Source organism: Bacteroidales bacterium (assembly GCA_035342335.1).
Classification (GTDB): domain Bacteria; phylum Bacteroidota; class Bacteroidia; order Bacteroidales; family JAGONC01; genus JAGONC01.
Window position 1 is genome coordinate 2,635 of sequence record DAOQWY010000015.1, and the last position, 84,074, is coordinate 86,708.

61 protein-coding genes, 1 tRNA gene and 1 other RNA gene are annotated in these 84,074 nt (G+C 50.6%); 32 read left to right on the top strand and 31 right to left on the bottom strand.

Features of this window, described 5'->3' with window-relative positions; translation table 11 throughout:
* Positions 1 to 219: 219 nt before the first annotated feature.
* The 6 genes from PKI34_08685 to PKI34_08710 form a co-directional block, all read right to left on the bottom strand.
* Complete coding sequence (locus PKI34_08685) at positions 220 to 2,586, bottom strand: hypothetical protein (GenBank protein ID HNS17883.1); 2,367 nt, start codon at positions 2,584 to 2,586, stop codon at positions 220 to 222.
* Positions 2,583 to 3,722 carry a DUF4249 domain-containing protein gene (locus PKI34_08690; protein ID HNS17884.1) on the bottom strand — a complete coding sequence of 380 codons (1,140 nt, stop codon included), beginning with the start codon at positions 3,720 to 3,722 and terminating at the stop codon, positions 2,583 to 2,585. The genes PKI34_08685 and PKI34_08690 overlap by 4 nt, the downstream gene beginning before the upstream one ends.
* The gene (locus PKI34_08695; GenBank protein ID HNS17885.1) at positions 3,712 to 6,510 is read right to left on the bottom strand and encodes a TonB-dependent receptor; all 2,799 of its coding nucleotides are present in this window, start codon (positions 6,508 to 6,510) and stop codon (positions 3,712 to 3,714) included. The genes PKI34_08690 and PKI34_08695 overlap by 11 nt, the downstream gene beginning before the upstream one ends.
* The gene (locus PKI34_08700; GenBank protein ID HNS17886.1) at positions 6,507 to 7,250 is read right to left on the bottom strand and encodes a hypothetical protein; all 744 of its coding nucleotides are present in this window, start codon (positions 7,248 to 7,250) and stop codon (positions 6,507 to 6,509) included. Before PKI34_08700 ends, PKI34_08695 begins: the two co-directional genes overlap by 4 nt.
* 171 nt (positions 7,251 to 7,421) lie before the next feature.
* Positions 7,422 to 8,819, bottom strand: a complete 1,398-nt coding sequence (locus tag PKI34_08705; protein HNS17887.1) for a Gfo/Idh/MocA family oxidoreductase — start codon at positions 8,817 to 8,819, stop codon at positions 7,422 to 7,424.
* A 201-nt stretch (positions 8,820 to 9,020) separates the two neighbouring features.
* Positions 9,021 to 10,085, bottom strand: a complete 1,065-nt coding sequence (locus PKI34_08710) for an AI-2E family transporter (protein ID HNS17888.1) — start codon at positions 10,083 to 10,085, stop codon at positions 9,021 to 9,023.
* A gap of 117 nt (positions 10,086 to 10,202) precedes the next feature.
* Here PKI34_08710 and PKI34_08715 point away from each other — a divergent pair.
* A tRNA-Pro gene (locus tag PKI34_08715) sits at positions 10,203 to 10,277 on the top strand.
* Between the two features lie 318 nt (positions 10,278 to 10,595).
* Here PKI34_08715 and PKI34_08720 read toward each other — a convergent pair.
* Complete coding sequence (locus PKI34_08720; protein ID HNS17889.1) at positions 10,596 to 13,637, bottom strand: GEVED domain-containing protein; 3,042 nt, start codon at positions 13,635 to 13,637, stop codon at positions 10,596 to 10,598.
* Between the two features lie 103 nt (positions 13,638 to 13,740).
* The gene (locus tag PKI34_08725; protein ID HNS17890.1) at positions 13,741 to 14,610 is read right to left on the bottom strand and encodes a mechanosensitive ion channel; all 870 of its coding nucleotides are present in this window, start codon (positions 14,608 to 14,610) and stop codon (positions 13,741 to 13,743) included.
* 126 nt (positions 14,611 to 14,736) lie between these two features.
* Between PKI34_08725 and PKI34_08730 the strand changes: the two genes are divergently transcribed.
* On the top strand, positions 14,737 to 19,836 hold the full coding sequence (locus PKI34_08730) for a hypothetical protein (protein HNS17891.1): 5,100 nt from the start codon (positions 14,737 to 14,739) through the stop codon (positions 19,834 to 19,836).
* 33 nt (positions 19,837 to 19,869) lie between these two features.
* Complete coding sequence (locus PKI34_08735; GenBank protein ID HNS17892.1) at positions 19,870 to 20,586, top strand: mechanosensitive ion channel; 717 nt, start codon at positions 19,870 to 19,872, stop codon at positions 20,584 to 20,586.
* Here the strand turns inward: PKI34_08735 and PKI34_08740 are convergent.
* Positions 20,567 to 21,415: a hypothetical protein gene (locus PKI34_08740; GenBank protein HNS17893.1), complete on the bottom strand. Its 849-nt coding sequence runs from the start codon at positions 21,413 to 21,415 to the stop codon at positions 20,567 to 20,569. The two genes, PKI34_08735 and PKI34_08740, sit on opposite strands and share 20 nt — an antisense overlap.
* Positions 21,416 to 21,677: 262 nt before the next feature.
* On the opposite strand from PKI34_08740, the gene PKI34_08745 reads away from it, so the two are divergent.
* On the top strand, positions 21,678 to 23,048 hold the full coding sequence (locus PKI34_08745) for a hypothetical protein (protein HNS17894.1): 1,371 nt from the start codon (positions 21,678 to 21,680) through the stop codon (positions 23,046 to 23,048).
* Positions 23,049 to 23,118: 70 nt separating this feature from the next.
* Here PKI34_08745 and PKI34_08750 read toward each other — a convergent pair whose 3' ends face one another.
* Complete coding sequence (locus tag PKI34_08750; GenBank protein HNS17895.1) at positions 23,119 to 25,590, bottom strand: lectin like domain-containing protein; 2,472 nt, start codon at positions 25,588 to 25,590, stop codon at positions 23,119 to 23,121.
* Positions 25,591 to 26,057: 467 nt separating this feature from the next.
* On the opposite strand from PKI34_08750, the gene PKI34_08755 reads away from it, so the two are divergent.
* Entirely contained in the window at positions 26,058 to 30,338 is a 4,281-nt protein-coding gene (locus PKI34_08755; protein ID HNS17896.1) for a dockerin type I repeat-containing protein, read from the top strand.
* Between the two features lie 53 nt (positions 30,339 to 30,391).
* On the opposite strand, the gene PKI34_08760 is transcribed toward PKI34_08755, so the two are convergent.
* A complete protein-coding gene (locus PKI34_08760; protein HNS17897.1) occupies positions 30,392 to 30,829 on the bottom strand; it encodes a hypothetical protein in 438 nt (145 codons plus the stop codon).
* Between the two features lie 104 nt (positions 30,830 to 30,933).
* On the opposite strand from PKI34_08760, the gene trxB reads away from it, so the two are divergent.
* The 5 genes from trxB to PKI34_08785 all read left to right on the top strand — a co-directional run bounded on the left by trxB (position 30,934) and on the right by PKI34_08785 (position 39,151).
* Complete coding sequence (gene trxB / locus PKI34_08765; GenBank protein HNS17898.1) at positions 30,934 to 31,866, top strand: thioredoxin-disulfide reductase; 933 nt, start codon at positions 30,934 to 30,936, stop codon at positions 31,864 to 31,866.
* Positions 31,863 to 32,798, top strand: coding sequence for a cation diffusion facilitator family transporter (locus PKI34_08770; GenBank protein HNS17899.1), 936 nt, complete (start codon positions 31,863 to 31,865; stop codon positions 32,796 to 32,798). Before trxB ends, PKI34_08770 begins: the two co-directional genes overlap by 4 nt.
* A gap of 75 nt (positions 32,799 to 32,873) precedes the next feature.
* Positions 32,874 to 36,569, top strand: coding sequence for a phosphoribosylformylglycinamidine synthase (gene purL / locus PKI34_08775; protein ID HNS17900.1), 3,696 nt, complete (start codon positions 32,874 to 32,876; stop codon positions 36,567 to 36,569).
* Positions 36,566 to 37,282 carry a purine-nucleoside phosphorylase gene (gene deoD, locus PKI34_08780; GenBank protein ID HNS17901.1) on the top strand — a complete coding sequence of 239 codons (717 nt, stop codon included), beginning with the start codon at positions 36,566 to 36,568 and terminating at the stop codon, positions 37,280 to 37,282. The genes purL and deoD overlap by 4 nt, the downstream gene beginning before the upstream one ends.
* Before the next feature lie 105 nt (positions 37,283 to 37,387).
* A complete protein-coding gene (locus PKI34_08785; protein ID HNS17902.1) occupies positions 37,388 to 39,151 on the top strand; it encodes a long-chain fatty acid--CoA ligase in 1,764 nt (587 codons plus the stop codon).
* A gap of 191 nt (positions 39,152 to 39,342) precedes the next feature.
* Here the strand turns inward: PKI34_08785 and holA are convergent, their stop codons facing one another.
* Both holA and PKI34_08795 read right to left on the bottom strand, forming a co-directional pair.
* Positions 39,343 to 40,350 carry a DNA polymerase III subunit delta gene (holA, locus tag PKI34_08790; protein ID HNS17903.1) on the bottom strand — a complete coding sequence of 336 codons (1,008 nt, stop codon included), beginning with the start codon at positions 40,348 to 40,350 and terminating at the stop codon, positions 39,343 to 39,345.
* A gap of 19 nt (positions 40,351 to 40,369) precedes the next feature.
* Positions 40,370 to 41,140 carry an AMP nucleosidase gene (locus PKI34_08795; GenBank protein ID HNS17904.1) on the bottom strand — a complete coding sequence of 257 codons (771 nt, stop codon included), beginning with the start codon at positions 41,138 to 41,140 and terminating at the stop codon, positions 40,370 to 40,372.
* A gap of 139 nt (positions 41,141 to 41,279) precedes the next feature.
* On the opposite strand from PKI34_08795, the gene PKI34_08800 reads away from it, so the two are divergent.
* The 6 genes from PKI34_08800 to PKI34_08825 all read left to right on the top strand — a co-directional run bounded on the left by PKI34_08800 (position 41,280) and on the right by PKI34_08825 (position 47,462).
* The gene (locus PKI34_08800; protein HNS17905.1) at positions 41,280 to 43,469 is read left to right on the top strand and encodes a peptidase domain-containing ABC transporter; all 2,190 of its coding nucleotides are present in this window, start codon (positions 41,280 to 41,282) and stop codon (positions 43,467 to 43,469) included.
* A gap of 18 nt (positions 43,470 to 43,487) precedes the next feature.
* Positions 43,488 to 44,837 carry an HlyD family efflux transporter periplasmic adaptor subunit gene (locus tag PKI34_08805; GenBank protein HNS17906.1) on the top strand — a complete coding sequence of 450 codons (1,350 nt, stop codon included), beginning with the start codon at positions 43,488 to 43,490 and terminating at the stop codon, positions 44,835 to 44,837.
* Positions 44,838 to 44,843: 6 nt separating this feature from the next.
* The gene (locus PKI34_08810) at positions 44,844 to 45,305 is read left to right on the top strand and encodes a type I restriction enzyme HsdR N-terminal domain-containing protein (protein ID HNS17907.1); all 462 of its coding nucleotides are present in this window, start codon (positions 44,844 to 44,846) and stop codon (positions 45,303 to 45,305) included.
* A gap of 152 nt (positions 45,306 to 45,457) precedes the next feature.
* The gene (locus PKI34_08815; GenBank protein ID HNS17908.1) at positions 45,458 to 46,057 is read left to right on the top strand and encodes a hypothetical protein; all 600 of its coding nucleotides are present in this window, start codon (positions 45,458 to 45,460) and stop codon (positions 46,055 to 46,057) included.
* A gap of 14 nt (positions 46,058 to 46,071) precedes the next feature.
* The gene (locus PKI34_08820; GenBank protein HNS17909.1) at positions 46,072 to 46,944 is read left to right on the top strand and encodes a DUF3822 family protein; all 873 of its coding nucleotides are present in this window, start codon (positions 46,072 to 46,074) and stop codon (positions 46,942 to 46,944) included.
* Positions 46,932 to 47,462 carry an RsmD family RNA methyltransferase gene (locus tag PKI34_08825; protein HNS17910.1) on the top strand — a complete coding sequence of 177 codons (531 nt, stop codon included), beginning with the start codon at positions 46,932 to 46,934 and terminating at the stop codon, positions 47,460 to 47,462. The genes PKI34_08820 and PKI34_08825 overlap by 13 nt, the downstream gene beginning before the upstream one ends.
* Positions 47,463 to 47,466: 4 nt before the next feature.
* Here the strand turns inward: PKI34_08825 and coaD are convergent, their stop codons facing one another.
* The gene (gene coaD / locus PKI34_08830) at positions 47,467 to 47,934 is read right to left on the bottom strand and encodes a pantetheine-phosphate adenylyltransferase (GenBank protein HNS17911.1); all 468 of its coding nucleotides are present in this window, start codon (positions 47,932 to 47,934) and stop codon (positions 47,467 to 47,469) included.
* 75 nt (positions 47,935 to 48,009) lie between these two features.
* Here coaD and pyrE point away from each other — a divergent pair, with 75 nt between their 5' ends.
* Together pyrE and PKI34_08840 are read left to right on the top strand one after the other, a co-directional pair.
* Positions 48,010 to 48,651 carry an orotate phosphoribosyltransferase gene (gene pyrE, locus PKI34_08835; GenBank protein HNS17912.1) on the top strand — a complete coding sequence of 214 codons (642 nt, stop codon included), beginning with the start codon at positions 48,010 to 48,012 and terminating at the stop codon, positions 48,649 to 48,651.
* A 10-nt stretch (positions 48,652 to 48,661) separates the two neighbouring features.
* Complete coding sequence (locus tag PKI34_08840; GenBank protein HNS17913.1) at positions 48,662 to 49,093, top strand: hypothetical protein; 432 nt, start codon at positions 48,662 to 48,664, stop codon at positions 49,091 to 49,093.
* A 4-nt stretch (positions 49,094 to 49,097) separates the two neighbouring features.
* Here PKI34_08840 and PKI34_08845 read toward each other — a convergent pair whose 3' ends face one another.
* Positions 49,098 to 49,859, bottom strand: a complete 762-nt coding sequence (locus PKI34_08845; protein HNS17914.1) for a biotin--[acetyl-CoA-carboxylase] ligase — start codon at positions 49,857 to 49,859, stop codon at positions 49,098 to 49,100.
* 97 nt (positions 49,860 to 49,956) lie between these two features.
* Between PKI34_08845 and rsfS the strand changes: the two genes are divergently transcribed.
* From rsfS to PKI34_08875, 6 genes are all read left to right on the top strand, one after another.
* Positions 49,957 to 50,355 carry a ribosome silencing factor gene (rsfS, locus tag PKI34_08850; protein ID HNS17915.1) on the top strand — a complete coding sequence of 133 codons (399 nt, stop codon included), beginning with the start codon at positions 49,957 to 49,959 and terminating at the stop codon, positions 50,353 to 50,355.
* Positions 50,352 to 52,415 (top strand): ATP-dependent zinc metalloprotease FtsH, encoded by a 2,064-nt coding sequence (gene ftsH / locus PKI34_08855; protein HNS17916.1) that lies wholly within the window; start codon positions 50,352 to 50,354, stop codon positions 52,413 to 52,415. Before rsfS ends, ftsH begins: the two co-directional genes overlap by 4 nt.
* Before the next feature lie 20 nt (positions 52,416 to 52,435).
* The gene (locus tag PKI34_08860; protein HNS17917.1) at positions 52,436 to 53,083 is read left to right on the top strand and encodes an LUD domain-containing protein; all 648 of its coding nucleotides are present in this window, start codon (positions 52,436 to 52,438) and stop codon (positions 53,081 to 53,083) included.
* A gap of 79 nt (positions 53,084 to 53,162) precedes the next feature.
* Positions 53,163 to 53,366 (top strand): DUF2007 domain-containing protein, encoded by a 204-nt coding sequence (locus PKI34_08865; GenBank protein ID HNS17918.1) that lies wholly within the window; start codon positions 53,163 to 53,165, stop codon positions 53,364 to 53,366.
* Positions 53,359 to 54,180 carry a phosphatidate cytidylyltransferase gene (locus PKI34_08870; GenBank protein HNS17919.1) on the top strand — a complete coding sequence of 274 codons (822 nt, stop codon included), beginning with the start codon at positions 53,359 to 53,361 and terminating at the stop codon, positions 54,178 to 54,180. The genes PKI34_08865 and PKI34_08870 overlap by 8 nt, the downstream gene beginning before the upstream one ends.
* Positions 54,181 to 54,186: 6 nt before the next feature.
* Positions 54,187 to 54,909, top strand: coding sequence for a phosphatidylserine decarboxylase family protein (locus tag PKI34_08875; protein HNS17920.1), 723 nt, complete (start codon positions 54,187 to 54,189; stop codon positions 54,907 to 54,909).
* On the opposite strand, the gene PKI34_08880 is transcribed toward PKI34_08875, so the two are convergent.
* Positions 54,852 to 55,544, bottom strand: coding sequence for a YjjG family noncanonical pyrimidine nucleotidase (locus tag PKI34_08880; GenBank protein HNS17921.1), 693 nt, complete (start codon positions 55,542 to 55,544; stop codon positions 54,852 to 54,854). The two genes, PKI34_08875 and PKI34_08880, sit on opposite strands and share 58 nt — an antisense overlap.
* Positions 55,545 to 55,682: 138 nt before the next feature.
* Between PKI34_08880 and PKI34_08885 the strand changes: the two genes are divergently transcribed.
* Together PKI34_08885 and PKI34_08890 are read left to right on the top strand one after the other, a co-directional pair.
* Entirely contained in the window at positions 55,683 to 56,537 is an 855-nt protein-coding gene (locus PKI34_08885) for an SPFH domain-containing protein (protein ID HNS17922.1), read from the top strand.
* Positions 56,538 to 56,545: 8 nt separating this feature from the next.
* Entirely contained in the window at positions 56,546 to 56,731 is a 186-nt protein-coding gene (locus PKI34_08890; protein HNS17923.1) for a hypothetical protein, read from the top strand.
* On the opposite strand, the gene PKI34_08895 is transcribed toward PKI34_08890, so the two are convergent.
* From PKI34_08895 to PKI34_08905, 3 genes are all read right to left on the bottom strand, one after another.
* Positions 56,710 to 57,672 (bottom strand): TIGR01212 family radical SAM protein, encoded by a 963-nt coding sequence (locus PKI34_08895; protein HNS17924.1) that lies wholly within the window; start codon positions 57,670 to 57,672, stop codon positions 56,710 to 56,712. The two genes, PKI34_08890 and PKI34_08895, sit on opposite strands and share 22 nt — an antisense overlap.
* 21 nt (positions 57,673 to 57,693) lie before the next feature.
* Positions 57,694 to 59,508, bottom strand: a complete 1,815-nt coding sequence (locus PKI34_08900; protein HNS17925.1) for a peptide MFS transporter — start codon at positions 59,506 to 59,508, stop codon at positions 57,694 to 57,696.
* Positions 59,509 to 59,605: 97 nt separating this feature from the next.
* Positions 59,606 to 59,950, bottom strand: coding sequence for a hypothetical protein (locus tag PKI34_08905; protein ID HNS17926.1), 345 nt, complete (start codon positions 59,948 to 59,950; stop codon positions 59,606 to 59,608).
* Here PKI34_08905 and PKI34_08910 point away from each other — a divergent pair.
* From PKI34_08910 to PKI34_08920, 3 genes are read left to right on the top strand one after another with little or no spacing between them, the layout of a single operon-like run.
* Positions 59,941 to 60,453: an RNA polymerase sigma factor gene (locus PKI34_08910; protein ID HNS17927.1), complete on the top strand. Its 513-nt coding sequence runs from the start codon at positions 59,941 to 59,943 to the stop codon at positions 60,451 to 60,453. The genes PKI34_08905 and PKI34_08910 overlap by 10 nt on opposite strands.
* Positions 60,434 to 61,093, top strand: coding sequence for a hypothetical protein (locus PKI34_08915; GenBank protein ID HNS17928.1), 660 nt, complete (start codon positions 60,434 to 60,436; stop codon positions 61,091 to 61,093). The genes PKI34_08910 and PKI34_08915 overlap by 20 nt, the downstream gene beginning before the upstream one ends.
* An 11-nt stretch (positions 61,094 to 61,104) precedes the next feature.
* Positions 61,105 to 61,647 carry a DUF4252 domain-containing protein gene (locus PKI34_08920; GenBank protein HNS17929.1) on the top strand — a complete coding sequence of 181 codons (543 nt, stop codon included), beginning with the start codon at positions 61,105 to 61,107 and terminating at the stop codon, positions 61,645 to 61,647.
* A 7-nt stretch (positions 61,648 to 61,654) separates the two neighbouring features.
* On the opposite strand, the gene PKI34_08925 is transcribed toward PKI34_08920, so the two are convergent.
* Positions 61,655 to 63,739 carry a hypothetical protein gene (locus PKI34_08925; protein ID HNS17930.1) on the bottom strand — a complete coding sequence of 695 codons (2,085 nt, stop codon included), beginning with the start codon at positions 63,737 to 63,739 and terminating at the stop codon, positions 61,655 to 61,657.
* A 12-nt stretch (positions 63,740 to 63,751) separates the two neighbouring features.
* Entirely contained in the window at positions 63,752 to 64,579 is an 828-nt protein-coding gene (locus PKI34_08930) for a hypothetical protein (protein ID HNS17931.1), read from the bottom strand.
* Between the two features lie 112 nt (positions 64,580 to 64,691).
* On the opposite strand from PKI34_08930, the gene PKI34_08935 reads away from it, so the two are divergent.
* Entirely contained in the window at positions 64,692 to 65,357 is a 666-nt protein-coding gene (locus PKI34_08935; GenBank protein HNS17932.1) for a DUF2461 domain-containing protein, read from the top strand.
* A 5-nt stretch (positions 65,358 to 65,362) separates the two neighbouring features.
* Here the strand turns inward: PKI34_08935 and gyrB are convergent, their stop codons facing one another.
* The 6 genes from gyrB to PKI34_08965 form a co-directional block, all read right to left on the bottom strand.
* The gene (gene gyrB, locus PKI34_08940; GenBank protein ID HNS17933.1) at positions 65,363 to 67,327 is read right to left on the bottom strand and encodes a DNA topoisomerase (ATP-hydrolyzing) subunit B; all 1,965 of its coding nucleotides are present in this window, start codon (positions 67,325 to 67,327) and stop codon (positions 65,363 to 65,365) included.
* A gap of 132 nt (positions 67,328 to 67,459) precedes the next feature.
* On the bottom strand, positions 67,460 to 69,229 hold the full coding sequence (locus tag PKI34_08945; protein HNS17934.1) for a hypothetical protein: 1,770 nt from the start codon (positions 69,227 to 69,229) through the stop codon (positions 67,460 to 67,462).
* The gene (locus PKI34_08950) at positions 69,204 to 72,272 is read right to left on the bottom strand and encodes a tetratricopeptide repeat protein (GenBank protein ID HNS17935.1); all 3,069 of its coding nucleotides are present in this window, start codon (positions 72,270 to 72,272) and stop codon (positions 69,204 to 69,206) included. Before PKI34_08950 ends, PKI34_08945 begins: the two co-directional genes overlap by 26 nt.
* Positions 72,273 to 72,417: 145 nt before the next feature.
* Positions 72,418 to 72,842, bottom strand: an RNA gene (rnpB, locus tag PKI34_08955) — RNase P RNA component class A.
* Positions 72,843 to 72,932: 90 nt separating this feature from the next.
* Positions 72,933 to 74,003: a DUF2027 domain-containing protein gene (locus tag PKI34_08960; GenBank protein HNS17936.1), complete on the bottom strand. Its 1,071-nt coding sequence runs from the start codon at positions 74,001 to 74,003 to the stop codon at positions 72,933 to 72,935.
* A complete protein-coding gene (locus PKI34_08965) occupies positions 73,984 to 76,110 on the bottom strand; it encodes a prolyl oligopeptidase family serine peptidase (protein HNS17937.1) in 2,127 nt (708 codons plus the stop codon). The genes PKI34_08960 and PKI34_08965 overlap by 20 nt, the downstream gene beginning before the upstream one ends.
* 145 nt (positions 76,111 to 76,255) lie before the next feature.
* On the opposite strand from PKI34_08965, the gene PKI34_08970 reads away from it, so the two are divergent.
* Positions 76,256 to 77,155, top strand: a complete 900-nt coding sequence (locus PKI34_08970; protein HNS17938.1) for a hypothetical protein — start codon at positions 76,256 to 76,258, stop codon at positions 77,153 to 77,155.
* A gap of 30 nt (positions 77,156 to 77,185) precedes the next feature.
* On the opposite strand, the gene PKI34_08975 is transcribed toward PKI34_08970, so the two are convergent.
* The 4 genes from PKI34_08975 to PKI34_08990 all read right to left on the bottom strand — a co-directional run bounded on the left by PKI34_08975 (position 77,186) and on the right by PKI34_08990 (position 83,362).
* Positions 77,186 to 78,532 (bottom strand): MATE family efflux transporter, encoded by a 1,347-nt coding sequence (locus PKI34_08975; protein HNS17939.1) that lies wholly within the window; start codon positions 78,530 to 78,532, stop codon positions 77,186 to 77,188.
* Between the two features lie 41 nt (positions 78,533 to 78,573).
* Positions 78,574 to 81,039 (bottom strand): TonB-dependent receptor, encoded by a 2,466-nt coding sequence (locus tag PKI34_08980; protein ID HNS17940.1) that lies wholly within the window; start codon positions 81,037 to 81,039, stop codon positions 78,574 to 78,576.
* 103 nt (positions 81,040 to 81,142) lie between these two features.
* Entirely contained in the window at positions 81,143 to 82,285 is a 1,143-nt protein-coding gene (locus PKI34_08985; GenBank protein HNS17941.1) for a saccharopine dehydrogenase C-terminal domain-containing protein, read from the bottom strand.
* A gap of 81 nt (positions 82,286 to 82,366) precedes the next feature.
* Positions 82,367 to 83,362: a DMT family transporter gene (locus tag PKI34_08990; protein ID HNS17942.1), complete on the bottom strand. Its 996-nt coding sequence runs from the start codon at positions 83,360 to 83,362 to the stop codon at positions 82,367 to 82,369.
* A 38-nt stretch (positions 83,363 to 83,400) separates the two neighbouring features.
* On the opposite strand from PKI34_08990, the gene PKI34_08995 reads away from it, so the two are divergent.
* Complete coding sequence (locus tag PKI34_08995) at positions 83,401 to 83,961, top strand: RNA polymerase sigma factor (protein ID HNS17943.1); 561 nt, start codon at positions 83,401 to 83,403, stop codon at positions 83,959 to 83,961.
* The last annotated feature ends 113 nt before the right edge of the window (positions 83,962 to 84,074 follow it).

An 84,074-nucleotide genomic window follows, 5' to 3' on the forward strand; every position in this document is an offset into this window, starting at 1 on the left:
GTATGCCTGCTGCGTTCTGTCGTCTCCGCTCTGAGGAGCGGGGTAAGTATGCCTGCTGCGTTCTGTCGTCTCCGCTCTGAGGAGCGGGGTAAGTATGCCTGGTGCGTTCTGTCGTCTCCGCTCTGAAGAGCGGGGTAAGTATGGTTTAGGGTAAAAGCCAGGCTCTATATCTGTTAATCCCGAAAAGCCGGGATTTGTTACCCTGTGATTTGAGACTTTTTAACGGTCCTGCGTGACCCGAAAGATACTTTTCCCAGAGTAACACTTCCCGTCGCTCCCCATCCCCCTGACCACAACGTCATAATCCCCGCAATGATCGGAAGTGTAAAATGTAAAAGCTGCCTTGTGCTTGCGCAGCACCAGACCGGGATCCCAGTGCAGCACGTTGCGGAAATCGGGCATGCGGCCGGTCTTTTGTTTCTCTGTTGAATAGTCATATACAGGAAAGTCGGCCGGTGGCGTGATCGTCTGATAATCCAGAAATACGGATCCTGCGGGGAAGGAACTTCCGGCGAAATTTTCGGTAATCGTGTAAACCATCAGCGCACCGTTCAGCACAAAATCACCGTGGATGTAAGGGTGATTGATCACCTCGATGCGGTCAACCAGGGCAGGAGGGACCTTGAGCAGCTCATCAACGCTGCTCACCGGCACGTTGTCGAGCAAAACCAGGGGATCCTCGTACACCTCCAACCGGTCGTTGGTGATCTGCACCTGGTAATGATCCTTCTTTTTCCGGATCTGGACAAACGGCACGATCTCCCAGAATACCTCATAAAGGCTCGTCATCCCGATGTAATCCGACAGGACCACCTTCACCCGTTCCTCTGCGAACAGAATGTCGGCCGCCGCCCCTGGTGACACCTCCGGCAAAAGGGGAGGATTGAACCGGGTGACCTGCGCATTGATCCACGTTTCTTCGATCTTGTCCCTCAAGGATGAATCCAGTACCGGGACCAGGTCAAGTTGATCGGGGAACTGACCGGAAAAATCCTGGTGAACGAGGATCTCCACGTTATGATCCTTTTGTGCATGCGGCGCCAGGAGGATATGCTGCTCCCCGGTGAGGTTGTTCAGGGGAAAAACGAACCGCCCGTGGGGGTCGGTTCTGGCCATATGCAACTGCGACTGGCCCAGTACACTTAAAATGACCTGCGCAGCCGGAGCTCCTTCCTTCGTCTTTTTGCTGGTCACCTGGCCGCTGAGGCTGACATCCCGGATATCAGGCAGAAAATTCAGTCCGCCGCGCTCCATTGCTGCCAGTCCTGACCGGAAAAGAAGCGTATTGACACGCGGTGTGTAAAGGATCATGCACAGATCGGCCTGCTCTGTCAGCTTATCATCCCAAATCTCAACCTGACCTGAAAGTGAATGGATCAGGAATGGGTTCCGTATGGAAGAACCATCCAGCTGCGAACCGGACGTCCTTTCCAGACCCTGCTTGACGACCGCAACCGTAAGCCTGATGGGCTCATCCTTCGTTCCGGGAGCCTGGATGCTGACCGTCGCCTCCTCCCTGCAGGAATAGACGGACCGCTCTGTTTCAACCGTCAGCGATTGGGCCTTTGCAGGCGGGATGAATGCCGGCAAAACGTGCAGGATTTCACCTGTTGATTCTTTCAGGACCAGGTAGATCATCCCCCGGTATAAATCCGGGTATGGAATAACCAAACGTAGCGGCATTTGAGACCGTTTTAAGCGTATCTCATCCAGGGTGATCATCTCGGCCGACTTCACACAGAGGATGAGGCTGTCGCCTTTGTAATCGCTTTCAGGAAGCACTCCGCCCGCCTGGTATACCAATCCTTCCGGGGTATGTCTCAGGGATGGGGAGAAACCTGTACGTTCTGCCGGGGGCAGCGGCCCGGTGATCGTATCGCCTTCCTTTCGAATGATCCTGAGGGCGTAGCTGAGCGAATCCACCGGCGTGAATTCGCAGACGCCCAGCCCGCCGGGAAACATTCTGACCGGGGCAACCGTTCGCCCCCGCTGGTCGGTCAGCAGCGCCCTCAGCTTTGTCCCCGGCCCGCCGGTCTCAACCCGTACTGCGATCCTGGATGGGCATCCTGAAACCAGACTGCCCCCTTCGGGTATGATGATGATCTCATCGGCCGGCTCGAGCTTATATTCGTAGGGTATGTCGGGGTTGATGATCGTCAGGCATTTCATCGCAAAGCTTTCCGGCGGGAAGTTCCGCTGATAGTTTGTGTAGGCTCTCAGCAGGCAGGCATCTGTGGCGGCCTCTGCAGGGATCTCCAGGCGCCCGGAAGCCACCCTGTCGCGCATCGGGAATTTTTCCCGTAAAAGGACCTCGTGCTGGCTGTTGAACAGCTCGACATACACAACCTGGCTCATCTGCTTCATTGCTCCTGCATTGGTCAGCGAACAGGTTGCCGTGAACCAGATGTCCTCACCGGAGATGTAGAGATCCCGGTCGGTCTGCAGCACGATCCGCTCCAGGGGGAGCGTACCCGGGGGAAACGGTCCGGGGATCCAGGCACCCTGGGCCGTCAGTTCCGGGGGAACCCATAATGATCCTAAAAGTCCCCAAAGCAGTATGATGATCCTGTTTTGCATCTTTTTCATTCCCAGAAATCAGGTTCTTCAAGAACCCCGCCGTTCAATGTACAGTCAAAGCATGCATCGGAAGCGTATCCCCGCTGGCCCTGCGCGTTCTCGGTCACATAGATCGGCCAGTAGGATCGTGGCATGAAGTACAGGGACCGCATGTCGGTGATCAGCTCACAGACCGGGTAGTAAAACGGAACGTCCAGGGGCCGCTTGACAAAGATCCGTATGGAGTCGAGTCCTCCGACCAGGAAATAGCCCAGGACGGGCTCGCCGGGGTCATCGTCGTTGCTGACATTGCCTCTTATCTGGTAGGGTTGTTTTGTATAAAGCTTTCCGGCATCCACCATCAGGTTCCTGACCTGATCGTAAAAGGAATGGGCGTCGGCGTCAATGGTGTACTGATGGACAAGCAGGCTGTATTTGACCTGCAGGCGACGGGATTCCGTATCCACATAATGCAACGGATAACGGATGAGAGTGGGGTTCGTCAGGTTGAGCGTGTGGGCGGTGAAAAATTCATAGACGTTCTGCGTGGTCCAGCAGGTGTGCACCGAGTCCCTGTTGCTGAATTGCTCCCAGTACCCCATATAAAGATAATCAATGAAAAAGTCGGTATGGAACAGAAACGTTTCCTCGAGCTTCCACAGATAGTAGTTCGAGTCATTTTCCGCCCGGTAGGTATCCAGGTAGAACTGTAATCCGGCCAGGTCATGGTTCAAATCAGGGATTTCGCGATACTCAACTTCCGTGTAAACCGTATCGATGCCGACCGGGGCCAGAAGCCTCTGAAAAGGGGAGGAGTAGGTCTTGCTCTCCGGAGTGATGATCCAGATTCTGTATTGCCGTCCAACGACCCCCCTGAAATTTTCCGATACAGTGACGTACAGACCCGGTTCGGTCTCGGTGAGCGATTCAATGTTCCCGGCATCATCCTCAATGGTGACCGTACAGGCTGGTAAAGGTTCATATTTCGGATGATTTACGTCGGATGTCACCGACAACCTGACAGCATACGGTCCGGTTCCGTTCGTCAGGGTCCCGTCGACGACCATCAGCGGCTCGTAATCGCTGATATCCGGCCAGTATTCATCAATGCAGGCAGTGACCAGGATCAGGCACAGGAAAACGATCAGGATGTTTTTAACTGTCATAGTTGCCCAGCTTGAAATTATAACTGACCGAAAAAATGGGTACCCCGAAGATGGACAGGCGGTAAGCCTTGATCATGCCCGTTTCGGTCGTAAAATATACCGAATAGGCATTATTTCTTCCGGTGAGATTATAGACTGAAAATGAAAAGGAACCGTGGAGCAGCTTCCTGGCCTTCAGGTTCCCCTCTATGTTCATCGACAGATCCACCCTGAAATAATCAGGGATGCGGTACTCGTTACGCCTTGAATAGTGGGTGATCTGCGTTTCGTTGAGGTAATAGACCGCAGTGGGATAGGTCACCGGTCTTCCTGTCGAATACACAATGTTTGATGAGAAACTCAGGCGTTTTGTAATGCGGTAGTTGAGCACCAGATTGGCCGAGTGAGGCTTGTCGAAGTTGGCCGGATAAACTTCGCCAAAGTTGTTCATCTCCCCGGTCACCGGGTTGTTCGCCTGCACCAGCGCCCTCGACCAGGTATAATTGACCCAGCCGTTGAGTTTTCCATAGGATTTTTTCAGCATGAATTCAATCCCGTAGGAGTCCAGGTCTCCCTGGATCAACTCGGTCTCGATCAGATCTGCTTCGGTCAGATCGGCTCCGTCCTTGTATTCCACAAGGTTACGGATGTTCTTGTAGTATCCTTCGAGCGAAACCTCGAACATCTCACCCAGCAGTGAGGAGTACAATCCCAGGGTGTACTGGTCGCCCGTCAGCGGTTTGATATGATAGTCGCAGAGCTTCCAGATATCGGTCGGGGAGATGGCAATGGTGTTGGAGAGCATGAAAAGGTACTGGTGAAGCCGGTTGTAGCTGGCTTTGACCGACAGATGGCCGGTCAGCAGGTAGGTTGCGCCCAGCCGGTAATCCAGACCGTTGTAGGTCTTGATGAGTGCATTGTTTCCGTAATGCAGCGTATCGGTCAGGTTAATGGCCTCAACCGGGTACCCTGGCTTGTAGGTAAAGACGGTCTTTGGGCCGAGGTAGGTGTAAACCGTGTAACGCAGACCGCCGTTCAGGATCAGCTTGGGCGCTGCTTTCCATTCATCGCCGGCATAGATGGCCGTTTCGATGCCCTTTTCCGGCTCATAACTTTCCGGGATCAGCGTGGAGGCATCGCCATAAGGCAGCAGGTCGCCCCTGGCTGCCTGATAAAGGATCGAATTCAATCCCACATCGACTGTGTGGTTTAACGAAGGCCTGAGCGTAACGGAGGATCTGAGTTCGTAATGCCCGAGGGTGAAGGATCGTTCATAGGCTTCCATCGCATATTCGGTATTCTTCTCGCCAAGCCTGTACCGGTTATAGATCAGCGACAGTGCAGCGGAATGCCTTTGCCCGAACTGATTGTTCCACGCAAGGGAGGCGCCGGCATTCCCGTAGGTATAGGCGGAGAGTGTGGCGATCTGTGCATCGTCGTAGCTCCCGTACGAGAAAAAATCGATCCTGTTGCGGTCGTCCAGGCGGAAGGTCAGATTGGCGATGCCATCTGCAAAAAAGGCACTGCTGTTGTGGATGTCCGGCTCCTTGATCAGATTCAGCACCCAGTCGGAGTAAGTACTTCTAACGGCCAGCATATAGCTGCTTTTATCCTCTTTGAAGGGGCCCTCCACCAGCAGGCGGGCAGCTACCGGGCTGATGCCGCCCCTGAAGGAGAATTTTTTCAGGTCCCCCTGCCGGCTGGCAACGGAGAAGATGGAAGAGAGTCTTCCGCCGTATTGAACGGGGATATGGCTTTTATAGATCGAAAAATCACTGACTGCTTCGGGATTGAACGATGAGAAGAACCCAAAGACGTGAGAGGTGTTGTAAACGGGTACGCTGTTGATATAGAACAGGTTCTGGTCAACGGGGCTTCCCCTGACATTGAATCCGCTGGTGGCTTCCCCGACCGTTTGAATCCCGGGCAGCAGCAGGGCCACCTTGATCAGGTCCTTCTCACCGAGGACAACGGGGATCTCTTTGATCTCTTTGGTGGAAAGCCGTTCATACCCCATCTGCGTCCCTTTCACGCGATTGAACCGGTCGGAGGTGATCTCCACCTCCTCCAGGGCATATACCCGGTGGTCGAGAACCACGTCGAGTCTCCCGTCGGAGAGCAGGGTGAGCTTGTACTTTTTATCAAAACTGCCCAGGCTGCTCACCGAAAGCGTGTATTTGCCCAGCGGCAGCACCAGCTGGTACTGGCCTGAATCATTCGTGACCGCAAGGCTCCGTGTTTCCTCGACATAGACATTGGCCTGCACGGCCGGCGAATGGTCCATTGCGTTGGTGACCTTCCCCCGGATCGTTGCCTGCGTACTGCCAAATCCCTTGAGCTTCGAACCGATGATCACATTCTCGACAATGAATTCCCGGTAGGTGTCCAGAAATCCGCTGACAGTGGCCTCCCTTTCATTTCCGGCAGGCAAGGTCTCATCTTTTGCGTCCTGCAACAGCGTAATGTGGCAGATCTCCGGCAGGGCGGACCGGATCCGGCGATCCTTGAAAATGAAAACATTCCCGGCCCGGTCGGTGGACACTTCGAACCCATAGGGTGAAAACAATTCCGTGAGAAATCCGGTCAGCGGAACAGAATCCTGTTCAATGGATAGGGTCACCTCAGGAAGGCTGTCAGGATCATAATAAAAACGGACAGGATAGGCATTTTCAACGGCAGCGACAAATTCATTCCAGGAGATCCCATCCGGAAACCCTGACACCACGACCTGATCAACCTGAGCCATCGCAAAGAAATGCCATCCAAGCAGAAAGCCACCCATCAATCCGTACTTTAAATGCTTCCTCATTCTGCCGACGGATAAAATTGACTGCAATAATCCAGTAAAAGCTTGATTTGACTGCTGGTGGCCTTGCGGTACCGGATATGGTTCTTATGTAAGAACCGCCTGATCTGGTCCTTTCCTGACGGAAAAAAGGCCAAAAGTGATTTCGTTGAATAAACAGGGTACCACTGGCCGGTATGGATATAGTGGCGGGATGCCTGCTGCGACCACAGACCGTGGGGTGTGGAAGCGGAGTATTTTCGGATGTATTCTTTATGATATCCTGAAACAAAGGTGAATCCGTTCCTGTGGATCAGCTCATAGAAGGCCGTATCCTGCTCACCCAGCGCCAGGTGTTTGTTGTTGATGAAAAGATGGTCGTCCAGGTAAAGGGAATCCATCTTCCAGCTGTTGAGGACGATCCTGACGGTGGCGCCCTCTTTGAACACGGCGTTCAGGATCATTTTTTTCGTTGTAAGGTCATAGCTGATCTCCTGGCGGTCGAACCTGCGGCCCTCGACATACACGGTTCCGTTGAACCATTCCTCCCGTTCGAAAAAGGGATGGCGGTCGATCAACGGACTGGACGGTATATAAATGCTTCCGCTAACCAGCAGGTCGTCGCTGCCATAGGCGTCGGTAACCCACTCAATGAATTCGGTCCCTGAAGCGGGACGAAATTCATCTGTTGGCTGAGCAAGAACGCCTGCAGCACACATCCAGAGGATCAGGGTGAATGGCCCGTATCTTTTTATTCCTCTCATAATCAATGCATTGAACCTAAAAAAAGATGATGACCCCATCAAAAAGGGTTTCGATCAATGATCTTGATTCCGTCAATAAAAGTACAAGAAATATCGCAATCAAAGAGGATCATCGTTTTAATGTACGCCACCCCTGCCAGCAGGGGAGGAGTGCAGGAACCCGCGATGGATTCATTCCACGATGCCCAGCGGGAGTTGCGATTCCCATTCCCCCCGCGTGAAGTCGGGCACTTCGGCCGGTTGACTGTGATTTCGGACCGATCGTTCGCTTAATTCCACGATGCTTGACCAGGCTGCGGCATCGTACACATCCTGGTCGAGCGGCAGGCCGTTGCGCAGGCAGTGGATCAGCCGCCAGTCCATGATGAAGTCCATCCCGCCGTGGCCACCCACCTCTTTTGCTTTTTCGCCCACCTTCCGGGCCAGCGGATGTTCGTATTGCTGCAGCATTTGATCCATTTTTTCTTCAGGCAGCCATTGATGGGATTCAGGTTCCAGGGCGATACGCTGATCGGGCCATTTCTGGGCGATGCCCTTTGTGCCGCTGATCAGGTGGATGCGGCTGTAGGGGCGGGGACTGGTGGTGTCGTGCTGGATCAGGATCGTTTTGCCACGGTGTGTCCTGACCAGGGTTGTGTTCATGTCGCCCAGCTCATAATGCTGACGTGCTTCCGGGGAATCGTTGCCAAATGTATTGGCAGCGTAGAGGCTCATGCCGAGCTGGTTGGCCGACATCGAGGTCAGGTACGCCATCCGGTCGCTGCGGTTGATCCCCAGGATCTGGGCTACGGGACCCAGCCCGTGGGTGGGGTAGGGATTTCCCGTATGTTTCATGCTGTGTTTCAGGCGCCACATAGCGTGGTATCCGTTTTCCTTATCGAATTTCAGCCAGCGCAGATCGTGGATGTATGCACATTCGGCATGCATGATCTCACCGAAGACGCCCTGGCGGGCCATGTTTAGGGTGGCCAGCTCAAAGAAGTCGTAGCAGCAGTTTTCCAGCATCATGCAGTGCCGGCGGGTCTGTTCGGCCGTATCGACCAGTTCCCAGCATTGTTTCAGCGTCAGGGCGGCCGGAACCTCCACGGCGGCATGCTTCCCCTGCTGCATGGCATGGATCGCGTTGGGCGTATGCAGTTCCCAGGGCGTACAGATGTACACCAGGTCGACGTTTTCGAGCTGGCACAGGTTCATCCAGTCGTTTTCACCTGCCGCGAATCCTGCCGGTTGTTGTTTTCCCCTATCGGTGACGATCTGTTGTGCCTTGCCGACCCGTTCGGGCAGCACATCACACACTGCGCTGATCTCCACCCCTTCCACAAAGAGCAGGCGTTCCACGGCCTCCATTCCTCGCATGCCCAGGCCGATGACACCGATGCGGACCTTTTCCAGCGGTTCGCAGGCCAGGCCCATCACGCTTTTCTGACCGCGGATCCGGTTCGGTGACCGCGATTCGCCGGGCGTCGCTGACCGGTCCGCTGCCAGGCTCCTGAGACCCAGTCCGACTCCTGCTGCTCCCAAAGCAGCGGTTTTGAGGAAATTCCGGCGGGAGGTTGATTGGTTATTCATGGTTATTTGTGGTCATTTGCTCGGCCTTTCAGGCCTCGCGTTATTTGTTGTCATTTGCTCGGCGCGGAGTTTATCCCGACTTTCGTCGGGACGTCGCTTCGCTCCACCGTCGACCGCCGACCGCCGACCGCCGACCGGCTACCGGCAACCGCCTACCGGCTACCGGCTACCGGCTACCGCCGACCGGCTACAGGCTACCGGCTACCGGCTACCCTTCCTCCTCCCAATACCGATCCCTCGCTTGGTTTTGGCCACCAGGATCGACTTCTGACTGCTGTCTTCTGTCTTCTGATCATCACTCAACGCTGCAAACACCTCCTTCACCGCCATCGTAAGTGGAACGCTGACGATCCCGCCGATGATCCCCAGCAGAAAGGTCCAGAAGATCAGTGAAATGAACAATTCGAGAAAGGATATTTTCAGTCCCTCCTTCATGAACAGGGGCCGTACAACATTGTCGGAGATTGTATTGATGATGACATAGCCAGCGATCAGGATCAGGGCCTTCTGCCAGCCGAAAAGGATCAGCGCCAGCAGGGCCGGGGGGATCATGGAAATGATGAACCCGATGGTGGGGATGAAGCTCAGGAACCAGGCCAGCACTGCCCAGAGGATGGCATACTCGATGCCCAGGATCCAGAGCAGGATCAGGTCGGCCAGGGAGGAAATGAACCCTGAGAGGGCCGTGACCGACAGGTATTTGGTGATGTCGTTGCTGAACGGGCCAAAACGGGAAAGGACCAGGTGGTTGCGGAGTGCTCCGCCGGCCATTTTTTTGTTCAGTACCAGGAATTCAAAAAGGAAGACCACGACCAGTATGCTGATGAAAAAGAAACCGCTTAACATCGAGGCGATCCGCGACAGGGTAGAGGAAGCGAGGGTCAGGATCCTGGCGGGATCGAAGATGCCCCATGACCAAAGTTTGGACGTATCGATACCCATCGAAACGAACCATTCGTTCACGGTTGAGTACAATGCCCTGACCTTCACCTCATAAGCCGGCAGATCGTTGATGAAGCGTACGATGGAATTTCCGACAAGGATGCTCACCAGCGTACCCACGACGAGCACCAGGATGAACGTAAGTGCCACGGCCCCGTACTTCGGGATCTTGATCCTGATCATCCAGTTGGTCAGGGGTAAAATGGCAAAAGCCAGCAACAGTGACAGCAGGAACGGGTTGACCAGGCTGGCGATCTGGTGCAGCCCGGCCGCCAGAATGACACAGGAAGCCCCTGCAATCAGGTATTTATTCAGTCGATCCATAAGGTCTTGATTGGTTAAAACCAAACAAATTTAGCCTCTAAATCAAATATCTGATCAAAAATGCGCTAAAAAACCAAATTTATCCTAATTTTGCACCACCACACCCACACCCACACCCGGGGTGTAGCGCAGCCTGGTTAGCGCGCTTGACTGGGGGTCAAGAGGTCGCGAGTTCAAATCTCGCCACTCCGACAGAAAACGAAACTCCTGATAATTAGGAGTTTCGTTTTTTTTTGTACCCCACCCCTGCACGAGGTTGTATCAAAAGTCATTTTACACCGCAAAGTCGTGAAGCCACTAAGAAAAAGAATATTGATTATGAGGACTTTGCGTCTTTGCGGTTTTTATTATAATAATTCCTTTTGTCACAACCTCGACGGGGGAGGGGTAAATGGTTAAATTCTTCGGTGCTTGCGCCAGAAAAAAGGATCCAGGGATCTCCCTGGGGTTTATGCCAGTTATACGGAATGTGAAAATTACCCCGACCGATCCATTAAGATTGCACAGTCATCAGTAATTGACCGGCACAACACTAATCCAGGTACTGGTAGTGTATGTCGGGTCGGTAAAATAATCAATGTTGGTGAAGATCATCGCCGGATCGTTCCCTGTACCGCTGTAGCGAATGATTCCATTCATATCCACGTCTTCCGGATAGTAACCGGTGACGATATCGTTCATTGCAGGGGAGGGGATCAGCGATCCGATCCGGACAAACACATAGGATTTATCATTGTTCGCTCCACTGTACCTTAACAGTTTATCCCAGTTGACGTCCCCGGCTATTTGCCCGTAAACTCCTGTTTCAAGGGGGAAGACCGCGTTGGAGGTTCTGTATGCATTGGCGGCGGAGGCCGTCAGGTCATACCTGGTGGCCTGGGTATTGGGAAGGATAATGGCGCTGGCGGTCATCACCGGAAAGTGATTGCGGTGATAGATGACCACATAATAAGAATTTCCCTGGACAATCTCATTGAATAACGGCGGATTGACCTGATCGGTGCCGACAATCCACCCATTGCTCAGCAGAAGGGCTGACTGTCGTGCCACCAGGGTGCTGGCCAGCGTATCCGTTCGGAGCTCAACAACGACCCAGTCCACTGCATCGGCGTTAAAGGAGGTTACCGACTCGGTGCCTTCGTAAGCCAGGGGTGTGGTTGCATAGGGTTGAAGGAGGGGTAAGTAGCTGCCTGCATTCAGGTCGGTCCGCATCAGGTCCGTGGCGGTGTTGTAGGCTCCCTGCAGGAAGGTCTTCAGGTATACATAACTGTCTGCAGGTGTTTCAGGACCGATCAGGATGGTAAAATCCTCAACCTCCCCGTAAGTGAACGATTCACAGTAACCGGGAGCACTGCCATACTTCATGGAAACACGCATCCTTGTGGTTACGGATAAATCAGAAGGAATAGCCACTGAACCGGTAACCGCGTTTTTTTTATTGCTGGCCGTAAAGACCTCTTCGCCGGAATCCGAAAAGTCCCCATCATGATTGTAATCGATCCAGATCTTCCAGTATTCAGCATACACAGTGCCTGCATATGCTGGAGTCAGGATGATACTGTAAGTTTCTCCCGAATTGACAGGAATGGTGTCGGAAGTGAAATTGGAATAGCCTGCAGCACCGGAATTTTTGGTAAAGGAACCAAAGGCGACCTGCGCGATCCATTCATCCGAATAGTCAGCGCTACCTGAAGCACAATAGGCCAGATCGACCTGAATGTAATTCGTCTTGGTTTCTGTGTCGCTTTCATCCCCATCGCTCACAGTCAGGGTGACATCATAGATCCCGATCGTGTCATAGGTCACTGTTGGGTTTTCCAGGGTGCTGGTGGCTGGTGTGCCACCCTCAAACTCCCAGGACCAGGAAGTTGGACTGCCAGTGGAGAGGTCCGTGAAAGCAACGGTCCCCCCGGGGAGCGGTGTGGTCGTGCTTGCTGAAAAATTGGCCGCCAGCGGCATCGTGCCGATGATAAAGCTGGCAATTTTGGTTTTCCGTGCGCCCCCGGTCCCGATGTACTCAGAGGTGAACCAGAAAGTGTCATCATCCGTGGGATCAACCTGCATGCCCGAATAATCACCCCAGCGGTTATAGGATGACTGAAAATAAACGCCATCCTGGATGATCTCCTCCGGTACATCGAGGATGCCGCTGGCGGTGGCATATCCATCAGCTGACTGTCCGCAGTAGCGAATGGCCGGGTAGATGGAAGAGCTGGAAACAGAATATCCCAGGCCGATCTCGTTCTGCCCGTTCAGCACAATGCTTCCCATCCACCGGGAATGACTGTCCGGAGCATACGTCCCCTGCTGCCTCACCGTCCAGTCCCCGCCGGAAACCCTCCGCAGTTCATACCATCGGATCCCGGCGTGGTCGGTGGCATCCACATCAACCGTATGACAACAGAGAATCGTCTCATAGGTGTTGAAATTCCGGTACTGAGGTGGATTCATGATCACCTGGGGAATGGCGTCCAGTTCCTGCGAGGTTCCCAGCTGTTTGATGTTGTCCCAGTTGCTGCCGAAATTGCTGTCGAAAGCTGCCACGTTCACTTGTTGGGAACGGGTGAAGGTGGAGCTGGAAGGCGTTGTCCAGTCAACATCCAGTTCGTAGATCCAGAGCTGGTCGCTGCCGCCGCCGATCGCATCATCGTTGATGGTTATGAACAGGCCCGGTTCACCTTCGGGGGCAAAAGGGCCGTCGTTATCCAGTGGCGGCACGCACATGAAACCGTCGATCGTGGTCGGGCGCCAGGGATTGTTGAAACCAACAGCCTGAGCCGTGCCACCGATGAGCATTTGATCTCTTTCAAGGACATAAATGTCATTGCCCGTCGAATTATTGGTGCCCAGGTAATATCCATCCCGCCAGATCCCGAACTTCGGATAATCGGGCATGTCGGCAACATCGAAGGAGTATTTGTGCCAGGTACCGGTTGGATCGCTGGTAGTTGACACAGCTACCAGCAGGTAGTCGTTTGAGCCGCAAATGGAAAATTCGGCTACCAGCCATCTGTTAGCCTGCTCATCATACAGGACGATGGGATCGCCATCGTTGCACGTAGATCCGGCGACGCCTGCGAAAAGCGTATTCAAAGCGGAGGGGCCGGCAACCAGCATTCCGGATTTATCATAGATGGCATAAACCGTATTGATGGTTTGCATATAATGGTTGGGCCCCACGGAACCATTGGCATCAGGAGGGTAGTAGGGCGAATCCTGCCCGTTGAAGTTAAGGATTGGGGCCCTGGAAATGCGATCGGCCCCACCTTGCCTTTGCCAAACCGGATCCGGGCCCTGGGGAAGCGCTGTGGCTGCAAAAGGATATGATCGTGTCCGTAGCTTGGGATTGAGCAATTTTCGTTCTGCTTTTTCCACCATACGTTGCCAGTCGGCCTCAGTGAGGGTCGGCAAATCCCGTAATGGCGGGGTTTCCCCAAGGTATTCACCGGTAATGACACGTGTGGGTGTGATCTGTTGATCCTGGGCGTTCAGGGATAAGGAGACAGATAACAGCCAAAGCATTCCGATGAACGAAGAAGCATATTCTTTCATATAAAAGAATTAAATCCATTGAATTAGGATCGGTTACAACAGTGTTGACAGCTTGTTTCATTTGAAATACCAGGCGTTGTATCCGTGGATGATCGCTTTGGCATCAATCCATTTCAAACCCTGTTCTCAAATGGATATCCCGCTGCGGATAGGGGATCTCAATCGCATTTTCCTTGAACCTGGTAAATATGGCATAATATAGCTGGCTTTTCAGAATTATGGGTGTATCAATGTATTCGGAAGTCCATACACGCAGGATAAAGTTGAGGCTGCTATCGGCAAACTCATCAAAAAGCACCTCGGGCCTGGGGTTTTTCAAAACACCCGGATTTTCATCCGCAACCTGAATCAGGATTTTACGGATCATTTCGGGATCCTCCTTGTAGGACACCCCAACCGGGAAATTCAACCTGACATTTCTGTCATTATGACTCCAGTTAATGACCCTTGAATTAATAAAATCAGAATTGGGTACAATGACGGTGATATTGTCGTTGGTGATGATGGTGGTGGCCCTGGCTGAAATCTTCACAATATTACCAGAGAGGTCGTCAATTTCAACTCTGTCACCCACCTTTACAGGCCTTTCAAAAAGGATGATAATGCCGCTGATAAAATTATTGGTGACACTTTGTAATCCGAATCCGATCCCAATTCCCAGCGCTCCTATCAGTATTCCCAGAGCGCTCAGGTCGATTCCGGTGGTCTGGAATATGATCAGCAATCCCAGCAGGACAAGAAAGTAACGCACAATGTTTGCAATGGCCTGGCTAACACCAACATCGAGGTTATACCTTGGGAATATTTTTTTTACGAGCAGTTTTCGGATCTTTGACGCCAGAAACAAAAGCAGAAAAAGAGAAATTATCAGAAGAATGATAGTCCTGGTGGTGAAAATACTTTCACCGAGGTGGAACAATTCAAGGTTCCATACCGAATGAAACCAATCTACTACTTGATCGAAATTCTTCATGGTTGTCTTATGCAAATCTATATAAATTCGATTATCTTGCAATGCAGAACATAATTTTTTAATATTGTACTGTCAAAGTGCCCATCGAAGGAATCATTTTTCATTGGTGGGGAAAATTTTCCATCTATGACTACGGCAAAACGATTCGGGACATTTGGAGGGGTGTTCACTCCTTCGATCCTGACCATTCTCGGAGTCATTATGTATATGAGACTGCCGATGATTGTCGGGGAAGCGGGATTATTCGGCACACTGGGTATCATTTTCATCGCCCATCTTATCTCCATCACCACCGGACTGAGTGTATCCTCCATTGCCACTGATAAGAAAGTAAAAGAGGGCGGCACCTATTACATCATTTCGCGAAGCCTGGGACTGCCCATCGGCGGGACCCTCGGCCTGGCCCTTTTTGTCGGATTGTCTTTTGCCGTGAGCCTCTACCTGATTGGTTTTTCAGAAAGCTTTCTCGGATACTTCAATTTACCGATGGACATCCGCTCCATCCGCATCACCGGAAGTATCATTCTCCTGGTGGTGACCATCATTACCTTCATCAGTGCTTCTCTTGCCATCAAAGCCCAGTACCTGATCATGATCGCCATGGGGCTGTCGCTGCTCTCGATTCTGATGGGCCGGCATGACATGGCACCTTCATCGCCCAATTTTTTCGGACAGGGCACTGGTATTCCGCTGATGGTTCTGTTTGGTATCTTTTTCCCTGCAGTGACGGGCTTCGAAGCGGGCGTTTCCATGTCGGGTGATCTGAAAAATCCCAACAGATCGATCCCGAGGGGTACCATTTCGGCCATAATCATTGGATTGGTCGTTTACATCATTCTGGCATTTTTTTATTCCTATAAAGTGGATGCCGGGTTGCTGGCCACGGATCCCCGTGCCTTATTCAAAATAGCCCTGGTACCGGAACTTGTGATCGCCGGTATCTGGGGTGCCACGTTGAGTTCAGCCCTTGGAAGTATCCTGGCTGCCCCCAGAATCTTGCAGTCCACCGCCATCGACCGAATCACCCCCCGTATTTTTTCCAGGGGCGCGGGCGTTGCCAATGAACCACGCAATGCCCTTTTGCTTACCTTCCTGATCGCTGAAGCAGGTATTCTGATCGGCGAACTGAATGTTATTGCCCGGATCGTCTCCATATTTTTCATCACCACCTATGGATTTTTGAACCTGAGCGCTGCCTTTGAACGAATCACCAGTCCCGATTTCCGGCCATCCTTCAAAACACCGGCCTGGGTTAGCATTCTGGGATCGGTGGCCTGTTTTATTGTAATGATCCAGCTTGACTTTCTGGCCATGATCGCTGGTGTGGTCATCCTGGGATTGCTTTTTGTCGTACTCAAGAGAAGGCAACTGGTACTGGAAACCGGGGATACCTGGAGCAGTGTGTGGGCTACAATGGTCAGGACTGGCCTGCGGCGATTGAAAAAATCCTCCGAGAATACCCGTAACTGGCGGCCCAATATCATTCTTTTTTGCGGGCAGGATACGGCAAGACCTCATCTGGTTGAAATGGCGAAAGCCTTCAGTGGCCGACTGGGCATGTTTTCCGCCTTTGAACTGGTGGAATCCAGGGAGCCACGACTGATCAAGGACCAGCGTTATTTTTCCGCGTCAGGGAAAAAGGATGAATTCCTCATTCATCAGCATAAGTGCCGCAACATCTATGAGGGCATGGATGAAATTGCCCGTGTATATGGTTTTTCAGGGATTGAACCCAATACGATCCTGATGGGGTGGAGCAAAAATGCAAAAAATAAGGAGCAGTTTTTGCACCTTATTCAAGGCTTTAAAGAAAGTAATTTCAATAGCATTTTATTGAATTACAATACTTCGAAAAAATTTGGTGAGAAAAAAACCATCGATGTCTGGTGGAGCGGCAAGGGCCGAAACCTTATTTTTTCGACCTTTCTCCTGCGACATTTCACTTCGGAGGGTGACTGGAAAGATGCCCGTATCAGGGTAATGGTCATCAATAATGTCCGTGCCAGGACAGAAAGCCTGCACAAGATCCTGCAACAGATCCTTACCCGGTACCGGATCACCATGGAAATTAAAATCATTGACAACAGTGCCGACGGATTGCCGGCTAAAGATGTCATCTGCAGGGAATCAGGGGCTTCGGACCTGACATTGATCGGTTTACCCGACTTGGAGTACCAGAACATCGATCGTGTTTTTGACAATGTCCTTACACTGTCGCAGCATCTTGGTACCTTCCTGCTGGTGAACAGCTCCTCCCATTTTGAATCGTTTGATCTCGGCATGGAACCGCAGCCTGATGCAGGGCGCACCATCCTCCCGCCTCAGGATCCGGATCTGCCCGCCGTGGAGGCTCCTCCATACCCTGTTGTTCAGGAGGATATCGCCAAAATGGATATCCATGGAAGGCAGATGCACGCCCTTTTCTTTGAAAAAACGTTCATTCCTGTATTTCAGGACCTTGAAAAGCTTGCCGGGGAAATCCATTCAGCCATTCAAAAGGTTTTTGACCAGATTGATCAGCTTGGCGACCTTCCCGATGCATACCGCAGGACAAAAACCCTGATCAAGATCAGCAACGATTTTTATTTCAGAACCAGCAGGATCTTCACCGATCTCATTTCCAGGAAACTTGATCTTCAGAAGTCAACGCTGGATAGCGGAATCAACTGGTACATCAACCAGCTTGACCAGGCCCTCCTGCAATTTCCGGCCAGGATCGAGATTCCCTATGAAACGAAAGACCTTGCCATACGGAAAAAGGACCCCTTTTTGCTGAAGTGGTTTAAATTCCGCAGGCGCATAACTCATCTCCGCCCCGGCGCAACCTGGATGGCAAAGATCCACTATCAGGAGATCGCGGCTTATTATCTGCGAAACAATCAGCATGTTTTTCTCAGTGACTTTCTTGAACAGTTTCAAAATGACCTGTTCAACCAGTTATCGGAAAGCCACGCGCTGACCATCTCTGTGGATGAACTGCTGGAAACCCTCCTAAAAAAAGCATCGAACAAGGATGAATTTCTGGATGCAGTCATCAAACACCGTCGGATCATCGAAGATAAAGTTGCTGCGTCAAGCGAAGGGATCAAGAAGCGCACCGAACAGGAGCAGCGTCGTCTGTTAGCGGAGTTCCACAAGAACCTTCAGCGGATGAGTAACGACCTGGGAAAGGCCGATGTCAATTTCCGGATACGCCGAAAACGCGGAAAAAGGAACCATTATGAGAAATTGATTCAGGAAAATGCCGGATTCGCCGAAACATGGTACGATCAAACCCTCTTACAGGTCAATAAGATCCACCTGGACCTACTGGTACAATCATACAGGAATCGCGTCAAAGACAAGATTAATGAGCTGTATTTGTCCATCAATCAGCAATTGAACAACCGTTACTGTCTGGAACTTAAAAAGGTTCGCTCAAAACTGGAAAAGTTCAGCGGGAATGTGAACGAGCTCACCGGTTTAAAAAAGCGCATCCAGGCGATCAATAACGACCTTACGTTTTTGCAGGACTTTGACACACTTGGGGATGAGGTTCTCAAATTGACAGAGTTACTACCGGAGAGCATCGTTATTCCTTCCGGCGGTTCAGCAGAGGCTCAAACGGATGAATCACCAGAGCCACAGGAGGTCCCCCTGCGTAAGATCACTCGCTTTTACATCGAATCGGGGTTCCTTGGCACGATCCACGACCAGCTGGAAGAAAGCACCGAAAAGTTGAAAGGCCCGATACTCACGATCCAGGATCTGTTGACCCTGACGTATTTTAATCTTCAAAATATTCCTGACGATCTGTCGGATAAGACCCGTGTGATCGTTTCCATTGTTGAGGAGGCCAGTGAGAAGATACAGAACGAAGAGGAAAAGATACGCCGGGAGGAGGAACATATCATCAATGGGATCGACAGATCGTTACAGGAAGTGTTCGGTCAGCTTACCGTTTATCGGATTCCTTTGACATTATCCAATTATTCACGCTTTTTACGTCAACCCCAGGGTAAAACTGTACGAAAGAAAGTGGACATTTATTTAGAGAGGTTGAATCAGGCTTTCAGGCGTCTTCTGGCAAAGGTGCTTTATTCAAGAAGTGAGGGAATACTCCTGGCCAGGAAGATCACGGAAACCGGGCCCGGAGTGGAGGGAACACAGCGGATCATTGACCTGGCTGAACAGGTGCGTCCTAAAGACAAAGTACTCGAAAAATTGCCCCAGTTTTACAAAAATCTGTACAGCGGCCGATCAAGTATCAACGAAGACTTCTGGATCCGGCGTGAAAAGGAAGAGCAAATGTTCAGGATCGCTGTGATGCGGCATCATTCCGGTTACGGGGGCGGGATCCTGATCCTCGGAGAGCGAAATGCAGGGAAGACGACTTTTTGTAAGAATATGGCCGCAAAGCTTCTCAGTTCAGAACAGGTTTACCATCTTTTTCCCGTTCCGGAAGGCTCCTGCCAGGTGTCGGAATTCACAGCCGAATTGGAGAAAGTGACCCGTACACAGGGTTCCGTTGAGGAGATCCTGTCATCGCTTTCCTCAGATAGTGTTTTGATGATCCACGATCTTGAACTCTGGTGGGAGCGTTCGGTACAGGGATGGGAAGTGGTCAAACTGCTCAAGCGGATGATCAACGATTACGGCAGAAAGGTCCTCTTTGTGGTCAACATGAACCCGTTCACCTATGACCTGATGCAGAGAATGGTCAAGCTTCAGGAGGCTTTCATCAGCATCATCACCCTGAGTCCATTTGATGCATTGGATCTGAAGGAAATGATCATTCGCAGGCATCATTCAAGTGGTTTGAAGTTTGTCTTGAACAAAACGGATGAGGAAGAACTGTCAGAGATACGGATGGCAAGCCTTTTCAATGCCTATTTTGATTACTCAGAGGGTAATCCCGGAATGGCCCTCAAGGCCTGGCTTGCCAACATCACCGGGGTCTTCGGTCAACGGATCCACATACGACCTCCGCGCCTTCCCGATATGAGTAGGTTGTCGCAACTGGATGAGGACTGGAAACTGGTGCTGATCAATATGATTCTGCAAAAAAGAATGGATTGTGATAAAATGGCCAGGATATTCCATATGGATAGTGTACGTGCAAAAGATATCATTATCTCGATGGAAAGGGTTGGCCTGATCGAAGAACGAAATGAAAACCTGTACAATGTGAATACGTATCTGGAACCGCATCTGGTTAGGGCATTCAAAAAGGAAGGATTTGTATGATCTGGTTCCAGCCAATTTCATAAACTGCTGAGAATGAAGTTTATCATTGCGCTCCTTATTGCCTTGCTGATCTTTCTGGCACTGAAACTTATCGGATTCCTGTTGAAATATCTGTCGTACCGGTTCGCCAGAATGGGTTTTCTGCATCATCTCAGGGTGGTACTCGGATTTATCGCCTGGCTGTTCTTTATCTTTTGGGCGATGGATTACTTGTTCAGAAACGAGTTCTTCTTTCCGTATCTTCTTTCTGTCCTTATTCTTCTCGTCGTCGGTTTTCTGGGATGGTACCTGCTGAGGGATTTATTTGCCGGTATTGTTTTCAGAGTGAAGTATTCGCTGAAAAAAGGTACGCATATCCGGGCGGGAGAGATCTCAGGCATCATCCAATCCCAGCATCTCACCTGCCTGAAGATCATAACAGACGATGGTCAGATGCTCCGGGTTCCCTATTCGAGAATTAACCACGAAATGATCATCGAACGGGTTCAGCCTGGTGTGCTCAAAGGTACTGTTGTTCATCTTCTCGTCGACTCTTCGCTGAGCAAATACCAGGTCGAAACCCTGATCCACGACACCATTTTGAATTTACCCTGGAGTAGCCTGAAAGAAGAGCCTGCCATCCGGTTCCTTCAGGAAAACGAAAAGGAACATAGGGTTGTGGTGACTTTTTATACGTTAAGTGCGAAGCATGCCAGGCTCATTGAGGCGGCCCTGGTAGAGATCCCTTCTGTCAGGATGAAGGCTGGATAAGCTGTTTCTGGTTGTTTTTCCTGGTATAATCCTCCAGCGATAAATAATCCGCACCCTGCAGCTCTGTAAACCGTATGCTGTAACCCTTCACGCCGAAGATCAGCTCAAGTGCCCTTTCAACGTGATGCCGGAGGGGTTCGGTGATCCATTTTAATTCGGAAGGACCATTTTCCGTATCTTTCTCCACCTGTGCCCTGATTTCCTCTTTAAGTTTGCTGGCAATATGGTCCAGCCTGGGATTCGTTTTCCAGTGTTCGCTCCCAAAAAAAGGGGTGTTCAATTCCAGTATCTCGGCGATTTCCCAAGTGCAGGCCCTTTTCGTAAAGGATAAGAATTCCGGATCTGCATTTTTGATGAAAATTTCCCTGTTCTCCTCGTCTATTTTGAACATCAATTTATGAAAATCCACTCCGTATTTTGCGATGAAATCAACGTTGATCACGCCAATGAACTGTACATCCTTTCCTTTGCTATTGAACTGCTGATTCACCGTCCTTTTAAAATTGGTGTTGACTTCAAAAAGACCCAGCTCCAGGACCGTGTTGATCTCGGAGATGTTCAGCTTTCTTTTTGCATAGTCTTCATTTTCCTGTTCTAATTTCTGGTTCTCAGCTTTCACTTTCAACAGCTCCTCATTCAACGTATCGATCTGCTGCATTTTTTCTTTCAGGAGGAATTCCCATAACAGAACGAGGAAAGCGGTGAGGCCCAGAACGATCAATCCGATGATGAACACCTTGTTGAAAAGCAGGAGCACTGCCAGCAGAAGCAGCGCTCCTGCCATAAGGTAGAACTTGAACTTTCTGAACAAATTGGTCCTTCGTGGCATTGTTATGCTTTGATAAGCTCCCGCATGGGAATGATTGTGTTACAAATGTACGTTTTATTGCGTTACCACGTATTTCCGGCAGCGCGGTTTGTCAGCTGTATGGATGCAGATTTCCTTCCTTTGTCGGGAAAAAAACAATTTAATTAATATCTTGTTGATTTATAGATGTTTATATTAATGAATAAAAATAAGGACAAATTTTTTGTAATTATGGATAGTTTTATATTTTTAGATGCTTAAATATTCACTAAAATTCCAGACTATGAAACCCGATTTTTTTAGCCTAAAGATTGTACTCGTAGCCTTCTTTCTCAGCCTTTTTTATGCAGGCTGCGACCTGTTCCAGAAAGACGATGACGAAGAGGAACCGAAGGAGGGTTTTACGGAAACCCTCTTTGTAAATCCTGAAGATGGCCAGATCATCCAGTACGACAGTGCAGGAAGGAAGGCCACCTTCATAGGGGAAAAGGACAGCGAGGGTTTGCCAACGAAAATCACCCAGGCCATTGTCGACGGGGAGGACCTTTCAGAGGAAAGCCGCACCGTCATCACATTCGATGACCAGGGAAGAACCACCTCCCTGAGCAGTGAAGCCAACGGTTACATGACCCTTGAGTATGTATCGGACACCCAGGTGGTGGTGGTATACACCCTCCCTGATCACATGGAATCCTTTCAGATTACTTTCAATCCCCAGAGTGCAAAGAAGGTTGGGGATTGCGGATGCCCGGGCGTCAGAAAGGAAACGGAGACAAGCTTCACCAGACGAAGCGATGCGAACGCACCTGTTGTTCAGCAGCCCCCAAGGCAGGAAGCCCCGCCTGTTTCGCTTAAATCAGGTCTGGAGCTCGAAGGCGATATCCATACTTATTTCAATCAGACCGTCAACCCGGTCACAGGAAACACCGTGTTGGGCATGTGGGAAGCACCGGATGGCAAAACCGGGGCTTTGAAGATCATTCCCGAGGGACCCGGTAAGTTCAACTATTTCTTCCCTTCCAATCCTGCACCACCACCACCGGCCGGATTTTCAGACAAGGCGAAGAATCTTCTCACCCTCCTCTGTATGGGTGCCATTCCCATCACACTTGCCAAAGAACAGATCTGCCTGTCATTTACGGCGGGTTTTGCTGCCTGCGAGGCGATCCTTACTGCTTATGTATGGCTCTGCAGGGCCAATTCGGTCCATACGATCGGGACGTTCACCTATGATATTTACTCTGCTAAGAGCATTCACGTATTCGTGAATTCCCTGCATCCCAATTTGCCCGCCAAAAGGGGCGAAACCAACTTCAGTCCCTCCGGCTCGTCCCTACCGGAGATCAACATTGTCTACGATGCCTATGCCGTCATCGGTAATCTTACCACATCACCGCCCGATCCTGATCCCAACCAGGGATATACCATCTATGCCACGATCCTGAACGTGATCCCGGGGATTGATCAGGCCAAACTTTCCATGGTCGGTAGCGATGGGTATACAAAAGAACAAACCTTTGAACTGGATGCTTCCGGGGTCTGCTCGATGTTCATTCCCGGAGCATTGGAGGGTGTGAGGGACGACATCACGGCGGAGGTCATCAATCAATATCCGCAACCCGGACAGACCGTGACCATTTCCATCATTTTCTGATGACAGATGGTCACGGTGCAGGTCACCGTATCCGTTTCCTGGCTGGAGAATGCACGGAAGGAGCGGTTTCTTAGTTCAAGAGGATCATTTTTTTATGGAATGACCTGTCACCGGCCGTTAACCGGTACACATAAACACCGGGTTTGACACGGCAACCCGACATATCCTTTCCATCCCATGCGATCAATTTTACTCCGGGCGTTTCCGTACGGTTGAGGAGTGTTCTGACCAGCCTGCCATCCAAAGTATGAATGGTAAGGGTTATGTGCGAAGGGTTGGAAAGCTCGTAGGTGATCTGTGTGTTTTCACAGAAGGGGTTCGGGTGGTTGCCCAGCAGCCGGAAGGAATGTGCCGGTTCATCCTGCACGTGTGTGACCACATTCTCAAGGGCATAGAGCTCAACATCGTCGATGTTCCAGCCACAGTACCTCCACCCGGCATCGGTGGATCCCATGGTCCAGCGGAGGTACACATCCGGCTGATGGTCGGCCACATCTGAAATGTCGATCTCCACGGGGACCCAGTCGTTATCGGTGATCTCTTTATCGTTTGTCCAGATGGTCTGCCAGTTAATCCCATCATTGCTCACCCTGACATACGCATGATCAAACTGTGGTTTTTCCACGCCCAGCCACCGCATGAACTTCAGCCGGACCCCGTACCAGTTTGAGCAGTCGATAGAATTGGATGTCAGGTGTTTCTCCAGCAGGTTGTTTTGATAATCCCCCTGCAGGTTATATCCGTAGACATTATTCTGTGTGTACCCTTGGGTGGGATCAGGATAACCGTGTTCGCCTCCGGATCCGGTAGGCTGACCAAATCCCCAGTCGGCCTCGGTGGTCCAGCCCGGATCTGTTTCAAAGGACCATTGTTGTTTCAGCATTGGCTCGCCAACCAGTAACACCACATTCCTTGAAATGTCAGCCTTTTGACCGGTGAGGCGGATGAACCGGAGGACGGAAGGATAGGCTCCGGGAGAAAGGGTGGCGGCGTTTTCATTGACCTCCAGTGTGATCAGAGCGACCTCACCCTGATCAAGGATTCCCTGCGATGGTCCGGTCAGGGTAAGCCAGGGCACCAACGGATCCAGTTCAACGGAATACTCAACAGGTGTGATGCCCTTGTTCTCAAGACTGTAGGTTTTGCTGGATGGAGTGAACGGACCGCCCATACTGCCCCGGGGTTTGAAATTTTCTTCGGGAGTCACTTCCAGCCCTGATGCCACTGTCAGCGCTTTGACACAGAAGTTGCCGGTATGGAGGAACCCGGAGGGATCGTCATAATCATAGAAATCGATCCATTGTCCGTCGCTTCTGTAATAACTTTCGCCGTAACTGGCTGCAGATTCAACGATGGTCCTGTAGCTGGCACCCAGCAGCACCGGCACATCGGAGGTTCTGTCGTAGGGATAGCCTCCTTCGGAAAGGGTAAGCTGAACGTAAAAGTCGTCCCCTTCATCCAGTTCCACCATCTCATCCAGGTCGAGGGTATGGAATCCCCTGAATTCAATGGTACCGCTCAGGGATGATAGTACGTTCTGCAGCTCGCCCCCGATGAAATCATCAAACAGGGTGACCGTGTACTCCACACCATTTGCGGCCGTGAAAAAGCTTACCGCCCGGAGCAGCTCCTCACCCTCGCTGATGAATTTATTGGCAACGGCTGTGCAACCGGTGAAGGTGTCGCGCCAGCCGTGGTAATCGTGGTAATAAATATGCTCATATTGCTGAGGTTCGGCATTGCCAAAGGAGATGCCGCCCATTTCAGGATGATGGCCGCAATGTTTGTCGTAATAGGAGATCCAGAAATACCCGTCGAGCCCCCAGCTGCTGCCCCAGCTGTTCTTGCACAGCCAGGCCCCGGGCAACGGCGCCTGTGTGGCCTTGTCATCATCCCATCCCACAATGGCCACGGCATGATTTGGGTCGAGGGTTGATGTTGGCGGCTGGTAATGAATGTAATTGCTGATGAAACTGCCATTGGAGCACAGGCAGGTCCCCATCACGCCATGTTCCATGATGCTCTGTTTCATCGCGTTGATGTTCTCCAGGTTATCACCGGCGGTGAACCATTCAATGTCGCGTGGGTAATAGTAGTGATAACCGGGAGCATCACGGGCAGGAGGTATGTCGAAGGATTGTCCGTCGATATCGCGCACGGCTCCCTCACCCCTTGAAAGGTAAGCCGAGGTCACCATGTAATCTCCTCCCTGGTGGACGGTCAGGCCGCTGCCCGAAGGAGGCTGCAGGTCATCATTGTTGTGCTGGTTGAACCCGTTCCACCAGTCCAGATGGTACTCTGCCAGGTTGGGTTCTCCCGATTCTCCGGCCGCTGCCCATACCCCGGTGATCAGCAGGTTCCCTTCGATGGCCGCCATGGCGCCGTGGGTCCAGCAGGTCCCCCCATCCTGCGATTTGACAGAGGTAACATAGCTGATCCCGTCAACATCCCGCAGATCGAACGTTGCAGGCGGATCCGGACGCTGGCCCAGAGCAAAGGAACTTAGAAATATGAATGCAATGAAGGAGAGTTTTTTTGTCATGATTTTTACTGTTTTGTATCTATTGATTAAAATACCAGACCTAAAGGTCAATGGGGTTATTTTCCCTAAAAAAACATTGGATCTTTCCAAAAGAAGATATTCTTTTTATGGTCTGCCTTTTTTTAGTGAACACCGGCTCTTCCGGGAAGATGGTACAAAGGTAGGGATTTATTTGTCCCGGTTCCACATACAAAAACACGCATTCAATTGAAGTAAAATTCTTTTTCTTTTTTTAAATAATACTTGAAAACCAGTAATTTATTCATTATATTTGTCCCTGCTTTACTTTATATACCCATTGACAGAATAAGTGAGGCGGATCACACTTTAACATTTTTGTTATGCCTCTGCAAAGCTTCCTGGCGAAGTGGGTTCAACGGTACTTGAGCTTGGTAATCCGGCATTTTTTTTACCATTCCCGAAGTAGATCAGAATCATCCTGTTCGTTTCATTAACATCCTCCCGCCATGAAAAACCTGATTTCTCTCCTGATCATTGGCAGTTTCATTTCTGTTTTTCACACCTCCTCCTCAGTGGCCCAGCCCAGGGAGTTCGGCGATGCTCCGGAAGGAGCGCTGGCCTATCCGGCAACGGGAGTCGTGGGGTCGTTCCCGACCTGTAAAACCCTTGGTCCTGCAGGATGGGTTGAGCATAATAACTTTGGAGCCGTATTAGGTCCTGCGTTTGAGTTTGACGGAGAGGGAAACGGGGGATTATGTCCCCAGTTCAATCCATATGATTTTGATGAATGCAAAGGTGACGGCGATGCCGGGTTGATCATCCCCGGGGCATTCACCATTGTTGGCGGAGTGGAGGTTCCTTGCCTTCCGGGAGATGTGGCACCCCTGGGAACTGCCGGCAGCCTGGCAGTTTGGGGAGGAAACGTCGATATCACTGTAACCAATTACATGCCCAGCGCATCACCGGGTTATATGAACGTAATCGTTGACTGGGCTCAGGATGGTTCCTGGGGAGGCACTTCTGAACATATCCTGGTTGACTGGTTTGTACCCAATGGTTATGCAGGTCTCTTGTCAGGTCTCGGCCCGCCTAATTTTGTCATAGGACCCAATTCAGGGTACGTATGGGCCAGGTTTACCATCTCAGAGCAGCCTGTGGGCATGAACTGGGATGGATCCGGTTCATTTGAGGATGGTGAGTCCGAAGACTACTTGTTGCTGGTCGCGCCTTCGTCGGGTAACCTGGACTTCGGCGACGCGCCCGACGTTCCCTATCCGACCTTACTGGCTAGTAACGGAGCACGGCATACGAATGATGGGGTGACTTTTATCGGAGCCGCTATTGATAATGAGGTCGACGGTCAGCCGACCGCCAATGCGGATGGCGATGACCTGGCAGGCCTGGACGACGAGGATGGGGTCACTTTCACTTCAGCAATGATCCCTGGCCAGTGGGCTACCCTGAACATTGTCGCTTCGGCCAATTGCCTGCTGAATGCGTGGATGGACTTCAACCTGACGAATGGCTGGGCGGATGCCGGTGAACAGATCTTCACCAACGTCCTGCTCATCACAGGACTGAATACGCTTCTTTTCCAGGTTCCTGCAGGTGCGGCGTCAGGGATGACCTGCGCACGTTTCAGGGTGAATCTGAATGGCAACCTGAGTTATACGGGAGCTGCCACGGAGGGAGAAGTGGAAGATTACAGGATAATGGTCGGGGAAGAACCCCCGAATTACGATTTTGGTGATGCACCGGAGGGTGCCTATGCTTATGTTCCGAGCGGCGTGTTCCCAAACGGAGTGATGGGTCAGTTTCCCACCTGTACGGGTGTTGGTCCGGCAACCTGGATACAGCATACAACTTCCCTGGCCTACTTTGCTTCTTTTGACACGGAGCCGGATGGGAATGCCGGCTTGTGTCCGGGTTTCGTTCCGTACGATCAGGATGAATGCAAGGGAGGCGGGGATGCTGGTTTGATCGTACCAGGTGCGTTCATCAACACGCTCGTCACCGTTAATCCTCTTTTATATATTGTTTATCCGTGCGTTATGAATGATAATGTGCCTCTGGGGATTCCTTGTTCTACCGCCGCCTGGGGAACCAGCATAGATATTACAGTACAAAATTTCAGACCAGCCAGTGCTTATGTAAATGTGCTGATCGACTGGGATCAGAACGGCAGCTGGGGAGGATCCTCCCCTTGTCCCTTGAACCAGGCAACCGAACACGTGCTGGTTAATTTTAGTGTACCCAGTGGTTATTCGGGTCCGTTGTCAGGACTGCAACCTCCCTCGTTCACCATAGGGCCGAATCCTTCATGGGTATGGGCCAGGTTTTCTATCACGGATCAACCGGTAGGTACGAATTGGGATGGGTCCGGCAGTTTTGAGGATGGAGAAACGGAGGACTATCTGTTCATTATTTCCAATCCAGCCCTGGACTTCGGCGACGCGCCCGACGTTCCCTATCCGACCTTACTGGCCAGTAACGGAGCACGGCATACGAATGATGGGGTGACTTTTATCGGAGCCGCTATGGATAATGAGGTCGACGGTCAGCCGACCGCCAATGCGGATGGTGATGACCTTGCAGGCCTGGACGACGAGGATGGGGTAACATTCACCACCCCGCTGATTCCCGGACAGTTGGCCATCATTCAAATCGTAGCTTCGGTTAATTGCACACTGAATGCCTGGATGGATATTAACCAGTTGAATGGATGGGCAGATGCGGGAGAAAATATATTCTTCAACCAGCCGTTGATTGCCGGATTAAATGCCCTTCAGCTACTGGTACCTCCAAATGCTGCCTTGGGAATGACGTACTTTCGGTTCCGCGTGAACATTAGCGGTGGATTGAGTTATACGGGAGCTGCCACGGAGGGAGAAGTGGAAGATTATAGGGTGATGATTGGTGAGGAACCCCCGAACCTCGACTTTGGCGATGCACCGGAGGGGGTGCCGGCGTATCCGGTGAGCGGCGTGATCGGGCAGTTCCCGACGTGTACCACGATCTTGCCATCGGGGATTGTACAGCACACCAATTTTGGAGCGTGGTTCGGGCCGTTAGTGGATTTTGAGTCAGACGGGAATGCGGGACTGTGTCCTGGATTTGCGCCCTATGATGCGGATGAATGTCAGGGCGATGGGGATGCGGGACTGCTTGTTCCCGGAGCGTTCACCCTGGCTGGGCTGCCGCCTGTCGTGGTACCCTGTCCCCAATCAGGTGCTACGCCGCTTGGGAACACGTGCACGACAGCGCAATGGGGTCCGAACATCGACATGCAAGTGCAAAATCTTTGTCCGAGCGGACTGCCTCATTTTGTGAACGTATTGATCGACTGGGACCAGAATGGACAGTGGGGAGGCGGTTCACCGTGTCCGGGTGGTCTTATAGCTTCGGAACATGTTTTGGTAAACTTCCCGGTGCCCAATGGCTATAATGGACCATTGTCCGGTCTGCAGCCGCCGTCGTTTTTGATCGGTCCGAATGCGGGGCATGTGTGGGTCCGGTTTACCCTGAGCGAGGTGACGGTTCCCCCGATGGTGTGGGATGGGTCAGGCAGTTTTGAGGATGGGGAGACGGAGGATTACCTGTTGCTGGTCACCGAAGAGGAGCCCGACACGTATGACTTCGGTGATGCGCCCGACGGTCCGTACCCGACGCTTTTGGCCAGCAACGGGGCGAGCCATATGCTGGGTTCCGGCCTTATGATGGGATTCCTGGTGGATGCAGATGCCGATGGCCAGCCCACAGCGAATGCCGACGGGGATGATCTGAACAATGTGGATGATGAGGACGGTGTGGTTTTCACCACTCAGCTGATCCAGGGCCAGATGGCTACGCTGCAGATCACTGTTACCATGGCTTGCCTGCTGAACGCCTGGATGGACTTCAACCAGCTGAATGGCTGGGGCGATCCGGGTGAGCAGATCTTTACCAACGCGCCTCTTGGAGCCGGGCTGAATACGCTGACGTTCCAGGTTCCTGCCGGCGCTGCGCTTGGGCAGACGTACCTCCGGTTTCGCGTGAACCAGACTGGCGGTCTGAGTTTTACCGGACCGGCCACCGATGGGGAGGTGGAGGATTATACCAACACGATCGTGGAGCCTGCGCCGACGTTTGACTTTGGCGACGCCCCCGACGGTCCTTACCCGACGCTTTTGGCCAGCAACGGGGCGAGCCATATGCTGGGTTCCGGCCTTATGATGGGATTCCTGGTGGATGCAGATGCCGATGGCCAGCCCACAGCGAATGCCGACGGGGATGATCTGAACAATGTGGATGATGAGGACGGTGTGGTTTTCACCACTCAGCTGATCCAGGGCCAGATGGCTACGCTGCAGATCACTGTTACCATGGCTTGCCTGCTGAACGCCTGGATGGACTTCAACCAGCTGAATGGCTGGGCAGATGCCAATGAGCAGATTTTCATAAACACGCCTCTCAGTGCCGGGCTGAATACGCTGACGTTCCAGGTTCCTGCCAGTGCCACGCTGGGGCCGACATACCTTCGTTTCCGGGTGAACACCGGCGGTGGATTGAGTTATGCGGGTTCTGCCACGGATGGGGAGGTGGAGGATTATCAGTCAGTTGTTACAAATGTTCCAGGGGATGCCAACTGCGATGGTATAGTCAATGTTCTGGATGTCATTACGATAGCCAATTATATAATGGATCTGAATCCCGATCCCTTCTGCTTCGGCAATGCAGATGTCAATGCGGACGGGGTGATCAATGTGTTGGACATCATTGGCACGGTAAACATCATTATGAGTAATTGAGGGTGAGGTTATATCAAAATTCAAGTTAATTACAGAGACTTCACCTGAAGGCCTTATTTTGATGGAACCCCTTCTTCCCTGATACGCTCTACATCGGTGATATAATATTTTGTTTTTCCCCTCCAGGGAAAGACAGCGTAGCGTTTCGTATAATGGAGGCTCACCCTTTCACCCGTGAGGGAAACAGCCTGAAGTTCATCGACAATGGCTGTGTTTTTCCCCTCCACGGAGAATTCAAATGTTTCCAGAAAGGGACTGGAGTTTTTCATTGCTCCGAAGGTCTGGAGATTGAGCTGTCCTTCGTATGTTTTGAAAATGACTCCTTTTTTGCTGATCCTGACGATGGTACCGGATCTGACACCTTCATCGTAGCTGCCAAAGTATAAAAAGCAAACGACTCCGATCAGGACAGCGATGGCGATAAGGATGAATTTATTAAAAAGTCTCCTGCATCCACGGCCAGATGTTGATTTTGTTTTTTCAGTTTCCATAGCGGTCAATTTAACCTCAAAGCTACACTATTTCCGGATACCTGTCGAAGGTCCCTGTGTGGATAATGAAAGTTATTTTGTTATTTTGCACAAAAATTCACCCCATGGAAAAAGTAAAATGCCTGATCATTGGTTCGGGGCCTGCCGGTTACACAGCCGCCATTTATGCTGCCAGGGCTGACATGCACCCGGTGCTGTATACGGGGATGCAACCGGGAGGTCAGCTCACTACCACCAATGATGTTGAAAATTTTCCCGGTTATCCCGAAGGGGTAGCCGGACCCCAGTTAATGGATGATCTCCAGCAACAGGCCGGGCGTTTTAAAACCGATATCCGTTTCGGGATCATCACCAGGGCGGATCTATCGTCACGGCCTTTCCATATCGTGGCCGAGGATGGTGCCGAACTTCTGGCGGAGACCCTGATCATCGCCACAGGAGCCACTGCCCGTTACCTGGGTCTGCCTTCGGAGGAACGATTCAAAGGCCGTGGCGTGTCGGCCTGTGCCACGTGCGATGGATTTTTTTACAGGGGACAGGATGTAGCCGTTGTCGGAGGAGGGGATACGGCTGCAGAGGAAGCTTCCTACCTTTCAAAGATGTGCCGCAAAGTTTACCTGATCCACCGCCGGAACGAACTCAGGGCATCAAAGGCCATGCAGCACAGGGTGTTGAATACGGGCAACATCGAAGTTGTGTGGGACCACGTTCCCATTGAAATTCTGGGCGACACGGCAGGGGTCAATGGTGTACTCATCGAAAATGTGAAAACGGGGACACGCCGGAAACTGGACCTGCTGGGATTTTTTGTTGCCATTGGTCATCAACCAAATACCGGCCTGTTCGCAGGACAGCTCACCCTGGATGCGAATGGATACATTGTTACCGCTCCTGATTCTACAAGGACCAATGTGGAAGGGGTCTTCGCCTGCGGGGATGTTCAGGATCACGTGTTCCGGCAGGCGATCACTGCCGCGGGCACCGGGTGTATGGCAGCCCTGGAAGCAGAACGGTTTTTAGCTGCCCTTGAAACATGACCGACCGGACACACCTGATCATCAGGACCTCCTGGATCGGAATTATCGGGAACTCCCTCCTGTCGGTAATGAAGATCGTTCTCGGATTCATCTCCGGCAGCCTTGCCGTGGTGGGTGATGGCATCGACTCAGCCGGGGATATCATTATCTCCTGGATCACTTTGTTCACTGCACGTTTCATTTCCAGGCCTCCCGATACAACGTACGCCTATGGCTATGCAAAAGCGGATACCCTTGCGACCCTTGTTTTAGCTTTCGTCATTTTTTTCGCCGGAGCACAACTGGCGATTTCTTCGGTTACTCAGCTTTTCAAAGGGGAATATCCCGCAATCCCCTCCCTGCTGGCCATTTATGTGACGGTGATCTCCATTGCCGGAAAACTGATCTTAAGCCTGATCCATTTTCGCACGGGAAGGCAGATCAACAGTGCCATGCTCATTGCCAACGGAAAAAACATGCAGAATGACATGATCATTTCCCTTGGGGTACTTATCGGTCTTTTTTTTACGCGGATATATGACCTGCCCGTCATTGACAAGATCATCGCCCTGGTCATCAGTGTCTGGATCATGCGTGTGGGCCTCCAGATCTTCATGCGCACCAATATTGAGCTGATGGATGGGATCAAGGATCCTGCTGTTTATGATCAGATCGTGAAGGCTGTCGGGCGTGTGCCAAAAGCGCAGAACCCTCACCGGATGAGGGTTCACCAGATCGGAAACTCCTACATGATCACCTGCGATATTGAAGTGGACGGGACCATCACGGTGGATGAATCCCATGAGATCGCAAAAAATGTGGAAGAAAGCATTAAAGCCAACATTGGCAACGTTTACGACGTGATGGTTCACGTGGAACCTGCAGGTAACATCGAACGTGAGGTCTATGGCGTTTCGGACCATGATGTGAAAAAAATCAACCCGGGCAAATGATCCGTCCGCTGCCGTTATAGACCATTTTATATATTTGCGGAAAAAATCCCATTTTGCCATCCAAACCAGCTTTAAATGGTCATTTTTTTTACGAAATCCTCCTCTGTTTTTGCCGTTGAATATATCCATCCACCAAAGGAACAAGATCTTCTGAAACTGGAATGGCTGTTTGGGGGCGCCAGTGCCCGGTCATTGACCGCACTGGCGGGTGATTTTACCGGTCCGCGAAAGGAAATGATCACACCCTGGAGCACCAATGCGGTGGAAATTACCCAGAATATGGGGATCGAAGGAATACGGCGCATTGAGGAATTCCAGCGGTCGGAAGCTGATCCGGTCATGTTTGATCCAATGCTCCAGGCCAGGTATCATTCTCTTGACCAGGATCTGTACACCGTGGATAAAATTCCTGAGCCGCTAACCCTCATCAATGATATTGCTGCCTATAATCTGCAGGAAGGACTTTCACTGAACCAAGAGGAATTGGCTTATCTGGAACAGCTCAGCCGGAAGCTGGGCAGGCTGCTGACCGATACCGAGGTTTTTGGATTCTCACAGGTCAACTCGGAGCATTGCCGGCATAAAATATTCAATGGCGTTTTTATCCTGAACGGGAAACGCAAAAAAGAATCCCTTTTTGAATTGATCAGGAAGACCTCCCGGCTTCATCCGAACCGGCTGGTTTCGGCCTATAAAGATAATTGTGCCCTGATCTCGGGACCTGTTGTTCAGCAATTTGCTCCGTCACGACAGGACCGGGCCGCCTTTTTCAGGATCAGGGATATCGGAACGGTCCTCTCGCTGAAAGCCGAAACGCATAATTTCCCGACAACGGTGGAGCCGTTTAACGGAGCCGCAACGGGTACAGGAGGGGAGATCCGGGACCGGATGGCGGGAGGAAAGGGCAGCATTCCGATGGCGGGCACTGCCGTGTACATGACCTCTTATCCCCGGCTGGAGCCCGGTCGTCCGTGGGAAAGGAAAAGCAAGCCGCGAAAATGGCTCTACAAGACACCGGAAGAAATTCTGATCAAAGCGTCGAACGGCGCCAGTGATTTTGGGAATAAATTCGGTCAGCCATTGATCTGCGGAAGCCTGCTGACCTTTGAACATCAACACGCTTCCAGATCCTATGGTTACGATAAGGTGATCATGCTGGCAGGAGGGATCGGATATGCCAAAAAAGAGGATAGCTTCAAGGATCTCCCCGCAGCCGGAGATGCCATCATTGTCATGGGAGGGGATAACTACCGGATCGGCATGGGTGGCGGAGCGGTTTCCTCCGTTGCCACCGGTGAATACGGCAATGCCATTGAACTGAATGCTGTCCAGCGTTCCAATCCGGAGATGCAGAAACGGGTGGCCAACGCCTTGCGCGCTCTGGTTGAGAATTCCCGCAATCCTATCGTTGCCATCCACGATCACGGTGCCGGCGGACACCTGAACGCCATTTCCGAACTTGTGGAAAGAACGGGAGGAAAGATATTCATTCGAAAATTTCCCATCGGAGACCCAACCCTCTCCTCCAGGGAGATCATGGGAAACGAATCGCAGGAACGGATGGGCCTGATCCTGAAACCTGCCGATGTGCCCCTGCTCAAAGCCATCGCCGACCGGGAAAGAGCTCCTATGTACGTGGTGGGAGAAGTAACGGGGGATCTTCAGTTTGAAGTGATCGACGAGAAGGAGCAATCCCGCCCGATCCATCTCCATCTGAACGATATGTTTGGCAAACCGCCAGGGACCGTGATGGAGGATACTACACTCCCGACCGCGTTCGAGCCGCTGGTCTATGCGGAAGAGCATCTGCACGATTACCTGGAGCAGGTGCTGCAACTTGAATCGGTAGCCTGTAAGGACTGGCTGACCAATAAGGTGGACAGATCGGTCACTGGAAAGGTTGCCTTTCAACAGACCACCGGACCTCTTCAGCTACCCCTCAACAACCTGGGGGCGGTTGCACTGGACTTTCAGGGAAAAAGGGGAATTGCCACTGCCATCGGCCATGCCCCGGTTGCAGGCCTGATCGACCCGGAGGCTGGTTCGGTATTGTCGGTGGCCGAAGCCCTGACCAACCTCATCTGGGCGCCGCTGGTGGATGGCATTCGTGGCATTTCGCTCAGCGCCAACTGGATGTGGCCTGCCAAAAATCCGGGGGAGGATGAACGCCTTTACCGGGCCGTAGAAGCCGTCAGCCGGTTCGCCATTGATCTGGGGATCAATATCCCGACCGGAAAGGATTCTCTTTCCATGACACAGAAATACCCTGACGGGACCGTTGTTTTCGCCCCGGGGACCGTCATCATCTCAGCAATGAGCGAAGTGACCGATGTGCGAAGAATCGTCACCCCCGTTCCGGACCCTGATCCCCTCAAAAAGCTGATTTATATCGACTTGTCGCGGAAGCCGCTTGAACCTGGAGGAAGCAGTTTTGCGCAGATCCTGGGGCAGCCCGGAAATGTAACACCCACGGTCCGTGATCCGGCTTATTTTGTGAACGTCTTCAACACGATCCAGATGTTGATCACCGATGGGCAGATCAGTGCGGGTCACGACATTTCTGCCGGAGGGATGATCGTCACCCTGCTGGAGATGGTCTTTGCCAGGAATGACATCGGATTGGATCTTGATCTTTCCGGGCTGAGGGAACCTGACGTGATAAAATGCCTTTTCAGCGAGAACCCGGGCATCATCATACAGGCTGATGCAGGGCAACGCGTGATGAAAGCGCTGGATGACAACGGCGTTCTCTGCCATCTGATCGGGAATGTTTGCCTGCAGCGCAAAATGACGATTCAGACGGAGCACGGATTCCTTGCGTTCGATATTGATACCCTGCGCGATCTGTGGTTTAAGTCGTCGTATCTGCTTGACCGGAACCAGACCCTGCCTCGCCTGGCACTGGACCGCTTCCGGAATTTTAAGCATCAGCCCCTTGAATATAACTTTTTACCTGCATTTGAAGGACGTTTCAGCCAATACGCCCTCCTGCCCAAAAGAAAGACCGGAACCGGAATCCCTGCAGCGATCATTCGAGAGAAAGGTGTCAACGGCGACCGCGAAATGGCCTGGTCGCTATACCTGGCCGGCTTTGATGTGAAGGATATCCACATGACCGATCTGATCTCAGGCAGAGAAAATCTTGAGGATGTTCATTTCATCGTTTTTGTCGGAGGATTTTCCAATTCGGATGTTTTGGGATCAGGCAAGGGCTGGGCCGGAGCTTTTTTGTTCAACCCCAGAGCGAAGGCGGCTCTGGACAGGTTTTACCAACGGGAGGATACCCTCAGTTTGGGCATGTGCAACGGATGCCAGGTACTCGTGGAACTCGGTCTGATCTGCCCCGGCCATGCCGAATCCCCGCGGATGCTTCACAATGAATCCGGGAAATTTGAATCCTGCTTTATTAACGTGGATATTCTGGAAAATCATTCTGTGATGCTTCGTTCCCTGGCTGGCAGCCGTCTCGGGATATGGGTGGCCCACGGCGAGGGAAGATTTGAGCTTCCGTACGATGAAGAAAGGTATCACATTCCCGTTAAATACGCATACGGCGGATATCCGGGTAATCCAAACGGATCTGCCTGCAATGCAGCAGCCGTCTGCTCGGAGGATGGCCGTCATCTGGCCATGATGCCTCACATCGAACGGGCCGTGTATCCCTGGCAGTGGCCTTACTACCCGGAGAACCGCCGCTCGGATGAGGTGTCACCCTGGATCGGGGCATTTGTCAACGCAAGGGAATGGATTAAATCAATGCGCAAAATATGAGCATACATCTACAGGCTTCCCCGGGCCAGATTGCCGAAACAGTTCTTCTGCCAGGCGACCCGGTGAGAGCAACCTTCATCGCTGAAACCTATCTTGAGGATCCGGTCTGCCATAACCAGATCCGCGGTATGTACGGCTACACGGGCACCTATAAGGGCCGCAAGATCTCGGTGCAGGGAACAGGGATGGGAATTCCCTCCATTGCCATCTACGTTCACGAACTCATTGCGGATTATCAGGTGAAAAACCTCATCCGGGTTGGCTCGTGCGGAGCTATCCGGAATGATATCGGCATCAGGGATGTCATCCTGGCCATGTCGGCATCCACGGATTCAAATTTCAATAAGCATCGTTTTGGCCAGATGGACTTCGCACCCACAGCCAGCTTCCAGCTTTTGAAACACGCCTGGGAAGTGGCCCGCCGTCTGAACATCAAGGTTGACGTTGGTAATGTGCTGACTTCTGACATTTTTTACTATGAAGACGGACAGGCAGATCCTTTTCAGGTCTGGAGGGATTACGGTGTTCTGGTTGTGGAAATGGAAACGACAGCGCTCTATACGCTGGCTGCACGGTATGGCGTGAATGCATTGTCCATCCTTACAGTCAGTGATAATATATACCATAATTTGCACATAACGACCCGGGAAAGGGAACGGTCTTTCCGGCAGATGATTGAGATTGCGCTTGAGGTGGCGATCACGCAAGGGTAAAAGATGGTCATGGATTGTTATTCATGGTGATTCGTGGTCATCAGTTGTTATTCCTTTAACAATTTAACAATTTGACAGTTTGACAATTTAAAAAAACCTATCGATATGGAAATTACTCGCATTTTTGATATTCTGGATCGAATGTCGGTTGAATATCAACACGTTCAGGATGCCCTGGCGTATAAACAGAATGGACACTGGATCAAGTTTTCCGTCGGTGATTACATCCGCTACGCCAACCAGGTAAGCAAAGCGCTTCTTGCACTGGGAATAAAGGAGGGCGATAAGGTTGCGACCGTCTTATCCAACAGCCCGCAGTGGAATTTCGTGGACATGGGGCTGATGCAGATCGGAGCTGTTCAGGTTCCCATTTATTCCACGATCAGCAAGGATAATTTCAAACACATTTTTGCCGAAGCCGAAGTGCAGGCCGTCTTCATAACCTCCCGGGATATTTATGGCAAGATCAGGACGGTGATTGAGGAAGTGAAATCCATCAAAGCGGTATACCTGGTGGAGGAAACCGAAGGGGTGAAAAGCTGGGATGAGTTTCTCGCACTGGGAGAGGATATTCCCCAGCAACGCGTCGATGAAATGAAAGCGAACGTTGGCACCAACGATCTTGTTTCGATCATCTATACATCGGGCACAACAGGAATCCCCAAAGGGGTCATGCTATCGCACCGGAACTTCATCAGCCAGTGCATCGCCGTGAGCCAGATCCTTGAAAAAGACCCGGTGAAACGGGTGATGAGTTTTCTCCCGCTGTGCCACGTCTATGAAAGGATGCTGAATTATATGTACCAGTACATGGGCATTTCGGTATATTATGCAGAAAGCATCGAGAAACTCTCCGAGAACCTTCGCGAGGTGCATCCGGAGCTGTTCTGCGCTGTTCCCAGGGTAATTGAAAAATCGTTCGACCGCATCATGGCCAAAGGCAGGGAACTGAAAGGTATCAAGCGGTTACTGTTTTTCTGGGCTGTCAGCCTGGGTTACCAATTTGAGCTGAATAAGGCCAATGGTCCCTGGTATGAGCTGAAACGCAAGATTGCTGACCGGCTGATTTACAGCAAATGGAGAGCGGCGCTCGGTGGTAGTTTGCATATCATCGTGTCAGGCGGTGCCACCCTGCAGCCACGCCTTGCCCGGGTTTTCTGGGCCGCCGGGATCAAAGTGATGGAAGGCTACGGACTTACCGAAACATCGCCTGTCATTGCCGTTGCCAACTTTGAGCCGGATGGTGTATGCTTTGGTACGGTCGGCAAGGTGCTGCCGGGCGTAACGCTGGGCTTTGCCCGCGACGGAGAGATCCTGTGCAAGGGACCCAATGTCATGCTGGGTTATTACAAACACCCCCAGCTGACCAAAGAGGTGATCGACACCGACGGATGGTTTCATACCGGGGATATCGGGATGCTGGTTCAGGACACCTACCTCCGGATCACCGACCGTAAAAAAGAGATGTTCAAAACCTCGGGCGGTAAGTACATCGCCCCCCAGGTTCTGGAGGTGCTCTTCAAAGCCTCCCCTTTCATTGATGGGGTTATGGTGGTCGGTGAAAACAGGAATTTCCCTGCGGCCATCATCATTCCGGATTTTCAGCATCTGCGCTCCTGGTGCCGTGTCAAGAATCATCCCTATACAACCGATGCGGATGCCATCCGGGATCAGAGGATCGTTGACCGCATCCAGCGTGAGATCGATCAGGTGAACACTACACTGGATAAAACAGAACAGGTCAAACGGGTGGTTTTCCTGGATAAACCCTGGACCGTGGAGGATGGAGACCTCAGCCAGACACTGAAGCTCAGAAGAAAATATCTGATGGAGAAATACAGGGACATCATTGACAGGCTCTATGCATAACTGCGAACTGCGAACTGCGAACTGCAAACTGCAAACTGCAAACTGCAAACTGCAAACTGCAAACTGCAAACTATCATTTACCGCCTGCCAGGGACCCGCAGACCCGCAGACCTGCAGACCTGAGAACCAGCAGACCCGCAGACCTGAGAACCTGCAAACCCGCAGACCTGAAAACCTGGCTTCCGGATCTTTCAATGCAGTATCTTGAATACCAACTCTTTCAGCAGTTCTCCGTCGTCGGTCGATACATTCTCCACTCCTTTTGATTTCAGATCATACTCCCTCAGCAGGGATATGATGCGGGCCAGCTGCGCAGGAGCGTAATTCCGGGCCGTGGTCTGGTAATCCTGCAGAAAATAGGGATTGACCGACAGCGCTGCAGCAGCGCTGTTTTTGGATTTGTCTTTCAGTTGGTGGAAGATGAGCACTTTGGAGAAAAAGGCATACAGGATGGACAAAACCCTGTTCAATGGATTTTCTTTTGGATTGCTGGCAAAATACATTGCAATCTGGTTTGCCCTGAAAATGTCGCGGTTGCCCAGTGCTTTCTGGAGCTCAAAGACATTGTAATCCTTATGGACCCCAACGTGTTTTTCGACCAGTGCATCGTCAATCACCCTCTTGTCGGGTATGTTGATCTGTAATTTGCTGATTTCATTAACGATACGGTTCAGATCACTTCCCAGGTATTCCGTCAGCATCAGGGTGGCTTTGGGCGTGATCTCAAATCCTTTTTCCCTCAGGAAATCCCTGATCCAATCGGGGATCCGGTTATCATAAATCCTCTGTGATTCAAAGAAAACCCCTTTTTTTTCAACAGTTTTGACCAGGGTCCTGCGTTTATCGAGTTTCCTGTATTTGTAGCATAACACCAGAACGGTTGTCGCGGAAGGGTTTTCGAGATAGGGGACCAGTTCTTCAAGATTCCTTACTTCCTGGGCTTCCTTTACGATCACCACCTGGCGTTCGGCCATCATGGGAAACTGTTTGGCGTAATCCATGATCAAGCCGGCATCTGCATCCTTTCCGTAAACAACGTTGAGGTTAAAGTCCTTTTCGTCATCCGGAACAACCTGCTCCTCGATGTACATCGTGAGCTCATCAATAAAATAAGGCTCCTCTCCGGTGAGCAGGTAGACCGGAAAATACTTCTTGTTTTTCAGGTCACTGCGTATTTGTTCAAAAGTCAGGGAAGGCATTTTGACAGGGAGTTCTGGTTCAGAACCGCAGATGTTTTACCGTAAGTCCTTCATTGATAAGTTGTTTCAGTGATTCAATGCCGATCCTGACGTGCTGCTCGACGAATTCAGCGGAAACCTTCTGGTCGCTCTCCTCTGTCTTTATTCCTGATGAGATCATGGGCTGGTCAGAAACCAGCAGCAATGCTCCGGTGGGTATCTTGTTGGCAAATCCGACTATGAAAATGGTCGCCGTTTCCAGGTCAATGCCCATGCAGCGCGTTTTCTGCAGGTATTTTTTGAATCGTTCATCATATTCCCAGACCCTTCGGTTGGTGGTATAGACCGTACCGGTCCAGTAATCCCGTTCAAAGTCACGGATGGTGGTCGAGACAGCTTTTTGAAGGCTGAATGCAGGGAGGGCAGGAATTTCCGGCGGCAGGTAGTCATTCGAGGTTCCTTCACCCCGTATGGCAGCAATGGGAAGGATCAGGTCGCCGACACTGTTTTTCTTTTTCAGACCCCCGCATTTACCAAGGAACAAACAGGCTTTCGGCTGGACAACGCTCAGCAGGTCCATGATCGTGGCTGCATTGGCGCTGCCCATGCCAAACTTGATCATGGTGATATGGCCCGCTGTGGCACTGGGCATTGGCCGGTCACTGCCCCTGATCTCCGTTTGGGTGATGCTGGCAAACAATTCGAGGTATTGACTGAAATTGACCAGCAGGATATACTCGCCGAAATCCTCCAGATTCATTCCCGTGTACCTGGGAAGCCAGTTGGTTACGATATCTTTTTTCGTTGTTATGGGCATAGTGCCTGATTTATTTACAAAAATAGGATTATTTTGCGTACCAAATCGGAAACAGCCTGACCTGAATTTCCGTAAAAGGAGCAAAGAGATTGGTTACGCGGTTTCATTCAACAAGGAAGGCTTCAGGACACTAATGCCCGGATTCCCTTTTTATAAGCAATTGGACGTTATGGATTGCGGTCCGTCCTGTTTACGGATGATCGCTAAATTTTACGGTAAGACCTATTCTCTTCAGACACTCAGGGAACGAAGCTATATTACGCGTGAGGGCGTATCCCTGCTGGGGACAAGTGATGCCGCTGAGTCCATTGGCCTGCGGACCCTGGGGGCCAGGCTGAGCTTCGATCAGTTGAAGGAAGAAGCGCCCTTGCCGGCGATTGTTCACTGGCGCCAGAAACATTTCATTGTCGTTTATAAGATTAAAAAGGACCGGATCTACTGTGCCGATCCTGCCATCGGCCTGGTCCGTTATCCGGCCGGCGAGTTCCTGCAGGGATGGGCCAGCACCGTGAAAGAGGGAGAAAAGCAGGGCGTGGCACTTCTGCTGGAACCCTCCCCTGATTTTTATGCCCTGGAGGATGAACCGGTCAGAAAGAACAACCTGAAGTACCTCCTGTCGTACCTGAAACCCCATCGGAAGTACCTGATCCAGGTCCTGCTGGGGATATTCATTGCCAGCCTGTTGCAGCTGATCTTTCCCTTTCTGACCCAATCCATCGTGGACATCGGTATCAACAACCAGGATCTTGGATTTATCACGCTGGTGTTGATCGCCCAGCTGGTTTTGTTCATCAGTCAGACGGCCGTTGAGTTCATCCGGGGCTGGATCATGCTGCACATCAATACGCGGGTGAATGTGGCACTGATCTCCGATTTCCTGGCCAAGCTCATGAGGCTTCCCATCGGTTTCTTTGATACGAAGATGATGGGTGACCTGTTGCAGCGCATCGGTGATCACCGCCGTATCGAAGCGTTTCTGACAGGCTCATCGCTGAACATCGTCTTTTCATCGTTTACGTTCCTGATCTTCACCATCGTGCTTGCCATCTACAGCTGGAAGATCCTGGTGGTCTTCCTTGCGGGCAGCCTCCTCTACGTGCTCTGGGTCTACCTTTTTCTCAGGAAACGAAGAGAGCTGGACTATAAACGGTTTGCCCATCTTTCGGAGAACCAGGGCAACCTGATCCAGCTGATCACCGGGATGCAGGAGATCAAGCTGAACAATTGCGAGAAGCAGAAAAGATGGGAGTGGGAGCGGATCCAGGCCAGAATTTTCAGGGTGAACCTGAAAGGTCTTTCGCTTAACCAGTACCAGCAGGCAGGTGCCGTCTTTTTCGACCAGCTGAAAAATATCATCATCACCTTCATGGCAGCCAAGGCGGTCGTGGATGGGAATATGACCCTGGGTATGATGGTCGCGGTCCAGTACATCATCGGGCAGCTGAATGCACCGGTCGAACAGCTCATTCAGTTCATCCGCTCGGCGCAGGATGCCCAGATCAGCCTTGAGCGGCTGGGAGAAATTCACCAGAAAGAAGATGAGGAGTCATTTGGCCAGTCCAAAATAACCATCCTCCCTCGGCAAAGGGAGATCACGCTTTCGGGTGTGGCATTCCAGTATGAGGGGCCGCATTCGCCCTTTGTTTTAAAAGATATTGACCTTGCCATTCCGGAACACAAAGTAACTGCGATCGTGGGGCCAAGCGGCAGCGGCAAGACCACACTGATCAAGCTGCTCCTGGGTTTTTACCGGGCAACCAGCGGAGAGGTCCGGGTCGGCGAAGTGAATCTCCCGAACCTGTCGAACCGTTTATGGCGGGAGAAATGCGGGGCCGTGATGCAGGATGGCTTCATTTTCTCGGATACCATTGCCAGAAACATTGCCGTGAGCGATGAGATCATCGATAAGGACAAACTCTATCATGCGGTCAAAATGGCGAACATCCAGCCGTATGTCGAATCTCTGCCCCTGACCTATAACACCAGGATCGGGAGCGAAGGGATCGGGCTCAGCCAGGGCCAGAAGCAACGCATCCTGATTGCACGTGCCATCTATAAAAACCCGGAAGTTCTTTTCTTTGACGAGGCCACCAATGCGCTGGATGCCAACAATGAAAAAGTGATCATGGAAAACCTGCAGCAGTTCTTCCGGGGGAAAACGGTCATCATTGTGGCCCACCGGCTGAGCACTGTGAAAAATGCCGACCAGATCATCGTTCTGGAAAACGGAATGATCACCGAAAAGGGTAATCACCGGGAACTCACCGAAAGGAAGGGTTCGTACTACCACCTGGTCAAAAATCAGCTTGAACTGGGTGCCTGAAAAAGAGGATAAGAGCATATGAACGATAGGAGCGAAGATCAGCAGAACAGGAACATCGAGATCCACAGCGATGAAATCGAAGATGTTCTCGGACGCCAGCCAAAAGGTATCCTGAGGTGGGGCATTACGGTGATCCTGCTCATATTGCTGATCGTGATCATCGGGAGCTGGTTCTTCACCTATCCTGACATCATCCCCGCCAGGGTGGAGGTGACTTCCATGAATCCTCCGGCCTATATCGAATCCCGCGTCAGCGGTAAACTTGAAAAAATAATGGTAGCCGATAAGCAGATGGCCGACAGCGGTGCCATCCTGGCCATTATGGAAAATCCTGCCAATTACCTCCATGTCGGTGAGCTTAAGGATTGCCTCATCCGTAGCGCATCGGCCGTTAAGGAGTATGATTTCCGGATCCTGGATTCCATAGCCGGTCTTCCCAACCTTCAGCTCGGTGAAATACAGCCCTTTTTTACGGATTTCCTGCTGAGCCTGGAAGATTACATTCACTTTCTGAACCTGGGCTACCATTCCAGGAAGATAGAATCCTTCAGGGATGAGCTGACCCTTTACAGCGAGCTGATCAACCGGCTTTCAGAACAGCAGGATATCCTGGCTGAAGACCGCCTGTTGAAGGAAAAGGACCTGAACCGCAGTCAGCAGCTTTTTGACAGCAGCGTGATCACCCAGGCGGATATGGAACGGTCGAGAAGCGAGTACCTCCGGAAAGAGCTTTCTTACGAGGAATCCCGGGAGGAGCTGGCCAATGCCCGGATACAGATCGCCCGGTTGCGGCAGGATATCCTTGATCTGGGACTTCAGGAGGTTCAGCAGTTGAAAAAGCTTCAGCTCCGCATCGGTGAAACCTACGGGAATCTGCTGGCACAGATCAACATTTGGGAAAACCAGTATGCATTGAAGGCTCCGTTCAGAGGTATGGTCACCTTTACCCAGTACTGGACCGAGAATCAAAATGTGAATCAAGGCGATAAGGTCATGGCCATCATACCGGTGAAGGAAAGCCAGATGATCGGAAAACTCAGACTGGGCTCCCGGGGTGCAGGGAAGGTAAAAGTGGGGCAGGATGTCAATGTTAAATTTCAGAACTTTCCCTTCATGGAATTCGGAATGGTCAAAGGGATCGTTAACAAGATCTCCACCATCCCTTCGGAGGATGAGTTTTATCTGGTGGAGATCCTTTTCCCGGAAGGCCTCAGAACGAATTACGGCATTGACCTTGAATTCAATCAGAAGATGACCGGTCAGGCGGAAATCATTACCGATGATATCCCTTTGCTCATCCGTATCATTCGGCCTGTCAGGTCATTGTTCAAGAACCGTTCTTTTCATTCTTTTCCAGAAAACCAGTAAACCGAGATGACTGACCTGCCAGCCCTTAACTTTCCAGCCTATTCGTTCCAGATCAGGGAACAGGATGGCCATTGGGTCATTTTCGACAGAATCCGCAGGCGATACGTGCATCTTTCTCCGGAAGAATGGGTCAGGCAGCACATGATCCATTACCTGATCAACCAGAAACACGTGCCGGAAACCCTGGTGGCTGTGGAAAAGGTCCTCCGCGTCTACAAACTGAAGAAGCGTCTGGATATCGCCGTATTCAGCTCATCCGGCCTGCCACTGCTGCTGGTCGAATGCAAGGCGCCCGCTGTGATGCTTTCACAAACGGTTTTCGATCAGATTGCGCGGTACAACCTGTCACTCCACGTGCGGTACCTGTTGGTTACCAATGGATTGGTCCATTATTGCTGCCAGATGGATGCTGTCTCCCGGTCGTGGTATTTTCTGGCTGAAATACCGGATTATCAACAGATGAAGTGATTGCTTCAGGTGTCGTGAACCATCGGGCCCGGCTTGGTCAATGGCAGGCAGGGTTGCATTGAATTTTTCGGAAGGGAACGTCCATAATTTATAGACTAAATTGTTTCATGTTTGATTAAAATAGTACATTTGCATAGGTAAAAACATCGATTATGAAAAAGACAATTCTACAAATCGTTTTATTGATCGTTGCTGTTTTTCTGGTCTACATGATCTATGAAAGCGTCCAGCGGCCTGTTCGTTTCAACAAGGAACGCGACATCAGGACCAGCGAAGTGATCCAGAGCCTGAAGGACATTCGTGGCGCCCAGATTGCCTACCGCTCCATTCACCAGAAGTATACAAAAAGCTTCGATACCTTGATTGATTTTGTCAAAAGCGGTGAGATCCCGGTTGTAAAAATGGTACCTGATCCGACTGATACCACCTTCACGCGTTCCATTCGCGATACCATTGGATACATTCTGGTCAAGGATTCCCTGTTTTCCAGGAAGGCAGGATTTGATGTGAACAATCTACGCTACATACCTCACTCCGGCGGAGAAATGTTTCATATGGATGCAGGGCAGATCGAACGCAGCAAGGTGATGGTCAATGTATTTGAGGCCTATGCACTGAATACCCAGATCCTCAAGGGATTGGATGCACAGCTGGTGAGTAATTTCAATGATCTCCTTGAATCCACCCAGCGATTTCCGGGCATCAAGGTAGGTTCAATGGAAGAAGCCACCCTTGACGGGAACTGGGAATAAACCCTTTTTCCGCGATGATTCCCACCGTTTCGCCGGATTTGAACATTCTCGACGAATCATTTGATGAAAACCGGGCACTTTCCTGCAAGTTAGCCGTACAAATTTCCAGCGTTCATCTTGCCTGCACAGTGCTGGATCTGCAGGAATCCCGTTACCTGGCTGCACAGATCTACCGGTTTCCAGAGCAGGCGACAGCAGGGGATTTCTGCCATCAGCTCAGAGAGATTGCAGCATCCGGAATTTTATCGTGGCATTTCGCCTCCGCCAATTTATTCGTTTCCAATCAGCTCTATACGCTGGTTCCTTGGCCCCTGTTCAATCCTTCCAAACAGGAAGACTACCTCAGGTTCAACCTGAGCGGGCTGCAGGCAGACGTAATTTATCTGACTGACCGGCTTCCAGGCCTTGATGCCGTTGTCGTTTTTGCCATTCACCGCTGGCTGAAAGACGAACTCAGTGCGATCTTTGGCACCGCCCGCCTTCACCATACGATCAGTCCGTTTGTTGAGTCCATCCTTGGCCGTTTTAAATATGCCGGCAGCGATCCGGCCGTTTTCCTGAATATTCAACCTGACATAGTCGAGATGCTGATCCTGGACAACCACAAGGTCAGCCTTTGTAACACGTTTAAGTACGTGACGCCGGAGGATCTTTTGTACTACACGATGTTTGTGCTTGAGCAGTCGGGGCTCACTCCGGATCAGGTCCCGTTAATGATCACGGGAGAGGTGGGAAAACATGCTCCGGTAATCGAAAATCTGACTGCCTTTTTCCCTCACATTGATTTTGTGACCCGTAATGATGCTTTCCGTTACGCACCTTCCTTTGAGGAAATTCCCGGACATTATCTTCATAATCTTTTAAACGCAGAGCATTGCGAATTATAGCAGGTTTCCTCAAAGGGAGGAAGATCGTTCCGCCGTCAAATCTGCCGGTGCGCCCAACGACGGACATGGCCAGGGAAGGGCTGTTCAATATTCTTTCAAACGCATTTGATTTTTCCACCATCCGCGTCCTGGATCTCTTCTCCGGCACAGGTCTCATTTCACTGGAGTTTGCTTCCCGCGGCTGCCTGGATATTGTGGCCGTTGACATTCATCCGGCCTGTTGTGCTTTTCAGAAGGAAACCACCCGGCGGCTTCAGTTGGACAGCATTCGTGCCGTCCGTGGTGATGTGTTCAGGTTTGTGCGAAAATCCGCTGCCGGATTTGATCTCATTTTTGCGGATCCGCCCTTTGACCATCCCCGGGTACCGGATCTGCCTGACATCATCTTCAATGCAGGGCTTCTCAATCCTGAAGGCTGGTACATACAGGAACATTCAGCCAGGCATGCCTTTGCTGCACATCCCCGCTTCTACCAGCACCGAAAATACGGTGATGTGAATTTTACCATCCTGAAATGACCGGTCAATGCAGGTAGCCGTGAATGGCTTCAGGAATGAAAGGATTCGGATTGCCGTCATTCCGGATGATATCCCTGACGATCGAGGAATTCAAAGCCGTGAACTCCGGTGTGGCAAGCAGGAAAACTGTCTCAATGTCAGGAAAGATCTGCTTGTTGATCTGCCCGATGCTCCTTTCAAATTCGAAATCGGCTGATGTCCGTAAACCGCGGACAATGAAAAGCACTCCGTTCTCCCTGCAGAAATCCACCGTCAGCCCCTGATAACTTTCCACTCTGATCTGCGGGTAGGCGTTGAAGACTTTCCTGATCCATTCCATTCGCCTGTCCAGGGGAAAGAAATATTTTTTTTCAATATTCTGCCCCACGGCGATGATGATCTCGTCAAAGATGGAAAGCGCTCTCTGGACGATGGATTCATGCCCCCTGGTGATGGGATCAAACGATCCCGGAAATACAGCGATCTTTTTCATTGCCTGGTATTTTAAACAAAGATAGGAAAAAGCAAATTTAACTATCTTTGCCCGTCATTAACCATACCTTTTTCCATGGACTTTCGAAATGATATCTCTGAAAAGATCAGCGAATTTCTCCTGTTGATCAAAGCTGTCAAGCTGAATGTTGCCGATCCGTTTACCTGGGCATCAGGGATCAAATCTCCAATTTATTGCGATAACCGCATCACCCTGTCGTATCCGAGCATACGCACGTTCATCCGGCAGGCTTATGCCAAGGTGATCACCGAAGAATTTGGCTCAGTGGATCTTATCGCCGGCGTGGCCACAGGCGCCATTGCACACGGCGTCCTGGTGGCGGAGGAACTTGGCCTCCCTTTTGTCTATGTCAGAGCTTCCAAAAAAGATCACGGCCTGGAAAATGTCATCGAAGGTAAAATCACCCCCGGCCAGTCCGTCGTTGTGATCGAAGACCTTGTCTCAACCGGAAGCACGAGTCTGAGTACGGTCAGGACATTGCGCGGGCAGGATTGCATTGTCAAGGGCATGGTCGCCATCTTTACCTACAACCTGACCAAAGCCATCCGGAATTTTGAAAAAGAAAACTGCATCCTGTATGCGCTGACCGATTATGACCGGCTGATCCAAAAGGCACTGTCGGAAGATTATATCCGGGATGAGGATCTGGAAGCGCTGAAGCAATGGCGGGAAAACCCGGAAGCCTGGGGCAAGTAATCCCAATGAAATGAAAATCATTGAAAGCGAGAAGGTTACCATTCAAAAACCTGCTGAAGTGCTATTTGCCTTTCTCAGTGACCTGAACAACTTCAGGGATCTGATGCCTCCGCAGGTCATCAACTGGCAATCCACACAGGATACCTGCTCCTTTACGATCCAGGGAATGACCGATCTTTCGCTTCGTCTGGCGGAAAAGACACCCTTTAGCCGGCTCACCATCCTGCCGGAAGGGAACCCTCCCTTTCCGTTTGAACTGGATTGCTACCTGGTTGAAAGCCAGGAGGAAACCGAGACCCGGATCGTCTTTCAGGCCGATCTGAACCCTTTCCTGAGCATGGTGGCGCTGAATCCCCTGAGGAACTTTGTCAATCTTCTCAACAGAAAACTCAAGGAGCTGGCAGAGAATGATTTCAGGGGACTGGATTCCGGCATTGCGTGAACGATTAACTTTCAATGATATAAGCGATCTCTTTCTGGTCGCAACAGATCTCATCTCCCACCGAAGTCCTGACGACTAACCGTCCGATGTCGTCCACCGTTTCAATTCGTGCCAGCAACCGTTTTCCCTTGTACCTAAAGGGGTAATAGCCTCCTGACCTGTATTGGCAATGCAGGTAATCATCGTTCAGCCTTTTGAAATCACCCAGCCTCAAATCACGGTAACGTTTGTCCAGGTAATGGCAGAGATCCGTCAGGCACCTGTTCAGGCTGAATTCCATTTCGGTCACGTTTTTCAGGGATACCGGGTTGGGGGCGCCGCTGAAGAAAACTTCCTGGTTGATGTTGAAGCCGATCCCTACGACAGTGCTGATAATGGATGATCCCAGGATCATGTTGTTGATCAATATGCCCGCTGCTTTCCTGTCGCCGATATAGAGATCGTTGGGCCACTTTATCTTAACGGGATCATCTACAGGAAGTTGGTTTGCGAAATCATAAAGTCCCAGGCTTGTCACTTTGTTCAGCATGAACTGGTTTTCGAGAGGCAGGAAGCCGGGGTAAAGTACGATGCTGAGGGTCAGGTTCTTTCCGGGTTCGCTTTCCCAGGTGTTGACATCCATGCCTCTGCCGGCATACTGGTAGTGTGCAACAACCAGGCATCCTTCCGGGAAGCTATGCTCCTTCATTTCCTTCAGCATAAAAGCATTGGTGGAGCTCACACGGTCCAGGTAAATGATTTTGCTGCCAATGATCTGTTTTGCCATTACCGGTAAATTGTTTCCCTGTCACAAAGATAAGATATGTTCATACGGGTGGATTATTTGCGTAACTTTGCAGGCGAAAAAATTCAAAGGTAAATTGATGGCCCGGACCAAAAGCAAGAAGGATACTTCAGAGGAGTTGAGCAACCTGATCGTTGAAGGAATTCAGCAACGAAAAGGAAAGAACATTGTTCGTCTTGACTTTGCCGGGCTGCATAACGCATTTTGCAGATTCTTCATCATCTGTCAGGGTAATTCCAGAACACAGGTAGAGGCCATTGCTGATTCTGTGGATGAAATCGTAAAGAAGACCCTCGGGCAGGATCCCTGGCACAGTGAAGGGTATGAAAATGCTGAATGGATCTTGCTGGATTATGTTGATGTGGTAGTGCATGTTTTCCAGGACAAGACCAGGAAATTTTACCGGTTGGAAGAATTGTGGGCAGATGCCCAGGTAAAGCAGTTCGACTCAGAAGATTCCCAATTCAAGGCAGAATGACAGATCAAAATAAAAATAATACACCACCCCCGCCTGCACACAAGCAAAAAACCAGTAAGCCCAAGTTTAACTTCTACTGGATTTATGCCTTTTTGGCCCTCGTATTTTTTGGAACCTATTTTTTGAATTTTAATGCTGAAACAAAGCAGATCAGCAATTGGGGTGAATTCACGAAGATGCTTCAAAACGGTGACGTGGAGCGGATCATCCTGGTCAATAAGGATTACGCTGAAGTGTATATTAAAAAGGACAGCCTTTCGAAGGAAATTCACAAAGACATCAAGGTTTCGAATTTCAGAAGAAGTACAGCCCATTATCGCATCACGATCGGTTCGGTGGATACGTTTACCAATGATGTCAGGACAGCCCAGGAAGGAATGGAGAATCAGGTGTTTGTGGAATATCAGAACCGGCGCAACTGGGGCGGTGATATCCTGAACTGGATGTTGTTGATTGGCTTCATAGCCATCGGCTGGATATTTCTTATGCGCATGATGAGCCGCGGTGCCGGCGGCGGACAGATCTTTAACATTGGAAAGTCGAAGGCAAAGTTGTTTGACCGTGATACCACCGTCACCGTCACGTTCAAAGACGTGGCAGGCCTGGAGGAAGCCAAGATCGAGGTCATTGAGATCGTTGATTTTCTGAAGAATCCGAAGAAATACACCGAGCTGGGAGGCAAGATTCCCAAGGGTGCCCTGCTGGTCGGTCCTCCCGGTACGGGAAAGACGTTGCTTGCCAAAGCAGTGGCCGGTGAGGCGCAGGTGCCTTTCTTTTCCATCTCGGGCTCCGATTTCGTGGAAATGTTTGTCGGGGTAGGTGCCTCCCGGGTGCGTGACCTGTTCAAGCAGGCCAAGGAGAAAGCTCCCTGCATCATCTTCATCGATGAGATCGATGCGATCGGCCGTGCCAGGGGACGCAATCCCCTCACGGGCGCCAATGACGAGAGGGAAAATACGCTGAATCAGTTGCTGACGGAAATGGACGGATTCGACACCAATACCGGGGTGATCATTCTTGCCGCCACTAACCGGGCCGACATACTGGACCGTGCCCTGCTCCGTGCCGGACGTTTTGACCGCCAGATCATGGTCGAACTGCCTGACCTTAAGGAACGTGAAGAGATCTTCAACGTGCACATGAAACCGCTCAAGGTCGACAATACGGCCAAAGTGGAGTTTCTGGCCAGGCAAACACCGGGCTTTTCCGGCGCCGATATTGCCAACGTCTGCAACGAATCAGCCCTGATTGCAGCCCGCAAGGGCAACAAGGTGATCACACGGCAGGACTTTATTGATGCCATCGACCGGATTGTGGGAGGCCTCGAAAAAAGGAACAAGATCATTTCCCCTGATGAAAAACGAGTCATTGCCTTCCATGAGGCGGGTCACGCTGCGATAAGCTGGCTGCTTGAACATGCTCACCCCCTTGTGAAGGTCACCATCATCCCCCGCGGTAAATCCCTCGGCGCAGCCTGGTACCTTCCCGACGAGCGTCAGATCACGACCACCGACCAGATGTTCGATGAAATGACGGCGACACTGGGTGGAAGAGCCTCCGAACAGGTCAACTTCGGAAAGGTCTCCACGGGAGCCCTCAACGACCTGGAACGAATTACCAAACAGGCCTATAACATGATCGTCTTTTTCGGCCTGAACGATAAGATCGGGAATATATCCTATTATGACTCCACCGGCCAGCAGGAATATTCTTTTCATAAACCCTACAGCGAAAAAACAGCGGAGCTGATCGACCAGGAGGTCAAAAAACTGGTCGAGAAAGCCTACAGCCGGGCAGTGAACCTGATCGAAAAGAACAAGGCAAAGGTTGAACAACTGGCCACCTTCCTTCTTGAAAAAGAGGTGATCTTTTCCGAAGACCTTGAAAGGATCTTTGGGAAAAGACCCTTCGCCAAACATACCCAGAGCATCGCCCCCGAAAATGGTTCAGCCGGTAACGGAACAGCCCCTGCTGAAGAGCAAACGCAGGACACCCCTGAAGAACCACCCGTGATGAGAGAATCCCGATCCGATGCGGCACCGGCAGGTCAACCATCTTAATCAACGCCTGCTGCAATGCTATGGAAGAAAGTACGTCAAAGGAAAAGGTCCTGAAAAAAATCCGAAATGCATTGCTGTCCGGGACTGAAGTTCCTTACCCGGGCACGGATGCCGAACTACCGCTTTTCCACAAGCCCGGCGAATCTCTGGACGTGGTTTTTGCCCAGGCGTTTACAAGGGCAGGGGGGATGTTTGTCTTCTGTGAAAATGAAAAGGAACTGGTTTCAAGCCTTCAGGTTATTCTGGAAGATCTTCCGGATGGGGACCTTTTTTGCCAGGAACAAACCATTGGAGCGTATCTGGTGAAGGCAGGCATACCTTTTTGTTCCGGATCACGGGACCTTGAGGCAAGTAAGGTCAGCGTAACCGGCTGTGAAGCCCTGGTGGCCCATCCGGGCAGTATCGTTGTTTCATCGGCACAGACCGAAGGAAGGAAAATCTGTATTTTCCCGGATTCCCAAATTGTCATCGGTTTCTCTTCGCAGCTGACCCGGGATCTCCAGCAGGCATTATCGTACCTCAATCGAAAATATGAACCCGACTATCCCTCATTGATTTCGGTGATCACAGGTCCCAGCCGTACGGCCGACATTGAAAAAACACTCGTCATGGGAGCACACGGCCCCAGGAATCTGTACCTTTTTTACGTCGACCGTACGGAAAATTGACCATTGCTTAAAATAGTGATATCTTTACAGGCAATTGGGAGTGGATGTCTGAAACATAGCATCGGGTACTTTTTCACAAATGGATAATTGGACGATTATTTACAGCTCGAATCAGCTTTACAAGGCAGAACTGATGAAACAACTCCTGGCTGAAAGCGACATTCAGGCCATTGTGGTCAATAAGAAGGATTCTGCCTATCTGATCGGTGAAGTTGAACTGTATGTCAATGTGGAAGACGCATTTCAGGCACGTCAGATCATAATCAGAAGTGAAGGTGAATAATTTTACGCAGAGAACACTCACCGGAGCACTGTTCGTCATCATCGTGGTTGGAGCCATCGTTCTCCATCCTTTTGTTTTTGGCGTGCTTTTCCTGGTGGTTACCATCCTTGGATTGACGGAATTCTACCGCCTCATTCGTGCGGGCGGTCATCAACCCGGCCTGGTCAGCGGGCTTGCCGGCAGCATCCTCCTTTACGGTCTTGTTTTTTTTGTGGCCAACGGTTTTCTTTCGGCCAAAATGCTCAGCGTATTATGGCTGATCATACCCCTGGTGGCCATTACGGAATTGTTTTCGGGCAATGCCAGGCCCTTTGCCAACATTGGATCCACTTTACTGGGTGTGATCTATGTTGCAGTGCCTTTTTCAGTGCTCAACTGCCTTTATGGTCCGTGGAGGGAGCCTCGTGAACCTGCTTATGCGTTCCTGTTGGGGTACTTCGTCATTTTATGGTTGAATGATACCGGTGCCTACCTGACCGGCAAATCAGCCGGCAAGCATTTGCTTTTCCGGCGCATATCACCCAAAAAGACCTGGGAAGGCATTGCAGGCGGACTGGCCGCCGGAATGCTGACTGCGTGGGTTCTGTCCCGTTTTTTCAAGCAGCTTGCACCGGGTGAATGGCTCATCCTGGCCGTGTTGGTCATTATGTTCAGTACGTTTGGCGATCTGGTCGAATCCATGCTGAAACGCAGCGTTGATGTAAAGGATTCCGGGACCCTGTTGCCCGGACATGGTGGCATTCTCGACCGTTTTGACGGTGTTTTGCTTTCCGCTCCGGCCGTTTATCTGTATGTATACCTTGTGCTCAATTAAAAGGATATGAGAATTCATCAAGAGGGATATCGTGTCATCGTCCAGTTATCGGTTGCAGTTGGCCTGGTCATCCTCCTGCTCAATGTCTTTTTCCCTCACCAGACCATCATTCACTGGCTGCTGTATGCTGCCGGCATCGTTTTTATGGCCCTGGTTGTCTATTTTTTCCGGCGGCCTCCCGGGAAAGGAGTGGACAATGATCCGGCAGTGATTCTGAATCCAGCGGCCGGAAAAGTGATCATCGTCTCGGAGGTGTTGGAGGATGAGTATTTCCACGACCGGCGGATCCAGCTGTCGGTCTTTATGTCGCTGCTCGACATGCATGTCAATTTATACCCGGTCAGCGGCACGGTCAGCTATGTGCAGTATCATCCGGGAAAATTCCTTGTTGCCTATCATCCCAAAGCTTCCAGGCTTAACGAGCATAATTCCATTGTCATCACGACCTCTTCCGGGTTACAGGTACTGGTTCGTCAGATAGCCGGAGTTGTGGCCCGCAGGATCGTCAGCCTGGCAAAGACAGGGGATGAGGTGATGGCAGGGCAGGAGATAGGTATCATCAAGTTCGGATCAAGGGTGGATCTGTTTCTTCCCCTGGGATCCACGGTCAAGGTAAAGGTCGGGGATCACGTCAGATGCGGGGAAACGATTCTTGCTCTCCTTCCGGTTGCTCAGAGAATTGAGCCCAGCTCTGAGAAGGAAAACACCTCAAAGGTCACCGGTCCCTGATGGGGTATCCGGTTATAATTCACAAATACCTGGTCCATTCCTGCCTCTCTGGCACCTTGAATATCCACCGTGAGATCATCGCCGATCATCAGGCTTTCGGTCAGCAGGGCGCCCGTCCTTTTGATGGCGTAAAGGAAAATGGCGGGATCGGGTTTTTTGCATCCGGCTTCTTCGCTTGTGATCACATCCTCAAAAAAAGGACGGAGGTTGTTGATATGTAGTTTTTTATGCTGCACCTCCTCAAATCCGTTGGTGATGATGTACAGCCGGTATTTCCTTTTCAGATAGGTCAGCGTGCTTTCCACCCCGGGAAAGAGTGTGTTTTTCAGAGGGCTTTCCGTCACATAGTACGATGCAATGGCTTCAGCCAGTACAGGATCAGTCACGCCAAATTTCTTCAGTGCCCTGTTGAACCGCTCGACGCTCAGGGTCTCCTTCCGGATCCCGCCGTTTCGGTATAAGTCCCAGAGCTCAAGATTTATCCAGGTATAGTTTTCAATGAATGACTCCAGATCCGTTATTCCTTTTTCTGCCAGATGAAAATGCTGATGGATCTCCTCAAAGGTCAGGCGCGAACTTGCATCAAAGTCATAGATCGTTTTATCCAGGTCGAAGAATAAATGGCGGTACCCCATGGTAAAAAAGCAAAAAGCAAAAATCAATAATAAATGAACATAAAAAATTTTTTTGAAAATTTGTTTTCAATTGAAAAATGTTGTATCATTGCAATATTATTTTAATATCAAAATAGTATTAACATCAATTCTACTGAAATGGAAAGAGAAAAATCGTATTCCCCAATGTCGGGTTATGTCGGGCTGGTCATTGCGCTCTTGCTGATCGGAGTGCCGGTTGCATTGCTGGTTCGCTACCAGATCTTATGGCTGATCGCCATTCTGGTCATCGGCGTGTTTTGCCTGGTCGGATTGATGGTGGTCAATCCCAACGAATCCTCTGTTCTTGTGCTTTTCGGCAAGTATGTCGGCACCGTGAAGAAGAATGGTTTCTTTTGGGTGAATCCTTTCTTTGCACGGAAAAAGATTTCATTAAGGGCAAGAAACCTGAACAGTGAGCCGATCAAAGTGAACGACAAGATCGGTAATCCGATCATGATCGGGATCGTGCTGGTCTGGAAAGTGGAGGATACCTTCAAGGCAGCTTTCGGTGTGGATGATTATTCTCATTTTGTGGACATCCAGAGCGAGGCAGCCATCCGGAAACTGGCCGGTCATTATCCGTACGACAATTTTGATGATGAGCAGGCAGACATTACCTTGCGGTCGGGCGGTGAGGATGTGAACGCTGCGCTGGAGCGGGAGCTGCAGGAAAGGCTGGAACTGGCCGGCATAAGCGTAATGGAAGCACGCATCAGTTACCTTGCCTATGCATCCGAGATTGCGGGGGCGATGCTGCGCCGGCAGCAGGCAACAGCCATTGTGGCAGCCAGGCAGAAAATCGTGGAAGGCGCCGTCAGCATGGTCGAAATGGCTCTTGCCCAGCTATCCAAAAAAGAGATCATTGTCCTGGATCAAGACCAGAAAGCCGCTATGGTCAGCAACCTGATGGTGGTGCTTTGTGCCGACAAGGATACCACTCCTGTTGTCAATGCCGGGACCATCCATCAATAGGTTGTTCCATGGCTGAGAAGAAAGCATTTGTGGTGCGATTGAAACCGGAGGTACTGAAAGCCGTTGAGATATGGGCTGCGGATGAATTCAGAAGTACCAACGGACAGCTGGAGTTCATCATCAGCCAGGCACTTAAGAAGGCGAGGCGGTATCCCAGGAAGAGCGATCATGGTCATTCAAACCATTTCCCCTGAAAGGTATCCCTTTCTTCCATCCTGTCTTCTATTCTGCGCAGCACCTGGTCGTAGCGGATTCGCCCCCAGCCCTGGCCGGCCAGGAAGCGGGGAGGAGCTTCGCTGGCAAAGCGCTCGATCCTGATCGAGGGGGACAATTTTTCGGTAAAGTCAATCACAAATTCGATATACTCCTCAAGCCCAAATAACCTGAAACTTGCCGGATCGTCCTCAAGTGCTTTTGCCAGGGGTGTGTTCCGAAAGATCTGCAGCTGGTGGAACTTGATCATCTGAAGCGGAAGCCGGGATACGATCGCTGCCTCCTCCAGCATCATTTCTCTGGTCTCACCGGGTAATCCCAGGATGAGGTGACCGCCGGCGGATAGTCCAGCCGCATTCGTTTCTTGGATGGCTTCAACCGTCTGCAGGAACGTATGTCCGCGGTTGATACGGAGCAGGGTTTCATCGTAACAGGATTCGATGCCAAACTCGACCATCACATAGTGATGTTCAGCGATTTCCCTGAGAAGGGCCAGTTTTTCGTCGTCCACGCAGTCAGGCCGGGTGCCGATGACCAGTCCTGCCACCTGTGGAAAAGCAAGGGCTTCGTTGTACAGCGTTCTCAAGTGGCTGACCGGTGCGTAGGTGTTGGAGTAGGGTTGAAAATAGGCAAGAAAATGGTTGGCCCTTCGGTAGCGGCTGGCGTGAAAGTCAATCCCTTCTCTGATCTGCTGGGTGATCGTTTTTGCCGGATCACAATAGGAGGGATTGAACGCATCGTTGTCACAATAGGTACAACCTCCCCAGGCAAGGGTGCCGTCCCGGTTCGGACAGGTAAAACCGGCATCGATGCTGAGTTTCTGAACGCGCCCGCCAAAAAGTCTCTTCAGATGTTCAGTGAAGGAGTTGAACCTTCGCTGGTGCCCCCAGGGATAGGTCAAATCCCGGAGTGTTGAGTGCATGATCCGTAGGAATGGTCTGTTCTATCTTGTCGCGTTCTCGAGTCGCTTCATGATCGAGAAGATGAATATGGCCGACAGCAGACAGCATACGATGAAAATGGTCCAAAGCTGCCACAGGTCCAGTTTTCCCCAGAAGTCACTTCCGATGAAGAGGAGCTTGTTCCCGACGGCAGTGGCCAGAAGCCATCCTCCCTGCATCAGACCCTGAAAGCGCGATGGGGCAACCTTCGATACAAAGGATAAGCCCATCGGGCTGAGGAACAGCTCCGCAACGGTGAGGATAAGATAGCTGGAAATCAGCCAGTAAGGTGTGACCCGCGAACTGTCGGGAACGGGGTTGTATTTGATTTCTCCGGCTGCATTGGCATACTGCAGCTCGTGCGGTGACACCAGATTCAGGGATGCCAGGAAGATCACCACGAACCCAATGGAGGCGATGATCATTCCAATGCCTATTTTCTTGGGTGTGGAAGGTTCACGATCCTTTCGTCGCAACCAGGAGAAGACGGCCATCACAGGAAAAGTAAGTGATACAATGAAGAGCGGGTTGAACGATTGGAAAACCTCAGGGGCTATCGGATTCGAAGCGTCGGCACGTGCTACAAAATAGTAGGTCAGCGCTCCCAGGGCCACGAACATGATACCACCGATGAGCCGGTTTACGCTCTTTTTGTTGAAGATCAGGATCAGACCGGCAATAGCACCGATGAAGGCGAGCATCGATTCCAGGTTGAAGAAAATGTTCGTAAAGGGTCCAACCTCCTTGACCGTATAATCACGTGCGAAGAAGGTCAGGGTCAATCCGTTCTGATGGAACGACATCCAGAAGAAAATGACCACGGCAAACACCAAAAGAAGCGATACGATGCGGGGACGCTCCTCCCGGGTCGAAATCTGAACGATCAGGGCAACAAAGCCGATGAACAGGCCGATGGCCAGCCCCAGAGCGAGGTTGTTCAGCAGAAAATGGAAAATGACCGTGACCACAATCATCAATCCTGCTGCCAGAAAGATGCCGATGAGATTGCTCCGCAGCTTGACACTGCTGGTTTCAGTGCTGACAGTCTGCACCTTTTCCTTTTTGGGTAAATATTTGTTGAAAATGATGTACACCAGCAGCGAAATGACCATCGCCCCTGCAGCAATCCCAAAAGCGTAGTTGTATCCTCTTGAAAAGGCATCAAGGTAACTGTGCGCAAAGGTGCCAAGATCAGCCACCGCCGTACCGGAAACCTTGTCGGCAAGGGTCTGGAACGTCACAGGATCTTCAAGCGTGCCATTCAGATGGGCGTGACACAGGGCAGGCAGGCTGCCGTCGTGCAGGAACCCCTGGGTTCTGAGGAACCAGTTCCGGACGCCTGTGGCAACAAACGGTGCAAAAAATGCCCCGATATTGATCCCCATGTAAAAGATCATGAATGCCGAATCTCTGACTTTTGTGTATTTTGGATTATCGTACAGCTGACCGACGACCGCCTGGAGATTTCCCTTGAACAACCCGTTGCCCAGTGCAATGGTGAACAGGCCTGTTATGGTCACACCCAGTGGATTTCCGGGGAATGACATGATGATGTACCCTGTGAACATGACAAGTATGCCCATCAGGATCACGAACTTGTATTTACGGGTGGCATCCGCAAGGATCCCACCAACAAGGGCCAGTGCATAAATGCCGAAATAGAACCAGCTATAATATTCGCCTGCCTGTGATTCGGAAAGCCCATATTTAGCCTGCAGGAACAGAACAAGGATTGCCATCATGGTGTAAAACCCGAAGCGCTCTCCCATGTTGGTGAAAAAGGCTACAACCAGCCCCCTGGGATGTTCTTTTAACATAAATGATAGTTTTTGTGAATGAGGAAAATAAAGTTGATCTTGATCAGCTGGCAAAAATAAGAAAAAATCGCAATCGACAAAACAGGTTTAGTTGAGCTTATTGTCGGTCAGCGGTAGCCAGTCGGCAGTGGCCGGTAGCCGATAGCCAGTAGCCAGTGGCCGGTAACCGGTAGCCGGTCGGCAGTAATAACCACGAATAACCATAAATAACGCGAGGCGCGGCAGGCGCCGAGCAAATGACCACGAATGACCACGAATGACCACGAATGACCACGAATAACCACGAATGACCACGAATGACCACGAATGACCACGAATGACCACGAATGACCACAAATGACCACGAATGAACACGAATGACCACGAATCCCCCGCACGAATTATTTTCCCCGCCTCTGTAATATTTTCCCCTTAAACCCGTCTTATTACCGTATGACCCCAAAGCAATTCAAGGACGAAGTATTTCCCCTGAAAGACAGGCTGTATCGTTTTGCATGCCGGATACTGGAAGATACGGAAGATGCAAGGGATATGGTTCAGGAAGTGCTTGTCAGGCTCTGGGATCAAAAGACAGATCTGCGCCAGGTCAGAAGCATCGAGGCATATGCCATGACCATGACCCGGAATGTCTGCATCGACTGGCTGCGGGCCAACGGAAGGATCCTGACGGATGCTCCGGAGATCGTAATGATCGATCCGGTGACTCCTTATGACATCACCGAGATCAGGGATACGGTGAAGCGCATCAACTGCCTGATCAATCATCTGCCTGATCAGCAGCGAATGATCATACACCTGCGCGACATTGAAGGGTACGACTTTGATGAGATCGCCGCCATCCTCGGTCTTAACCTGAATGTGATCAGGGTGAACCTGTCAAGGGCACGAAAAAAAATCAAGGAACAACTTGCAAAAGCACACCAATATGAATTTCAACGAAATTGACCGGCTGCTTGAACACTACCTGGGAGGTGAAACATCGCTGGATGAGGAAAAGACCCTGCGGGATTTTTTCTCTCAAAAGGACCTTCCGGACAAATACAAGCCCTTCACGGAGATGTTTCAGGCCTGCCAGGCAGTTGCATCCGGCCGGCTGAACGACCGCGGATTTGAGAAACAATGGTCAGCAAGGTTCAGAGGGAAATCCACACCGGCCCAACCAATTTTTTCTGCCAGCCGCTGGTATCTCATCACAGGGATCGCCGCCACCGTCCTTCTCGCCATCATCCTATTTGTCCCTGTTCAACGATTGCCGGGCCTCAAACTGTTCTCACAAAAGATCGATGACACATTTGATGATCCCCGGCAGGCTTATCAGGAAACCATCAAGGCATTGCTGATCGTTTCTGAAAAATTCAATGCGGGCACTGACCAGGCGAAAGATCTGGGCAAGCTGGATCTTGGCCTGCAGAAAGCCGGCAAAATGCTGACGATGAACCGGAACCTCAAAGACGTGGGAGAACTGGACCGGTTGAATGCGGATGTCATCCCGGTTGGTAAGTTAAGTAAAATGGATGAAGGGATCCAGGAAACCGAAAAACTGTCGAAATTCAATGAAGATCAACTTAAAATCAATAACCTTTAAACATTTAACCGATGAAAACACTGGTATTTAGAATTTTACTGATTTCACTGCTCTGCAGCCCTGTTCTTTTAACTGCCCAGAACAGTCCGATGGATAAGCTTTTCAAGAAGTACGCCGGACAAGATTGCTTTACCACGGTATCCATCTCCAAAGACATGTTTCAGCTTTTCAGCGACATTGAAGGTGGCGAAAATGATAAGGATTTCAAGGAATTTCAGGGTATGATCAGCCAGCTCGACGGATTGAGAATTCTGACCTATTCACAATCAAGCGATTGTCAGGGAATTAATTTTTATGAGGAGCTGACCACCGTGTATCCGATCCAAAAGTATACGGAATTGATGACCGTGCAGGAGAAGGATGAAATGATCAATTTCTACATTCTGAAGGAAGGCAATAAGATCCCTGAATTGCTCATGATCGCACGGGAGCCGGGTGAAATAGTTGCCCTGAGCCTGACAGGAAATATTGACCTTTCCTATATATCGAAGCTGGGTAAGACCATGAAAATTGATGGTCTGGATAATCTTGAAAAAATCGAAGAAGAAAAATAAGAGCGTCTTAAAAACGGTACCTCAACTGGATTTTAAGGTCGCTTTTATGCCTGGCCAGGATTTCGTCAAGGCCCGAACCGACCGAAGGTTGATCAATGAACATCGTGCGGGAATACCGGATCCAAACATCCAGCCACCCTTTTAACATATAATGAATAATTAAATATGTTTTTGTCCCGGCGGCGTAATACGCCGGAGCTGAAAAGGCATATAAAACATCCCTTTCGTAAGCGTAGATGCGGTCAGCATAATTCCCGACATCGAAAACGGCATAGCGGACGGCCACCTCAACAGGTCGGTTCACTGGCCGGTAATCAAGGTCTGCGGCCACCAGGTACCCAGGTCTTCCGGTTCCCATACCTGTCCCTGAAAGGTTCATGTAAAGCTGATTTTTGAATGTAAGGGAAGAACTTACGCTGTAGTTGAATCCTGCTGAAATGAGAAAGGAATTGAGTTCCCGGGCAGGTCTGATGTGGGCACACGAACCGGTCACATTCTGTGCACTGGTTTTACAGATGAACCTCACTTGGCACTGTGCTCTGGAGTTCAGCCTGAAGCCGGATAAAACATAAAACTCTACCGCGGTTGAAGGTTTATCTAGGCGGTATGAGATCCAGGGAAACCGTATCAGGCTGGCACCCGCCGTGCATGTCAGTGTTTTGGAAACCAATACTTCAAGCGACCATGAAAGGTTTCGCTCATTGTTGCTGGGTTGATGTTTGCCAAAGGCTGATGAAAGGGGATTGTAAAACCGTGCAGGATAGTGACCGTACACGAGGGTATGTTTGAACCGGGGGTGTGCATACCAGAGCATCCCGGTGATCATCCCGGGCGGATGTCCTGTTCTCCAGGTAACTTCACCAAAGATCATCACGTGGGGAAGCAACAGGCGAAAATCCAGGCCCAGCAGGGTCATCTTTTCTCCCGGATCCGCAAATCGTTTGTAAGGTGTGGTCCGGGGGGTGAAAGCCGGATGGAAGCTGTTCCGGAATCCCGTTGCTCCCAGCTGGATGAAATGATTTCTGAACGATAGATGTCCTCCGTAAAGGAGATTCTGCACCTGGTTCTTGTTGCTGATCTCACTCAGGGTGCGGTGGTAGCCGGTTGTGACCAGACTCCCTGTTCCCTCAGTCGGGTCAAGCGTGTCACTCTCGTTCAGGCGGGCATCCAGTTTTTTATGGGAAACAAAGACCACCCAGCCTATCTTACCCATTCTGAAAGTGGCAGCCATTCCCCTCAGGCCGCTGGATTCATTGGAAGAAGTATGCGGGCGTGCAGGATTCGTAAATTTATAGGGCTGGTACAATCCCCGCGATGAGGTCATCATACCCGAACTGTTCAGGGTAAGCCCCTGCCCGAACCCCACCTGATAATCACCGATGATGACGGATTGCACTACTTTTTGGGGTGTGATCATCAGGTAGCCCGCCTGGTGATCAAATCCCTGCTTCTGGGAACTCCTTAACAGTTGCTCACCTGCATCTTTTTCAGCCACAAATCCCAGTTGGATCAAACTGCCTGCCCTTGCAGTGAACCGGATCAGTACCCTGGAGGGGTCACCCAGGTAGTTCTCCTGGCGGTCTGTCGTATCATTCGTATGAATGAAGCCCTTTTGCCTTTCCAGTACACGGCCATATCTTAAAAGAAGGGTTCCCCGGGTTTGTTTCAACAGGAGGAGAGGGTTCAGGGAAGCTCTCTTCTCCACCGGTATGGTACGGATCAGGGGCAGGATCCGTTCAAGTGTCCTGTCATCAAATCCCTGGATGGCCTTCAGTTCATATATGGTCAGCAAAGGACCGTATTTACGGATATAATCTTCCAGGTACCGGATCTGGTCGGGCGTCAGCTGAAGATGATCTGCCAGCATGAACGGATCGGCGTTGTTCAGGTTGATCCGTTTGTTGCCGGAGTTATTTTCCGCGTAAAGAATATCGCTGGCATCCACATTCTCATCATAATTACCCGAAAGTTCCTCGACGATGTATTCCTGGTCGGCAGCGAGCCCATCTGTCAGCGAATCGGCGGTCTGTGACGACAGGATGCCGGGCAGCAGCAGAAGTCCTATGCAAAGGGTGAACCGTCGGCGTCTCATTTCCGGGTAGGGTTAACGGGACACGTAATGGATGGAAACCTGTGGATACCAGCCAAGTTGCTGGTGCATCGCGGCCGAAAGGTCCATATACACTCGGTTCCAGTGTATGCCTGTACCAAAGCACACCTGGACCGGATGGGCCATCACACCTGACCGGAAGGTGATGGAAGGGGATAATTCATATTCGAATCCTGCCATGAATTGGATATCGGCAACCGGATCTTTCTCAGCCTGAACTGCAAGAATGATCTTATCGGATAAGTGATAACCCAATCCCATTTGAATCAGGGCATTTTCTGTCATGAATCCCCCGTTTTCCCCAGCCATCCATGTTACAGGATCCACCACGTGGACGGCCAGGAAGAGGTCGCGTGTGATGCGGGTAATGATCCCTGCCTCGAAACTGAGCTGGCTCCGGCGATAACTTTTTTCCTTGAAGAAAACATAGGAATAGTCAAGCTGCAGACCTGCATGGAAATGCTGTCCGAAACTTCGGGCGAAAGAAAGACCTGCCCTGTTTTCATTATAGGCATTGTGGCCGAAACGGGTGAAGGACAGCCCTGCCACACCCGGTTTGGCCGGAATGAGAATAAAGCCGGCCTGGTAGCCCAGTTCGTTCAGCAGGAAACGGTTTTCGGCATACATGCCAAACACCAGGGTGGTACAGGAAACCGTGCCCGCCTGGTTATTGATGATGGCCCACGGATCAAAAAGTGCGACCGAAGCCTGAGCCATGGCGGCTGACCGGCCTCCGGCAGGTTTCAGCCCAATTGCAGCAGATTCCAGGGTGGATTGCACCACAAAGGCTATGAGGATCAACCAGGTTCCGTATCGTTTCATCGGTTAGAGCATTCTTTATACCTGTTAATACGATTAAGCCGATTTTGTGACCCTGCCGGCAGGGAAAAGTTTTCTTTTTTTCATACTTTTATGCCGTTCAAATTTGAAAGGAATGAATACAGGCAAGATCTTGGAGTTTCTTCAGGAATTACAGCAGAACAACACCAGGGAATGGTTTGGGCAGAACAAATCCCGTTTTGATCAGCTGCGAAGCGATTTTGAATCGTTTCTGAACGAGTTGATTCCGGAAGTCCATAAGGTTGATCCAGGCATCGGGCTGGTGGCGGCGAAGGATTGTATGTTCCGGATTTACAGGGATGTCCGTTTTTCGAAGGACAAAGCCCCCTACAAAACGAATTTCGGCGCCTTTATAGCGGAAAATGGGCGAAAGAGCCTCAAAGCGGGGTATTATTTTCATCTTTCCCCCGAAGAAAGTTTTCTGGGAGGAGGGATCTACATGCCATCGCCGGAGATTTTAAAAGCAATAAGGCAGGAGGTTTACTTCAATTCGGAGGAATTGAAGCAGATCATGAGTGAGCCGGACTTCAGGAGGATTTACGGCGGGGTGCACGATATGGAAGATAAGCTGAAGAAACCGCCCAAGGATTATCCTGCTGATTTCAAGGATATGGATTTACTCAGGCACAAAAGCTATACGGTCTGGCATACGCTGACGGAGGAGGAGCTCAGCAGTCAGGCACTGCTGGGAGCGATCGTTCAGAAATTCAAGGCAATGGTACCTTTCAATGCGTTTTTGAACCGGATTTTTCTCGGGTAGGAGTATCAGGCGTCGATGTTGGCGTAGCGTGCGTTTTTCTCGATGAATTCACGGCGGGGGGGTACTTCATCGCCCATCAGCATGGAGAATATCCGGTCGGCTTCCGTTCCGTTTTCGATCGTAACCTGTCGCAGGGTACGGTAAGCGGGGTCCATGGTCGTTTTCCAGAGCTGTTCGGCGTTCATTTCGCCCAGGCCTTTATACCGCTGCAGGTGGACGCCGGAGTCTTTCCCGTTGGGTGAAAGTTCAAGGGTGATCCGTTCACGTTCTTCCTCGGTCCAGCAATAACGTTCCTCTTTGCCTTTTTTGATCAGGTAGAGCGGGGGAGTGGCAATGTAGACGTGTCCGTTTTCGATGAGCTCTTTCATATACCTGAAGAAGAAGGTCAGGATCAGGGTGGCGATATGGCTTCCGTCGACATCGGCATCGGTCATGATGATGATCTTATGGTAGCGCAGCTTGTCCAGGTTCAGCGCTTTGCTGTCTTCTTCCGTTCCGATGGAAATTCCGAGAGCGGTGAAGATATTTTTGATCTCTTCGCTGTCAAAGATCTTATGCTGCATGGCTTTTTCCACGTTCAGGATCTTTCCCCTCAGGGGCAGGATTGCCTGGAACCTGCGGTCGCGGCCCTGTTTGGCCGTACCACCCGCCGAGTCACCCTCCACCAGGTATATTTCGCACTGAACAGGGTCTCTCTCGCTGCAGTCGGCCAGTTTGCCGGGCAGGCCTGAACCGGAGAGAACACTTTTGCGCTGGACCAGTTCACGGGCTTTTCGTGCTGCGTGCCGCGCCGTGGCAGCCAAAATGACCTTATTGACAATGGTGCGGGCTTCCTTGGGATTCTCCTCCAGGTAATAGCTGAGCAACTCACTGACCAGCTGGTCCACAGCGCCCATCACCTCCGAGTTGCCCAGTTTGGTTTTGGTCTGGCCCTCGAACTGGGGCTCCATTACCTTCACGGAAATAATGGCCGTGAGGCCTTCACGGAAATCATCTCCACTGATGTCGAACTTCAGCTTGGAGAGCATCCCTGACTTTTCAGCATAGCCTTTCAGGGTGCGTGTAAGTGCCCTTCGGAAACCTGCCAGGTGGGTTCCGCCCTCGTGGGTGTTGATGTTATTGACGTAGGCGTGGATATTCTCTGAAAAGGAGGTATTATAGAGCATGGCAATCTCCACCGGGATGTCATTTTTTTCTCCCTCCATGTAAATGGGAGCCTCCATCAATTTCTCACGGTTGGCATCCAGATACTGAATGAAATCCTTCAACCCGTTCTCCGAGTAAAAGGATTCAGAAATGAAGTGCCCGTTTTCGTCCTTTTCACGGTAATCGGTGATGGTCAGCGTGATCCCTTTGTTCAGAAATGCCAGTTCCCGAAGGCGGGAAGCCAGGACCTCATAACTGAACTCTTCGACGATGAAGATGGAATAGTCGGGTTTAAAGCTGACTTCTGTACCCGTTTTGTGGGTCTCTCCAATGATCTTCACCGGGTACGCCGGTTTGCCGCAATGGTACTCCTGCTGCCAGATTTTCCCTTCCCGGCTCACTTTGACGCTGAGCCAGGAGGAAAGCGCGTTCACACAGGATACACCCACTCCGTGCAGTCCACCGGAAACTTTATACGAACCCTTGTCGAACTTTCCGCCTGCGTGCAGGACCGTCATCACCACTTCCAGGGCGGAACGCTTTTCTTTTTCGTGGATGCCGGTGGGTATGCCACGGCCATTGTCGGCTACCGTAATGGAGTTATCTTCGTTGATGAACAGATCGATCCTGTCGCAGTAACCTGCCAGGGCTTCATCAATGGAGTTATCGATGACTTCATTCACCAGATGGTGAAGGCCTTTATCGCTGACATCCCCAATATACATGGCAGGCCTTTTCCGCACGGCCTCCAATCCTTCCAGTACCTGGATATTATCCGCTGTATAGTTCTCGCTTGCCTGGAAATTTTTTTCTTCGTCGGTCATAATCAATTACTTAGTCAACAATCGAACCATATGCGAAGGTAAGAATATTTTCAATAGGAATTACCCGGGAAGACGATCAAAAGTGAGGTTTTTATTAACAATTTTTCACCGATCCTGGCGCTGTTAATATACTCAGAATGCGTACGTTACGCCAATAAGGCCATTCAGTTTCTGACTGGCATAGTTATTCCATCGATAATAGGTCTGGTTGGTCAGGTTATTGAGCTGGATGAAGCCTGATAAATTCTTGTTGTAACGGTATTCCAGCCCCAGGTTCACATCCAGGTAACCCTTCAGTTCTTTCGGTGCCGGCAGGCCGTCTTGCCAGGTTTTGGCAAAGGTTTTTCCGTTGTAGATGAAACTTGCCGTCAGCAGGAACTTGTCCTGAAGGTTATACTTGCCGGAAAGCAGCAAATCATAGGCTGGCTTATGCCACGCTTCGGCTTCGTGGTCCAGGGAGTACTTATAATAATTGGCCATCAATGAAAACCCTAGCCGTTCTGTTTTCCGGAAGGTGATCTCGGTTTTTCCGTGGATGACTGACCCGTCATCATAAATGACCGCAAATTGATTCTCAAGGTCTTTATTTCTTTGTGTGGAGGTGTCATTGACGAAAAAAGCCAGGTTCCGGCATCCGGAACCGGAAACCTGAACCATCCAGTCGACAAATTTTCCAATCCGTGAATTGATCCCGCCATAAAGATGATACCTTTCGCTGGTGAACCTCATCTGCGGAGTAGCATTCAGGAATGGATTTGCATCGCTGAGTTTTCTGAAGTTCATTCTTTCAATTCCCCCTTTCAAACCCAGGTATGCTTTCAGGGAACCGGGCAGGATGGCCACAGCCACTTCAACAAGCGGGTAAAAATGAATTTTTGATAGGGAATCGATGCCAACTGATGCATTGAACCCAATCCTGAAACTGTATTCATCCATGAACACATCCAGCACAGGCTCAAGTCCTATCAACGCACTGGTTGACTGGACAAGGGAATCGGCATTCCCAAAGACATCGGCACGAACCTTCACGGTCAGTTTCTCCTCACTGGTGAACTTCATCAGGCTGAGATTTTTATCCAGGTTCAGCTGCAGGTTCCCGTGATGCTCTTTAGTTTGATCCCGGTTAAAGAGATAGGCATAACCAAAACCTGCTCCGGTGTTGATCTTATCCCCGCGATGACTGCTTTCCAGTGTGGCCTGCATCCCGATCAGGTTGTAGGTTTGCCGGAGCTTTTCTTTGGAAACGTCATACGCTTCTGCAAGGGAATCATCATAGCCGTAATAATGCACCATCGTACGGTCGTACAGCAGGTTTCCTGACAGTGTGTGTTTTTTCAAAAATTTTTTCCCCCAGACGTCCATTGTATTATCACTCTGGCTGCTTGAGGGATGATCTTTCATCTCACCCGATGAAAGGTGACGCAGGTGCACTCCAAATGCAAACTCTTTAGAGCGAAGGCTTCCCGCAAAAAATTCCAGATAGGGTGTCCTATAATTACCAAATCCTCCCCGGATAAAATTCCGGTAGAGTTTATCAATCGGTTCACCGACAATGGCCACAGGTTTGATGGGCTGAGGGTCAAACGTGGTTTGGATCAGATGCTCCTGAATGGAATAGCTAAGTTCTGGCTTTTGGAGGTTCTGCGTTTCGATGCGCGGGTTCTGACTTATTTTGAACGATTCAGTAATCGTGGGCTTATAAGGAGAAATGACCGTGATCTCCTCGGTATAGGGGATCTCCTGCTGAGCAGATACAGGCAACAGGGCGGCCTGCAGGCTTACCACGACCCAGGCAGCGATCCTCAGGATCGTGAATCGTTTACTTTGGTCGATATGTTTTACGGTCTTTTTCATCTTCACTTGCACACCTGATTGGTCATAACCCGTCCTGATCCGGATCATCCTGTTGGACAGCCTGGTTCTGCGTCGCTTTCTCCTGGGTGACGATCCTGTTCAGTTTGCTGACCGCCTCTTTCCGGAGATCTTCCCCTGGATAGTTATCAATGATGCTCTGCAGCGTCTGTTTAGCCTGGAATGTATTGCCCGTTCCCACGTAGATATCGGAAAGAAGGATGAACCCTTTTGCAATCCAGTAGTCGAACGACGGATACCGGTTGATCAGTTCGAAGGTGGCCTTTTCGGCTTCCTGAAATGCTTTTCTTTCGCAGGTGATCCAGGCGATCGAATACTGGGATTCTGCAGCGCGTTCATCCTGTACCAGATCGCAGGTCCGTTTGAAAGCTTTCAGGGCAAGGTCGGTTTCACCGGTGGCAAGCGCTGATTTTCCCAGGATGAAGTTTGCCTCAGCTTCCAGCTCAGGTTGGGTGGTTTCTGAAGCCAGTACTTTTTCGGCTGCAGGGATGGCTTTTCCGAAGTTCTCCAGCCGGAAGTGACAGCGCATCTGCCCGGTCAGGGCTTCCAGATAGACTTTTTTTGTACCGGACGCCTCTTCCAGGTCCTGATATAATTCCAGGGCGTTGTTGATATCCCCCATTTCGTAAGAGATGGCAGCCGCACGGCTCAGGGCATTCTCGGTGAACTGGGTGGGAGGTTGCTGCAGAACGTAGTTATAGCCTTTCAATGCAACTTCCGCTTCCCTGTTCCTGAGCTGACATTCGGATCTGTAAAAATGGGCCTGCGTAACAAAGGATCCCCTGGGAAAGTTATCGATGTAGTCAGTGAATCCCCTGACAGCCGCTGCGCAATCTCCTTTTCTGTAACGGTCTTCTGCCGTGAAGTAGCTCAGCGAATCCTGTGACGACACCGATATGTCGGCGAATGGAAGGGTTTGGGCATAGCCCAGGTATTCATTCACCCTGTTCAGATCCACATAGATATTACGGATGATCTCCAGGGCTTCCCTCGATTCCTCCGAGCCGGGATAATCGGATATGACCTTTTTCAGAGTGGTGATCGCCAGGTCATTACTGCTGTTTGTATAGTAGATCAATCCGCTTTTCAGCAATGACTTTTTGATGTATTTCCCGGTAGGATAGTCGAGGGGGATCTTTTTGAAATATCCCAGCGCTTCATCGTCCCTGTTCAGTAACGTACACGTGATGCCCAGCTCATAAAGTACTTCTTCGGTATAGGTGGAACGCGGGTATGTGTTCAGATACTCTTTGAGCAGCCTTGCCTTTTGCTCAAAATCACCCTTTCCCCCGGCAGCCATCGCCTTTTGAAGCAGGGCGTAATCACTGTTGGAAGTTTTCGTCTGCAGGGCCTGGTCATAATACTGGATTGCCTCATCATACGACTTATGCACAAAGCTGCAATCGCCCAGCCGCAGGAAGGCATCCTGAATGTACTGATGATCAGGGTAGCCATCGGAGATGAATTTTTTAAAATGGCTGATAGCCTGTGTGTAATTTTTCTTATTGTAATACGCATAGGCCAGGTTATAGGTAGTCAGTTGATAAACAGGAGTATGCGTTCCAGCGTGACGGGAGAGAAAGGCTTTGTAATGTTCGATGGCAAAATCATAGGAGCCTGTCCGGTAATAGGATTCAGCCATCCAGTAATGATTTTCAGCCTGGATAGCTTTATCGGATGTCATTTCCAGGGATTTTTTGAACAGGGTGATAGCCCCCGCATAATCCCGGTTGTTGAAGAGCTCAATCCCACGGTAATAGGCTGCTTTTTGATAGGCCTGCCTGGTCTGTTCGTCCTTGTAACGGATTTTATCGATCGTCTCCAAAGCTTCCTGGTAATTGCTTGTCGACATGTAGAGGTTGATCAGATAGCGATTGGCCTCATCGATGCGGCTGGAACCGGGGTAATCGGTAATATACTGTCTCAGGGCTCTTATGGCTTCGTTGTAAGGATCGAAGGAGAGATCGTAGGCCAGTTTGGCATAGTTGAAGAGGGCATCTTCCCGGATGGCCTTGTTGAAATCCATTTTGTAGGCGGAAAGAAAAGCATTTAAGCCGAACTGCTTCTGATCGGTTTTAACATAACAGTCGCCCAGGTGATAAAAAGCATTCTGGGATAACGAATCCTGTTTGCCGGTGGTTTTCTGGAATGCCTGGATCGCCTGTAAATAGTTGCCTACCTTATGATAAGCGTATCCCAGCTGGTACCAGTCCTGTTCCGTCAGGCGGGTGCCGGAAGACTTGCTGTATATCTCCAGCAGGGGAATGGCATCCTCATAACGCCCGGTTTGAAAATAGGCTTCACCCACCATCCTGACAATATCTTTGTTTTTTTTATCATCCATCAGGCCGGATAACTGGTTACCCAGCTCGATCACTTCACTGTAATTGTGCTGCTTGAATTTTATTTGCAGGATATAAAGGGGCACGATGTCCTTAAACGTTTCATCTTCCGTGAGCCGTTCAAATCCTTCCAGGGCTTTCTCCAGGTCATTTTTCTGGTAAGCGATGTGGGCGTAGTAGTAGTTCGCCGGACCCTGATACCTTGACTCCACGTTCAGGATCTTTGCGAACGACTGTTCGGCCAGGGGCAGGTTATTGCCTTTCAGGTAGCAATAACCTGTTTTGAAATAGTACTCATTCTGTTCCTCCCGGTTCAACTGCCTGAGATCGGTCTTTTTGAATGCGTCCAGTGCGGGCCTGTATTCTTTGTTTCTGTAATGCAGTTTTGCGAGTTGAAACTGGGCCAGCCGGGCCATGGTATTTTCAGGGTACATCCGGATGAAATCCAGGTAAAGATCGGTTGCATCCTTATGATGAAGTTCATAGGCACAGAGCGCGTGAAAATATGCGGCCTGGATCCTGGTGACGGAATGAGGATCGTTGATGGTGGCGCTGACTTTTCGGAATACCTCCTGTGCAGCAACGTATTTCTCCTTGTTGAACAGGTCCATTGCCAGGTTGAGACTGGCCTGCGGGTCATCGTATTGCGCAGTGCGCTGCGCTGATAAGGATGACCAGGCAAATAAAACCAGGAACGTCCATGCTGTTATTCGCAGGAAGGGTTTCTTCATGACTGACCTGAGCGGTTTACCTGATAAAATTAGCATTAATCTGTCCGATGGAAGTCCGGCGCGTTTATTACTTATGAACAGGAAGCATTTAACAAATAAGGATAACGGCACGGGCGGGGACTTAGTATGCGGTGGTTTTGAATAAAAAGACAGCCGTTCTGTAAGCCGGATTCTGTTCGTCCCTGCCAGGCAGGGATCTCCCTATCATTTATCTGGGACGGATATCACTATCCGCCTCAAGCAGCCTACCCATCCCGGTTTACCGGCAGAGCCGGTATTTAGGGCGAGCAACCCTGGTCCCTGACCTTCGTCAGGGATTTCCGGGACCTATTTGGCCTTGCAACCCATAAGGTTTACCCCTCCCGAATGTCACCATTCGGGATCGTGAGCTCTTACCTCGCGTTTTCACCCTTACCCTGAACGAATCCAGGGCGGTTGTTTTCTGTGGCACTTTCTGTAAGGCCCTGACCGAGGCCAGAACCTCCCTACCTGTTGGGTAGTATGGTGCTCTGTGTTGTCCGGACTTTCCTCTGCAGGCACTTGACCGGCAGCGATAGAGCGAACGGCTGTCAAGGTACGTTCACAAGAATTTTTGCAAAGATACGTATTTTTTTTCTAAGAGTGCTGGCCTGACTCCGATGTCAATCGTCAGCTGTCCATTTATAGATTATCCGGTATGGTTACTTCAATGGCGCCGGCTCCGTAATGCTCAAAGGGAGCATCCCTGAATTCAAGTCCGCCGAACTCTTTCAGCATTTCCAGAAGGGCGTTCTTCAGCGTGCCATTGCCGATCCCGTGGATAAAATAAACCCGGTAATAATGATGCTCCAGGGCGCTGTTCAGGCAGCTGGAAAAGTAACGCGTTTGTACAGAAAGGATCTCATGGTTCTTCAGGCTGGAATAATCATCCGCAAGAGAAGAAATATGGAGGTCGACCTCCGCCATGCGCGGGCCAATGCGGTGCCGGTCGATCAGGATCTGTGGTCTCACCGGTTCTGCCTTGGCTGGCTCAGGTTGTGGTTCGCCGTATTTCTCCCGTGCTTCCTGTGATGCAATGTCCAAAGATCCTTTCAGCTCATGGATCCTGTAGATCAGGGCTTTTTCCTGAAGGAGATTTGAGGACTGGTAATGAACGTCCTTGTAAAATTTCATGGGTTTGATCCTGTAGGCACTGCTGACGGGCATAAGCAGTTTGGAATCCTTATCCCGGTGGAACAGCAGCTGAACCACACCCTGGCACCATTTCTCGATCTCCTCCCGCTCAAAGGTTTCCAGCTGGAGCCTTGAATCGGCAGGGATCACGTCATAATCAACACCCGTGTAACCGGCTGCATCTCTGACAAAGAAGCTTATCAACACATCATAAGCGGTAAAATTGATGATCTGGATATCGATGGGTCCCGTCATCAGCCACTTCTGATCCTGCGGGATGAAGGCCAGGTAGATGCCGTTGGGGTATTGATTTTTGGAAGCAAACCGGATCAGGGGTGTGATCTTATGCTCAAATTCAGGTTCGGGATGACCGGCGGGTGTTGCTTTTAATTCGACGGGTTTCGGATGATCGTAGTAATCAGAGATGTCATCCATCGGGATAAGCTCACTGATTCGTGTCGGGATCTCAAAACCATCTTCAATGGCGACATTCACCATGGAACTGCTCAGGATCTTGCTCACCACGCCGCCACCCTTTTCATTGAGAAACCTTACCCGATCACCGATATTGAATTTCATTTTTTCCGAGGTTATGGAACACGAACGCGGCGACATCCGCCGCTTCTTCGATCACTTTCGCCGTTGGTTTTCCGCCGCCGTGTCCGGCGCGGGTCTCGATCCGGATCAGGACAGGATTCTCTCCGCTGTGGTTTTCCTGCAGTGCGGCGGCAAATTTGAAGGAATGTGCTGGCACAACGCGGTCATCGTGATCGGCAGTGGTGATCAGGGTGGCCGGATATTCAACTCCGGGTTTCAGCGCATGCAGCGGCGAGTATTTCAGCAGATAGGCAAACATCACCGAATCATCCTCGCTGGTTCCGTAATCCACTGCCCAGAAGTGCCCGATGGTGAACTTATGATACCTCAGCATATCGAGCACCCCGACTGCAGGTAACGCTACTTTGAAAAGATCGGGCCGCTGGGTCATGCAGGCGCCCACCAAAAGCCCTCCGTTGGATCCCCCGGAAATGGCCAGCCTGTCGCGGTTCGTATAACCCTGTTTTATCAGGTACTCCGCAGCCGCAATGAAGTCATCGAACACATTCTGTTTGTTGAACAGGGTGCCGGCGGTGTGCCATTCTTCCCCGTACTCCCCTCCGCCCCGAATGTTGGGCACCGCATAGACAAATCCGTTTTCCAGGTAAATCAGCCTGCTGATGCTGAACGACGGAGTCATGCTGATACTGAATCCCCCATAACCGTAGAGCAAGGCAGGATTGCTGCCATCCAGCCTCAGGTCTTTCCTGTGGACAATGAACATCGGTATTTTTGTGCCATCCTTGCTTTGATAAAATTCCTGTTTCACAACGTAGTCATCCGGATCAAAGTCAATGTCAGAGGATTTATATACCGTTGAACGGTTATCGCCGACGTCATATTTATAAATGGTTGTCGGGAATGTGAAGGATGTGAAAAGATAGAAGGCAACCGGGTCATCCTTGGTCCCGGAAAACCCTCCCAGGGTACCGATGCCCGGAAGATGAACTTCTCCCAGTAAAAGTCCGTTGTAGTCATGAATGTAAACCTTGCTGCACGCATCTTTCATGTATTCGGCGAAGATCTTTCCCCCGATGAGCGAGGCCCCTTGAAGTACCTCTTCCTTTTCCGGGATCAGGTCATTCCACGAAGCAGTGCCGGCTCCCTCCGGGTGAACCCTGACAAGTTTCTTTCTTGGGGCATTTTCATCGGTCAGAATCAGAAAGGCATCACCGAGGTTATCGATCACTCCGTATTCATGCTCAAAACCTTCCACCAGCGGGATGAACGGGGAATCCTTTTTTGCCAGGTCCTTGTAGCTGAGGGCATTGCCATAAGTGGATTCGGATTCATACAGAAACAAATAACGCTCGTCCTCCGAAGTATGGCAGGAATAATTCCTCATGGGGAAATCCGGATTTTCAAAGACCAGCGCATCCTGAGACTGACCGGTGCCCGCCTTGTGGTAATATACCTTGTGGTTCTTGTTTTGTGACGACAGCTCAGTGCCTTCCGCCGGCTTTTCGAAGCGGCTGTAGTAAAATCCTTCGTCTTTCCAGGCCATGCCTGAAAATTTCACCCACAGAAGTTCTTCCGGAAGCCGTTGACCGGTTTGAATATCCATAACGTAAATCTTGTTCCAGTCGGAACCGGCTTCAGCAGTTGCATAAGCTGCAAAACGGGCATCCTTTGAAACACTGAAGCCGGCAAGGGCAATGGTCCCGTCGGCTGAAAGGGTGTTGGGATCCAGCAAAACCCTGGGTTCGCCTTCCAGGCCATCCTGGATATAAAGAACACTCTGGTTCTGAAGCCCGTCATTTTTAGAGAAAAAATAATAGTTGCCCTTCTTAAACGGAACACCATATTTCGGGTAATTCCAGAGTTTTGTGATCCGGCTGTTGATCGAGTCCCGGAAGGGTATGTTTTGAAGATAAGCGAACGTCACTTCATTCTGGGCGGCGACCCAGGCTTCCGTTTCAATGGAAGTATCGTTCTCAAGCCACCGGTAGGGATCCGGAACCTTCACTCCGAAATACTCATCCACCACCTCCGTTTTTCCCGTCGGAGGGTATTGGATCTTTTGTTTTTGCGAACAACTCATTGCCAGGATCATACTGAATGGGATTGTGATAAAAGATAAATGTTTCATATGGAAGCTGGTTTAATGATGTGCGAATTAGTCCAATGACTTTTTTCAAAAACGAGGGCTTCTGGTTAAGCTTAATGTTCCTGTCGTAATTTTGCCGTAAATTTAGCCAATCATTTTCAAATCGTCTCATAAAATCTCAATTCCAATGACGAAATGGATCAAATCCCTGACCGTGATGATGCACCATTACGGCATGGATGGCTTTCAGGCCGACGAACTGCATGTCGAAACCTATCCTCATACCCGAACCGTTTTCGATCAGCAAGGCAATGCACTTGAGGATGTGACCTACCTGAAGGACGGTGCTACCGAGTCGAGGTATGTCCGAATATACAATCCTCAGGGTGATTTGGCGGAGGAGGCCTATTATTCGGGGGAGGACCTCACCGACCGCCGTACGTTTGAGTGGCAGGCTGACCGAAAGCTGGCAAAGGAATTCAGGCATTATCTGGATGGCTCATTGGATACCATTTCTTATCACTACAATGAACAAGGTCAGCTTGTCGAAAAGACCCTCAACGATGATGATGGATTTCTTGAGTCCAGAACGGTGTTTGAGTACATTGATTCCAGGCTGGTTGCGGAAAAGGAACTGGATGGTGAAAACCAACTGCTGTCAGAGAGAAGGGTTGTGTTCACTGAAAGCGGGTATCCCGTCGAACAGACCGAATGGATCAGGGAAAACGATCAGCGGATACGGCTGGTGGATGAAGTGGATGATCAGGGTTTACGGATCCGTTCTGCCCGGTATGTCAACGGGAGGCTTGTTGAACGCATCGGGTATGAATACGATGAGAAGGGCAGAGTATCCCGGACGACTGAAGAGCATGAACGGGGGAGCTCGGTGTATCAATTTGAATATGATCAACTTGGCAATGTGACCCTGCAGGAGGAGTATGACCGGGAAGGCCGGGTAATCAGCAAAATTGAACGGACCTATGACGGGGAAGGCCGGGTCCTGGAAAACAAAGTCTTCATTGACGGGCAGGGGAGGCGAATGAGCCAGTATTACAGGATGGAATACCTGTACGAATTTGTGGAATGAATTGCACAAGCATTTCGTGTCGGTGATTTTCTAGGGCTCTGCTTGATATTTCACAATGACTTTTTTCTTCCATCTGCCGGTGAGAAAGTAACCGTACTGCAGAAAAAGACCCAGGCACCAGGCAATCGGGATCCCCCACCATATGCCGTTTACATCAAAATGCCGGCTCAACCAGTAGGAAGCCGGTATCCTGACCACCCACAGGACGAATAAGGTTGTGAACATCGGGATCAGGGTGTCGCCTGATCCGCGCATGACACCTCCGATGACGATCATGGCGGAAAAGACAACATAAAAGGAACTTACGATCACCAGATAATCCGACCCTGTGCGTATGACATCCTCATCGCGGGTGAAAAGAGTCATCAGTCCGTGTCTGAACAGGACGGCGATCAGGGTCATCAAAACCGAAATAAGGAAGATCATCCGAAGAGTGGCATAGAATCCGGTGCGCACCCGTTCGGTTTTGCTGGCACCCAGATTCTGTCCCGCGAATGTGGCAAGGGCTGCAGCAAAAGCCATTGCCGGCATCGCGGCAAATGAGTCGATCCGCATGCCGATGCTATAAGCTGCGCTTACCTTTGCACCAAACGGATTCACGATCCAGAACATGGCCAGAAAACTGAGGGCAACGAAGGCTTGCTGGAACCCGACCGGAAAGCCAATCCGAAGGCTTTTTCGGAAAATACCCCTGTCGAAGTACATTTTCCTGAACGAAAGGTTGATGATCTCGTGCCTGCGGTTGAGGTAAATGACCGCCATGAAAAATGCAGTCGCCTGGGATATGACCGTGGCCCAGGCTGCGCCTGCGATACCCCATTTGAACCCCACCACCAGCAGCAGGTCGAGGAGGATGTTCAGGATGGTTGAGATGATCAGAAAATACAGGGGGGTTTTGGAGTCGCCCAGCCCTCCCAGAATGGCGGTTGTCGCACTGAAACCAAAGGAGAAGATGATGCCGGCAAAAAAGATGTTCAGATAAAGCTTTGCCAGCGGGATGACTTCCGGGGGAAGCTTGATCAGGTGGAAGATCGCCTCACTGGCCAGTAATCCAATGATAGTTATCAGGATCGATGCGAAAAAGATGAAAATGTAGAGTGTATCAATGGTCCTCTTGACATTTTGGATATCTCTGGCCCCAAAGTACTGTGCGATGACAATGGTGCCCCCGGTGCCGATTCCGATGATGAGTGAAATGAGTGTGAAGACGATGGGGAATGAAGAACCGACGGCGGCCAGGGCTTCCGTGCCAATGAACCTTCCCACGATCACACTGTCGACAATGTTGTAGAGCTGGTGAAAGACATTTCCCATCAGCATCGGGATGGCAAAATTGAAGATGAGCCGGGATTCGTTACCAGAGGTAAGGTCTTTCATTGGGAGGCAACTGTCGCAGGCGAAGGTAGTTAAAATTTCGACTAGTACTCATACCCGCCGGTTTCTATCTCCATCTCTTCGCCGTTACTGTTGCGCTGTTGCTTCTGCTTGTAATTATTGATCTTATAGCTTAGGGTCAGGCTGAAGACCGGTGCTTCACGTGCGAACTTGTCATAGGAGTAGAATCCTTCACCTTCGGAAACTGATTCACGTTTTGCCGTTTTCAGCAAATCCCTCCCTGAAAGGGTAACAGAAAGTTTTCGCTGGAAGAGATCTTTCCTGACCGCCAGGCTGGTCATGAAAAAACCTTCCCTGCTTCCCTGAGCCGTAATGGTCGGCCCCCGGTAATTTGCGGTCAGCTGTAACCGTATGTCAGCCGGCAGCTTAAAGGTGGTGTTGAGACGCGTATCCCAGCTGACCGTCTCATCATCCGTATCTTCTCCTTCCACGTTTCCCTGCAGGCGGTAATAATAAACGTTCAGGCTGGTATTGATCAGGAACCAGTCCGTCAGTTCCAGGTTGGCCATTAATTCGGTGCCGGCAGCATGGTCCCTGTCCATATTGACCGAAGTGTGCTGGATGATGCCATCATCGAGGAGCGTTCTGATACGGCTGATCTTGTTTTTAGTTATCCGGTAGTAGCCCTCCAGAGAGAGAAATGATTTACGGAAGCGGTACTGATAGCTCAGGTCGTATGAGTCGATGAATTCGGGCTCCAGTGAGGGATTTCCTACCCGGATGTTATACGGGTCCATGTAGGTGATGGTTGGCTCAAGATCCCAGCCACGGGGACGATCGACACGACGGCTGTAACTTGCCAGTAACTGGTGCTTATCGGTGAATTTTTTTGAAATGTGGACGGTAGGGAACAAATCAAAACGATCGATCAGGAAAGTCTTGTCACTTCCTGACGAGTAGATGTCGCGGTAATTGTATTCTCCCCGCAGACCTAACTGGAAGCCGAAACTTTTCAGTTCTCCTGACCAGGTTCCGTAGATGGAGTGGATCTGCTCGGTGAAATCCATCTCCGTGCTGTAAAGATCGCTCGGGATCCATTGATCTGAATCATAATCATATTCACTGTAGATGTAATCCTCGGGGTCGGACTCAAGCCTGAACTGATAACCTGCTTCGAGGGAGGTCTTGTTCGGGAAGGGTTTTGTATAATCGGCTTTGAGCCGCCAGTTTTGTGAACGGCCTGTTTCAGTGGTCAGGATGCCGCTGGGAAAGAGATCGTCGATGACATAATCCGAATTGCTGTCGAATTCGTACTGTTCTTCCCATTCATCCCCCAACCTGGAAGAGTACATCAACATGGCTTCCAGTTTATGGCCCTCTCCTTTCAGCATCTGGTAAAGGTTCAGCGAACCTTCGTAAAAGTCTCCCTGGCGCTGGCTTTCGGTTTCCGAAACAGTATAAGTATCAGTGGAAAGTGGATCGGTGAACAGATGCTGGTGTGTCCATCCATCCCGTCCAAACCCATATTCGCCGTACCGTCCCGAAAAGGTCAGGGTTGTCTTCTCCGTCAGAAAATAGTCCACACCACCTTTTACGCCCCATCCGTTACGGTGCATTTTATCCTTGACATCCGACAGGCGTATGGTGGTGGTGTCCTCCGCGAAGGATTCGTTACGCATATTGCCTTCCCCTTTGTGCTGGTTGTTGTTATAATTGGCACCCGCAAAAAAATTGACTTTCCCGGCCCGGTAGTTCAGCAAAACATCCGTGGAGTATTTGTGGCCCGTGCCGGCAGAAGCATTGATGATGCCATTGTATCCTGCTTTTTGTTGTTTTTTCATGACGACATTGATGATGCCTGCAAGGCCATCGGGATCATACCTCGCTGAAGGATTCGTGATGATCTCGAGCCGTTCCACGGAACTGGCGGGGATCTGCTGCAGGGCATCGGTCCCCTGCAGTACGCTCGGGCGTCCGTCGATCAATACCGTAAAGCTCTGGCTGCCGCGCAGTGAGACATTTCCTTCAATGTCCACCTGTACGGATGGTACATTTTCAAGGGCGGTCACCACCGAAGATCCGTCGGCCATGATATCCTGGCTGACATTGACCACTTTTTTGTCAATGCGGTATTCAACCCGTTGCTTGTCGGCGATGATTTCCACGCCTTCAATGTTCGTAGTGGCTGATCTCAGGGTGATGTTCCCAAGGTCGATGGCCTGTGCCTTCGGTGTGATGATGATCTCCGGCAGTGTTTTTTTTTCATAGCCAATAAAATTGACCACCAGGTAAAATTTCCCGAACGGGAGTTCCGCCAGCCTGAATTTTCCCTGCAGGTCAGTGACCGTACCGGTAACCATGGTCGAATCCTTTTCACGGAACAAGACCAGGTTCACGAATTCCATCGGGACACCGGCATCCTCTTCCAGTACGTTACCCGTCAGGATGCCTGTTGGTGGCATCTGCGACGCATTCCCCATCCTGTATTCCTGCGCGGGCAACTCCATCCAGCCCATCACCACGATCATCAACACAACCAATCGCTTCATAAAAAAATCTGGTTTATAGTTATGGCGTTCCAAAAAGAATCAATAGTATTAGACATTGAAATTAATGGATAGTTTAATAAACAGTTTATTAAATATTTTGATTTTAGATTTTACCTCTTTCCTCTCTCAACTCATACACCACCCCTCTCTCCCGAAGTCCTTCCAGGATATATTCAACGCAGAGATGGTTTTTCCCGATCGTTTCAGGCGGGATGATTCCTTTTTCCCTGTAAAGCCGGTGAGCGATCATCCTGACCGCCATGGTGGCCGTATAACCCGTGGTGCGTGCCATGGAGTGCACCCCGGATACGGAGTCGTAGGTATCAAACAGGTCCCAGACATAGCGTACAGGTTCATTGTCCCTGATCCCTTCGACGATGATTTGCATGATGGTCACGTCTTCCTCTCCCTCGTTCAGTTTCCATTTCGGAAAAAGCAGGCGGGAGGTAAGGTCCAGGGGCCTGATGCTGGCGCCGCTTATCTCGACGGGATCTGTGCTAAAAAAGCCTGTGTCGCGCAGAACGTTGATTTTTTCAATGTGTCCGGGGTACCGGAGGGTCTTTTCGATCATCGAGGGTGCCTGAATGGTGGCCATCAGGGTGCGAAGACCATCACTGTTGAATGCTTCCAGGGTGCCGATCTTTGGGAAGTCGATCAGTTCAGGGTCCGAAAGTGCAGGTTTGGTCACCATCTGCCCCTTATCAATAAAGCGGGCCGGACGCGTATATTCTTCGATGACATCCACCGGTGAAAAAACAGCCCTGTACTCCCAGGGCCATTGCCTGATCCTGGGCAACCCACCGACGTAAATGGTCACCTTTTCGGTTGCATCCAGCATCGAAACGGCGTATCCTGTCAACAAATTACTCATCCCCGGAGCCACTCCCATATCCACCACCGCAGTGACGCCCTTGTTTTTAGCGCGATCGTCCAGCTCGAAGACATCCTCGGGTGAAAATGCAATGTCCACTGCATTTTTCCCGGCTTCGATGATCGTTTGCAGTGTTGCAAATCCCAGGTATCCCGGCACCGCATTCAATACAATATCCTGATCCTGAATCAGTTTTAGGAGATTTTCATGATCCGAAAGATCCGATGTGATACAGGTGCCCTTAAAATCTGTTCCCAGCCTGTCGAGGCTGATCTTCTGCCGATCAACGACGGTAACCATTAAATCCGGATCTTTTGCCAGGTCCATCGCCATGGGACCGCCGACCAGGCCGGCGCCTAATACAATGATTTTCATAATGTTAACGTTCCTTTAAGCTTAGATGGAATTTGCAAATGTCCGAAAAAAAATGACAGGTTTTACGAATGGATTAAGGTTTCAGGTTGAAGGCCCATTCCTCAGCCGGTCGTTCCTGGTCAAATGCTGAACTTGCGTCAGCATGACACCTGCGATGACAATGACGATTCCAAGGACCTTGTTCAGGTTGAAATATTCCGAAAGAATCAGGTAGGAAAAAACAGCCGTGAATATCGGGATAAGGTTGGTAAAGACATTGGTCCGGCTTACACCAATTTTGCTGACACCGTATGTGAACAGGATGTAAGCAAGGGTTGAAGCAAAAAGTGAGACCTGAAAAAGTGCGGAGATCGTTCTGCCGTCAGGCCTGATCGCCAGAAATTCTTTGAGATCCAAGACCAGGAACAACGGCAGGAAAAAAAGCACCCCAAAGAAATTTTGCCAGGCAATGATCGAGACCGGATGGTACAGCCGGGTCAGCTTTTTCAGAAAAGGGGCGTAGATCACCGCTGAGGTGACTGCAAAAAAGAGGAACCCCATCCCGGCAGGGGAGGCTGTGAAGGTCATGTCGCGGTTGATCAGCATCAGCAAGACACCTGCAAATGACAGAGCGATTCCGGCAATGTTCAGCCAGGAGATTTTTTCCTTAACGATGAAATAGGCAGCAACAGGCGTCAGCAGCGGGATGGTGGCGATCACTACCGCGCTGATGGAGGGAGAGGTGTACTTTAACCCGAAATTTTCACCGATGAAGTAGAGGAAAGGATTGAAGAGGGAAGCAATCAGGAATAATCCGACATCTTTCCTTTTGATCCGCTCAAGTTTCCCAAAGGCCAGCAATCCGGCCATCAGCAGGACGGAAGACAGGACCAGCCGCAAAAAAATGGTGGTTATCGGCGGGTAACAACGGAAGACAATCGACGTCCAAATGAAGCTCATACCCCAGAAAATCATGGAGATGACAACCAGTCCGTAGGTGATGATCTTTTGTTTTCCCTCGGTCACAGGAGCTTCAAAATTGCGCGGAGGCAAACTTAAGGATATTTTTTTGGGATTTTCAGGAACTTTTTGTAACATTTCCGGATTGCAACAGTCTTTATCAAAAAATATTCTTCTTGGAAGTTATTTACAAAAATACGCACCAGGAACTCGTTGAGCAGTGCAGGGAGGAAAATCCGAAAGCACAGCTAGAATTATATAAGATGTACGTTAAAGCCATGTATAACACCAGTTTGCGAATAGTCGGCAGGCCCCAGGATGCGGAAGACATCATGCAGGATTCCTTCCTGGATGCCTTTCGGCATCTGCACGAATATAAAGGTACTTCCAGTTTTGGAGCGTGGCTCAGGCGCATCGTGGTCAATAACTCCCTGGACGCACTGAAGAAGAATGCCGGACTTACGTTCATTGAGGAATACGATCATCAGATACCCCAGGAGGAGACGGACGAGGAAGACATTTCCCTGAAGGTCGGCGAGATCCACCAGGCGGTCAATGAACTCCCGGCTGATTACAGGGTCGTATTATCCCTCTATTTGTTCGAAGGATACGATCACGATGAGATTGCTGAAATATTGAACATTTCAAACAATACCTCCCGGATCCGGTACTTCAGGGCGAAGCAAAAACTGTTGGAGATCATCAAGGAATCCCGTATCCGGAAATATATTATCTGACCATATATCAATGCAGCATAATGGATAAACTGGAAAATCTGGTCCGCAGCAAACGACAGGAATTTGATCAGTCAGAACCCCCGGAGGATCACCTCGAAAGGTTCCGGCAAAAA

Coding starts and splice junctions, on each gene's coding strand:
- deoD (HNS17901.1), top strand. CDS start 36,566: ATGAGCATACATCTACAGGCTTCCCCGGGCCAGATTGCCGAAACAGTT.
- PKI34_08880 (HNS17921.1), bottom strand. CDS start 55,544: ATGGGGTACCGCCATTTATTCTTCGACCTGGATAAAACGATCTATGAC.
- PKI34_08890 (HNS17923.1), top strand. CDS start 56,546: ATGGCTGAGAAGAAAGCATTTGTGGTGCGATTGAAACCGGAGGTACTG.
- PKI34_08960 (HNS17936.1), bottom strand. CDS start 74,003: ATGAAATTCAATATCGGTGATCGGGTAAGGTTTCTCAATGAAAAGGGT.
- holA (HNS17903.1), bottom strand. CDS start 40,350: ATGCCTTCCCTGACTTTTGAACAAATACGCAGTGACCTGAAAAACAAG.
- PKI34_08930 (HNS17931.1), bottom strand. CDS start 64,579: ATGAAACGATACGGAACCTGGTTGATCCTCATAGCCTTTGTGGTGCAA.
- PKI34_08695 (HNS17885.1), bottom strand. CDS start 6,510: ATGAGGAAGCATTTAAAGTACGGATTGATGGGTGGCTTTCTGCTTGGA.
- PKI34_08690 (HNS17884.1), bottom strand. CDS start 3,722: ATGACAGTTAAAAACATCCTGATCGTTTTCCTGTGCCTGATCCTGGTC.
- PKI34_08730 (HNS17891.1), top strand. CDS start 14,737: ATGACTACGGCAAAACGATTCGGGACATTTGGAGGGGTGTTCACTCCT.
- PKI34_08705 (HNS17887.1), bottom strand. CDS start 8,819: ATGAATAACCAATCAACCTCCCGCCGGAATTTCCTCAAAACCGCTGCT.
- PKI34_08805 (HNS17906.1), top strand. CDS start 43,488: ATGAACGATAGGAGCGAAGATCAGCAGAACAGGAACATCGAGATCCAC.
- PKI34_08985 (HNS17941.1), bottom strand. CDS start 82,285: ATGAAAATCATTGTATTAGGCGCCGGCCTGGTCGGCGGTCCCATGGCG.
- PKI34_08745 (HNS17894.1), top strand. CDS start 21,678: ATGAAACCCGATTTTTTTAGCCTAAAGATTGTACTCGTAGCCTTCTTT.
- ftsH (HNS17916.1), top strand. CDS start 50,352: ATGACAGATCAAAATAAAAATAATACACCACCCCCGCCTGCACACAAG.
- PKI34_08700 (HNS17886.1), bottom strand. CDS start 7,250: ATGAGAGGAATAAAAAGATACGGGCCATTCACCCTGATCCTCTGGATG.
- PKI34_08975 (HNS17939.1), bottom strand. CDS start 78,532: ATGAAAGACCTTACCTCTGGTAACGAATCCCGGCTCATCTTCAATTTT.
- PKI34_08760 (HNS17897.1), bottom strand. CDS start 30,829: ATGGAAACTGAAAAAACAAAATCAACATCTGGCCGTGGATGCAGGAGA.
- coaD (HNS17911.1), bottom strand. CDS start 47,934: ATGAAAAAGATCGCTGTATTTCCGGGATCGTTTGATCCCATCACCAGG.
- PKI34_08875 (HNS17920.1), top strand. CDS start 54,187: ATGAGAATTCATCAAGAGGGATATCGTGTCATCGTCCAGTTATCGGTT.
- rsfS (HNS17915.1), top strand. CDS start 49,957: ATGGCCCGGACCAAAAGCAAGAAGGATACTTCAGAGGAGTTGAGCAAC.
- PKI34_08980 (HNS17940.1), bottom strand. CDS start 81,039: ATGAAGCGATTGGTTGTGTTGATGATCGTGGTGATGGGCTGGATGGAG.
- PKI34_08800 (HNS17905.1), top strand. CDS start 41,280: ATGCCCGGATTCCCTTTTTATAAGCAATTGGACGTTATGGATTGCGGT.
- PKI34_08820 (HNS17909.1), top strand. CDS start 46,072: ATGATTCCCACCGTTTCGCCGGATTTGAACATTCTCGACGAATCATTT.
- PKI34_08840 (HNS17913.1), top strand. CDS start 48,662: ATGAAAATCATTGAAAGCGAGAAGGTTACCATTCAAAAACCTGCTGAA.
- PKI34_08965 (HNS17937.1), bottom strand. CDS start 76,110: ATGAAACATTTATCTTTTATCACAATCCCATTCAGTATGATCCTGGCA.
- PKI34_08720 (HNS17889.1), bottom strand. CDS start 13,637: ATGAAAGAATATGCTTCTTCGTTCATCGGAATGCTTTGGCTGTTATCT.
- PKI34_08950 (HNS17935.1), bottom strand. CDS start 72,272: ATGAAGAAACCCTTCCTGCGAATAACAGCATGGACGTTCCTGGTTTTA.
- PKI34_08815 (HNS17908.1), top strand. CDS start 45,458: ATGAAAAAGACAATTCTACAAATCGTTTTATTGATCGTTGCTGTTTTT.
- trxB (HNS17898.1), top strand. CDS start 30,934: ATGGAAAAAGTAAAATGCCTGATCATTGGTTCGGGGCCTGCCGGTTAC.
- PKI34_08725 (HNS17890.1), bottom strand. CDS start 14,610: ATGAAGAATTTCGATCAAGTAGTAGATTGGTTTCATTCGGTATGGAAC.
- PKI34_08990 (HNS17942.1), bottom strand. CDS start 83,362: ATGTTACAAAAAGTTCCTGAAAATCCCAAAAAAATATCCTTAAGTTTG.
- PKI34_08920 (HNS17929.1), top strand. CDS start 61,105: ATGAAAACACTGGTATTTAGAATTTTACTGATTTCACTGCTCTGCAGC.
- PKI34_08895 (HNS17924.1), bottom strand. CDS start 57,672: ATGCACTCAACACTCCGGGATTTGACCTATCCCTGGGGGCACCAGCGA.
- PKI34_08740 (HNS17893.1), bottom strand. CDS start 21,415: ATGCCACGAAGGACCAATTTGTTCAGAAAGTTCAAGTTCTACCTTATG.
- PKI34_08900 (HNS17925.1), bottom strand. CDS start 59,508: ATGTTAAAAGAACATCCCAGGGGGCTGGTTGTAGCCTTTTTCACCAAC.
- PKI34_08770 (HNS17899.1), top strand. CDS start 31,863: ATGACCGACCGGACACACCTGATCATCAGGACCTCCTGGATCGGAATT.
- PKI34_08810 (HNS17907.1), top strand. CDS start 44,844: ATGACTGACCTGCCAGCCCTTAACTTTCCAGCCTATTCGTTCCAGATC.
- PKI34_08735 (HNS17892.1), top strand. CDS start 19,870: ATGAAGTTTATCATTGCGCTCCTTATTGCCTTGCTGATCTTTCTGGCA.
- PKI34_08785 (HNS17902.1), top strand. CDS start 37,388: ATGGAAATTACTCGCATTTTTGATATTCTGGATCGAATGTCGGTTGAA.
- PKI34_08710 (HNS17888.1), bottom strand. CDS start 10,085: ATGGATCGACTGAATAAATACCTGATTGCAGGGGCTTCCTGTGTCATT.
- PKI34_08860 (HNS17917.1), top strand. CDS start 52,436: ATGGAAGAAAGTACGTCAAAGGAAAAGGTCCTGAAAAAAATCCGAAAT.
- PKI34_08685 (HNS17883.1), bottom strand. CDS start 2,586: ATGAAAAAGATGCAAAACAGGATCATCATACTGCTTTGGGGACTTTTA.
- PKI34_08865 (HNS17918.1), top strand. CDS start 53,163: ATGGATAATTGGACGATTATTTACAGCTCGAATCAGCTTTACAAGGCA.
- PKI34_08885 (HNS17922.1), top strand. CDS start 55,683: ATGGAAAGAGAAAAATCGTATTCCCCAATGTCGGGTTATGTCGGGCTG.
- PKI34_08970 (HNS17938.1), top strand. CDS start 76,256: ATGACGAAATGGATCAAATCCCTGACCGTGATGATGCACCATTACGGC.
- PKI34_08910 (HNS17927.1), top strand. CDS start 59,941: ATGACCCCAAAGCAATTCAAGGACGAAGTATTTCCCCTGAAAGACAGG.
- PKI34_08755 (HNS17896.1), top strand. CDS start 26,058: ATGAAAAACCTGATTTCTCTCCTGATCATTGGCAGTTTCATTTCTGTT.
- pyrE (HNS17912.1), top strand. CDS start 48,010: ATGGACTTTCGAAATGATATCTCTGAAAAGATCAGCGAATTTCTCCTG.
- PKI34_08935 (HNS17932.1), top strand. CDS start 64,692: ATGAATACAGGCAAGATCTTGGAGTTTCTTCAGGAATTACAGCAGAAC.
- PKI34_08925 (HNS17930.1), bottom strand. CDS start 63,739: ATGAGACGCCGACGGTTCACCCTTTGCATAGGACTTCTGCTGCTGCCC.
- purL (HNS17900.1), top strand. CDS start 32,874: ATGGTCATTTTTTTTACGAAATCCTCCTCTGTTTTTGCCGTTGAATAT.
- PKI34_08915 (HNS17928.1), top strand. CDS start 60,434: ATGAATTTCAACGAAATTGACCGGCTGCTTGAACACTACCTGGGAGGT.
- PKI34_08845 (HNS17914.1), bottom strand. CDS start 49,859: ATGGCAAAACAGATCATTGGCAGCAAAATCATTTACCTGGACCGTGTG.
- gyrB (HNS17933.1), bottom strand. CDS start 67,327: ATGACCGACGAAGAAAAAAATTTCCAGGCAAGCGAGAACTATACAGCG.
- PKI34_08945 (HNS17934.1), bottom strand. CDS start 69,229: ATGATCCGGATCAGGACGGGTTATGACCAATCAGGTGTGCAAGTGAAG.
- PKI34_08750 (HNS17895.1), bottom strand. CDS start 25,590: ATGACAAAAAAACTCTCCTTCATTGCATTCATATTTCTAAGTTCCTTT.